Raw genomic sequence first — 115,343 nt, forward strand, 5'->3', positions numbered from 1 at the left:
TCTGTGTCCAATGAATGCGTTCAATAAATGCCCTCTTTAAGCATATTCTCTGAGTGCATTCATTACAGGCGTTAATTAAATGCGTTCATAGAAGAACTTGAAAGTGGTTGAAGTGAAGAAGCGTAATCTCCTCGTAGCTCCCCTCACTGCTTCCCTGGTGTTCTGTAACTTGGCTGTTGCAGCAAACGCCGTTGAAGTTGAGGCCGAATCACCAGTTGTCATCAATGAAGTTGAATCCAACAGCGACCCAGTTGGTGACTGGGTGGAGTTGGCTAACACCGACAACAACAACTCCATCGACATTTCCGGTTGGTCCTTAGTCGATGACAAGGAAGACCTGGAAAATGCCCTCGTCCTTCCTGAAGGCACTGAGATTGAGTCCGGTGGATACTTTGTTATCTACACCGACTCTGCTGATTACGTGCCTACCAACAACACCTTTGGTGGCCAGGAATACTTCGGCCTCGGCAAAGATGACACTGTTACTCTGCGCAACGCTGAAGGCGAAGTAGTTGCTACCTATTCCTGGAAGGATCTGGGCGAGCACGCAGAAAACACCTATGGTCGCATCCCAGATATGACTGGTGATTTCGCAAACACCGGCGTTCCAACCCCAGGTGCAAAGAATGTTGCTGCTGAAGGCTCCGGCGAAGAAGAAGGCGTTGTTGCAAACGCCCAGCTTCCATTCCACAACGTTGAAATCACCCCAATTCACCTCGGTGGAGATTTCACCGGTGAAGATATGTCCGGCGTTGATTTCGATGCAAACAGCACCGCATGGATCGCCAACAATGACATTGGAAAGATCTACTCCCTCGCCCACGACATAGCTAACAACACCTACAAGCTGACTGGCGAATGGGAAACCGGCTACCCAGAAGGCGGCGGAGAGCCAGACGCTGAAGGCATCGTCGCAGCTACCAACGGTGACATCTACCTGTCCACCGAGCGCAACAACGCTGACAAGAACGTCTCTCGCCCATCCATCCTGCGTTTTGCTACCCCAACTGGCAAGACTGGCGTACAAAACGCAGTTCAGGAATGGGACCTGTCTGAGTTCGTCGGCGACATTCAGCCCAATGGTGGTCTTGAGGCAATCGCGCAGCTCGAGGACAACATCTTCGTTGTCGGTGTCGAAGAGACAGGTGATGTCATCGTTGTTGATCTTTCCGCTGACCAGCCAGTTCTGGTTCAAAGGTACGAATCTTCCTTCGACGGTGTCATGTCGCTTGATTACAACGCAGCAACCAAGCAGCTCAGCGTTGTGTGCGACGAAGCATGTGACGGCTTGTCTGAAATCCTCGAATGGGATGGCGAGAAGCTGTACAAGTCCGACGACAAGATCTACGAGCGTCCAGCAAACCTGGGCAACTGGGCTAACGAAGGCTTCGGCACCTACACCTCAGAGCTTAAATGCGAGAACGGCAACACCGTTTCTGTCACCAGCTACCTCTGGGCTGACGATGCAGCAACCAACGAAGGCACCTCCCTCAACTCCGCACAGGTCATCAACGGAGATTGCGGCGACGTCAACATCCCTGGAGAGTCCTCTTCCGACAATTCCTCTTCTGACTTTGCAACCGGCAGCATCGCAGGCGCCTTTGCAACCGCAGTGCTCGCAGTCGTAGGCATTGCGGGCGCACTGGGTGGATTCTTCCAGCAGATCCTCGCAGCGTTCCCAGCATTGCAGCAGGTCATCCGTTTCTAAACCCACTGCTTGAAACACTTAAAGCACCGGCAGCCTTCATGGTTACCGGTGCTTTTCTGCTCTTTTACAAAGCCCCCACCTATGATTGGGGAGATCCCCTCCCCTGCACTGAAAGCTAAACCCCGTGCCACCTTCATTTTTCCCACGCCGCCGCAAATCAGAACCCGACCTTCTGGCACTCCCCGCTCAAATCCGGGACGTCCATGCCGACGTTTTAGACATCTTCATGGCGGAATCTTTAGTGATTATCAACATCGACGAGAAAAGCGCCAAGCTGCTTATCGACGCCGCCCGCCACCACATCCCCACCCGCTTCACCGGGCCCAACGCCCGGCCGCTCAGCGTCATCCCCATCGAGGATCCCCGCTCACGCCCGACGCTCCACCCAGATCATGGTTGGATGATGCCGCTAAGCCCACCAGTGGTGGATGAACTGCTTGGCGGTGGCTTGAAAATTGGAGAAACAGAACTAGAAAGCACCAACATTGCGTTCATTGTTGATGCTTCCTAAAAATCCTGTGCCGTGAGGTTTTGTGAAGTAAAGCCATGTTGGCATTCCTTTCGTGCAAAAAGAAAACCGCCATCGCTCCCCTCTCGTCGAGGTACAGCGGTGGCGGTTTCTTAGCTGATGGCTGGAGGTTTAGCCTCCCATCAATCCCATTGTTGTGGGCAGCCAGATAGAGATCTGCGGTACGAAAACAACCACGAACAGCGCAACAATAATGGCAATGAGATACGGCCACAGTCGTCTGATCACAGTTTCCACACGCAGCCCTGCCACTTGCGAACCAACGAACAACACGTTGCCTACTGGTGGGGTAATCACGCCCACGGACAGGTTCATTACCACCATCGCACCGAAGTGGACTGGGTCCACACCAAGTTCGGTAACCACTGGAAGGAAGATCGGGACGAAGATCAAAATTGCTGGTGTTGGGTCCATTACGGTACCGATGAGTAACAGGATGAACATCATGATCAACAAGATGACAACCTTGGAATCGGATACCGAAAGAAGCGCATCAGAGATCATCTGAGGGATCTTGGCAAAGGCCATCACCCACGACAGTGCTGCAGAAACTGCAATGAGCAACATGACAATTGATGTGGTGCGAGTTGCCTTGAGCAAAATATCTGCCAGATCTCCCACCTTGATTGTGCGGTAAATAAAGCCCAAGACCAGGCAGTACACTACAGCAATAGCAGCGGATTCAGTTGGAGTGAACCAGCCCAGCAAGATACCTCCAACAACAATGACGATCATGAGCAGTGAAGGCAGCGCCCTCCACAGCACAACGAGCGACTGCTTGAATGTTGGATGAATCTGCTCGCGCTTGTAGTTTTCCTTTCGCGCTAACCAAGTTCCCACGATGACACAGGCCAGAATCCAGAGCAGACCGGGTCCAACACCGGCCATAAATAGTGCTGCAATTGATGTCGAGGACACCAAGGAATACACAATAAAAGTGTTTGATGGCGGGATCAGCATGCCCGCAGGTGCTGAAGCCACGTTGACGGCCGCTGCGTAAGCGCGCGAGTAGCCCTCTTCCTTCATTTTTGGTGTCATGACGGTTCCCACGGCAGAAGCTGATGCTACCGCTGCCCCTGAAACTGCTCCGAAGAGACCATTTGCTGCGATATTCGTATTGGCCATGGAGGCAGGCATGCGGCCGACAAGCACCTTCGCGGCGTCGATAAGCCGCGTGGCAATACCACCCGAGTTCATCAGCAAACCCGCCAACACGAAGAACGGAATGGCAAGGAGTGTAAAGGAGTTTGTGCCGGTAAACATGCGCTGCGCGACGGCCTGCGCGGCGTTTTCTGGGCCAAGCACGGCCATCGCGGCAAAAAGTGATGGCAAACCGATGGCAATGGCAACGGGCACTGATGCGATGATGAGCACCACAATGCCGATGACAAGAATTAAAGCTGCTACAGCTGCTGGCGACAACATATTAGTTCCTACCTTCCGCTGAACTTGCAGAATCTATAGCGCTTTGGGCCTCTAGCTCGTCCAAATCTCGAGGTTCTTCTGATTCATCAACAAGGGGGTAAGGCTCTTCCTTGCCTGTGGCCACTTCGATGAGATCGATGATCGCGAACAACGCGATGAACACACCCGCGATCGGGATGACAACATACACCCATCCCAAGGTAAGTGGCAGCGCAGTGAGCTGCTGATTCCACGCGATTGATGCAGCCAAGTAGCCACCCCAGATCATGCCGAGGATCGCAAAAACAACAATCAACAACTGAACAATGACCTGCAGGACCCGCTGCGCAGAAACAGGCAGTTTGCGCGCGATGAAATCAACCGCAATATGTCCACGCTCTCCAAAGAGGAACGCACTACCTGCGAAAGATAGCCACACGAACAACAGCTTGGATAGTTCTTCAGACCACGTTGATGGGCTGTGCAGCACCTGGCGGCTAAACACCTGCCAGGCAGTGACGCACACGATGGACTTAAAATTCATCATGATGCCGCACCTCCTGAAGTATCAGCGGCGCGCACTGCTTCGTAGAGTTCACGCTGGAATTCTGAGGTCAAGAATTCGTCTTTGATGGGAGCCAGTGCATCGGTAAATGCTTGCGCATCCACCTCAACGAACTCCGCTCCCCCAGCTTTCGCCTTTTCAATAACGGCATCAGTTTCTGTGTTCCACAGATCCGTGTGCTCAGTCATCGCGGCGTCCCATTCTTCCAGGAACAATTCACGGTCTGGCTCGCTCATGGCGTCAAGCAGATCGTGTCGCATGACCATGTAATCCAAACCGACAAGGTGATTGGTGTTGCTGTTGTAGCGAGCAACCTCGAAGTGGTTTTGGGTAACGTAACTGATCTCGTTATTTTCCGCGCCATCCAGCACACCAGACTGCATCGCGGTATATACCTCGCCGTAAGTCAACGGGGTTGCCGAGCCACCCATGAGTTCAATCATGCGGATGTGCATGGCGGATTCCTGGACGCGAATCTTCTTTCCAGCCAGGTCAGCGGGTCTTTTCACCGGCGCATCAGTGGTGTACAGATTTCGGGTGCCTTGGGTAAATCCACCAATGACAGAAATATTGTCCGATTCCGCAAGACTTTGGAACAGTGGCTCCATCAGATCCTGATCCCGGATCACGCTCATTTGGTGCTCGATGCTGCCAATAACCCCCACTTCGGGGGTAGTAAACCAATCAAACGACCTTAGATACTTTCGCTTTTCGACGCTCCCCCACACCGAAGCACGACAACGCCCCGCTGAGCTTCAAGCTCAGCGGGGCGCTAAAAGAGGCTAAAGTTTTTTATGCCTCGTCGGTAGACAGTGCTGCTACGAATGCTTCCTGAGGAACCTCGACCGAACCGATGTTCTTCATGCGCTTCTTACCAGCCTTCTGCTTTTCCAGAAGCTTGCGCTTACGGGAAATATCGCCACCGTAACACTTCGCCAACACGTCCTTGCGCAGTGCACGAATGTTTTCACGAGCGATAACCTTGGAACCAATGGCTGCCTGCACAGGAACTTCGAACTGCTGGCGAGGGATCAGTTCCTTCAGCTTCACAGTCATCTTGTTTCCGTACCACTGCGCATTATCGCGGTGCACGATCGCAGAGAATGCATCCACAGGTTCACCTTGGAGCAAGATATCTACCTTGACCAGGTCGGCAGTCTGCTCGCCAGCTTCCTCGTAGTTCAGCGAAGCGTAACCCTTGGTGCGAGACTTCAACATATCGAAGAAGTCAAAGATGATCTCACCCAAAGGCATGGTGTAGCGCAGCTCCACGCGGTCCTCCGAAAGGTAGTCCATGCCACCCATCTGACCACGCTTAGTCTGGCACAGCTCCATTGTCGGTCCCACAAATTCGCTAGGAACAATGATGGTGACCTTCACGATGGGCTCGTAAACTTCACTGAGCTTTCCGCCAGGCCAGTCAGATGGGTTGTGGACGCGGAATTCCTTGCCCGCCTCATCAATAACGCGGTAGTTAACAGATGGCGCGGTAGAAATCAGATCAAGGCCAAACTCACGTTCGAGTCGGTCACGGGTGATTTCCATGTGCAGCAGTCCGAGGAAGCCACATCGGAAACCAAAGCCCAGTGCTACGGACGTTTCGGGTTCGTACGTGAGGGAGGCGTCGTTAAGCTGCAGCTTTTCAAGCGCATCGCGCAAGTCGGGGAAATCCGCTTGGGAAATCGGGAACAAGCCCGAGTAAACCATCGGTGTTGGTTCCTGGTAACCGCGCAGTGGCTGCTCAGCTCCATGAATTGCCCACGTGACGGTATCGCCCACCTTAGATTGGCGCACGTCCTTCACACCGGTGATCAGGTAACCAACCTCGCCAGGTCCAAGACCCACACACTTTTTAGGGGTGGGGCTCACGATGCCGATTTCCAGCAACTCGTGGGTGGCGCCGGTGGACATCATCTTGATCTTTTGGCGAGGTGTCAGCTTGCCGTCCATCATGCGGATGTAGGTAACCACGCCGCGGTAGGTGTCATAGACAGAGTCGAAAATCATCGCACGAGCTGGGGCGTCTTCCTCAAATTCAGAGGTAGGTGCTGGGATAAGTTCAACGACCTTATCCAGAAGCTCAGGGACACCCATGCCAGTTTTACCGGACACGCGCAACACATCTTCAGGTTCACAACCCACAATGTTGGCGATCTCCAACGCGTACTTGTCTGGATCCGCCGCTGGAAGGTCAATCTTGTTCAGCACAGGGATGATCTCAAGATCGTTTTCCATAGCCAAGTACAAGTTTGCCAAGGTCTGGGCTTCAATGCCCTGCGCTGCATCAACAAGCAAAATCGCGCCTTCACACGCTTCAAGCGCCCGAGACACTTCATAGGTGAAGTCCACGTGGCCTGGCGTATCGATCATCTGCATGACGATCTGCTGGCCCTCGTACTCACCACTGCGAGGAATCCATGGCAGGCGAACGTTCTGAGCCTTAATGGTAATGCCACGTTCACGTTCGATGTCCATGTTGTCCAGGTACTGATCACGCATATCGCGGGCATCCACAACGTTAGACAGCTGCAGGATACGGTCAGCGAGCGTAGATTTACCGTGGTCAATGTGGGCAATGATGCAGAAGTTACGAATCCTGGCTGGATCCGTAAATGTTGTTTCTGCAAATTTCTCTGCCATATGCGTCAGGGGTCCCTTCAATTAAATAACGGTGTCCTACTCTACCTGAGCAAACCCAAACAGTTAAACAGCCCTGAACTGCCAAACCATCAGCAGTTTTCCACTGGTTCTCTAACCCCCTAAACTACCCCCTTTTGATGTAACACATAACTCAGTCTTGCGATATTAGATAATGAGTCAGAAAATGAAGGTAGCACTACTTGCTGGATTAATTTTCAAGGTTTTCTTTCAGAAATTAATCCATAGCCGATATTTAAGGTGAGAACACATGAGCTCCACGCTCGCACGAAAAGCTTCAGGCGACGGTTCCGAAAAGAAGAAGCCTGGCTTGTTTAGACGTGCGCTTCGTTTCCTCACCCACCCACCTCACAAACAGGTAGACAACAGCCTTGCGGATATCCGTGAAGGATTAGGCCTCGGGGTGGACGATTCCCACGAAGGATCCAAACCCAGCAACGATCATTCTTTGCTGCATGAAAAGCCTGAAATTTCCGTCATGCCGACCGAATCAATGGCACGGCTGATCTTTTATGCGCCTGATATGGATGGGCAAACAGACCCCGGTGAAGTAGTGTGGATTTGGGCACCAGCCGATGGCCCCCAGCAACCACCCCGTAAACGTGCCATCGTTGTTGTTGGAAGAAACCGAAACGCCATTTTAGGTCTGCTCATTTCCTGCAACCCCGAGCACCGCACTGATGAAGACTGGATCGACATTGGATCTGGCAGCTGGGACCCTCGAGGTCGCCAAAGTTGGGTACGACTCGACCGCGTTCTGGAGGTACCCGAATTGGGTATCCGGCGCCAAGGAACAGTCGTCCCCCCGGGGCGCTTTGAGCGTATCGCCAACCGCCTCCGCAACGATTTCAACTGGGTCTAACATTTATTTGGTAATTGGGCAACATCACTGATACTCTTGAACGCTGTTGTCCATCTTTGATGTGAGCATTCCAGTGACATGCGGACAGGACCTTGGGTTCGTTGCACTTTATGCCAAGCAGTTTATTTAAAACTGCGGGAGAAACACTCCTCGATGGGTTTGTACACAACTTTAACTAGAAAGTTCAAGAGGTATTTGCGATGGCAAACATCAAGTCTCAGATCAAGCGTAACAAGACCAACGAGAAGGCTCGTCTGCGTAACCAGGCAGTTCGCTCCGCAGTCCGCACCGAGATCCGCAAGTTCAACGCTGCGATTGAAGCAGGCGACAAGGATGCAGCTCAGGCTCAGCTCCGTACCGCTTCCCGCGCACTGGACAAGGCAGTAACCAAGGGTGTCTTCCACATCAACAACGCTGCTAACAAGAAGTCCAACATGGCTACCGCTTTCAACAAGCTTGGCTAATTTTTGGCTCTTTTGAAAATGGCTTCCTATCAGTTTTGATTGGAAGCCATTTTTTATGCCTTTACCCGAGTAAACCGGTCAGGCCTTCATACAGCAGAGTCACACCCACAACGAGGAAGACAACGCCAGCAAGCAGGTCAAACCAGGGACCTGCACGCAGCATTGCTTTGCGCACACGCTCCGTAGAGACAATGAGGCACACAGCAGAGAAGGTAACAAAGGTCTGCACTAAAATCGCCACGATGATAGAGAACGCCAGCACCGGTGATGGGTGCGCTGGCATCAACGGAGCCAGAATTGCCGCGAAGTACATGACAACTTTAGGGTTTGACAGGTTGGTGGCCAAACCTTGTCGATATACCTGAGTGCGGGTTCCCAGTGCTTCTACCGCATCCGGGATAGGTCGGGCATCGGCGTTGAAACGGAACTGGCGGGCGTCGATAAGCTCTCTCGACGCCGAGCGCAGCAACTTGTACCCAATGAAGCTTAGGTACGTGCCGCCGACGAGCTGGATGATTCCGAGAATCGACGGATAAGTGGTGAGCAGCGCCGCTGCTCCCACGACCGTCAGCGTCACCCACACCGTGAGTCCGGTGACGATGCCGGCGACGCCAGCGATCGCGTGCGCTCTGGAGCGGGTGGCTAAGCGGAGGAGGAAAAAGGTATCAGGCCCCGGGGATAAACTGCCCACCAAATTGAGCAGAATCAGGGTGCCAAAAGCGGTCCACTCCACCGGCCTATGACTCGAAGCGAGCTACGAGATCCTCGCGGCCAAACATCTTGGCGGTATCAACAGCAGTTGGAGTTCCAGCGTATGGGTCAGCACCACCAGCAAGCAGTGCCTCAATGACGGCTTCTTCCTTCTTAAAGATCGCGCCCGCCAGCGGCGTCTGATTGCGGTTGTTCACGCGATCCACATCGGCGCCACGCTCAATCAACGCCTGCACGACATCAGCATGTCCTGCATATGCTGCGAGCATGAGCAAAGTGTTGCCATCTTGGTTGGACAGGTTAACGTCAACGCCGTTGTCGACATATGCACCGAGGGTTGCTGCGGATTCTGCTCCCCCATCACGTGCCAGTCCAAAGATCTTAGTGACCAATTCCTGAACATCATCGGGTAAATCTGATTGTGTCATGCTCAAATATCTTACCCGCCGCCGTTCAGCGTTACCGCCTCGCCAGCTCTGCAACTCTTCTCACGGCAGATTCGATGGCAAATTCAGGATCGCCACTTTGTCCTTTTACAGCGGCATCCAGATCGGCCATCAAAATCACGGCCTCGCTGACCGCATCTCCCGACCAGTTTCGGGCCACTTTCGCAGTCTTCTCCACCACGAACGGCGGCATGCCCAATTCTTTGGCCAGCTCAAAACCGTTGATGCGTCCCCTGGTGGAATACAGCCTGGCGATCTGGCCAACTTTCATACTCAACGCAGCTGCCAATGCAACCGGGCTGGTACCCAATTGAAGGGCACGTCTGGTGCTGGCCACGGCCTTTGACATTTGACCGGCGCATGCAGAATCGGCGATGTCGAAACCCGATACCTCAGCAACACCCACGTAATAGGCACGGACTTTTTCCACCGTCACGTTGCCTTGGGTGTCCTCAACCAATTGGGATACGGCGGACGCCAGCTCTCTAAGATCTGAACCCACGCCCTCTAAAAGAGCATGAATGACATCTGGGGTGACCTGGACTTTGTGGTTTTTGAACTCTTGTTTTACCCAACCTGGACGATCCCGGTCTTTCAGCTTTGCGGCATCGTGCACCACCGCGACTTTTTCCAGCTTCTTCACCATCGACTTAGAGCGTCCACCGCCAGAGTGCATGACGATCAAGTAGGTACCAGGGCTGGGATCAACTGCTGCGGATAAGGCTAGATCTACAGCATCTTGGCCTGCTTGATCCATGTTGGTAAGCACCACCACACGGTCTTCAGCAAACAAGGATGGGCTTAACGCATCCAACAATTCACCCTGAGTAATTTCGCTGGCCTTCAAGGTGGTGACCTGAAGCGAATCGGGGCTAGCCATCGATGAACGGATGTCATGCACGATGTTGATACGCGCGCGTTCGGCAAGGAACTCATCCTCGCCGAGAACAAGATGGACCGCTGGTTGAACTGAAATAGGTGCTGAAGCCACGTGACCATCGTGCCACAAGTGTCGTTAAAATCTCCCGTCCGCTGCATGCTGGGTGCCATCAATATGAAGGCTGACCTCCCCATCGCGGTATGGATACAGCACAGGGATTCCTTCTCTGGTGACGATGGGGCGATCGGACATGCTGCCGTGGGGGTCTTCCACGATGATCAATTCTGCATGTTCGGGCACATCAGTGAGCTCAGAATCATCGGCGATGATGACAAACCGCAGCTCTGTCGGATCTATTTGGGCTGGCAGTCTGTTATTCCACGCGCCGAAAAGAAAGAAGCAGACACAACACACTGCAAGGGTGCGCACATATCCTTTGTAGATAATCACCACCACCCACACCGCTGCCATACACGCCCAGGCAATCCCTGCCCAACCAGCACTTATTTCCAGCGTCGAATTGGGTAATTGTTGGCACCACTTGGCCACGTGATGAATCCACCAGGTGAAGGGCTCAATGATTTTCAAGAGTGGGTATTCCACTGGCCAGGGAAGAAGGCTTGCCAGCACGGCAATCAACCCAAGCAACGTGATGGGTGGAACAGCTAATTCAACCAACACGTTGGCCAGCACTGCCACGAGGGATATTTGGCGAGCCATCAGAGCGATAATCGGGATGGTCACCAGATCAGCGGCAATGGACACCGCGAAAGCGCGCACCACGATGTCTGGTACTTTCCACACCGCCAGTGGTGGACCGATGGCACGGTACAGCAGTGGTTGAAGCATCACAATGCCAGCAGTTGCTGCACACGAGAGTAAGAATCCGTAATGCACCGCCAGGTTGGAATCATAAAACAGTAAGCAAATCACCGAAAGACTCAACCCATGCATCGGCTCCATCCGAGAAGAGTTGATGATTGCCAGAAGCCCCACGATGCCTGTGACCGAAGCACGAAGCACACTTGGTTCAAACCCCACGAGGGAGACAAAAATAACTAAGGACAGCAATGACGCCACCACCCTGATGCGTGGCCCAGCGGTGAGAAAATACGACAACACCACCACAGAGGACACCACAATGGCTACATTGCTTCCACTAACAGCTGACAGGTGAGACAACCCCGTATCAATATAGGTTTGGGCTTCAATTGACCCCTGCAACCGCGTATCCCCCAACACCATGCCTGGAATCAGTCCACGGGAAGACTCCCCCACGGTTTCTTCCACGGCTTGGGAAAACCCGTCACGCACCTGGTTCACCCATGCGCTATAACCAGTGGTCGGTTCCAACTGATCAATGTCTTCAGTGGAAATGGTCAGATCACCCACCCCAGGGAAACTATCTGGTTTAATCCGACCGGACACTGCAATGAGAGAGGCTTTCTCAATGGTGTCGCTACCAGAGTAAAACACTGGAATCGGCGCTGGATAGCCTTCTACTCTCAAACCGATTAGTTGATCACCGCTGTCTAAAAACTTGATGGTTTCTGCGGTACCCACCCAGGTTTGCGGTGCTTCAAATGCCTTCGCGCTGCTGATTCTCAACGCAGCCATCACTACGGCACCAACGCCCAGTGCAGCTATCACCACAGCTTGACCCCAGTGTTTAAACACACAAGCAGCAATGATCGCGATGCCAACAATCCCCACCGACAACACCCACGAACCACTGATAATCAACGCAGCGACAGCCATCCACATCACAGCCGCCACCGGAACCAAACGCACCTCAATCATGGGGACACCAATCCAGAGATCTGCTCAAACTTTGAGGGCCCAATCCCCTTGACCTGCAGTAAATCCTCCACGGTGCTAAACCCACCGTTGCTCTCCCGAAAGTCAATGATCGCCTGCGCTGTCTTCTCCCCCACCCCAGGCAGCGTCACCAAATCAGCAACAGTGGCGGTATTCAAGGAAATCAACCCAGAAGCAGAAGTCGCAGCAGCATCAACCGAAATAGGTTGTACCTCGCCGATAGCTAAAACATGGATCTGGGTGCCGTCGACAAGCAATTGCGCCAAGTTGAGCGCCGTCAGATCGGCGTCTGGCAAGGCACCTGCAATGGCCAGGGCATCAGCCACCCGCGAGCCCTCAGCGAGCGTGACCAGGCCGGGTTTAGCCACGTGCCCCACCACAGACACCACCACCTGCGAACTCGGCGCCGGTGTTTGATAGGTTTCCGCCAACGCCGCCATGGTGGGTGGATTCACGGGTTTCTCACGGGTGAAAAACCAACCGACAAAAGCCACAACGAGAACGATGCACACGATCAACGCATGCTTGATGGAAATCTGAAACCGAGGCGTGGGATAGTTCACGCGCATGAGGTCTTCTGTACCCGTGGGCTGGGTAAGACCTTTAAGGCGTGCTGCAATATCCGGCTTCATGCAGCACAGACTAAATGCAGTGGCGCCCTTAATCTAGCAAGGCGTCAGCACGGCTGTGGATAACTATTTCGCGCCGGCTTTACCTGTGGACAACTCCGGGGCCTGGTTGGCAAACACCGCAGAAACTGATACCGCGCCGGGGCCGGAATGCACGGCAAGAGTGGGATCGATGTCCACGCTCATGAAGCTGGAGCCTTCAGGCAGTGCGTTTCGCAGCAATTCTTCCAACTGCTTTGCTGCTTCGCGGGCCTCGTTTTGGCCAATCGCAATGAATACGGGTTCACCATCTGCCCTGATCTGGGCTAATTCCACCAATTTGGCAAACGCTTTAGATTGGGTGCGGGTCTTAGCGGCGATCTCCATGCGACCACCGTTGAAACGCATGATGGGGCGGGTTGCCAGAGCCGTTGACACCATGGCGGTTGCAGTGGAAATCCGTCCCGACTTCCAGATTTCATCAATGCGGTGCAGGTAGATCCAGGTTTCTGAACGCTTCAAGGTATCCACCGCGATGTCGTAGCATTCCTGCAAAGACGCGCCATCTTTAGCCATGCGGGCAGCAGCCATCGCGGCAGCACCCACAGCCATACCGAGCGAACTGGTATCCACCACGCGCACAGAATCATCATCAAACACAGCGGCTGCTGTCACCGCTGCGGACCACGTGGACGAGAGCTCTTTAGAAATATGCAGCGCAAGCACACCGTCATCGCCACCGCGTTCAAGCTGGCGGGCGTAACTTGCTGCAAGTTCCAACGACGACAACCCGGATGTACTGCGTTCTTCACCGTTATTCATCACGTGCAAGTTAATCACCGTGATGTCGAGGTCCTCGGCCACATGCGTTGGCAAGCATGCGGAGGAATCAACAATTACCCGAACTGGCATCGCCTTTACTCCTCCACATTTTTATTGCCATCTTCTTTACTGCGTAACACCCATGTTCCAGCCGTCAAGATACCACTGGGCGTTTTCCACATTGTTGCCCTCAAAATGAGGGCTGTTGGAAACCGCCGAAGAAATCTTGAGGTCATCTTCTGGGTTCTCACTACCTGCATAATAGCGAGGTCGGGCGGTCAATTGTGCCCAACAGGTATTTCCAAGTCCAGAGAACATGGGGTACTGATCATACGCCAGGTCCAAAAGATTCGAGGTCAGCGCATTAATCGTGCCACCGTGAGCCACGATGAGCACGGTGCCTTCATCCCAATCATCAAGCGACACCATCAACTCGTCGACAACTTGGCGTGCCCGGCGCGCAACATCCACGCGCGATTCGCCGCCGGGTGGTGCCCACTGCGGATCGTGGCGCCATTGAGCGCGCGCACCTGGATATTCGGAATCCACCTCAGTGTGGGTTTTGGCCTGCCACTCACCCAAATGCGTTTCCCGAAGACGCTTATCGACGCGCACCTCCGCGTCAATCAGCGCCGCAACCGCGCTTGCGGTGTTGAAGGCGCGGGAAAGATCCGAGCTGAACACATGGGTGATGTTTTTTTGAACCAGCACTGAGGCTGCGCTGGCCGCCTGTTGAAAGCCCAGGTCAGACAGCTCTGTGTCCAATTGTCCCTGCATTCGGGACGTGGCGTTGTATTCAGTCTGCCCGTGTCGGAGCAGAATCAGGCGACGAGTCACAGGACTACCTCTTAATCGTCCTCGTAGCCAGGCTCGTATTCAGCTGGCAAAGGTGGGAGTTCATCAATGCTGTCGATGTTGCGGATATCCGCCTCATCAGACCAGGAGGATTCACGCTTGAAGGTTTCAAGTCCTTCAATTTCAATGAGTGGGCAGTCGCGGTACAGACGATCCAGTCCGTAGAACTCGCGCTCTGCCTGTCGCTGAACGTGGATAACAACCAATCCGTAGTCAAGGAGAACCCAACGGTTTTCGCGGTTGCCTTCACGGCGCTTAGGCTCGAAACCAGCCTTGGTCATCTCATCTTCGATCTCCTCAACAATGGCGCCCACCTGGCGCTCATTGTCAGCAGATGCAACAACAAAGCAATCGGTGATTGCGATCATGTCAGAGACATCGATGACAGCGATGTCATCGGCCTTCTTTTCATCCGCTGCTTTCGCCGCGATGGTCGCGATGCGGATCGACTCTTCAAGTGCAGACACAAAATTCCTTAAAACAGCTCATGTGGTTCCTCACCCTTTTTTAGGGTCCGAACCGACGCTGCGGAGAGATTCCGCAACGTCAACCCTTCCCAGTTTTCCACGAAGCAGGGTGATTCACCTACTTTTGGCAAGAAGTTGAAACTTTTGACTAGATTTATGCTTGGTTTTGGCCCTTGGGATCCATATCCTTATCGGATCCTTCAGGTCGATAGAGTTGGCGTTTGGCAATGTATTGCACCACGCCATCAGGGACAAGATACCAAACAGGGCGTTCTTCGCTGGAGCGTTCTCTGCAGTCCGTGGAGGAAATAGCCATGGCGGGGATATCCACCAATGAGACTCGATCTTGGTGCATTTCCGGAATGATGTTTCCATCCAATTCATAACCGGGTCGAGTCACTCCAACGAAGTGGGCAAGTTCGAAGGTTTTCTCCCAATCGCGCCACGTCACGATCTGTGCCAGTGCATCGGCACCGGTGATGAAGTACAGCTGGGCGTCCGGGTATTGCTTGCTCAAATCTTGCAGGGTATCGATCGTGTAAGTATCCCCTCCCCGATCAATATCAACCCGCGATACCATAAACCGTGGATTAGAGGCAGTGGCGATCACCGTCATCAGGTAACGATCTTCCGCTGGGCTGACTTTCTTGTTCGCCTTTTGCCATGGCTGTCCGGTGGGAACGTACACCACCAGATCAAGATCGAATCGATCCGCTACCTCTGAGCCCGCCACAAGGTGACCATTATGAATGGGGTCAAATGTGCCACCCATGATGCCAATGCGAGCGCGGCGTTTCACCGTTGTAGTCATGAGTGGACAGTATAGTGTTCGCACACCACCTTGCTGAGCATGCGTCCTCGCGAGTTTTTAGGCAGCTTCAATCCACGATGCGACTTCGTCAAAAATCTGCTCATCCCACGGTTGGGTGGTAACGAAGTATTGCACGTGTACTCGACCTGGACGGATATTTCCGGTGCTCAATTGCGCAGCTGCTATAGAGGATCCCGCAGCAGAGAACTGTTCAAAAGAACGATCGCACACGATGTCTCCAGGCAGGCAGTAGCTCACCTTGAAAGGATTGTCCTCGACGGGCTCCACGGAACTAGCCAAGCCTCCCGTGGTTACTTCATGCCCAACAAGTGTTGGATCATCAACTTGTTGCGCTGGATTCGCGATGTGCAGGGTGCCGAGGTACTGATCCCTCGCAATCAACTCCTCTTCATAGCCATCAACGATGAGGACACCTTGAGAATAACCCGCCAACAGGTACTTCGGCGTGCACCCTGTCGCTGATTCAAAGCGATCAATCGCGCTGATGACATTGTCGCGACCACTAGAAATGGAAGTGCCCAATTCAATGGCGCTGCTTCCCTCCGAAGACAGTGGCAAAGAAGCAGGGTATTCGATATTATTCAGACCCATCACGTAGACGTCTTTCATCAACGACTCGCCAGTCGATTCACGGTAGTGTTTTTCCATTCGGCCAAAGAAACTACGAAAGTTTTTTTCCTCAAATCCATTGGATGTCCATGGAGATTCCTCGCTGTATCGCGCGGGTCGGATTTGAAGGTTTTGTTCACTGCCTCGTGCGACCACAGCAACAACGGCTGGGCATTCACCAATTTGCGGTGGATCAAACACCTCTTCATACAGGTCTGGGGTGAGGTCAGGGTGAATAGATATATGGCTGTCATCCAAAGGATCAAGAAGCCGCTCGATAAAAGACTCATGGGATTCTGGAAAAAGTAAATCCCACAGCCCGCTAGATCCCGCTGAAGAACCAGAGGATCCAGAAGAGCCACTGCTTTGTGCCTGAGCTGTTGGAGTCGCAGCAACACACGCCGCGATGACCGCTATGCCAGCAAGAAACCGACGGAAGTTTGTGACAGACATGAAAGCTCCCCTGCTGACAAGTTGGTATGAAATCTTTTATTAACTAAATAAAAGACTACAACGAGTCCTCACAGGGGAGCTTGATTACTTCTTCAAACTTAAGGCCTAATTTGTCCTGTGCCCTGCAGAATCCACTTGGTGGAGGTCAGCTCTGGCAGGGCCATTGGTCCACGTGCATGCAGTTTCTGGGTGGAAATGCCGATCTCCGCGCCCATGCCGTACTGCTCCCCATCGGTGTAGGCGGTGGATGCGTTTATCATCACCGCTGCTGCATCGACGCGATCTGCAAAGCGCTGAGCGGTTTCAATGTTTTGGGTGGCGATCGCTTCGGTGTGCTTGGTGCTGTACTTAGCGATGTGTGCCAGAGCTCCATCCACACCGTCAACCACAGCGACAGCGATATCGAAGGACAGGTACTCAGAATCCCAGTCAGTTTCAGTTGCTTCCACCACGTCGGTTGCACCGAATGCTTCCAATTCGGCCACCCGTCCATGAATTGTGACTCCTGCTTCCTGGAGCGCCTGGACGACTGCAAGCTTGTCTGAGTCGCTGAGGGCGGCGTCGAGAAGCGCGGTTTCAGTAGCGTTGCACACGCTGCAGCGGCGGGTCTTGCCGTTGATGACCATGGCGATTGCCTGATCAAGCTTGGCTTCGGCATCGATGTAGAAGTGGCAGTTGCCGGTGCCGGTTTCAATGGTGGGCACGGTCGCACCGGTGACCACTGCGTTGATTAGTCCTGCGCCGCCGCGTGGGATGACCACGTCAACGAGGCCGCGTGCGGTGATCAAATCTTGGACGGATCCGCGGGTTTGGCAAGGCAGCAACTGCACGGTTTCGCGTGGCAGCTCGAAACGCTCGAGGACGTCCTGCAGGATTTCCACGAGCTTGGTGTTGGAATGCACAGCTGTGGAGGAACCGCGCAGCAAAGCTACGTTTCCGGACTTGAGTGCCAGGCCGAAGGCGTCGACGGTGACGTTAGGGCGGGCTTCATAGACCATGCCCATCACGCCCAAAGGCACACGGACCTGCTTCATCTGAATGCCGTTTTCCATGACATGTCCGCGCAGTACTTCACCCACTGGGTCGGTCAGGCCAGCAACCTGGCGCAAACCGCCAGCGATGCCCTCAATGCGAGATTCATCAAGGGCAAGGCGATCAATCATGGATTCTTCCATGCCGTTTGCGCGACCCGCTTCGATATCGGAAGCGTTGGCTTCGATGATTTCTGCGCTGCGTGCAACGAGTTCATCTGCCGCCGCACGCAGGATTGCGTTCTTCGGTCCGGTGCCCAACACTGCAATATCCGGGACGATGTTCTTAGCTGCAGTTGCTTTAGCTAGAACTTCGGTCCGCTCATTGTCGCGAATTTGGTCATCAGTTAGGGTCGTTGAACTCATGGTTGCCCACTATACAGACCCTTAAGAAGCAACAGTGTCGGATCACACCATAAAAGGCCTAGTAGCCAGCCACCACATCGACCTCGGTGGCCATCTGCTCGCCTGCCTCAAACAACTCAATGTTGCGCAAGGTGAGTTCGCCGGTCAAAGCACGAATCCTCTCATTCGTGTTTGCAGTATGAGGAGTGATAACCACATTGTCCATCTCCCACAGCGGGTGGCTGTCAGGAAGTGGCTCAGGATCGGTAACGTCCAGCGCAGCACCCGCAATGGTGCCGTTGTTCAATGCATCCACCAGATCATCGGTGTTGATCAGCGGGCCACGCCCCACATTGACCACCACGGCAGAAGGCTTCATCTTGCCCAAAGTTTCTGCATTGACGATCTGATAAGTGGCATCAGTCAGCGGCAGGATGAGCACAAACACATCAGCCTCAGCCCACACGTGCTCAGCCTTATCCATGGCGAAGGTTTCATCTGCACCTTCCACCGGACGACCAGAGTTATTAACCGCAATGGTCTTCACGTTGAACGGCTTGAGCATTTCCAGCAGACGCACGCCAATGCCACCGGCGCCCAAAATAGCGACAGTTTTATTGTCATGCAGCCATGACTTGTTGTTTTCCACCTCAGGCCGCACGCTCCACGACTTAGCCAAACGAGTCGTCGCATGCATGTGCATCTGCGCCAGAATTAAACCAATGGTGGACTCAGCAACGGTGTCAGCGTACAGGCCAGCCGCGTTTGCCCAACGTGCCTTCTCATTGACGACACCACGCTTGACCAGCGCATCAATACCCGCCATGGAGGCCTGCACGAACTTGATGTTCTCCGGCAAATCCGGGAACTCCGGCGCTGAACCATTAAAGAAAATGAAGTCTGCATCTTTAATATCCTCAACCCGCTCATGTCCGCCACCCTCAATGACAGCGGTCGTGGACTCCCACAAATGCGGATACATAACAAACTTCATCGTCTTAAACTCCTTTAAAAATGCTTTTCGACGCCACCCGCCACCAGCAGGCCCGCGCTTTACGCGCGGCTGGCGTAGTTGGACAGATAATCTGCATGCACTACCGGGCGCTGCATGCCATCTGGAAGGTCCTGCGTTTGCATACCAACCATTGATTGCAAGGTATCAGAATCGTAGGACACCTCGCCTCGCCCGATGATTTGGCCGGCAGGTCCCAAGATCTCCACGATCTCACCCTGCTGGAAATCACCAATGATTTCAGTAATGCCCACAGCCAGCAAAGATTTACCACCGGAGGTCACTGCTTCCACCGCGCCGTCATCGAGTCGGATCTTTCCTGCAGTATCTGCGGCATACAAAGCCCAGAACTTCCACGCGGAGAGGCGGTTGTCCTTGGGGTGGAATACAGTGCCCACCTGGGCGTCTTCCAGTGCTGGGCCAATGTTTGCCGCAGAGGTCAACAGCACAGGCACGCCACTTCGGGAAGCCAAACGTGCAGCAGACACCTTTGATGCCATGCCACCGGTGCCCACTTTTCCGCCGTCGCCGGCAATGACACCTTTCAAATCATTGCCGTCACGAACCTCGGAAATAAACTTCGCGGTGGGATCAGTAGGGTTTTTATCAAAAAGTCCATCCACGTCACTGAGCAGCACCAAAGCATCAGCCGACACCAGGTGCGCCACAATTGCAGCAAGTCGGTCGTTGTCACCAAAATTCACACCGGTGGTTGCCACGGTGTCATTTTCATTGACGATAGGAACCGCGCCCAAAATGCGCAGCTTGTCGATGGTACGCTGCGCATTCCTCGCACGATCACGCTTTCCTGCATCAGCTGCGGTAAGAAGCACCTGGCCGATGGGGCGACCATACCGGGCAAAAGAACGTCCCCACTGGTGCATGAGGTGAACTTGCCCCACTGCTGCTGCAGCCTGCTTGACTGCCAATTCCGTGGGCCGGGTGCTCAATCCAAGCGGGGCCATTCCCGCGGCCACTGCGCCAGAGGACACAACGATGAGGTCCGAGCCAGCTTCCATGCGTGCTTGCAAGGCATTGACAATAGTGTTGATGCGGTTGGGATCGACGGTGTGTCCGTCCTCATCGTTAGTCAATGAGGACGAACCAATTTTCACCACCACTCGCTTAGCGTTGGAGATGCGCTCACGCATTCCGGATTCATGTCCGTATGCGGCGCTGTCTTTGGTGTCCGGATCCACTGCCGGGAAGCTCGCACCGATGCTTGCTTCCTGGCTGTAGGGGGTGACAGGAAGCCCTGTCACCGGCGCCATTTGGGTTGGCGTTGGGAGATTATCCCGTAATCGAACGCTTTCAGGTGTGTTCTGCGTATCATTCATAGCGTTACCATCGTATACACGTAGACCTGAAAAGTGCTCGGTTTTATCCTTCCCAGCGTTCGCGGGAAGCCTCTTGGTCCTCGCCATAATCCAACTCATCGATGAGGCCACGACGTACCTGAGATGCGCGTTTACGCTCTGCAGCAGAGATACGAGAGGTCTGTTCAAGGCGCACATCGGTGCCACGTCCGGTAAGGACTGGATCGTCGCCAGCGGTGGTCATTGGCTCCCACTCGAAGGAAATGCCTCCGATGGTGACGTTTGCACCCACATGTGCTCCTGCCTTACGAAGCCCGTCCTCAATGCCCAACTTGGCCAGACGGTCAGCCAGGTAGCCAACTGCTTCGTCGTTTTCAAAGTCGGTCTGCAAAATCCAGCGCTCTGGCTTTTCGCCGGTGATGATGAATCCGCCCTGAACCTCTGGGTCAGGCTTGATCTGGAACTGCCCCTTAGTGCGGTGATCAACAGCCTTAGGCTTAATGATGACAGACTCAGCCTTCTCCTTTGGACGCTTCTTTCGGGCATCCTGGACGATTTCCAGCAGCTTGTACTTCAAAGGATCCAAGCCCTTGCGTGCCACTGCGGAGATAATGAACACGGGCCATCCGAATTGCTTCTCAATATCTTCTTTGAGGAACTCAGCAAGCTCTTCAGCCTCAGGGACATCAGCCTTGTTCAACACAACAAGGCGAGGGCGCTGGCTCAAGTCACCAAGTCCGGTGTCTTCATCCAAAGCCGACTGGTAGGCGGCAAGTTCTGCTTCCAAAGCCTCAATATCAGAGATCGGATCGCGGCCTGGATCCATCGTTGCGGTATCGACAACGTGAACCAGCACGGAGGTGCGCTCAATGTGGCGCAAGAAATCCAGACCCAAGCCCTTGCCCTCAGAAGCACCAGGGATCAAACCAGGCACGTCTGCCATGGTGAAAGTCTCATGACCAACGTTAACTACGCCGAGGTTTGGCTGCAGGGTGGTGAATGGGTAATCACCGATCTTTGGCTTTGCTGCAGACATCACAGAAATCAGTGATGATTTGCCGGCTGATGGGAAGCCCACCAATCCCACATCTGCCATGGATTTGAGTTCAAGAATCAAGTCGTGGGCCTCGCCTGGCTCACCGATCAGGGCGAAGCCTGGGGCCTTACGAGCCTTGGAGGCAAGCGCTGCGTTACCCAAACCGCCGTTACCGCCAGCAGCAGCGATGAACTTCATGCCCACGCTGGTCAGGTCTGCCAGAGTCTCGCCCTTTTCATTAAGCACGACAGTTCCTGGTGGAACTTCCAAGACAAGGTCCTTGCCTCGGGCACCGTTGCGATGATCGCCAGCGCCGTTAGCGCCGCGCTCGGCCTTCACGTGTGGGTGGAAGTGGAAGTCAAGCAGGGTGTGGACCTGTGCGGTGACTTCCAAGATGATGTCTCCACCGTGGCCGCCGTTGCCGCCGTCTGGTCCACCAAGTGGCTTGAATTTTTCGCGGTGCACCGAGACACAACCATTGCCGCCGTCACCTGCGGCGAGGTGTAGCACAACGCGGTCAATAAATCGGTTCATAAAACGGTGTCACTCCTGATCGGGATAAAACGGGCGCCGACGTATAAGTAGAAAAATAAAGGGGGATGTGTGGGCGCCAAGGTTCTTCGATCCTACCAGTGTCAACGCCTATGTGAATAACTGAAAACTAACGATCCTATCTGATTATTTTGTGCGGTGTAGGAAAAAGTGGACAATACTGATGGATAAATTTCATATCGAGGACGAAGGGACAACCCCGAACGCCGTGACAACATCAACCACAACCCGGGTGAAACATCCGGTAGACCAGGTGCCACCCGCACCCAAACTTGCAGCCCTAGGGCTCCAACACGTTCTTGCTTTCTACGCAGGAGCCGTCATTGTTCCGCTGCTGATTGCACAGTCGCTGAACTTGGACACTGCGACCACCATTCACCTGATTAACGCTGACTTGTTGACATGTGGCATCGCCACGTTGATTCAGTCTGTGGGCATTGGTCGCCACATTGGTGTGCGCCTACCGATCGTTCAAGGTGTCACCACTACTGCTGTTGCTCCCATCATCGCCATTGGTTTGGGCGTTACTGATGGTCAAGGTGGCGTTGCGTCGCTGCCTGCCATTTACGGTGCAGTCATTGTCTCCGGCATTTTCACGTTCTTTGCAGCGCCGGTGTTTGCGCGTTTCCTCAAGTTCTTCCCACCAGTTGTCACCGGTACTGTGCTGTTGGTTATGGGTGCTTCCCTGCTGTCGGTATCTGCAAATGACTTTGTGAACTACGCCGATGGGGTGCCTGCTGCCCGCGATCTTGCTTACGGTTTTGGCACCTTGGCGGTGATCATTTTGGCGCAGCGCTTCTTCCGTGGATTCATGGGCACCTTGGCTGTGTTGATCGGCCTGGTTGGTGGCACCGCAGTTGCTCTGATCTTGGGCGATGCCAACTTGGATGAGGTGGGAAATGCTGAAGCGTTCGACATCACCACTCCGTTTTATTTTGGTGTTCCAGAATTTAACGCTGTTGCCATTTTCTCCATGATTATCGTCATGATCATCACCATGGTGGAGACCACCGGTGATGTGTTTGCAACGGGGGAAATCGTCGGCAAGCGAACTCGCCGCAGTGATGTCACCCGCGCACTGCGCGCTGACGGCCTGTCCACCCTGATGGGTGGCGTCATGAACTCCTTCCCGTACACGTGCTTCGCGCAAAACGTTGGCCTGGTGCGCATCACGGGCGTGAAATCTCGCTGGGTTGCGGCAGCTGCTGCCGGCTTCATGATCATCCTCGGTGTGCTGCCCAAGGCTGGCGCGATCGTCGCTTCCATCCCTTCCCCAGTCCTCGGTGGCGCATCCTTGGCACTGTTCGCCAACGTTGCATGGGTGGGCATCCAGACCATCGCCAAGTCTGACCTCGCTGATAGCCGCAACTCCGTCATCGTGACCTCCGCACTTGGCCTAGCCATGCTGGTGTCCTTCCGCCCCGATGTTGCTCAGGCGTTCCCTGAGTGGGCGCGTATCTTCGTCTCCTCCGGCATGTCCGTCGGCGCGATCACCGCGATCCTGCTTAACCTGCTGTTCTTCCACGTCGGACGCCAATCCGGTGGACAAGTCGCTACCTCAAAATCCGGTGAGCGCATCAATTTGGATGCGGTCAACAAGATGGATCGCACCGACTTCGTAGAAACCTTCGCACCGCTGTTCAACAGCAAGACCTGGCCTTTGGAAACCGCATGGGAATCCCAGCCATTCGCCAACGTCACGGAACTGCGCGAAGCCATCCAAGTCGCTGTGCTCACCGCACCGTTGTCCGACCGCGAAGAGCTCATCCACGACTACCCCGACATGGCACAGCTCATTTTGGCCACCGAAGAGGAAGCCGCCACCATCTCTCAAGACCGTGGTTCGATCGGTCTTGATGATCTCGATGACGTGGATCAAGAAAAGCTCATCACCGTCACCGAGCAGTACCGCGAACGGTTCAACATGCCGTATGTTGCGTACTTCGACACCATGGATTCTGTGGATACCGTCGTAGCCGCCGGCTTGCGCCGCCTCGACAACTCCGACGAGCAGGAGCACCGCCAAGCGCTATCGGAAATCATTGAGATTGCCAATGACCGCTTCGATATATTGCTTGCCGACGCTAACCCAGCCCGTTCAGCTTTCGATCGCAAGTTTACCGAGACTGACTTCCTCGGCTAAAACACCAAAAACAAATTAAGGCCCTGCACTTATGTGGAGTGCAGGGCCTTACCTTATTTCTAGTTCAGATCATTCGGGTGTGAACCACCACGATCATTGCGCTCAAGAGCAGTGATCGCAGCCATCTCCTCATCACTGAGTTCGAAATCAAACACGTCGATGTTTTCCACCATGCGGCTCTTAGTCACAGTCTTGGGGAACACAACGAAACCGTTCTGCAGGTGCCAACGGATAACAACCTGAGCTGGGGTCTTTCCATGGTTCTTCGCTGCAGCTGCGATTGGTTCCTCAGCGCCAAGATCAAAACGCCCCTGTCCCAGAGGACCCCACGACTCCACAGTGATGCCTGCTGCAAGAGATGCCTCAACAGCATCGCGCTGCTGCAAAGCTGGGTGCAGCTCAATCTGGTTAATGGCAGGCACAGTGGTTGCCTCTGCCAGCAGCTTTTCTAGGTGCTCTGGCAGGAAGTTGCACACACCGATGGAACGAGCACGGTCACCGAGCTTTTCCAAGCCCTTCCATGCAGCAACATAATTATCGTTCTTCGGTGCCGGCCAGTGCACCAAGTACAGATCTACATAATCCAAGCCCAGCTTCTGCAGAGACTCCTCAAAAGCAGCTTCTACATCCAGGTGGCGATCGTTCCACAACTTGGTAGTAATAAACAGCTCTTCACGAGGAATGCCGGACTTAGCAATAGCTCGGCCGACACCTTCCTCATTGCCGTAAATCGCAGCAGTATCGATGTGGCGGTAACCTACCTCAAGTGCTTCGGTAACTACGCGCTCTGCTTCATCGGGATCTACCTTGAACACACCAAAACCAAGCTGAGGAATGGTTTTTCCATCATTCAAGGTGACCAATGGGATACCTTCAGACTTCGAAAGCTTATTCTTCTGATCCATCAAAGATTGCATCAACTTATCCCGCTCTTCCTCCGGGGATCCAAAGAATAGGCCGGTACCCACAACAGACATATTTTCTCCTTGATGCGCACCAAAATGCGCCTTAGGTTGAGATGAATTGGATAGCCCACCGTACGCCTATCTACACTGAATTACCATGAGCTATGACTTTGTCCTCTTTGAAACCGATGGCGACCCAGGTAGCGCCCGTATTTCCAAAACCCCACTGACCGAACGCATCGATTTCGCCACGCCATCTACAACCCCTGTGTTGGAATCTCTTTCGGCAGGGCTTGCCGAAACGGTGCCAGACACCGTCAAGCTTGAAGAAGACGCCATCCACTTATCCGGTGATCGTTGCCTTTACGTTGTGACCAACTACAACTCCGCCGAAGAAGCAGCCGAATGGCTCACCGCCATCGCTTTCGATTACGGACTGGGCCTTGCCGACATGAACGCGGACACCATCCTGCTTTTCGGCGATGAAGATTCCGACGCTGTCGTCCAAATCGATGACTGGTTCTCCCCCGCTTTCTCTGCGTACGGCCTTCCCCACCTCCTGGTGGAAGTCATGCGCCTGAAGGATTCCAAAACCCCTTATCTTCGAGTCACACTTGCTGCAGATGACTCGAAATTTATCCAAACCCTTTACGAAACCGACAACAAACAATGGTTGGTGGAAACCTCTTCCTCCACAGGCACGGACGAAACCCACGTGAAGACCATTAATGATGTGCTGGAACGCATCGAGACATGGTTCAACCAGGAGACTGCTGTCTAAACCTTTTGTCGTGTTCTGGGGTTAACCACCCTTCGGCCACCTGGGATGGTTTCAAGCCTTTCCAGGTGGCCGAAGAACTAAAAGGGCATAATCACTGTATGGGTTAAGTAGAAAGTGTCATTTTCTGACTGCTCTGAACCCCAACAAACACTCAGCACCGTTATTTAAGGAGAAAACATGGCTTTAGGCGGCGCAGAACTGTTAATTCTTTTTATCCTGTTTATTCTGTTCATGGGCGGGATCGCAGCGATTGTCATCGTTATCGTTAAGTTGACCCAGCGGTCTAACAGTCGTGGTGCCTCAACTACGTCCACAATTAACATTGATCCGAGTATTCATGCTGCATTGACAGAGATCGCAGCTAGGGACGGGGTACCGGCGTCTAGCGTGGTTAACGGTCTTCTGAACGATTACATCAATAAGCGCAGGTACTGGCCTCCTACGCAATAACACCCCATCTAAAAGGGGCTCTCTGGCAGATATGCTCTCCGGCAGAAGAGCCTCTTAATCCTTGTTGTACATTACACAGAGCCCCCAAAAGAACCCCAAAAACAAAAAACTGCCCCTCACCTTCCCAAAAGGAAAGCAAGGAGCAGTTTTAAACTCGTTGAGTGAGTGTGACTTAAGCGTCAACAGCCTCGGTCTCGACGATGTTCACCAAGCGACGGTTGCGCTTGGTGGAAAACTGGACAGCGCCAGTCTTCAGTGCGAAGAGAGTGTCGTCGCCACCGCGACCAACATTCTCACCTGGGTGGAACTTGGTGCCGCGCTGACGAACAAGGATCTCGCCTGCGGAAACCTGCTGACCACCGAAACGCTTGACGCCAAGGCGCTTAGCCTCGGAATCACGACCGTTGCTGGAGCTAGATGCACCCTTCTTGTGTGCCATGTGGTAATTCCCTCCTTCTAAAGGAAAAACTCATAGAAAGCCCGAGGGCTTACTTGATTCCGGTTACCTTCAGAACGGTCAGGGGCTGACGGTGTCCCTGGCGCTTCTTGTATCCGGTCTTGTTCTTGTACTTCAGGATCTTGATCTTCGGGCCCTTGGTGTGCTCGACGATCTCGGTGTTGACGCTCACAGAAGCGAGCTTGTCAGCGGCGGTGGTTACATCGGCGCCATCGACGAGCAGAACCGGGGTGAGAGCCACGGATGCACCCGGCTCACCCTCGATCTTCTCGACCTTAACGAGGTCACCTTCGGCAACCTTGTACTGCTTTCCGCCGGTCTTGACGATCGCGTACATAGAGGGCTACCCCTTATCTGATTCTCGGCTCAGGTACTCGGATGATGAGTCCCTGATTGGACTTACGTTTTACAATTGCGTTTTAGACATGCGGAGCCAAAATGACCTCACGTCATTCACACATTCGCCGTGAAATGGGCAAATGGGCATTACTGACATTGCCTAAAACAGCGACTGTCCAAGGTTACCCCTAAAGGCGGCTTCAACACAAACCGCCCTTATACCCTAGCTTCGTGGGCCTCGTCGGGTAGCCCGCCTACGGCGGCCTGGGTTGGTGGTGCTCGCCGCCTGAGGTTCCTTCTTCGGCGCCCGCGCATTGCTTGTCGACGCCACCTTCTTCTCCACCGGCGCCGCTGTCACGCGCACAGCACGACGACGCTTTCGGCGGTTGTCTGGCTGGTCGAATTCAACCTGAGGCTCTGCAACCTGTTCTGGTGCTGCTTCAGGTGCTATCTCAACGACGGTCTCAGGAGCTTCCACCAGTTGACGGCGCACTGCGCGGCGACGGTTCCTGGTCGATGGTGCAGAGGACGGCGCACCGGAACTGAGCTCACTTGGACGGTTACGGCGTGGAGCCTTCCGCGCAGGTGTCTTCACTGGAGTCTCAGCAACCTCTTCAACTACAGGTGCGAAATCCTCTGGCTTTGGAGCATGATCCGAACGTGAATTGCCACGAGTCTTGCGGCGCCTGCGTGGGCTTGCCTCAAATTCGGCACGTGCCTTTTCATAATCAGCGGTTGGCTCAGCCACAGGTTCAGCAGCCTTCTCAACTACAGGTGCAATAGGCTCTGCCTCAAAGTCAGACACATACGACGATCCCGAAGGCTCATCAGGGTCTTCTTCAGAAGCAATGTCCACGGCAGCAGCTGCAATCGCGGCAATATCATCCGCAGCAGATTCCTGACGTTGACGGCGGGCCCTCCTGCGTGGTCCTTCCTCTGGTTCCACGGTGGATTCAGCAAGAATGCGCTCAGGCTCGTCGAGCTTGTCGTTGACCACATCATCTAGATCGGAGTCATCGAGGACGATCACTGATGCAGCGAGTTCCTCAAATTCTTGATCCAGATCGTGTTCATCGCTTTCCACGAGATCACGCATGGCAACAACCATCGGGTGCTCCGCAGCTGCCTTGTTAGTGCTATTGGAACGCTGGTGACGACGGCTACGCTCTTCCGCTTTCGCCTCAACGCGCTCGTCAACGGTGTCTACTGGATCAACATGAACGATGATGCCTCGGCCTTCACAGTGCTCACACGGTGAAGAGAAGGTTTCCAGCAGGCCCGCGCCGATGCGTTTGCGGGTCATCTGAACAAGTCCCAGTGAGGTTACCTCAGAGACTTGGTGGCGGGTGCGATCGTTTTCTAGCGCTTCATTGAGTCGGCGCAGGACCAATTCTTGGTTTTCTGGCAGCACCATATCGATGAAGTCGACAACGATCATGCCACCGAGATCCCGCAGGCGCATTTGGCGCACGATTTCTTCGGCAGCTTCAATGTTGTTGAGCGTGACGGTTTCTTCCAAGTTGCCACCACCCTTGCCGGTGTAGCGTCCGGTGTTCACATCGATCACCGTCATGGCTTCGGTGCGGTCGATGATCAGCGATCCACCCGATGGCAGGTTCACCTTTCGGGACAGCGCTTCCTCAAGCTGGGTGTTCAGGTCGAATGCTTCGAAAGCATCCTTGCCGTCAAAGTCTGCGCGATTGAAGTGTTCCACGCGGGACACCAAATCAGGAGCGACTGATTGGATGTAGGCACGCACGGTGTTCCAGGCACGGTCGCCGTCAACGATCAGTGAGGTGAAATCTTCATTGAAGAGGTCACGGATCACCTTCACCAGCATGTCTGGCTCTTCATACATGGTGATCGGCTTAGAACCGCGGGACTTCTTTTCCTCCGCAGTGCGTTCCTTGATCTGCTCCCACAGGGTGTGCAGACGGTTCACGTCAGCTGCGATGTTTTCTTCCGACACACCTTCAGCAGCAGTTCGGATGATGGTTCCACCCTGCGCTGGGACAACGCGGCCAAGGATTTCCTTCAGACGCTTGCGCTCAGGTCCAGGCAGTTTGCGGGAAATGCCAGCGCTGCGACCACCTGGAACGTACACCAGGTAACGTCCCGCCAGGGAAATTTGGGTGGTCAAACGCGCACCCTTATGGCCCAATGGATCCTTGGAGACCTGGACGAGAACCTGGTCGCCGGCTTTCAGCGCCTGCTCAATGCGACGTCCACGTCCGCCAAGTCCAGCAGCTTTCCAGTCGACTTCGCCGGCATACAACACACCGTTGCGACCTTTTCCAATGTCAATGAAGGCAGCTTCCATGCTTGGCAGCACATTTTGAACGCGCCCCAGATAAATATTGCCCACCATAGACATCTGCGCATCAGAGGTAACAAACTGCTCAACCAGCTGATCGTCTTCCAGCACACCAACCTGAGTGACCAGACCTGGGTGATCGTGGCGTTGGCGCTCGCGCACAATCATGCGACGTTCCATCGATTCACGGCGTTCCATGAACTCCTGGGTGCTGACCACATGGCGGCGTTTTTTGTTTTCTTCGCGCATTTCCGTGCGACGGCGGCGTTGCGCCTCCAAGCGAGTGGAGCCCTTAATTCCGATTGGCTCGTTTACCTCTTCTACTTCGCTTGTCGACGCCTCCTCACTCACTTCGGTGACGGTTTCAGCTTCAGCTCCACGTCCGCGGCCGGTGCCACGACGCCCACGGCGCTTCCGCGCCGTGCGTTCGCGGACCTGTTCATCGTCGGTGTCTTGGACGTTTTCAGTAGGTACAACTGCAGGTGCCACAAAGATCGGCGTGTACACAGATGCTTCCACCGGCGCCGGGGTGATCTCTGGGACGATATCTTCCAGCAGTTCTGCAGTGGCTTCTTCGCGGGCTGCCGCCTCGAAGTCAGTAGGTTGCGCGACTGCCGCGAGTTCGCGCTCTACTTTTTCTTCGATTTGGTGGATTTCATTTTCCACATTCTTCTCAACGCGTCGACGAATCTTCTCCACCGGTTCAACGTCGGGGACGGCAGCTGGGGCAGCGTTGAGTACGGGCTGAGACAGGGCGTCGAGAAGCTTTTCTACTTCTTCTTTGCTCAGGTTTGACTGCGCAACCTTGACCAGGCCGATGCCATCGAGCGCAACAACGACGTCCTTGGAAACCATTCCAAGTCGTTTGGCCAGTTGATGTACGCGGGTTTTTTCGCTCAATGAATCTCGATCAAATTCCGCGGCCAGCACAGCCGAGGGAGAGATTTCTGCTTCTACTGCCTTGTTATTTGGCACAGCGACACTCCTATTTTCTTATCTCCACGATTGAGCAATGCACCCGGGCGCTGGTAGGGACAAGATCTCCTACCGCCGCCGCGCAGGTACATGCGCCAATCTAAAACTGTATGGTCTAAATTTTCCGACCCGCAAATATATTCGCCAGGCCTGCTGCCATTCTTCCATAAGTCTTAGGTCAAGCTTGCATTTATTGGCTAGTGTCGGAAATCATGGGAGATTTAGCAAAGCACATGGGCAGTGAACCACCAGCATGGTGGAAGTTTTTACCGATGATTGTCCTCGCTGGAGCCACTCGAGTTACCTATGAAGTAGAACCTTGGCTGGCGATCCCATTATTCATTTTGGCTTTTGCATCGATATTGATCCCATTCCCGATCTCTAAGACAAAAGGACTCCGTGATATCGATGCCTGGAAAATCCACACCACGCAAGGCGATAAAAAGCGTGCCATCCGCCAACTGATCATTCCGGCTACGGCTTTGGCCATCGACATCATTGGGCTGCCGACATTATTTAATGCCCCTCCCCTTGCTTCCGCTGCACTTTTTGGCGGTGTTTACGGCGCTTCCCTAGCTTGGGCTGCGTACAGAGCTGATCAGCTTCCACGCATTCGAACGAAGGAACGCCTCGCAGAACTTTCACAAAATGCATCTCTGGATGATGTGCGCTCAGATGACTTAGATGTTCTAGAGCAGCCGGAATCCCGTGAATTAGTGCGCTGTCTGCTTGCCCACGGTGCGATGGATGGCACTCGGGTGATGGCCAGACAGGTCGCGCGAGTACTGGATACCGAGGTAGACGAAGTACATCAGGTAGCACGCTCACTAGAACAGCATGGTTTGGTTAGTCGCTCCACCATCATGCCGGGTGGGGATCCAGGAAAAGTATTCATCGAAGTTTCCCTGAAAGGGATCTCAGCCATCAAGGCACTTGAATCCGGACGCTAAGTTGTTGATACATCAACTTATTTCTTGGCTATACTTGAGGTCACGTTTCCTCAGCTCAGGAGAAGTTCGGAGAAGTCCATGTCAAACGCAGAAATTAATCCCGTTGAATATGAAATCAACAACCACGCCCCTGGTACCGCGCTAAACCCACAGTGCGAAGACGGCGCCAACGTAGAAATCATCACCTCCCGTGAAGTCCCCCTCGGCGGACCACGCGCCATGACCGTGCACCGCACACTCCCCCAACGCCAGCGCTCCCTCATCGGTGCCTGGTGTTTTGTGGATCATTACGGCCCCGATGATGTCTCACTAACCGGTGGCATGGATATGGCCTCCCACCCGCACACCGGATTGCAAACAGTCACGTGGCTTTTTGAAGGCGAAGTCACCCACCATGATTCCGGCGGAAATCACGCAGTCGTGCTTCCTGGCGAAGTCAACCTCATGACCGCCGGCGCAGGCATCTGTCACACCGAAGTTTCCGCCACCTCCACCACGATTCTGCATGGTCTGCAGTTGTGGACAGTTCTTCCCGACAAAGACCGCGAAGGACCACGCCGCTTTGATCACTACGCTCCAGAAGAAATCACACTCGAAGGCGGAAGTGCACGCGTTTTCCTAGGTTCGCTATTTGGTCAAACCTCCCCTGTTCATACGTTTACTGGCTCTTCCTGTTTTAGAGTGCATTGATCTTATGGACCAACTGCCCTGAATGGATAAGGCACCGCAGAATGTAGTGGTTCAAATTACGGAAACCTAGAGCAATCCCACGCAAATGTTCCAACCGTCCGTTGATCGCTTCGACCGGACCGTTGGAGACACCAACATCGAAATACGCCAACACATCACCAAGTCGTTTAAACAAACTACGACCCAACTGCGCGAGTTCCTTATTCGGCCCCTTCAACACCCGAAGCTGATCAATAATGGTCCGCATTTTCTTCTTCGCTTCACGCTTATTACCCATCTGATAACAATCAATAATCGCCTGATACGCAAGCCACGCAAGCTTTAACGCCCCGTAGTCTTTGTCATACGCCCACAACTGCTCCAAGCTTTCTTGCTGACGAGGACTCAACCACTTGTGCGTGGTCAACAAGGTCTTCCGGTTTTTATACAACGGATCCTGGCTTAAACCACGACGCTGGTATTTCTCCCGCTGGAGGCGTTGCCGGCAGGCGGTGAGCTTGTCACCAGCAAGCCGCACAACATGGAATGGATCCATCACGCGACGAGCAGAAGGAATGAGTTCTTTACTTGCTGTGGCGTAGCCTTGGAATCCATCCATGGACACGATCCGTATCTGATTGCGGAACTGTTCACCGCGGGAGCCAAGCCAGGACCGTAAAGCATCAGCACTACGACCTGGGACGACATCTAATAACCGGGCAGGACACCGTGAGTCATACCGATGCCCGGTCATATCGACAATCACGGTGACAAACCCATCACCATGCTTAGCCCTATTATGTGACCACTTATGCTCATCCACCCCAATGACATACACTCCATCAAGATGGTGAGGATCGTTATAGACCAGCTCACGGCACATATCGAGGGCTAGTTGGCAGGTTAAATCCCACCCTAGCCCAAGTGCTTTCGCGGTTGCGTGAACACTCATCCGGTCAATAGCAAGGCGTTGTAAAATCCAGCGGGTGACCCGGTGGGTGACCTTTTTACCGTGGTCAGCGCAGCTTAGTTCTGCTTGGAAATACTTTTGCTTACATGTGGGGTTGGTGCAGCGGTAGCGAGGTAGACGGATAAACAGTTTGGTGGGAAACCCGACGATGGGTAAATCAATGAGCATCCGGTGGGTGTGATGACGAAACACCCCAGGTTGGGAGCATTCTGGGCAGGTGGAGGTGTAGTTGAGTGCGTCTGCTTCGATCAGGGTGTAATCACCTGCATCGGAAGCGCCGGTGATGGTGAGTCCTAGTTCCGCAGTGCGGCAGATGGTGTCAGCGATGATGTTGCCGGTAGACTTCATGGGTAGAGCCTTTTGTTGGTGTTTGGTTAGCTTAGATACCTAAACCTTAACCCTGACAAAAGGCTCGTTTATTTTCGGGTCTACACCGCTAGCCCAGGTTCTGTGATGTACCCCAAAACCGGAAGGGCCCGTTTACTCCCCTACTTGGCGCAGAAATCCACATCAATCCAGGTGAAGCAGTCATCTTTGATGTTGATCCCACGTTTGAACACGGCTTGCTTGTCGATTCCGGCGACGTCCAACTAGAAGGCGTCACCGTCGAGCCCACCCAGCTGGCCTACACCGGCATCAATGAAACCCAACTCCGAATCCGTAACATCGGCACCACACCGGCGCGTACTGTACTGCTAGGTGGCGAACCATTTACCGAAGACATCGTGATGTGGTGGAACTTCATTGGCCGCAGCCATGAAGAAATTGCCGAGTACCGTAAACAGTGGCAGGCCGAAGCTGATCGTTTTGGTATCACCCACGGATATATCAGCCACCACAAAGATGGGCTCACCAGGCTTCCAGCACCCGAGCTTCCCAACGCTGCTATCAAGGCACGTAAAAACCCAGCACCAACTGCACGACCAGAAACGAGAATTGATTAAATGCGCTCCGCTCACGGCCCATACATTGATAAGTTCTTCCCCGAGCCATACAAGAACATGCTCGAGCTCACCAAGACTCTGCGAAAGATCTACCCGGACGTTGATCTGCCTACCTCATTGATTGAGCTGGTCAATGTCCGCGTTTCTCAAATCAACGGATGTGGCACCTGCTTAAGTTTACATGTTCCCGCTGCTCGCCGTGCCGGCGTTCCAGAGAAGAAACTCGATGCTCTGGCAGCGTGGCAAATGGTGGATGAATTCACCGTGGAGGAAAAGGCAGCACTACAGCTAGCAGAATCCTTAACCTTGCTGGAATCCCGCGAAGGTCACCTGGCTGCACGCACAGCCTGCAGTGTGTTTGCCGAAGAGCAGGTAGCTGCCCTGGAATGGGCTATCATTGCGATCAATGCTTTCAACCGCATTTCTATTGCCAGTGGGCACCCACTGCTCTAGTAATCAGGCAGCAAAAAACTCCCGGCCGAAAATGGTCGGGAGTTAATTTTTTTCTAACCGTAAAAATTACAGGTTAGGGAACCAGATGGAGATCTCGCGCTCAGCGGACTCTGGGGAATCAGAACCGTGAACAACGTTCTCTCCAACAGTCAGTGCGAAATCGCCGCGGATGGTGCCTGGGGTTGCCTTAGCAACTGGGTCGGTGCCACCAGCAAGCTGACGCCATGCATCGATTGCACGCTCGCCTTCGACGATGCCTGCGATCAGAGGTGCAGAGGTGATGAATTCAACGAGCTCACCGAAGAATGGCTTGTCAGCGTGCTCTTCGTAGTGCTTTTCAGCGGTCTCGCGGTCTGCAACACGCAGATCCAGAGCAGCGAGCTTCAGGCCCTTGCGCTCAATACGTGCGATGATTTCGCCGACGTGTCCGTTGGTAACACCGTCTGGCTTGATAAGGATGAGAGTACGTTCAGTCATGTTGGGTGATTCTACCTAATGGTGGTCTGCTTCGCGCACTTAAGTCGACTTAGAGCTTCCTCACAGCCTCTGCGACCGCTTCGCTGGACGATCCCCTACTCCACAGCTGCGCCTGACGGATCGCTGCCGCCTCCTGGTCGCGGGATTTCAACTCTTTCAATTGATCAATTTGTTCCTGGGTGAACACCACTGGCTGATCAACAAGCTTTGTTCCCACACGACTGTTCAGACCCACAAAAAGTGCGATCGCAGCCACGATGATCGCCACAATAGCGATAAATGATGGGGAACCTGCAATACGAGTGATTACCGCGACGACACAAAATAGTGCAGCTGCGGAAAAGGCCAGGCCAGACTTAGAGTTTCGCATAGTTCTCAACGCTACGACTACTTTGATAACACCGCCACCCAAGCCAAGCCGGAGTGATCTCCGTATCCTTTAAGGCATGACTTTAAAAGATAAGTACGACACTGAAGTAGCTGTTTCTAATAATCAGGACAAGCACCAATTTGAGGTCAGTTACCCTGAAGATGCCGTGACTGCTGGCTTTGCTGCATACCTTGATAAAGGTGATTCGCGGATCTTCTATCACACCGTTGTTGGCGATGAATTCGGTGGCAAGGGACTTGCGTCAATTCTTGTTTCAGAGGCGTTAAAAGCCACAAAAGAAGCTGGTCTTACCGTGGTTCCGGTATGTCCCTTTGTTAAAGGATTCGTGGAAAAGAACGCATTCGAGGGTTACCGCAAACCAAACCATGAGGATATGGAGCTGGTGAAGAGCCAGATGTAGAAACTACTCAACTTCCAGAATGCGCTGAATGGCAACCAGTGTTTCTGGAATTCCGGTTATAGCTGCCAAGCGTCGCTTTTCAATTTCTTCAATTGATTTGTCGCCGAATTTGTCGTGGAAGAATCGTTGACCTTTGGGGGTAAATTCCCATGATTCAGTCAATACTGTGCCTTCTTCTAACGGTTCCATGGAATAAATCCACTTGACGTTTCCATCAGTCACGCTCCAACCAAAGCAACGATTTGGCTCTGCGACGATAACCTCGCTCCGTGTCTCCCAGGTGCGCTCAGGTGTGACGTTTCGGCCAGTAAAGTGCGCACCCACGACGGGGCCTTCGTCTTCATCCCACCAGCATTTCTCACACACGGGCGACCATTCTCCAGTTCGAGTGATGTCAGAAACTAGTGCGTAGACCTGATTGATGGGCGCTGCGATGTTAATGCTGTCTTCAAAGGTCAGAGATTTAGGCATGAACGACAGAATACGCCTCCGAAGGAGGTAGGCGTCGAAAAGCAAAAAAGGCCCCGGAGGGCCTTAAAGCTTAGCTGTGCTGCGTGGTAAGCAGCCCGCGTTTCATGCGATCAATCAGATTAGAGCGCAGGTAGAACAGGTACGCCCACGCGATGATGAAGATGATGGCGGCGAAGCCCATCGCGGGGTGAACAAAGAAACCGGCAAGTGCAAGAACCTGCAGCACGATGTTCATCGGGATGGACCAACTAAACCTTTGCAGAAATGCAGCAACAAAGTGTGCGATCGCGACTGCTGATACATAGACCCAGTTGAAGGTGGTCCAGTAGATGCCGTCGTCCACGCGCAGAATCACGGTGAGAACAAGACCTAAGGTGATTGCTTCCATCACTAAGGTGCCGGCCATGACACCTCGGATACCCTTCATGGGATCCTTTAATGGATCGTGGCCTTTGCCTAATGGTCCGTACTCAATTGATTCTTCACGCTTGCTCATGCAGGTTCCTTTCCAAACAGCGTGCGCGCATCGCCGGCGGTCACGATTGAACCGGTGATCACAACACCTGATCCGGACTGTACATCGGTGTCTTCTGCTAGTTCAATAGCGAGTTCTACCGCGCCAGCAAGATCTTCTTGGACGTGCACACGCTCATCGCCGTAGATCTCTCGAGCATATTCAGCTAAATCGTATGCGTCCAATGCGCGCTCTGAGGCAGTCTGGGTGCACACAATTTCATGCAGGTATGGCTCAAGTGATTCCAAGATGCCGCGGGCATCCTTGTCGCAGAGCACTCCGATGACACCGATGAGGCGACGGAACTCAAAGTCACGGTCTAGTGCTGCACCAAGTGCTGCGGCACCGTGTGGGTTGTGAGCTGCGTCGATGAACACGGTTGGTGCAGAGCGCAGGCGCTCGAGGCGACCTGGGGACTGAACTTGTGCGAAGCCTTCGCGCACCGTGTCGATATCCAATGGGCGTCCGGCGGATGCACCGAAAAATGCTTCCACTGCTGCGAGAGCAACCGCGGCATTATCTGCTTGGTGCGCGCCAGACAGTGGGAGGAAGATGTCGGTGTATTCGCCGCCCAAACCCTTCAGGGTGAGCTGCTGTCCACCAACGGCAATGGCGGATTCCACCACGCCGAATTCCATGTTCAAACGAGCAACAGCTGCGTCCACGTCCACGGCTTGCTGCAGAATCACGTTCATTGCTTCTGGCTCCTGCTTGCCCACGATGACAACGTTGCCCTCAGGCTCGGTGCCATCCTCAGATGCAGGACGAGCCTTGATGATGCCGGCCTTTTCACCAGCGATTTCACCAATGGTGTTGCCCAGGCGATCCACGTGGTCCATGCCCACCGGGGTGATCACGGAAACAGCTGCGTTGATCACGTTAGTGGCATCCCAGCGTCCGCCAAGACCAACCTCAACGACGGCGACGTCAACAGGAGCGTCGGCAAAACCTGCGTAAGCGAGGGCCACGAGTGCCTCAAACTTGCTCATCTTCGGTCCGCCCTCGGCCTCTGACCAGGCGTCGGTCATCTCCATGTAGGGCTTAATCTCTTCGTAGATCCGCACGAAATCACGCGGGTGGATGGGCTTGCCATCAATCGCGATGCGTTCGGTTACCAGCTGCAGGTGCGGGCTGGTGGTCCGGCCGGTGCGGCGGTGGAATGCGCGCAGCAACGACTCGATCATGCGGGTGGTGGAGGTCTTACCGTTGGTGCCAGCCACGTGAATTGCTGGGAAGGAATTCTGTGGTTGGCCCATGAGATCCATCATGTAGCTCATGCGTCGGAAAGTGGGATCAATTTTGGTTTCCAACCAACGTTGATCCAACTCTGCTTCCACCTGGGCAAGGCGCAGCAAATCTTCTTGGGTGATCTCCTCGGAGGCAGGTGCTTCTACCTCACCGGCGAGATCGATGGGCAAAGACAGTCCAGTCTCGCCCAACGTGACATCGCCTACGGTGATGTCATCATTTTCGGAATCAAAGATTCCGTCGTTGTTAGCCACTAGGCCAATTCCTCCAGACGCTTGTTAATGCGCTCAACTTCTTCTTGGGCAATCTGCGCACGGCCACGGATCTTGTCTACCACTGCATCAGGTGCCTTGGACAGGAAAGCCTCATTACCCAGCTTCTTTGCGGTGGTTTCCAATTCCTTCTGTGCGTTAGCCAGGTCCTTTTCCAGGCGCTTGCGCTCTGCTGCAACGTCAACAGTTCCAGAGGTGTCAAGCTCCACCGTGATGGTTGCTTGGCTCAGGCGGATCTCCAGGCTGGCAGAAGCTGCGAAATCATCTTCTGGTTGCTCGATGCGAACCAGGGAGCGCACGGAATCTTCCAGATCCTGCAGGTCACATGCCACGAAATCAAGGCGTGCTGGAACCTTCTGGGAAGGCTTCACACCCTGGTCAGCGCGGAAACGACGAACCTCAGTAACAAGCTTCTCGACGTCGCCAATGCGCCTAGCTGCATCAGCGTCCACGGCGACTCCGCCGTTGGTGTCAGCTGCGGTTGGCCAGGAGGCCACCACGATGGAGGTGCGATCAGTAAGTGCCTGCCACAGAACTTCGGTGACGAAAGGCATAGCTGGGTGCAGCAGACGAAGCAGTGCATCCAAGACATGGCCAAGCACCTTTTGGGTGTTTTCACCCTGAGCGGAGGTGCCTTCGCGTGGGATCTGAACCTTCGCGATTTCCAGGTACCAGTCACAGAACTCGTTCCACGCGAAGTGGTAGAGCTCCTCGTTGGCCTTCGCGAACTGGTAGTTGTCCAGGTAAGCATCAACGTCGAGGCGAACCTGCTCAAGGAGGTCCACGATCCAGCGGTCAGCGTCGGTGAGTTCTTCACGTGCTGGCAGGCCTTCGGACACTGCACCGTTCATCAGCGCAAACTTGGTTGCGTTGAACAGCTTGGTGGCAAAGTTACGGGAGCTCTGTGCAGAGTCTTCACCGACAGGCAGGTCGACGCCTGGGTTAGCGCCACGGGCAAGGGTGAAGCGCAGCGCATCCGCGCCGTAGTTCTCCACCCAATCCATCGGATCGATGCCGTTGCCCAAAGACTTGGACATCTTGCGGCCGTGCTCATCGCGAACCAGGCCGTGCAGGAAGAGGTCGGTGAATGGAACCTGTGGGCGTCCATCCTTGCCTTCGCCCAGAAGTTCTGGGGTTTCCTTGGCTGCAAAGGTGCCGAACATCATCATGCGGGCAACCCAGAAGAACAGGATGTCGTAGGCGGTGACCAGCACGGAGGTTGGGTAGAACTTCTCCAGCTCAGGGGTCTTTTCTGGCCAACCCATTGTAGAAAATGGCCACAGCGCAGAAGAGAACCAGGTATCTAGAACATCTGGGTCTTGGACGTAGCCCTCAGGTGCCTGCTCATCAGGCCCAACGCAGATGATTTCATCGTTTGGTCCATACCAAATTGGGATGCGGTGTCCCCACCACAGCTGACGGGAAATGGTCCAGTCATGCATGTTGTCAACCCAGTCAAAGTAGCGAGGCTCCAGGGACTTCGGGTGGATGGTGGTGTCGCCTTCGCGCACGGCATCGCCGGACATCTTGGCCAGCTCTTCGACCTTGACGAACCACTGCAGAGACAGACGAGGCTCAATAGCTTCGCCGGAACGCTCGGAGTGTCCGACGGAGTGGACGTATGGGCGAATTTCCTTGACAATGCGACCCTGGGCTGCGAGTTCTTCGCGGACCTTGATGCGTGCTTCTTCGCGGGTCAGGCCATCAAACTGGGTTCCGGTATCGGCAATGCGTCCGGTCTTGTCCATGATGGTAGGCATGTCCAGGTTGTGGCGCAGGCCAAGAGCGTAGTCATTAGGGTCGTGTGCTGGGGTGATCTTGACGGCACCGGAGCCGAACTCTGGGTCGACGTAATCATCAGCAACAACCTTCAGGCTCAGGTCATCGCGGAATGGGTGAGGCAGGGTCTGTCCGACCAAATCCTTGTAGCGCTCATCGTCTGGGTGCACGGCAACAGCGACGTCGCCGAGCATGGTTTCCACACGGGTGGTGGCAACAATGACATGTGGTTCATCGTCGTTGAGGGAACCATAGCGAATGGATACCAGTTCGCCTTCGACATCCTTGTAGATAACTTCGATGTCAGAAACCGCGGTTTCTAGTACGGGCGACCAGTTGACGAGGCGGTTGGCCTGATAGATGAGGCCGGCGTCGAAAAGCTTCTTGAAAATCGTTTGGACGGCGCGGGACAAGCCGTCATCCAAGGTGAAACGCTCGCGGGACCAGTCCACGGAATCGCCGATGGCGCGCATCTGCTCGCCGATCTTTCCACCATATTCTTGCTTCCACTCCCAGACCTTGGCGATGAACTCTTCGCGGTCATAGTCGTAGCGAGTTTTGCCTTCAGTTTCCTTCAGCATCTCCTCGACCTTGGTCTGGGTCGCGATACCCGCGTGGTCCATACCTGGCAGCCACAAAACCTCAAAGCCCTGCATGCGCTTGCGACGTGCAAGAGCATCCATCAGGGTGTGGTCAAGTGCGTGTCCCATGTGCAGCTGGCCGGTCACGTTTGGTGGAGGCAGAACAATGGAGAATCCTGGCTTGTCGCTAGCAGGATCGGCAGTGAAATAACCGGCGTCTACCCAGCCCTGGTACAAATCAGCTTCTACAGCTTTAGGATCCCAGGACTTGGGCAGCTTGTCTGCGCGGTTCTGGCTGGTGGTCTCATTATTCTGGTCAGTCACGCAGACCATCTTAACCCCTGTACTTGTTTATCAAGTATCCGGATTTAGGTTAATGAGTTTATTGCTTTGTAATTGCCCAATAAACAGGTATGGCCTTCCAGTTTACGGAGACGTTGTCCACGGATTCTGAGTAGCCGCCAACCACATTCGGGTACCACAGTGGGATTGCGGGAAGATCGCGCAACAACATTTCCTGGGCCTGCGCATATGCCTGGAAGGTTTCCTCCTTGGTGGAGGCTGCTGCGGCGTCGGCAATCAATTGATCAAATTCTGGGTTTTCGTACTTGGCATCGTTGGAGGCCACGCCCGAGGTGTAGTTAGGTCCAAGGAAGTTGCCGATGCTTGGGTAGTCCGCAAACCACGCGGTGCGGTAGGCGCCATCCAATCCGGTGGTGCGGTATGTGTCGCGGAAGGATTTAAAATCGGGGAAAGGATTGCCAGTGGCGTTGACGTCTAATTCGTTGCTGATGCTGTTTGCTACCGCATCCACCCATTCCCGGTTGGGAACATCCGCGTTGTAACTGATCTGCAATTCGCCCTCAAAAGGTGCGATCTCCTCAGCGTCTTCCCACAGCTCACGGGCCTTGTCAGGCTGGAAAGTCAGCACGTCATTGCCGTTCAAATCATCGCGCCAGCCGTCGAGCACGGGCGCGGTGAAGTCGAGCGCAGGCGTGTAGGTGCCGGCGAAGATCTGCTCAGCGATTTCTTCACGGTTAATCGCCATAGAAATTGCTTGTCGACGCAACTGTCCCTGTTGCCCTTCAAAGTTGGGGGATTCCATGCGAATGGAGAGTTCCAGATAGGAGGCCGCAGGTTGATTAATGGATCGACCCGACAGTTCCTCTTCATAGGTGGTGTACGCCGATGGTGGAATGAGATCCAGCACATCTAGGTTTCCAGCCAACAGATCTGAATAAGCTGCATCATTTTGGGCGTAGAACACGTACTTCAAGCCATCGTTGTTGGCTGCGCGCGGGCCATCGTAGTGTTCATTGGCCACCACTTTCAGTTCTGCGTTGTGATCCCACTGCTCTAGTTTGTAAGGGCCAGAGGACACGGGGTTTTCACCAAAGGCGTCAATATCATCGCGAGCCGAAGCTGGCATCGGTGCAAAACCGTAGTAGCCAATGCGTTGGGTGAACTCAGAATCCGGTTGGGCAAGCTCGATGGTAAATGTGCGATCATCCACCACATTCAAACCCTCGAGCGTTTCCACGCCCTCCTCATACCCTTTAATCGGTGAGAAGAAAGAAGTGTTGAGCAGTCCATTTTCCACTACAAAATTCCAGGTATCCACAAAATCAGTGGCAGTAATATCCGATCCGTCACTGAATTTGATGCCATCACGCAAAGTGATTTTGTAGGTGGTGTCTGTTTCCTGGTCAATTGATGCCGCCAGGTCATTTTGAGCAACGCCAGCTTCATCAAAGTAGACGAGCCCGGAGTACAGCATGTCCACCACTCGCCCACCGCCGTTTTCATTGGTGTCGCCCGGGATGAGTCCGCGCTGAGGTTCGGTGCCGTTGACGGATACGTAATTCACGTCTGGGGTGCCACTAGAGCTGGAACAAGATGCCAGCCCGATAGCCAGGGTTGAGGCCATCACTGTTGCGATGACTTTTGTGGCTGTGCGCATTAAATCTCCTATGGGTGAGCGTTGCTGTTTGCAACGTGCCTGTGTGGGCCGATTTGGTATGGCCAACAAATCAAATCTAGCCAGTGACTCACCACACCTTTGCAATTATTAGTGACTCAGGACTCTTAACTACCCCCATAACCTCATTGAACATGCAAAACTAATGCTTTTGGGGGGTATGCATAAATTCGTTTCGTTCCACTGCACAGCCCGAAAATGCTGCTAGGGTCAAGTTCATGCGTTTTGGACTTGACTTGGGAACTACCCGCACAATCGCGGCCGCCGTGGACCGCGGAAACTATCCCATCGTCACTGTGGAAGATTCTTTAGGCGACACCCACGATTTCATTCCATCTGTGGTGGCCCTCAAGGCAGATAGGATTGTCGCGGGTTGGGATGCTATTGAGGTTGGGCAGGACCACCCTTCCTTCGTACGTTCTTTCAAACGCCTACTCTCTGAACCCAATGTCACGGAAGCCACCCCGGTCTACTTGGGCGATCATGTACACCCTTTGGGCGCCGTCCTGGAGGCTTTTGCGGAAAACGTGGTCACTGCGCTGCGTGCATTTCAGACGCAATTGGGAGATACCTCCCCGATCGAAGTAGTCATTGGTGTGCCCGCCAACTCCCACAGCGCCCAGCGACTGCTCACCATGTCCGCCTTCAGCGCCACAGGCATCACCGTTGTCGGTTTGGTCAATGAGCCCAGCGCCGCAGCTTTCGAGTACACCCACCGCCACGCCCGCACCTTAAACTCCAAGCGCCAAGCCATCGTGGTTTATGATTTGGGAGGCGGAACATTCGACTCCTCGCTCATCCGCATCGACGGCACCCACCACGAGGTTGTGTCCTCCATTGGCATTTCACGCCTTGGTGGCGATGATTTCGATGAAATCCTCCTCCAATGCGCGCTCAAGGCCGCAGGCAGACAGCACGATGCGTTTGGCAAGCGTGCTAAAAACACGCTTCTCGACGAATCCCGCAACGCGAAGGAAGCTCTTGTTCCGCAATCCCGTCGCTTGGTTCTAGAAATTGGCGACGACGACATCACCGTTCCAGTGAACAAGTTCTACGAGGCTGCCACTCCCCTGGTGGAAAAATCCTTGTCCATCATGGAACCCCTCATCGGCGTCGATGATCTTAAAGATTCCGACATCGCAGGCATCTACCTTGTTGGTGGAGGATCCTCGCTCCCACTCGTTTCCAGGTTGCTCCGCGAGCGTTTCGGCCGCCGTGTCCACCGCTCCCCATTCCCCTCAGGTTCCACTGCGGTGGGTCTGGCCATCGCGGCTGACCCTTCCTCTGGTTTCCACCTAAGGGACCGCGTTGCGCGAGGCATCGGTGTGTTCCGTGAGCACGATTCTGGTCGTGCCGTGAGCTTTGACCCGCTGATCGCCCCGGACACCGATTCTGCGACCGTGGCGAAACGATGCTACAAGGCGGTGCACAACATTGGTTGGTTCAGGTTCGTGGAATACTCCACCGTGTCCGAGGATGGCAGCCCCGGAGATATTTCCCTGCTCAGTGAAATCAAGATTCCTTTTGATAGCTCCATCACCGATGTGGATGCTACCGAGATTTCACGTTTCGATGGCCCAGAAGTAGAAGAAACCATCACAGTCAATGACAACGGCGTGGCTTCCATTTCCATCAAGATACTCGGCGGCGTTACCGTCGAGCACACAATTTAGTTACCATTTTGGTGCTGGTGGAGTCCAGGTCTGCATTGCCTTTAGCAGGGCATGCGGGTCGGATTCCACGATGAGGCACTCAAAGAAGTCTCGCTTGATAAATCCACGCTGGGTCATCTGCTCAAGCATTTCCAGCAGGGGCTGCCAAAAACCATCGACATCATAAAGTGCGACGGGCTTTTGATGAATGCCCAGCTGTTGCCAGGTCCAGACCTCGAAAAGTTCTTCCAAGGTGCCGGCGCCACCGGGCATGGCGATAAAACCATCGCCAAGTTCTGCCATGCGACGCTTGCGGATGTGCATATCAGGAACGATTTCAAGTTCGGTGAGCTTTTCATGCCCAAGCTCACCCTTCATAAGTGATTCCGTGATGACGCCAAAGGCTTCGCCACCTGATTCCAGGAACGCATCCGCGACGATACCCATGAGCCCCACTTTTCCGCCACCGTAAACCAAGTCGATGCCGCGGTCTACCGCGGTTTTCGCCAAGGTTTGAGCCGCTTGCGTGTACAGCGAGGAACTGCCGAGCGCCGAGCCCGTGAAAACGGTGACGCGTTGGAGGGTTGGGGCGTCGAAAAGCGAAGTCATGCGTTAAAGATTAGAGCAAGTCGCGCACTGCCTCGCGCTCGGCCTGCAATTCCTGAGCATTCGCGTCGATGCGGGCGCGCTGGAAATCGGAAATCTCCAGGCCTTCAACGATTTCCCACTCACCGTTGCGGGATACGGTTGGCAGACCGACAAAAATGCCCTCAGGAATGCCGTATGCACCGGTGGAAGGAATTGCCGCAGAGGACCACGCCTCGGTGCCCTGTACCCAATCGCGCATGTGATCAATCGCAGAGGATGCTGCAGAAGCTGCAGAAGACTTTCCACGGACCTCAATGATTTCAGCGCCACGGTTAGCCACGCGAGGAATGAACTCCTCCACATACCAATCGTGATCAACCAGGTCAGTGACCTTTTCTCCACCAACGGTTGCGTAGGTGATGTCTGGGAACTGGGTTGCGGAGTGATTTCCCCAGACCACAATGTTGTTAAATTCCGCAGATCCACGGCCAAGCTTGGTGGCCAGCTGGGAGATCGCACGGTTGTGATCAAGGCGCATCATTGCGTTGAAGCGGGATGCTGGAACATCTGGGGCCGCAGCTGAAGCAATCAACGCGTTGGTGTTCGCTGGGTTTCCAACAACTAGGACACGAATGTCATCTGCGGCGTTGTCATTGATAGCTTTACCTTGAGGTCCGAAAATCTTGCCGTTGTTAGCCAGCAAATCTGCGCGCTCTTCGCCTTTTCCGCGAGGCTTCGCACCGACCAAAAACGCCGCATTAGCGCCGTCGAATGCCTCATTGGCATCCGCGGTGATGGTGATGTTTCGCAGGAGGGGGAAGGCAGAATCCAGAAGTTCCATAGCCACACCCTCTGCCCCGCCAAGAGCCTGAGGGATCTCCAGAAGTTTCAGTTCTACAGGGGTGTCGGTGCCGAATACTTCACCGTTGGCGATGCGCCACAACAGTGAATAAGAGATTTGACCAGCTGCGCCGGTGACGGTGACCTTCTTGGTGGAGACGTTCTGCGGGGAATTCATTAAACAATCCTCAATCCTTGTAGGGGGTCCTCTAAGAACCCATGCTATCCCGCTTAAAAGAGAACAGCCACCAGTTTTGGGTGATCTTGACGATACTGCAAAATTACCCCCGAATTGCCCCAATATGTACCCCTCACCTGCAAGATGTTAGGGCATCATGGGGAATCGGCGCGGTGTGCAAGCAATTTTTCCTGATATCGGGCACCATTTATAGTTGTCAGCTGGGATTTGCCGATGGTGTTATCTTTGATATTTACCTTAACCCCGTTTCTAATTCACGTTTTCTCGTTACCCGAAAGGAATTGATCGATTATGGCGACATCACGTCGAGATGCCGAAAACATAGACCAGGCCGGTAGCGAATTCATTGAATCTGATTCAGGACACACCGCAACCCCTGAAGAGGTAGTAGCCACCGCTCTGACATTTTTTGCAGAGGATGGTTTTAGCGAAACCAAATTGGAGAAAATCGCGAAGGCATCTGGCATGTCCAAGCGCATGATCCACTATCACTTTGGCGATAAGAAAGGCCTGTACATCAAGGCTGTTTCCTACGCGTTGCGATTGCTGCGCCCAGAGGCTGAAGCGATGCAACTTGATTCCGCGGTACCAGTTGATGGTGTCCGCAAAATCGTCGAGGCTTTATATACCTGCATCACCAAGCACCCAGAAGCAGTGCGCCTGCTATTGATGGAAAACCTGCATAGCCAAGACAGCGTGGATTCCACCGCGGCATATTCCGATGAATCCAATGTGCTGCTCAACCTGGATAAGCTGCTCATGCTTGGCCAGGATGCCGGCGCCTTCCGTCCTGGAATCTCCGCAGAAGACGTACTGGTTCTTATTAGCTCCCTGGCCTACTTCCGCGTATCCAACAAGGTCACGTTGAAGAACCTCTACTCCCTTGATTTGGAATCAGAGGCCAATATTGAAGGCATGAAGCGCATCGTCGTTGACACGGTGCTGGCATTCTTGACCTCAAATATTCAAAATTCTGGCAACTCCAGCTACCTGGTTGTTGGTGGCAAGACTGCAGAACCAGAAACTGATGACAGCGTCTACAGCTTTGATACGGACGTGTTCGAAAACTAAAGGGTATCGAGTAGTTTCAAGCCCTTTTCCGCCCATTCAATCTCTGCCTGAGCGCGTGCAATCTGCCCCTCATAGGCAAGCACTTTAAACGCGACTATTCGCTCGTGCTCCTTTTTCGGGGAGCGCTCAAGTCGCCGTGCCAAGGTTGGATGAGTTTTTGCTTTCAGCTCATCAATCATTGATTCTGATTGAATTTTCTGCTGTTCAAAATGAGCGATGTGCGCCCTTAAATGTCGGCGTGCATCGCCATTTGTACCGACCTCAAAATAGGCGGCTTTAAGCCTGGCAGGATCTCTGGTGGGACCGTAGGTTACTGGCTCGTACCACGCTTTTCTTAGCGCTTCCCAGCCTTTTTCACTCAAGGCGTATTCGGTTTTGGTGGCGCCTTTGGAGCCCCAGGGAACATCGGATCCCACGAGGAGTTCTTCGGCTTCCATTTTTCGAAGTTCGGGATAAATCTGCGAATCGGAACCACTCCACACAAAGCCCACCGAGGCCCCAAATCGCTGGGAGGCGTCATACCCAGTCAATGGTCCGGAACTTAGTAGCGCAAGTAATGCAGATCGTAGAGTCACGTGCTCATTGTCCCATATCTACCCCCGCTCCCGAGAATGAATACCCGCAGCTCAGAGACCCCAGCTGACATTAACTCACATTTACCCCTTGACAGTGATTTGAAGCACAAGCAATATATGACCTACGCCATAAACTAACTAAGAGTTTAGGTATTTGGTTATATAGTTCTTTAGGAGTTCACCATGACACTGTCCGAACGCAAGCTCACCACCACCGCCAAGATTCTTCCCCACCCACTCAACGCCTGGTACGTCGCCGCTTGGGATTATGAAGTCACATCTAAAAAGCCCATGGCCAGGACAATCGCCAACAAACCACTCGCTTTGTACCGCACCAAAGATGGCCGAGCCGTTGCCCTTGCAGACGCCTGCTGGCACCGCCTCGCACCGCTATCCAAGGGAAAACTCGTGGGCACAGACGGAATCCAATGCCCTTATCACGGCTTGGAGTACAACTCCGCGGGCCGCTGCATGAAAATGCCCGCGCAGGAAACCCTCAACCCGTCAGCAGCCGTCAACTCCTACCCCGTGGTGGAAGCCCACCGCTTTGTGTGGGTGTGGCTGGGCGATCCCACATTGGCAGATCCCACCCAAGTACCCGATATGCACCAGATGAGCCACCCCGAATGGGCAGGCGATGGACGCACCATCTCCGCTGACTGCAACTACCAATTAGTGCTGGACAACTTGATGGACCTCACCCACGAAGAGTTCGTGCACTCCTCCAGCATCGGACAAGACGAACTTAGTGAATCAGAGTTCGTGGTCACCCACACTGAAGATTCCGTGACGGTCACCCGCTGGATGCATGACATAGATGCACCACCGTTTTGGCAAAAGAACATGAATGATAAGTTCCCAGGATTTGAAGGCAAGGTGGATCGTTGGCAGATCATCCACTACTACTACCCTTCCACCATCTGCATTGATGTTGGTGTAGCAAAGGCTGGAACTGGCGCGCAGGAAGGCGACCGCAGCCAGGGCGTTAATGGGTATGTCATGAACACCATTACCCCAGATTCAGATCGTTCCTCTCATTACTTCTGGGCATTCATGCGCAACTACCGCCTGGAAAGCCAAACCATCACCACCCAGCTGCGCGACGGTGTATCCGGTGTATTCAAAGAAGACGAAGACATGCTGACCGCTCAGCAAGATGCCATCGACGCCAACACCGACTACGAGTTTTACAGCCTCAACATTGATGCCGGTGGCATGTGGGTGCGCCGAATCCTCGAGGAAGCACTCTCCAAGGAAGGCCGACTGGATATCCCCACCACATTCCCCCGCGCAACACCGAAGCCGGAGGCATAAACCATGAACTCGCAATGGCAAGATGCACATGTTGTTTCCAGCGAAATCATCGCTGCAGACATTCGGCGAATAGAACTATCCCCGAAATTTGCGATTCCAGTAAAACCCGGCGAACATCTCAAGATCATGGTGCCCCTAAAAACTGGACAGGAAAAGAGATCGTACTCCATCGTTGACGCTCGTCACGACGGTTCGACTCTCGCCCTGAGCGTACTCAAAACCAGAAACTCCCGTGGAGGATCTGAGTTCATGCATACGCTTCGAGCTGGAGACACAGTTACTGTCTCCAGGCCGTCTCAGGATTTTCCTCTCCGCGTGGGTGCGCCTGAGTATGTACTTGTTGCCGGCGGAATTGGAATCACAGCGATCCGTTCAATGGCATCTTTATTAAAGAAATTGGGAGCGAACTACCGCATCCATTTCGCAGCACGCAGCCTTGATGCCATGGCTTACAAAGATGAGCTCGTGGCAGAACACGGCGACAAGCTGCACCTGCATCTAGATTCTGAAGGCACCACCATCGATGTCCCAGCATTGATCGAAACCTTAAACCCCCACACTGAGCTTTATATGTGCGGCCCCATCCGCTTGATGGATGCCATCCGGCGCGCATGGAACACCCGCGGACTTGACCCCACCAATCTGCGTTTCGAAACGTTTGGAAACAGTGGATGGTTCTCCCCAGAGGTTTTCCACATCCAAGTACCAGAGCTGGGGCTTCACGCCACAGTCAACAAGGATGAAAGCATGCTGGAGGCTTTGCAAAAGGCTGGGGCGAATATGATGTTTGATTGTCGAAAAGGCGAATGTGGTTTGTGCCAGGTTCGCGTTCTAGAAGTCGATGGCCAGGTTGATCACCGCGATGTGTTCTTCTCTGATCGTCAAAAAGAATCCGACGCAAAGGCATGCGCCTGCGTGTCTCGAGTAGTCTCCTCCCCTTCCTCGTCCCCAACCTCGACCATTACGGTCGCCCTCTCCTAAAGGAGCCTGGCATGGATATCCGCCAAACAATTAACGACACAGCAATGTCGAGATATCAGTGGTTCATTGTATTTATCGCAGTGCTGCTCAACGCACTGGACGGCTTTGATGTCCTCGCCATGTCTTTTACTGCGAATGCAGTGACCGAAGAATTTGGACTGAGTGGCAGCCAGCTTGGTGTGCTGCTGAGTTCCGCGCTGTTCGGCATGACCGCTGGATCTTTGCTGTTCGGTCCGATCGGTGACCGTTTCGGCCGTAAGAATGCCCTGATGATCGCGCTGCTGTTCAACGTGGTGGGATTGGTATTGTCCGCCACCGCGCAGTCCGCAGGCCAGTTGGGCGTGTGGCGTTTGATCACTGGTATCGGCATCGGCGGAATCCTCGCCTGCATCACAGTGGTGATCAGTGAGTTCTCCAACAACAAAAACCGCGGCATGGCCATGTCCATCTACGCTGCTGGTTACGGCATCGGCGCGTCCTTGGGCGGTTTCGGCGCAGCGCAGCTCATCCCAACATTTGGATGGCGCTCCGTGTTCGCAGCCGGTGCGATCGCAACTGGTATCGCCACCATCGCTACTTTCTTCTTCCTGCCAGAATCCGTTGATTGGCTGAGCACTCGCCGCCCTGCGGGCGCTCGCGACAAGATCAATTACATTGCGCGCCGCCTGGGCAAAGTCGGTACCTTTGAGCTTCCAGGCGAACAAAGCTTGTCGACGAAAAAAGCCGGTCTCCAATCGTATGCAGTGCTCGTTAACAAAGAGAACCGTGGAACCAGCATCAAGCTGTGGGTTGCGTTCGGCATCGTGATGTTCGGCTTCTACTTCGCCAACACTTGGACCCCGAAGCTGCTCGTGGAAACCGGAATGTCAGAACAGCAGGGCATCATCGGTGGTTTGATGTTGTCCATGGGTGGAGCATTCGGCTCCCTGCTCTACGGTTTCCTCACCACCAAGTTCAGCTCCCGAAACACACTGATGACCTTCATGGTGCTGTCCGGCCTGACGCTGATCCTGTTCATTTCCTCCACCTCTGTTCCATCCATCGCGTTTGCCAGCGGCGTTGTCGTGGGCATGCTGATCAATGGTTGTGTGGCTGGTCTGTACACCCTGTCCCCACAGCTGTACTCCGCTGAAGTACGCACCACTGGTGTGGGCGCTGCGATTGGTATGGGTCGTGTCGGTGCGATTTCCGCGCCACTGCTGGTGGGTGGCCTGCTGGATTCTGGCTGGTCCCCAACGCAGCTGTATGTTGGTGTGGCAGTGATTGTTATTGCCGGTGCAACCGCATTGATTGGGATGCGCACTCAGGCGGTAGCCGTCGAAAAGCAGCCTGAAGCCCTAGCGACCAAATAGGGCCGCGATTCCTAGCATGCCCAGCAGCGCTAGGAACGTGGTGAGGAAGACCGTATCGCGGGCGACGATCTCGCCCTTGCGGTACGTCGCCGCGTAGTTGTACACATTCTGCGCGGCGGGCAGCGCCGCCAAAATAACAGCGGCGTAGAGGTAATCGCCCTCCAGACCAAACGCCTTGGCGATCAGCCAAGTGATGGCGGGCATACCCACAATTTTTATCGCAGTAGCAGTAAGAACGCTGGGGCGATCCGCCTTGGAAGCCAGCACGTTGGTTGAGGGCAATGATGCGCCGAAGCTCATCAGAATCAACGGAATGGATGCGCCGCCCAAAATGATGGTGGGTTCCATGACTGCGGCTGGCAGCTGAATTTCTAACAGACACACGATCAGGCCCGCGATAGAGGCCAACACAATTGGGCTGAGCAGTGAACCTTTCACCGCAGCCCATATTTTTTGCCCGCGCGAGCCTTTCACATCACCAGAGGTCAGCGCGGCCAGGATCATGGGCGCGAAAATCACCATCTGCATGACCAGAATCGGTGCCACATATGCGCCTGTTCCCAGCACATAAATAGACACCGGCAGGCCAATGTTGTTGGAGTTCACGTAGGCAGAAGCCGCAGCTCCTGTCGCCGTAGTGGCGATATCCTTCTTAAAGAAAATCGCCGAAATCACGCAGTACACAGCTGCTGTGACGATCGTGGCCACAAATGTCACCACAATGACCGGTGAGATCAACGCGCTGGGATCTGATCGGGCAACGACATTGAAAAGCAGCGCTGGAGTTGCCGCATAAAAAGCAATGCGGTTTAACACCAAGCGCTGTTTGTCATCATTGATGACCCCCAGCTTTGCCAGAAGAAATCCAACGCCGATAACCGACAGGATGATGGCAAAGCCGGTGATAACTCCTGCCAACTACGCGGTCTTTTCTTCTGCGACAGCTTCCAACATCTCTGGTTCGGCTTCGCCACGGGCAACGGCACCGTTGATGATGACTTCGCCAACGTCTTTACGGTCTGGGAGGTCATACATGATCGGAACCAGGATCTCTTCCATGATCGCGCGCAGGCCACGGGCGCCAGTTTTGCGCTCGAGTGCCTGATTAGCGATCTCCTCCAAAGCATCATCAGTAAAGGTCAACACAGCGTCATCCATTTCAAACAGACGTCGATACTGCTTCACCAATGAGTTACGAGGCTCCGTGAGAACCTTGACCAGAGATTTCTGATCCAGGTTGGATACGGTGGCAACGACTGGCAGACGCCCAATGAATTCTGGGATGAGACCAAACTTCACCAGGTCCTCAGGGAGGACATCCTTGAAGATATCCACAATGTTGGCTTCTTCCTTCTTGGAAGAGACCTCCACACCGAAGCCCAAGCCTTTCTTGCCATTGCGGTCCGCGATGACCTTCTCCAGACCAGAGAACGCACCAGCAACGATGAACAAAATGTTGGTGGTATCCAGCTGGATGAAATCCTGGTTGGGGTGCTTGCGTCCTCCCTGCGGTGGGATTGCGGCGACAGTGCCTTCCAAAATTTTCAGCAGTGCCTGCTGCACGCCTTCACCGGAAACATCGCGAGTGATCGATGGGTTTTCAGACTTGCGGGAAATCTTGTCCACTTCATCGATGTAAATGATGCCGCGCTGTGCACGTTCCACATCAAAATCAGCAGCCTGAAGCAGCTTGAGCAAGATGTTTTCCACATCCTCGCCCACATAACCAGCCTCGGTCAGTGAGGTGGCATCCGCGATAGCAAAAGGAACATCCAGCAGCTTTGCCAAAGTCTGGGCAAGGAAAGTCTTGCCGGAGCCAGTGGGGCCGAGCATCAAAATATTGGACTTAACCAGTTCGGTTTCAGGCTCGTCATTCCTGCGACGACCGATGGTTTCCGATGCGCGGAGACGCTTGTAATGGTTGTACACCGCAACCGACAGGATACGTTTTGCTGGGTCCTGCCCGATGACATAAGTATCAAGGAAGGCTGAAATCTCCGACGGCTTGGGGAGCTCGTTGCGCTCCTGCTCGTCGTGTTGAGCTTGACCGAGTTCTTCTTCAATAATCTCGTTGCACAGCTCAATGCACTCATCACAGATATATACGGCGCCACCCGCGATGAGTTTTTTTACCTGCTTTTGGCTCTTTCCGCAGAAGGAACATTTGAGCAGATCGGCGCTTTCCTGCATACGTGCCATTAGACTGTGAGACCCGCTTCCACGATTGAAAAGATTTACTGCGTACAACTCTAACCAACAATATTGGCAATGGGTTGTTCCATCTTAGCGCTTTACCTGTGAACTCTGCAGAGCGGTACGCTTAAGCTAATGAATCCCGAATTTATTCACGGCGCAACCGAAATTGAAACCACAAACAGGGGCCTTCGCCCGCATCGACTCAGCAAAGAAATAGTAGAACGCTACTGTGATCCCCAGTTTAGCGCGATGGAACGCCAACCATCGGGCGTGCGCGTTGTGTGTCGCACCACCGCCACCTCCGTCACGCTGACCACGTATTCCACGCGGGTGGTGTACCTCGATTCCGGCCGGCCGGGCGGCAAGATTGATGTGCTTATCGACGGCGCCCCCACATCTTCCACGCCAACTTCCGGGGGCGAGACCACGGAAGTCAATTTCATCACCGGCGCCACGGAACGGCGCCTGAAAGATCCGCAGGTGCTCACAGTGGATGGACTTTCAGAGCAGGAAAAGGTGGTGGAGTTCTGGCTGCCTCACAATGAAGAAATTGAAGTGATCTCCCTTAAAGCCAACGCAGCTTTAAACACTGTCGAAGACACCCGTCCCGTGTGGATCAATTACGGCAGCTCCATTAGCCACGGTTCGGTTGCCACTGCCCCAACCAAAATTTGGCCAGCCATTGTTGCCCAGTCCAAAAACTACAACCTGCGTAACTTCGGTTTTGGTGGCAGCGCCATGTTGGATCCTTTTATGGCGAGGCTAATCAGGGATACTCCAGCTGATCTGATCACCTTGGAAATTGGCATCAATATTGTCAATGGTGATGTGATGCGTCGCCGCGGACTAGAGGCTGCTGTGGATGGGTTCATCAATACCATCCGCGATGGCCACCCCACCACGCCGATCAAGATTGTGTCGCCGTTCTACTGCCCCATTCATGAGAAAACTCCAGGACCCGGCGCGTTTGATACCTCATCGTTTGGCAGTGGTCAGATTAGGTTCATCGCCACTGGTGAACCTGATGAGCATGGTCGACTGACGCTGGAGATGGTGCGTGAGGTGTTGGAGGGGTTCGTCGAAAAGCAAAAAGACCCGCACCTGACCTACGTCGATGGTGCGAGCCTTTATCAGGCCAGCGATGCGCCGTTGCTGGATAATTTGCACCCAGACGAGGCGTCGCACGCCTTAATTGCGCAGCGTTTGCTTAAGCAACTTTGAAATCGGCTTCGGTGATTTCGCGGAGTTCCTCAACGGTGACACCGTCGGCGCACTCGATGAGCGTGAGGCCTTCTTCAGGGTCCACAGAGAACACAGCGTGGGTGGTGACAATCATGTCCACGCACTTCGCGCCAGTCAGTGGGAGGCGACACTCCTTAAGGATCTTCGGAGCGCCCTTCTTGGTGATGTGATCGGTCATGGCGATGATCTTGGATGCGCCGTGCACCAGATCCATTGCGCCACCCATACCCTTGACCAGCTTGCCGGGAATCATCCAGTTGGCCAGGTCGCCGTACTGGGAGACTTCCATAACGCCCAAGACTGCAACGTCGACAGACTTGGAGCGGATCATGGCGAAAGAATCAGAAGAGGAGAAGTAGGATGCGCCAGGTGCAACCGTGATGGTTTCCTTGCCGGCGTTGATCAGCTCAGGATCAAGTTCCTCTTCAGTTGGGTAAGGTCCAACGCCCAGCACACCGTTTTCGGAGTGAAGGATAACCTCTAGTCCCTCAGGCAGGTAGCCGGGGATAAGTGTAGGCATGCCGATGCCGAGGTTGACGTACTGGCCGTCTTCAAGTTCCTGGGCAACGCGGGCTGCCATTTGGTTATGATCCCAAGTCATTAGTTAGACACCGTCCTGTTTTCGATTCCGGTTTCCTGCGGTCCAACGTGGACGACGCGGTTGACGTAAATTCCTGGCAGATCGATCTCATCTGGGTGGAGTTCGTCTACAAAGTGCTCGACCTGAGCAATGGTGATCTTGCCGCTCATTGCTGCATCTGGGTTGAAGTTCTGCGCGGTCTTGCGGAACACCAGGTTGCCAAAGCGATCTGCTTTGTGTGCGTGCACGAGTGCGTAATCGGCGCGGATGCCCTCTTCCATGACGTAGAGCTGGCCGTTGAATTCGCGGGTTTCCTTTGGCTGGGACACCACGGCGACGGTGCCGTCGGTGTTGTAGCGCTGTGGGAGTCCGCCTTCTGCGACCTGGGTGCCCACGCCTGCGGTGGTGTAAAACGCAGGGATGCCGGCGCCACCTGCGCGGAGGCGTTCAGCCAAGGTGCCCTGCGGGGTGAACTCGACGGTGAGTTCTCCTTCCAGGTACTGGCGTGCATATTCCTTGTTGGAGCCAAGGTAGGAGCCGATGGACTTGGAGATCTTCTTATCCAAAAGCAACAGTCCGAGGCCGAAACCGTCGGTGCCTAGGTTGTTGGAAATGATGGTCAGATCGCCTGCGCCTTGTTCGCGGAGGGCGAGGATCAATGCAGTGGGGATGCCCACGAGGCCGAAACCACCGACGGCGATGGACGCACCGTCTGGGATATCGGCCACCGCTTCAGCAGTGGAAGAAATGCTCTTGTTAATCATGTGAGACATGCTAACGTAATGTTCATCATATGCACAAGGGTTCGCAATGCGAACAAAAAGAGGAGTTGATGGGATGGTCGAACAATCGCCAGATTTCGTACAATCATTTGCCCGCGGCTTATCTGTGATCCGAAGTTTCAGCGCAGATAATCCATCGCAAACACTGTCCGAAGTCGCCAGCCAAACTGGACTCTCAAGGGCCACCGCTAGGCGCTTTCTCCACACCTTGACCGACCTTGGATATGCGGTAAACAACGATTCCCGGTTCCAGCTCACACCACGTGTTTTGGAGCTTGGAGCAAGCTACCTTTCCGCATTGTCCCTGCCTGCGATCGCGCAGCCCCGCCTGGAGGTACTCTCCCGCCAGGTCGGCGAATCAAGCTCCATGTCCGTACTCGACGGCACTGACATCATCTACGTTTGCCGCGTTCCGGTGCGCCGCATCATGACGGTGAACATCACCATCGGCACCCGTTTCCCTGCGTACGCCACCTCCATGGGACGCATCATGCTGGCCAACCTTCCCGAAGAAGAATTAGATGAAATGCTGGCGGCGGCACCCCCTGAACAGTTGACCACCCGGTCACTGACCTCCATCGCCTCAATCCGGGAAGAGATCATTGCTACCCGCGAAAGGGGGTGGTCATTGGTGGATCAGGAGCTCGAGCCGGGCCTGCGTTCGCTCGCGGCGCCGATCACCAATGCCCAGGGCGAAGTGGTTGCTTCCATCAATGTGTCGACCCAATCGGCATCACATTCGGTGGAAGATATCCGCAAGCTGGTGCTGCCGCAGCTTTTAGAAACGGCTCAAGCAATTTCGACAGATCTCTCTGCACTCTAAATTAAGGATCAAAAAATGAACCCTCAAGATATTGTCATCTGTTCCCCATTGCGCACCCCAGTTGGTGCTTACGGCGGATCCTTCACCGGCGTCCCTGTTGAAGAATTGGCCACCACCGTGATCAACGCGATCGTTGAGGCAACCGGCATCACCGGCGACGATGTGGACGATCTGATCCTCGGCCAGGCATCCCCCAACGGTGCGGCTCCAGCACTGGGCCGTGTTGTTGCTCTAGATTCCAAGCTTGGCCAAAACGTTCCAGGCATGCAGCTTGATCGCCGCTGTGGTTCCGGCCTGCAGGCAATCGTCACCGCTGCTGCACACGTTGCATCCGGCGCTGCTGATCTGATCATCGCAGGTGGCGCAGAATCCATGAGCCGCGTTGAGTACACCGTGTCCGGCGATATCCGTTGGGGTGTCAAGGGCGGCGACATGCAGCTTCGTGACCGCCTTGCAGAAGCACGCGAAACCGCTGGCGGACGCAACCACCCGATCCCTGGTGGCATGATCGAGACCGCTGAGAACCTGCGTCGCGAATACGGCATCTCCCGCGAGGAGCAGGACAAGATCTCCGCAGCGTCCCAGCAGCGTTGGGGCAAGGCTGCTGATGCGGGGCTTTTCGACGACGAGATCGTGCCAGTCACCGTCCCTGCCAAGAAGCGCGGCCAGGAGCCAACCATCGTTTCTCGAGACGAGCATGGTCGACCAGGAACAACCGTCGAAAAGCTTGCTGCTTTGCGCCCCATCATGGGCCGCCAGGATGCGGAAGCAACCGTCACCGCTGGCAACGCGTCCGGCCAAAATGATGGCGCTGCTGCCGTCATCGTGACCACTCGCGCCAAGGCCGAGGAGAAGGGCCTGCGCCCAGTCATGCGTTTGGCTGGCTGGTCTGTGGCTGCTGTTCCCCCAGAGACCATGGGTATTGGACCTGTTCCTGCCACCAAGAAGGTCCTGGATCGTTTGGGCCTTACCCTGGAGGACATCGGCGCGATCGAACTCAACGAAGCTTTCGCAGCTCAGGCACTGTCTGTGCTGAAGGAATGGAACATTTCTTGGGAAGATGAGCGCGTCAACCCACTGGGTTCCGGTATTTCCATGGGACACCCAGTCGGTGCCACCGGTGCTCGCATGGCAGTAACCTTGGCTCACCGCATGCAGCGTGAAAACACTCAGTACGGACTGGCCACCATGTGCATCGGTGGCGGCCAGGGTCTTGCAGCTGTCTTTGAAAAGGAGAACTAAAAATGGCTATTTTGCACAGCGTTTCCTACGGAACTTCCGACAACACCTTGGTGTTCATTGGCTCGTTGGGTTCCACCACCGACATGTGGCTGCCACAGCTGGATGCCTTGCATAAGGATTTCCGCGTCATCGCTGTTGATCACCGCGGACATGGTCTGTCTGAACTCATCGAAGGCACCCCCACTGTGGCGGATCTGGCGCAGGATGTGCTGGATACCCTCGATGACCTGGGTGTCGGAAACTTCGGCGTCATCGGACTATCTCTCGGCGGAGCGGTTGCACAATACTTGGCGGCCACCTCTGATCGTGTCACCAAGGCAGCATTCATGTGTACCGCTGCAAAATTCGGCGAGCCCCAGGGCTGGCTAGATCGCGCCGCAGCGTGCCGCGAAAACGGCACTGGTTCTCTGTCCGAAGCTGTGATCCAGCGCTGGTTCTCCCCCACTTGGTTGGAGAACAACCCAGCGTCCCGCGAGCACTTCGAAGCCATGGTTGCCGGCACCCCATCTGAGGGTTACGCGCTGTGCTGCGAGGCGTTGGCAACCTGGGATTTCACCGATCGCCTGGGAGAAATCACCGTGCCAGTGCTCACCATCGCAGGTGCCGATGACCCCTCCACTCCTCCAGCAACCGTGCAGATCATTGCCGATGGCGTTGGCGGCGAGTCCCGCGCAGAGGTCCTAAGCCCAGCCGCGCACGTACCAACCGTGGAACGTCCAAACGAGGTAAATGAACTGCTAGCACAGCATTTCGCTTAATGTTGTAGGCATGTTCACAACCAGTCTCCTGCCCCGTCGTCAGTTGTTGCTTAGGCGTTTACTCGCTGAGTTCACCACTGATCGGCGGGGCAGGTTTCTTGTTGTCACCGGCCCGCACGGCGTGAACAAAGAGCATTTCACCAGGGAGTTCGCCGCCGAGTTGGGAGAATTTGAGGTCAACCCGTTCCTCAAGAAACGTCCCCGCGCAAGCATCGTGGTTGTGGATGATGTCCATTTGGCCGACAAGGACGACATCCAAAAAACACTCAATTTGGTGCACACCAAAGGGCTCACCGTACTCGCCACCGCACCGCACCGTATCCCCGGCGCCACCGACCTGCTAGCCTTGCCGCCGCTCACAGTCCCGGAAACCGCGCTGCTCGCGCGCCAAATCGTCGGCCACTGCACACCCACCACCGCCCACCGCCTCAACGACGCTGCGGGTGGGTTGCCACAACTGATCAGAGAGCTTCTCGACGCGACCCCCATCGATCACTGGTCCAACGATCGGCCTACTCTCACGCTGCCAGAGCACTGGGTGACAGACATCGACATTAAGAACCCTGTGCTTCGGGAAGTCGCCTCCCATCCCTTCTTCGATGGCTGCCCGATCGGAGATTTAGATGCCGATGCCTTTGTGGAGGATGGCACCCTCATTCACGAAAACGGGACTTTAAGATTCCGCAGCCCTGAGGAACGCACCTTGGTTCGGGCTTCTACTCCCCCATCGATGGCAAGAAGCCCGCGGGAGTGGGAATCGACGGAGGGAGGCGTCGATAAGCTAATTGCCGCAGGAAACCTGCCCCTGGCCCGACTGCATGTAGAGGAACTACCCCGTGCCGATGAGCAGCGCGCATTTTTGGCGCTGTACGGCGGGCAGTCGTTTGAGGCGGCCTCGGCGTCGCCGTTTTATGCGCTGGCCACCTGGAATCCGGAGGCGTTGCGGGGCGATCCGACCTTCGATATGTTCGCCGATGCGCTAGACACTGGGCATTACAGGGAAGTCCCGCGTCCGGATGCCCCTGAAGAAAGCCAGATCCACGATTTCATCAGTGGCTGGCTGGCGTTGGTTTACGATGATCCCCTCACCGCCCGCCGTCTGCTCTCCAGGAGGGGCCCCTCCGATTTGGTGGGACTGTGGCAGTCGGCGTTTTTGGCGCGAGCGCACTACGTGCTGGGAGAATTCCAAGAAGCCTCCGCCGTTGTCGAACGCGGCCTAGCCACCGGCGACCGCACCGGAGCCTCCCTACTCGAACCCGTGCACCTGTGGACCGGCGCCCAAGTCGCAGCCATGACTGGGCGCACCGAATTGGCCAACCACTATTTACAGCGCCTGACCGTGCCCGACGATGCGTTCCTCATCCAAAAACTCAGCGCATCCATGGGCAAATTGATCACCGCATCCATGACCTCAGACACCCGCGCAGCAACCTTGGCCGGCGACCGCATGGCGTCGGTCGTATACACCACCAATACCCAGCAGCCCGGATTTTGGGCCTGGGAAGACATGTATGCGATCTCATTGATCCGAACGGGACGCATCGACGCCGCAGCCGCCGTCATGGATGGCATCCCTGACTCCACCATCCCCTCGCTGCGTGCCCGAAATTTGGTGCCCCAAGCAAACATCGAAATCCAACGAGGCTCCACAGCACGAGGCGTAAAAATGCTCTCCGAAGCCGTCGACCTCATTTCCTCCGTCAACATGCCAGCATATGAAGCCCGCATCCTCTTCGAATACGGGCTGGTTCTACGACGCATGGGCAGGCGCAGCCAAGCAGCCGAAATGTTCACCCACGCCGAAGAAGTCTTCACCGCCATGGGTGCGGTCACTCTGGCTGCCCGCTGCCACGGCGAACGACGAGTCGCAGGCGTTGGGCCACGCAGATCAGCGCAGGGACTCACCCCTCAAGAGGAACAAATCACTGCGCTGGTTGTCGACGGCTGCTCCAACCAAGAAGTCGCCCGTGAGCTTTCCCTCTCCGCCAAAACGGTGGAATATCACCTCACGAGGGTGTACAAAAAGCTCGGGGTGAGCTCCCGTGGAGAGCTTCGAGAATTACTGAAGGTCTGACACAGCGTTGTTCAGCAGCTTGAAACCATGGTTGGAGTTCGGCACACCCGCATACACCGCAGTGTGCAGGATGACCTCGCCGATGGTTTCCTGATCCACGCCAGCGCGCAGAGCAGCACGAATGTGCATGTCCAACTCGCCGTCATTGCCCACCGCGGTCAAAATCGCGATGGTGAGCAGGCGACGCTGAGTGTGATCAAGGCCTGGACGTTCCCAAATATCGCCCCACGCTGTGCGAGTGATGAAATCCTGAAACTTCTCAGTCACCTCGGTGGTGTTCGCCACGGCGCGATCCACATGGGCATCTCCCAGTACCTCGCGGCGGTTTTTCATTCCGGTTTCATAGCGATCCATTAACTGCGTCCTTTTCCATAAATTTCTAGTGCCCGCTCCGCCAAATCTTCGGCGTGCCCGGTTGGTCCATTGACGCGACTTGCCATCACATCAACGTTGACGGTGATGCCATCGATGCTGGTTGCAGCCCTGCTCACTGCTGAGTGAGTGACAGCAGCCAACTCGCGCAGCGTTGCCCACTCCGCGTGCCAGCTGCCGGTGCCGCGCTGCAAACGGCAGTCGAGGGCGTCGAAAAGCGTTGCAAGAAGGCCAGGTGCCCGGCGCGCGTAACCGTCGCACGCAATCGCAGCGGCCGGATTGGCTTTGTGGGGCATCGCGGAGCTGCCGCCGGGGGATTTCTCCCGCAACTCGCCGACCTCGGTTTGTGAGTAAAACACCACGTCACCAGCAATTTTGCGTACCACACCAGCGGCCGTTGCCAGCGCCGACGCGATCGCAGTGATCGGCGTGCGATCGGAATGCCACACCCACTGCGGATCAAAAAGGCCCAACTCCTCGGCCAGCTTCGCCTGAATCTCGAAGCCACGCGGGTGCACCGCCGTCATATTTCCGCTGGCACCGCCATACGACACCGGAAACTCCAGCGCCTCCAGGGCGCGTGCCGCATTGTCCACCGCAACCAGCCAGCCGCCGGTCAGCGCGCCGAACGTCGTCGGCGTCGCGATCTGCCCCAACGTGCGCCCCATGATCGGGGTTGCTTTATGCTCCGCGGTGAGCTCGGCCAAATCTCGCGCAAGCTTTTTAAGCTTGTCGACGACCTCCCCCACCCCTTCCTTCATGCACAGCATTAACGCAGAATCAATGATGTCCTGGCTCGTTGCGCCAATGTGGATGCCTGCCGGATTGATGGCCTTGAGGTCAGTGACCAGCGGAATGAGCGGATTACCGCCCTCGGCTGCGCGACGGGAAAGCTCCTCCACATCCAACTGATAAGAATCAATGGTGGCCTTCGCCATTGCTGCGTGCTCGGGGGCAGCTGCAACCGCCAAAGCGGCCTCCACGACAAGAAGATTCTTTAGGAAAGTCTCGTCGGAAAGGCTGCTGAGGTGTTCTCCACTACCAGCAAGGTCGGAGTATAAAGATCGGGTCAATTTAGAGTCCAAAAAATGGGGTTTCATTGTCTTCAGCCTGGACAGTGATGTCGAAGCGGAATCCATCATCGGTCTTTTGAGCCACCAGGAGGTCACGTCGATCAGCTGGGACCACAGCCAAAACTGGGTCGGTGCTCAAATCGGCGTCTGGCAGGTATGCGCGAGTGTACAGACGCTCCAGCATGCCACGGGCGAACACACCAACCTTGAAGTGTGGTGCCTCATCTGCGAATGCTCCCGGAACCAAAGTGGTGAACGTTGCCTCACCCTGCGCGTTTGCCATCGCGCGACCAAGCCCGCGGAAGCCATCTGCGGTTGCTGGTGCTGTGCGGTTTGGATCCAAATCAGAGTTGTGGATGCCCTCTGGATCGGCCTGCCACAGTTCAAACATGGCATCCGCGATGGGGTCGCCGTTGCCATCAGTTGCGGAAACAGTAAAGGACACCGCGCCTTCCGAACCTGGCTCCACGAGATGCTCCGCACCTTCAAGGGTCAAACCGATGTGGACGTAAGGGCCCACGGTCTGTGAAGGAGTGATGCCGAACTCGGCTTCGTTCTGATCGATGATATTCGACTGCTCGTAGCGGAACTCGCCGTTCTTCCCTGTATCAATCATTGCAAAACCCTTTACTCAAATGGGGTGGCGTTGCGGCCACGAAGGACGATGTCGAACTTGTAACCAAGCGCGAAGTTTTCACGGGTCTCGTCATAGTCGAACGTTGCGATCATGCGCTCACGTGCACCCTTTGGCACCGCGTTGTAGATCGGATCCTGGAAGAACAATGGATCGTTCGGGAAGTACATCTGGGTGACCAGACGCTCCGTAAACTGACGACCATAGAGCGAGAAGTGAATGTGCGCCGGGCGCCATGCGTTGTGGTGGTTACCCCAAGGGTAATTACCTGGCATAACGGTCCAGAAGTGGTACTGGCCGTCCTTGTCGGTGAGAGTACGTGCAACACCGTTGAAGTGTGGATCCAGTGGCGCTGGCCAGGAGTCATTCTTGTGGCGGTAACGGCCTGCGGCGTTTGCCTGCCACGCCTCGACCAAGGTGTGCGGAACTGGCTTGCCATCGAAACCGAGGACACGGCCGTGAACGAAGATGCGCTGGCCGATAGCCTCGCCACCGTTCACCTTGGTCATGTCGTTGTCGATGTCTCCCAAGTCGCGGTCGCCGAAGACAGGTCCCGTGGACTCGCCGAGGCGACTAGGAACCATGATGAGATCGTTGCTTGGGTTGCGCTTGATGGTGGTCCGGTACTCCGGGAAGTGCAGTGGGGAGTATTCGCCTCCCGTCGGGGCGAAGTGTGGGATGTCCATGCGAGACCTTTCTGCGTCTAGTGATATAGATCTCAAAGTAGGGATGATTGAGGCCGTTGACAAGTAGTTCGCGGGGCGAACATGTCAGATCGCGCGCGAACATTCGCCACCAGCGCAAACCCCGAAGGTCAGGGGTTAACTAGGGGTGTGCATAAGGGTTTAGTCATCCAATACCTCGAGTGAACTGCGGAGCTTTTCAAAAGTCTTCTCCATCCGTGCTTCCAGAGTCTGCCCCCACTGCCCCGTGGGCATCTCTTGCGCCAACGGTCCGACAGGTTCGGTTACCACTGTGCGATTGCACGGCCCAATCCAGGCGACCCGACCCATGGAATCAATCGCCGCCTGGATGCGCCCATCAGTCTTCATATTGTGATGATGCGCGCAGAGGCACTGCAAGTTCCAGGCCACAGTCAACCCACCCTCACCGAACGGGATCACGTGATCGATCTGGCAGTTGTCGGCAGACACCGTGCAGCCCGGATGCCTACAGGTGCCGTCCCGCCCCATCACATAAAGGCGTAGCTCGGGACTTGGGGTGTAGCCATTTTCCACACGAGTGGCGATCGTATCCAGGTCAATGACCTTCGAGGCAGTCTTACCCAGCTTCCGGGACTCCTCTTGACTCAGGAATCCCACCCCCGGAATCCAGGACACGCCACCCACCAGGGGCGTGTATACCGCGCTGACGATTTTCACTTTGGTCCGCCCCGCCAGGAAGGTGACCAGGGCCCGCGCGAGGTCCTCGCCCTTCTGTTTCACTTTTTCCAGAGCTTTTTGGAACAGCTTGCCGGTGACACCGTCAATATTTCCACTGATGTACGTACGCCCGTCCACGTGGCGGAAAGTCAAGGTGCCATCACTCCCCTTTGGCCCACGCTTCTTTCCTGTGAAGGTTGGATCCAGTTCCTTGATCCAGCGAGTAATCAGCCCTGCAAGTGCGGAGGCTTCCATCAGTGCCTGGCCAGCAATGCGCGGTGTCAGCTTTTCGGCAATGCGATGGTCCAACTCATCCCACAACTCCGGTTTAGCCTGCTTGACTGCCTGCATAATGCGGGCCAGGTACGGAATCCGAACGTGGAAGTGAGTTTCTACCACCACTCTTAAAATGGGCAGCTTCATTAAAGCCCACATGGCGTTAATAGCCTGGTTGATAAAATGCTTGGATTCCCCCGTGACGGTTTTCAACTCCATGACAAGAGTGCTAGCGTCCGCCTCTGGGTTTGAGATCAGCAAAGTCCAGCGCTGGATCTCCATTTGCGCCATGGTGAAGTTGATGTGACTCTCTGGATTATTTGGGTCCTGATGGCTGAAGTATGACATTTCCATGCCCCCTAATGGTTTAAATTTCCCCTTTTTAACTCATTAGCACCCACCCTAACCACACAAATCAAAACAAACAAGTGTTCTAACGAATATTTGTTCTAATTCTTGAAAATAAAGATACCGCTCTACCGAAACTGCAGGTAGAGCGGTTAGAACCTCAACTATCCCTTGAGGTAATACTCCAGAGCATTGGGGTGTTTTGCCAGTGGAGTGATCTTGACATTCATGTATTTGAACATCGGAAAGCCACTAAGAATTGCATGCAGCTCGTCGTGGTCATCGACATCGAAAATGGAGTAGTTTGCATACTCGCCGACGACTCGCCAGATTGCTTTCATGATTCCACGGGATTGCAGGTCTCCGGAGTAGGCCTTTTCCTTAGCCTGGAAATCTGCCATCACATCGGCGTCCATGGAATCAGGGAAGACGACGTCCATGCGTGCTAGAAACAGCATCGATAATTCTCCTTATTTACGGGTGTAGAAGTTGACTTTGTCCATGTCCACATCGACGCCCAAACCTGGGCCTTGTGGAATAGCAACCTGGCCGTCCTTGTACTCAAATTCTTGGACAATATAGGTATCTTTGAGCAACTGCGGTCCGAACAGTTCTGTACCGTAGGAGATCGCCTTGGTGGATGCCGCAAACTGCAGGGATGCTGCGGTGCCGATTGGACCTTCCAGACTGGTTGCACCATGGCAGGCCAGCCCGCCGGCTTCGGCGATAGCGGCGATCTTCTTGGATTCCAGCAGACCACCGTGCTTAGTGGTTTTCAGTGCGATAACATCCGCAGCCTGGGCTTTCACCACCGCGAGAGCTTCAGCTGGGGTCCACACGGATTCATCTGCCATGACCGAAACGTTGGTGCGGCGGGTGATTTCGCGCAGGGTTTCCAGGTCGTCGGCCGGGGTGGGCTGCTCGAACAGCTCGACGCCAGCCTCCGCGAGAATCGGCAAGTAATGCAGAGCGGTGCGGCGATCCCAACGTGCGTTAATATCAATGCGCAGAGAAACGCGGTCGCCAACTTCGCGCGCCAATTCTGCTACACGGCGAGTATCTTCCGCAGGATCGCCAGCACCCATCTTCAACTTGAAGGAACGGTTACCAAACTCCTCGATGCGCTCTTCAATTTCCGCCACCGCAACATCAAGCGGCAAAACGCCCAGCGCCCAGGTGACATCCACCTTGTCGCGCACGGTGCCACCAAGCAGGTCGCGGACGGGCACATTGAGGCTGCGTGCCCAGGCATCATGCATTGCGACGTCAACAGCCGCCTTGGCATAACGCGCACGTGCAACAACACGCTCAAGGTCTGCCATAATTCCTGCAAGCTCGGAGACAGCACGGCCGATGAGCACTGGGGCGAGGTAGCCGTCGACAAGCGCCTTCATGGTCTCAACCGACTCGCCGCCCCACCATGGACCGCCGGGCACAACGCCCTCACCGTAGCCGATGACACCGTTTTCTAAGTGCACGCTGACCAGCAGAATGTGCTGCTCAGTGGAGGTGGTAGTTGCGAAGCCGTGTGGGCGAATGAGGGGAACGTCGAGGATACGGGATTCGACTTTTTGGATGGTTAAATCAGACAATTTTTCTATGGCTTTCTGGTTAAGTGGGAAAAGTCCCGCCACAAGATGTGGTCGGGACTTCAATGCTAGCTAGGTAGAAAAACTAGTCTTCCTTATCCAGGACGAATGGGTAGTGAACGTGGTTACCATCCTCGCCAGTCTCAGGGTGCAGGACCAGTTCTGGCTTCACAGCGGTTGCAACGTCGTTTTCGACCCACTCGCCACCCTCGAAGTAAAGCTGGGTGGTGATGGTGCGGTAGCCCGGGTGGGAAACGCGCAAGTGGAGGTGGGCTGGGCGCCATGGGTGCCCACCGTAAGACTCAATGAACCAACCGGTTGGGCCATCATGAGGGATCTGGTAAGGCGCAGGCTGCAGGGTCTTGATCTTGTAGCGGCCTTCCTCATCGGTAACGATGGTGCCACGCAGGTTCCACTCTGGGATTCCAGGCGCGAACTGGGAGTAGTATCCGTCCTCATCTGCGTGCCAGAGCTCAACTTCTGCTCCATCAAGACCGTTGCCGTCGAGGTCAGTAACCTGCCCCTCGAAGATCAGTGGGGTGCATGCGCGGTCCTTGTCACGCATTGGCATTTCAGCATCCCAAGGGAGCTTCGGAGAGTTCTCTACGTAATAAGGGCCTTCGATGGAACCCTTGGTTCCGGTGTAGTCGTGGCGGTTGTAGTTGATCTCTTCGATCTCATGCTCAACGAAAACGTCCAACCACAGTGGCCACTCGCCGTATTCTCCAACGTCGATCATCCACTGCTTGAGCACTGCGTACTCTTCGTAGGTGACTTCGTGCTTGTGAGCAACCTGGGCGATCGCCGCGAGCAGATCTACGTAGATCGCGTTTGCGCGTTCCTTGGAGGTATCGGAGGAAACGCGGTTTGCCTTGAACTTGTCAGTTGCCTTGTTGCCCGAATCGTGGGCTGTTGGATCAACGATCTGTTCAGCTGAAGTCATGTCATACTCCTAGAGACTTTGGGGGTGAAGTAGGGGGTGCGAGTCGGATCACTGCCTAGCGGAAAAATCTTTGTGATCGGCTGAACTCGATAACAACACTGTGGCCTGAATCATCGAATCCGTCAACATCCCAAAAACCTTAAAAACAATAAGGGAACCTTTAGAAGTATAAATTTTTCCACATAATCCCACTTCAAGTACACAAACAGCCTGTCAATTTACATCATGCGAACACCTACCCCCGAGCAAACCCTAGGAATTCCCCTAATGTGATTCACTTCATTGATCGGGCACTGTTGGTCATACGCCATCGACACTGCGGAATTGCTCGCAAATGTCACACACCGCTTCAAAGCAAAAACGAAAACGACATCGCGGTGGCAATACCAACTTCTTTTCACTCTCTTGGAGGTTCACATGTCCACACCAGTTTCAAATTTGGCAAGCGTTCAGAAAACTCTGGACCATGCGCTTGAGGACCGCCCTGAAGAGGGAATCGTCCGCGTCAACCGCAACATCTTCACTGACCCTGAGATCTTCGAGCTGGAGATGCGCCACATCTTCGAAGGCAACTGGATCTACCTGGCTCACGAGTCCCAGATCCCTAACGCTGGCGACTACTTCACCACCTACATTGGCCGCCAGCCGATCATGATCACCCGTTCCAAGGACGGCACACTCAACTGCCTGATCAACGCGTGTTCTCACCGTGGCGCCATGCTCTGCCGTCGCAAGACTGACAACCGCACCACCTTGACCTGCCCATTCCACGGCTGGACATTCAGCAACGACGGCGCACTGCTCAAGGTCAAGGACGAAAAAGAAGGCGCCTACCCAGAGAATTTCCGCACCGACGGCTCCCACGATCTGCGTCGCGTTCCTAAGTTCGAGTCCTACCGTGGCTTCCTCTTCGGCTCCCTCAACGATGATGTCGTTTCTTTGGAAGAGCACCTCGGCGACACCCGTACCGTCATTGACATGCTGGTTGACCAATCCCCAGAAGGCCTCGAAGTACTGCGCGGATCCTCCACCTACACCTACGACGGCAACTGGAAGCTCCAGACCGAAAACGGTGCAGACGGCTACCACGTTTCCTCCACCCACTGGAACTACGCTGCAACCACCTCCCGCCGTGGCACTGGTGAATCCGCGAACGAAACCAAGGCAATGGACGCTGGTACCTGGGGCAAGCAGGGTGGCGGATACTTCTCCTACCCTTACGGCCACATGCTGCTGTGGATGTGGTGGGGCAACCCAGAAGACCGCCCACTGTTCGAGCGCCGCGACGAGTTCAAGAAGGAATTCGGCGAAGAAAAGGGCGAGTTCATGGTTGGTGCTTCCCGCAATCTGTGCCTCTACCCCAATGTTTACCTGATGGATCAGTTCTCCTCACAGATCCGCCACATCCGCCCAATCTCAGTTGATCAGACCGAAGTCACCATCTACTGCATCGCACCTAAGGGCGAGTCCGCGGAAGCACGTGCAAACCGCATCCGCCAGTACGAAGACTTCTTCAACGCAACGGGCATGGCAACCCCAGATGACCTGGAGGAATTCCGCTCCTGCCAGAAGACCTACCAGGCATCTGCCTTCCCATGGAATGACATGACCCGCGGTTTGGGCCACCAGGTACAGGGACCAAACGAGGTTGCCAAGGGCCTAGGCATGAACGAAGTTCTTTCCTCCGGAGCACGCACCGAAGATGAAGGCCTCTACCCAATCCAGCACGGCTTCTGGCATGAACTCATGCAGGAGGCTGTGAATAAGCAGAGCATCAAGGAAAAGGAATTGGCTGACGATACCGCTTCTTCCCTTGCCACCGTAGCTGCAGCCAAAATCCGTGAGGAAGCAAAGGCAGCCGCGAAGTCCGACGCTGGAGAGCCTCGCCGCCGTCGTCGCACCCGCGGTTAGTCGTCGAAAAGCAAAAAATCTTTTAAGGAGAACACCTAAATGTCTGAAATCACCCGCTCTGAGATCGAAGCTTTCCTCTACTACGAGGCTCGCCTGCTCGATGACCGTAAATTTGAAGAATGGCTCGAATGCTACCGCGAGGACGCCGAGTTTTGGATGCCAGCCTGGGACGACAACGGTGAACTGACTGAAGATCCACAGTCTGAAATTTCCCTCATCTACTACCCAAACCGTGGTGGACTTGAGGACCGCGTCTTCCGCATCCGCACCGAACGCTCCTCTGCAACTTCCCTACCTGAACCACGCACCGGCCACAGCACCACCAACGTGGAAATCCTGGAGCGCCGCGACGGCGAAGTAGATATCCGCTTCAACTGGATCACCTTCTACTACCGTTACAACACCACCGACACCTACTTCGGCACCACGTTTATCACCCTTGATGTCAGTGGTGAAACCCCGAAGATCGTCAAGAAGAAGGTCGTTTTGAAGAACGACTACATCCACCACATCGTCGATATTTACCACGTCTAGGAGGCACTCACATGACTCACCAAGTTGCACTTGCCTTTGAAGACGGCATCACCCGATTCATCGACTGCGAAGATGACCAAACTGTTGCAGATGCCGCCTACCAGGCACGCATCAACATTCCTTTCGACTGCCGCGACGGCGCCTGCGGAACCTGCAAAGCGTTCTGCGAATCCGGCGACTTTGACGAAGGCGACTACATCGACGACGCCCTGTCCGAAGATGAAGCAGCCGACGGCTACTGCCTGCCTTGCCAGATGACCCCAAAGACCGACCTCATCTTGCAGATCGCCACCACCTCCGTGCTGGCAAAGACCGGCGCATCCACTTTCGATGGCGAGTTGAAGGAGATCAATCACTTCTCTGATTCCACCATCGGCATTGAGATCGAACTGGAAAACCGCCAAGATTTGGCGTTCCTCCCTGGTCAATACATGAACATCCAGGTTCCAGGCAGCGACCAGACTCGTTCCTACTCTTTCTCCTGCGCTCAAGATTCCGGCAACGTGCAGTTCCTGATCAAGGTAACCCCAGGTGGACTCATGACCACCTATCTCACCGATCACGCGAAGGTCGGCGACAAGCTCACCTTGACCGGCCCGATGGGTTCCTTCTTCCTGCGTGAACCTGTCCGCCCGATCCTGCTGCTCGCCGGCGGAACTGGACTTGCACCGATCTTGGCTATTTTGGAAAAGCTTTCCCGCGATGAGCTTCTCGACGTCCCAATCCGCCTGGTTTACGGCGCGAACTTCACCCACGATCTGGTGGAATTGGATCGACTTGATGCCTTCAAGGACAAGTTCGACTTCGATTACATCACCGTGCTTTCCGACAAGGACACCGAGCATCCACGCAAGGGCTACGTCCCAGCACACCTGACCGGCGAATATGAGCCAGATGAGGACACTGATGTGTACCTCTGCGGCCCTCCTCCAATGGTCGAGGCCGTGCGCCAATTCCTGGGCACCCTGGAGCATCCTCCGCTGGACTTTTATTACGAGAAGTTCACTTCCGCCGCTGCCCCTGCTGCTGGTAAGCCAGAGATCACCGTGGAGACCAGCGAAGTTGCAGAGGATTTCAACCTGGTCGAGGTGTCCACTCCAGGCATGTCTTCCGGCGAGGTGCACTCTTCTGCAACCCAGCTGCAGGCCCGCATGGCTCTGGAGCTCGGCGCGCTGGAGCTTGCGATCAACAAACTCGGCGAGCGCGACATCGAGCGATTCCGCAACTTGGCCGACATCGCGAACTCCTTCATCGACGGCGATAAGTTTATCGACGCGGTGAAGTTCACCGAGGCCAACGCCGATTTCCACGAGTTCCTCTTCCGCCGCGCAAACAACGAGGCGCTGCTTGCGGCGTACCAGAACCTCCAGGTTGTTCAAGAAATGAACGCAACCCTTCCAGGCGCCGAGTGGATTGATCCGGCAATTGCCACCGAGCACTTGGCGCTTGTCGACGCCGTCTCCCAGAATGATCTCGAGACCGCGAGAACAATCATTCGTGAACACGCGGAGCACGGCATTGACACTATGGTTAAGGCCCTCGAGAAATGAGCGCGCCAGTAGGACAAGGCATCGAAGGTCGCCCCACTCACGTCACCCCGGAACGCTTCTTTGGCCAGGGTGTTGTGGTTACCGGAGCGGCTCAAGGCATCGGCATGGCAGTGGCACACCGCATCGCATATGAGGATGGCAACCTAGTGTTGGTGGACCGTTCCCCGCTGGTGCATGAAGTTGCCGAAGAGCTGCGTAAAGCAGGCGCCGGAACGGTGGATTCTTTCATCGCCGATCTGGAAACCTTTGAAGGCGCAACTGATGCTTTGGAATTTGCCGGGCAGAAGTTGAAGAACCTTGATGTGGTGATCAACAACGTTGGTGGCACCATCTGGGCGAAGCCTTATCAGGAATACTCTGAGGAAGAGATCCGCAAGGAAATCAACCGAAGCCTCTTCCCCACCTTGTGGATGTGCCGGGCCGCGTTGCCAATTCTGATCGGAAATGGTGGTGGAACGATCGTTAATGTGTCCTCCATCGCGACCGGTGGTATCAACCGTGTTCCTTATGCTGCAGCAAAGGGTGGCGTCAACGGCATTGTTTCTGCCATGGCCCGCGAAGCTGCACCGCATAATGTGCGCGTGGTGGCAACGGCTCCCGGTGGCACGCTCGCTCCGGAACGTGCCGTCAAACGAGGCCCTGGGCCAGAGGGCGAATTGGAAGAAAAGTGGTATCAGCAAATCGTTGATCAAACCATTGATTCCAGTTTGATGAAGCGCTACGGCACCCTAGAGGAGCAGGTCGCGCCGATCTGTTTCCTCGCTTCTGAGGAAGCTTCCTACATCACTGGATCAGTCATGCCAGTCGGTGGAGGCGACCAGGGATAACCCTTGGTCAATCTTAGGGATTTGTACCTGTTTTTGCAGGTACAAGTCCCTTTTTTCGTCTAGTATTGATTTATGGTTGCCTCAGTCTCTTTCACCCCGTCATCGTCCCAAACGTTCCTACCGCGGGCGTCGATCATCGTGCAAGAAGTCAGCACACAGATCAAAAGATTAGAATCCGGCGAAGGCAAACTCTTCCACATCAGTGGCCAGCCCGGCGCGGGTAAAACAGAGTTCGGCATGCAGCTTATCGACGAGCTCCAAGGCTGGACCGTGGTACGTGCCACTTCCCTGTCGTGGCTGAAAAACAGCCCCCGAAACCTCCTTGGACACATCGCCCACAAATTGGGTGCGCACTCCGCCAACTCCATCCGTGGTGTGATCGACCGTCTCGATGCCTCCACCGTGGTGATCGTTGACGATGTCCACTGGGCCGACGTGGAATCCATGCAAAAACTCATCGAATATTCCATGCGCATGGTTTCTGGCCGTTTCGCACTCATCATGATTGGCCTTGATGAAGAGAACTTAGTGTTCCACGATGAGGTGGTCTCGCTCCCCTCCATCGCAGACTCCACCTACGTATTGCCGCCGATGAGTATTGAAGAAATCCGCCAGCTTGCGCTTACCGATGTCCGCGGCCGCATCAGCACCACCACCGCCACAGACATCCAGCGCATCACCGGCGGCATCTACGGGCGAGTCAAAGAAGTCCTCCACTCGGAATCCCCCGATCACTGGCGAATGCCCAACCCAAATATTCCCATCCCACAAAGCTGGCATGCCAACCTGTTGAGACGCATCACCAACGAAGAAGTCTGGCATGTACTACTCGCCGTCGCTGTCCTTCCCTCCGGAGGCCCCATTGACCTGGTAAAACTCCTAGGCAACGACCCCACGGGCATGCTTTGCGACGACGCCGTCCGCTCAGGCCTGCTCCGCGTGCTGCCGTCTGACGGCCAACCACAAGTGGATTTGGTCCTGCCGATCGACCGCGCCGTACTGCAATCACGCACTCCGCTCAACATTCTGGCGCAGTTGCACCACAAGGCAGCCGAATATTACGGCAAGTGGAATCAAAAAGATGCCCAACTGGAGCACGAAGCATTTGCTGCAATTGATCCAAATGATCCAGCAGTGCGAGCCCTAGCGCAGCGCGGATATGCGTTGGGTAGGACTGGCCACTGGATGGAATCGGCACACGCCCTATCTCTTGCCGCGAACCGCACTGCACACCAAGAAGAATCAAATAAGTACTTGCTGGAGTCCATCGATTCACTGATCGCCGCCGCCGATCTCCCCCAAGCTCGATCCAGAGCATCCACCCTTGATCTTGGAGAAACCGGCATTCAACAAGACTCAATGCTGGGCTACCTGGCAATCCACGAAGGCCGGCGCCTCGAAGCACGCAATCTCCTTCATCGTGCTTCTGAAGAATTGCTGGCGCAGCACCCGATTGATCCGATCCACGGCCCCCGCATGGCTCAGCGCAAAGTACTGTTAAACTTAGTGGACTGGAATCCAGAAGAACTCCTGGTGTGGGCTGATAGAGCAGTCGCATGGACTGAAGAGGATGCTGGCGAAAAGGTTGAGGCCCAAGCTATTTCCCTCATTGGACAATCCATCCTCGATGGCTGCCTCCCCGAAGATAAACCCATCCCCGGTGAAACCACCCTTCACGCACAACGCCGCCACATGGCAATGGGCTGGCTTTCCATGGTTCACGATGATCCAGTAACTGCACGTCAAAAGCTTGAACGTCGCACATCCATCAATGGTTCAGAACGCATCAGTTTGTGGCAAGACGGATGGCTGGCTCGGTCCCTACTGCTGCTCGGCGAATGGGAGTCCGCAGCACGCACCGTAGAAATCGGTCTGGCCCGCGCCGAACAGTTTGGCATCCGCTTCCTCGAACCACTGTTACTGTGGTCGGGCGCCACAATTGCAACAGCCCGCGGAAACTCTGACTTGGCACGAAATTACATGAGCAGACTGTCCACCGATCAAGACTCCTTCATCGTCCAATCTATGCCATCTGCGATGTGTCGCATGTGGGTCCACCGCCATAGAAATGAAATCCCCGGTGCGATCGTGGCCGGAGAACAATTGGAAAAAATCGCCGCACACAAACACGTCAACGCACCTGGATTCTGGCCATGGCAAGACGTCCACGCAACGCATCTCATCCGCATCGGCGAAACTGAGCGCGCCCAGGAGTTAGTGAACTCCACGCTTGAGGAGCTCAGAGGCTCCGATATCATGTCTGCCCACGCAAAAATTGCCGTTCCCGACGCCATGTTGATGATCCACCACGGAGATGTGAAAAAGGGATTTAAGCGTTTCGACGACGCCCTCGATATGCTCGATCCCCTCACCCTCCCCTACTATCGGGCACGCATCTGCTTTGAATACGGCCAGGCCCTGAGACGCCAGGGGCAACGTCGACGTGCTGATGAACAATTTGCCCGTGCAGCTTCCCTATTCCAAGACATGGGCGCCGACGCGATGGTCACCCTAGCCAACCGAGAACGCCGGGTGGGTGGCCTTGGTCAACGATCCGAGCAAGCCGGTGGGCTCACCCCTCAGGAATATGAAATTGCCCGATTAGTGTCATCTGGGCATGCCAACCGAGAGGTCGCACAGGAGCTTTTCCTCTCGCCTAAGACCGTGGAATACCATCTCACCCGGGTGTACAAAAAGCTCGGAATACGCAATCGGATGGAACTTGCCGAGGCTTTGAAGAAGTACTCACACGACGCCTAGCAGCGGATATGTTTGCGGACAAGTATCCCCTAGATCTCTTTAGGGCTATCCCTAGTTTCAGCTTTCCTTACCACAGGATTGAATGTGAATCACATCACCAGCAGGTGACAATGTGCGATTACTTCACAAGCTCAAGGAGAATTTCTGTGGCTTCCCAAATTTCTGGCGGCTGGCAAAGTGCCAAACACCGCACCACTGTTTACATGGTCCTCGTAGTTGTGGGCATTTCTATTCTTTTTGACGGCTACGATCTAGTGATCTACGGCGCCGTGCTGTCAACACTACTTGAAGATCCAACCCAGATCGGTGCGCTCAGCCCAGCAGTCGCCGGCACCCTTGGTTCCTACGCCATGATCGGCGTGATGATCGGTGCTCTATCTGCAGGTGCCGTTGGTGACCGCCTTGGTCGTCGCAAAGTTATGCTCACCGCAATCGTCTGGTTCTCTGTGGGCATGGCGCTGACCGCGTTCGCGTCCTCGATTGCGCTGTTCGGTTTCTTGCGCTTCCTCACCGGACTTGGCGTGGGCATGATCGTTGCAACCGGCGGCGCAATCATCGCGGAGTTCGCTCCAGCGAATAGGCGCAACTTGTTCAACGCAATCGTGTACTCCGGTGTCCCAGCCGGTGGCGTGCTGGCTTCTATCCTTGCACTGCTCTTTGAAGATGTCATCGGCTGGCGCGGACTCTTCCTCATCGGTGGATCCCCACTACTGTTCCTCCTGCCACTTGCATACTTCTTCCTCCCAGAGTCCCCGCGCTGGCTCACCTCCCGCGGCCGTGCTGCGGACGCCAAAGCCCTCTGCGCACGCTATGGGCTGCCGACGGAGGAATTTGTCGTCGAAAAGCAGCAGGAAACAAAGGGCACCGGATTCGCTGGAATTTTCTCCTCCAAGTACCTCATGGGCACCATTCTCATCGGCGCAATGAGCTTCATCGGGCTGCTTTCGACCTACGGCCTGAACACCTGGTTGCCAAAGATCATGGAATCCAACGGCGCAACCTCACATGATTCCCTGTACTCCCTGCTGTTCCTCAACGGCGGCGCAGTGTTCGGTGGCCTCATCGCATCCTGGTTCGCTGACCGCATCGGCGCGAAGACCGTGATCACCTCCACCTTCGCTCTCGCCGCGATCTGCCTCGGAGTCCTGCCAAACATCTCCTCCTGGCCAATGATGTACACCGCAATCGCATTCGCAGGCGTCGGCGTCCTGGGCACCCAGGTTCTCACCTACGGCCTGACCTCGAACTTCTTCGGAACCGAATGCCGCGCAGCGGGAGTTGCATGGTGTGCAGGATTCGGCCGACTCGGCGGAATCGTCGGACCAGCAATCGGTGGCCTGATCATCGGCGCAGGATTCGGACCAAGCTCCGCATTCCTCATCTTCGCAGCAGCTGCCGCAATCGGCGCGGTCTGCACCTTGCTGATCCCGCGCTCCCCAGCAGAAGTAGAGGTCAAGGTCGCGCAGGAACCACTTGCACGTGTCTAACCCCAATTAATTCGAAACAAGGAAGCTTCGGCTTCCTTTTTCGGCATTTCACTAGCATTTAGAATTTAAGGAATTAGTTAATGGCAAGCTCAGTATTATTAGCTGTCGAAAAACCAGAACTCCCCCGGCCTACTTTCGCTGAGATCAAACGAGACCTCGGCCCCCAAGAAATTGGCAACGGGCTTGTCGCACTGATTTTCTCCGCATCCGGACCCATCGCAGTGATCCTGGCTGCTGCTGCAGCGGGAAACCTTTCGCCTGATCAAACATCTTCATGGATCTTCGGAGCATTTTTAGGCAACGGACTGCTCACGCTGTGGCTTACCTATATGTACCGCAGCCCGCAGGCATACTTCTGGACGATTCCCGGAACCGTCATCGTGGGCGACTCACTTACCCACTTAAGTTTCGCTGAAGTTATCGGCGCATACCTTGTTACCGGCGTTGTGGTGTTTGCGCTCGGATGGACCGGTCTCATCGGACGGATCATGGCGGTACTGCCACCAACCATCGTGATGGCCATGGTCGCAGGCATTTTCCTCCGCTTCGGACTCGACCTCATCGACGCCAGCGTGACCGACCCGCTCATTGCACTTCCCATGGTCATAGTTTTTGTGGCATTGAGCATGAGTCCCCGCTTGGCAAGCATCGCCCCACCCGTTGCAGTAGCCGCAGTAGTGGGAACCATCGTTGCCATCGCATCCGGCAAACTAGCGTCCGGAATTCTAGACAACGGAATTATCTCCCGCCCCGTCTTTACCGCCCCAGAATTTTCCTTCGCCGCCATCATGGAACTCGTTGTTCCCTTGGCGATCACCGTAGTCATTGTCCAAAACGGCCAAGGCGTCGCAGTGCTTAAAGCAGCAGGTCACCGCCCCGGAGTAAACCTTGCCGCCGCGGCCTCCGGACTGTGGTCCCTACCCATGGCGTTGATCGGCAACATCACCACCTGCCTCACCGGCCCCACCAACGCGCTGATCGTCGCCGGAGCAAAATCACACAGGCACTACACCGCAGCAATGGTCACCGCCATCGGCGCCATCATCGTGGGCCTGTTCTCCCCAACTTTCGTCGGATTCATGCTGGCCATGCCCATATCCTTCATCGCTGCACTCGCCGGCATCGCCATGCTCACCCCACTCAAAAACGCCTTCATCGCAGGATTCTCCGGTGATTATTCCACTGGCGCACTAGTCTGCTTTTTAGTCACAGTGTCGGAAATCAGCATCCTCGGAATCACCGCCCCGTTTTGGGGAATTGTCTTCGGATGGCTCATCGGATGGCTGCTGGATAGCAAGCTTCTAGAAAACAAAAAACGGGCTTAGCTCCTCTATATATAAGGAACCAAACCCGAATCTTTAAAAAACTCTAGCGCTTGAGCTTGCGGTAATCGAAGACCTGGTCAACGATGCCATACTCGAGTGCTTCCTCAGCGGTGAGGATCTTGTCACGGTCGGTATCGATGCGGATCTGCTCCGCGGTCTTGCCGGTGTGCTCAGCCAAGGTGGTTTCCATCAAACGACGCATGCGCTCGATTTCAGCTGCCTGGATCTCGAGGTCAGAAACCTGACCCTGGGTGCCCTGGGTTGCTGGCTGGTGGATCAGCACGCGGGAGTTAGGAAGAACAGCGCGCTTACCTGGTGCACCGGCTGCAAGAAGAACTGCGGCTGCGGATGCTGCCTGACCAAGGCAGACGGTCTGAACGTCTGGGCGGACGTACTGCATGGTGTCGTAAATTGCCATCAACGCGGTGAAGGATCCACCAGGTGAGTTGATGTACAGGGTGATATCGCGGTCTGGGTCCATGCCTTCGAGGACAAGGAGCTGCGCCATGATGTCGTTTGCAGAGGTGTCGTCGACCTGGGTGCCCAGGAAGATGATGCGCTCTTCAAAGAGTTTTGCGTAAGGGTTGGTCTCTTTGGTGCCGTATGCGGACTGCTCAATGAAGGAAGGCAGCACGTAACGGGACGTTGGCATTTGGAATCCGTTGCTCATAATCTTATTCTCTCCTTTAAAGTTTTCCGTGCGCCTAGTTGCTGATTGGGCCTTCAGCCAAGGTAATCACGTGGTCAACAAGTCCGTAATCCTTAGCTTCCTGTGCAGTGAACCAGCGGTCACGATCGGAATCCTTGGAGATCTGCTCAAAGGTCTGGCCGGTGTGCTCAGCGATCAGCTGGGCCATTTCACGCTTGGTGGCTGCGAACTGCTCAGCCTGGATAGCGATATCAGCTGCGGTACCACCAACACCAGCGGAAGGCTGGTGCATCATGATACGTGCGTGTGGCAATGCGAAACGCTTGCCCTTAGTGCCACCGGAAAGCAGGAACTGGCCCATGGATGCTGCCAGGCCCATGCCGTAGGTTGCGATGTCGCATGGGGAGTATTTCATGGTGTCATAAATTGCCATGCCTGCGGTGACGGAGCCACCTGGGGAGTTAATGTACAGGGAGATGTCCCTGGTTGGATCCTCAGCGGACAGCAGCAGGATCTGAGCGCATAGCTTGTTTGCAATCTCATCGTCTACCTGGCTTCCCAGGAAAATGATGCGCTCACTCAGGAGGCGATCAAAGACGTCATTTCCGAAACCAGGCCCACCCTGGGCTGCCATACGAATATCGCTCATGAAAACAGTCAACTCCTACATTCTTAAATCTTGGGTACGTTCATTTGGTTCAATGTCACCAGACTACCCGCGTATTTCCATGAAACCGCCTCTGTTCGCTATCAGCGTTTTCACCGTTTAAAAAAGCAAAAAAATAACGCTTCTCGACGTCCAGTGGCGCGTCGAAAAGCGTTATTTCTTTAAAGTTTTTAAGCTTCAGACTCAGTCTCAGCTACTTCTTCTTCACCGAAGTATTCCTTAGGGTCGATCTCGTTACCCTCGGAGTCCTTCACGTTTACGCGGCAGATAGCCTGTGCAAGAGCCTTGCCACGGCGAACGTCGGAGAAGAGGTTCGCGATCTGGCCGGACTGCTGCAGCTGACCGATGAACTGGTTTGGGTCCATGCCGTAAGACTGTGCGGTGAACAGGATGTGGTCGGTGAGCTCCTGCTGGGAAACCTCAGGCTCCTCAACCTCAGAGAGGGTGTCCAGGAACAGCTGGGTGCGAACAGCCTTCTCAGCATCTTCGACGTTCTTCTTGTCGAACTCTTCACGAGTGGTGCCCTGAGCCTCAAGGAGGGAGTTCAGTGCAGCATCGTCGTGTGCAAGCTCGCCGAGGAGCTGGTGCAGCTGGGAGTGTGCCTGCTCGTCAACGATGGACTGTGGCAGAGCGAAGTCAGCCTCGCCAAGAGCCGCAGCGAGAACTTCGTCGCGGATTGCAGCAGCCTGCTCGTTCTTCTGCTTAGCCTCAACGTCAGACACGGTGGACTCACGAAGCTCTTCGATGGTGTCGAACTCAGAAGCCAGCTGTGCGAACTCATCATCCAGCTCAGGCAGCTCGCGCTGCTTGGTTGCGGTGATCTCAACGCTGATTTGAGCTTCCTTGCCCTTGTGCTCGCCGTTTGCCAGCTCAGAGGTGAACTCTACGGTTTCATCCTTCTTAGCGCCGATCAGAGCCTTGTCCAGGCCGTCAATCAGATCGTCAGATCCGATTTCGTAGGACAGACCCTCAGTGGTTGCCTCTTCAATCTTCTCACCGTCAATGCTTGCGGTGATGTTGATGGTGACGAACTCACCCTTCTTCAGCTTGTGGTTGTGATCCTTCAAGGTGGAGAAACGTGCACGCAGGGTCTCGAGCTCTGCTTCGATTGCCTCTTCGTCAGCCTTGATAGCTGGGACCTCAACAGTGATGTCCTCGAACTTAGGAAGCTCGAACTCTGGGCGAACGTCAACCTCAGCGACGAACTCAACGAGCTCGTTGTCTTCGATCTTGGTGACCTCTACGTTAGGCTGGCCGATTGCCTTGATGCCCTCAGCTTCGATTGCCTGTGCGTAGCGGTTAGGAAGCATGTCGTTGACAACCTGCTCCAGAACCGCACCACGGCCGAAGCGTGCGTCGATAAGCTGACGCGGTGCCTTGCCCTTACGGAAACCAGGGATCTGGACTTGCTGCGCTAGAGCGGCGTATGCCTGGTCGATCTCTGGCTTCAGTTCAGAAAATGGAACCTCAACGGTGATCTTTGAACGGGTGTCGCTCAGCTTCTCGACAGAACTCTTCACGAGTAAATCTCCTGGATGATCGGGAAAGGGAAAGTTTCAGATATTACAAAAACAAGCCCGGTTTCCGACGATTAATGCGATTTCTCGCGTCGTCCGAAACCGAGCTCGTCCTCAAGTCGGGGCGACAGGATTTGAACCTGCGACCCCCTGCTCCCAAAGCAGGTGCGCTACCAAGCTGCGCCACGCCCCGATATTTAATTTGACCCATCGAATACTAACACACTGTGATCTCAGAACAAATTCAGTAAGTGACTTACTAAGTCTCTGTGCTGAACCCCTGTGCGCTGTGCTCCTTGGTTCGATTAAGAACTTTACACACAACCATCTGAAAAGACGAAATCGCGTCCATAGCTGCAGGTAAAGATAGGTTTTTAAGTTACGCAATTGCATCAAGTTTTAACAACTAAGCGTTTTCCAGCGACTTTCTATGCCAATCCCATTCGATCTAAGGAATTTCCCCCTCCCCGTTGCCGATTGTCTAAATTTATGGAATTTTAAATTTATGGACAAATTTTTCCCCACTGATCAGAATGACCGCGATGCTCTATTTCAGAGACTCGAAGCCATAGAGGCAGTGATCGCTCGGCACGAGGCACTGTTTGCAAAAGAAGGCCACTCAATCAACGACTCCCCTGAAACTACGGACGGAGCGATTCATTTCTCCGGACAGTTTGAAAACGCTTCAGGTTCCATCTCCTATTCATGGTCGCGACCCCCACATCATCTCCTCGAAGAAGCCTGGGATTCGTCATTCACCCGACTCGCAGCATTGGCCCACCCTCAACGGGGTCTGATTCTGAAACAGTTACTTAATGACCCCTGCTCGGTCTCTACCCTTTGTCAGCTCGGAGTGACATCCTCTACCGGCACCGCCTACCACCATCTCAATGAACTTGAATCTGCCGGCTGGGTAAGAAAAGGTCGTGGCGGCGTTTATGAAGTCCCCACTGAGCGGATCATCCCGCTACTAACCATCATTTCTGCCAGTGAGAATCACTAATGAGATTAAAGAAGCAGCTTCTTGGCAGCCTGTTAGTTGTCATCGTGGTTTTGTCCATCGCCGTAGCAACCACCAAACAACAAAAAGGCTTCGTCACAGGTCAGCCCACCGGTGCGCTTAACCTCTCCGACATCCTCGACTCCGAAGAACTTGGCGAGTATCACCTCATGTCAGCCGCCATCATCACTGGTAACACTGTAGATTTCAGCGGGCTCGGCGCAGGTCCAGACGACCCTTTTGAAATCGCATCGATTACGAAGATCTTCACCGGTGAGCTGCTTCGACTTCAGATTGAGCGAGGAGAGATCACAGAATCCACGGCCGTCGGAGACGTTCTTGGAGAACGTGTAGCCGACTCCCTCATCCGGGACATAACCGTGGAAGAACTAGCCAATCACACCAGCGGACTACCCCGTCTAGGCAATGTAGGACTTAGACCTTTTATGGCTACGTTCTTTGACAAGAATCCTTACAAAGACCTCTCTGCAGATCGAGTCATCTCTATCAGCACAACGTCCAAATTGAATTCGCGCGGAGAATTTCACTACTCAAATCTTGGTTTTGCTCTGCTTGGCCAAGTCCTTGCCCGCAATGCCGGTTTAACGTTTGACCAGCTCTTAGACCGTGATTTACTGGCACCACTCAACCTCAATAACACCAAGCTCATGACCCCAGAATCCCTCGCTCAAGATGCACCTCAAGGGTTCTCAACACCTGGCAAACAAGTCGAAGCGTGGGAGATGGATGGCTTTCTCCCCGCAGCTGGCCTGCGTTCCACCGCGCGCGACATGGCAGTTTTCTGTCAGTACTTATTCACAAAAGGCCCCGCCCCTTTCACCTGGCAATCCCTTGAATCGGCCCCTGAAATCGTCTGGCATAACGGAGAGTCCTTTGGATATAGTTCCGTACTCTTCTTTAACACCGCTACAACTACTGCCATCTTCGTTGCTGCCGACGTTGCCACATCTGTCTTCCCAATTGGTCACGAGCTTTTAATGGCAAACTCCACTAGGCAGGAATCAAAATGATCGATTCCCCCGCCTCTATCCATCGGCGAATCGTTGCAACCTTGGCCGATTACAGCATCGCGCTCCTCATTGGAGGAGGCATTGCTCTGGCTTTCGGAACTAGTATCCTCAACCCGCTCTTTTCAACTGTTCTCACGATTGCCTTTTGGCTTTCCAAATCTTTATTAGAAGCAGCCTTCGGAACTACACCAGGAAAAATGCTCACACACCTGCACGTCAACCACGACATACATGGTGAGCGCCTAAGCATCTACTACTCCTCAGCAAGAAACGCGTGGATCTTGTTGGAGATCATCCCACTTGTCGGCCTAGTACTATTCAGCTTTGTAGCCATTTTCCTCGTCGCTAGTTGCATTCGCGCTTGCAACTTCATGGGTTTACATGACAAATTTGCACATGTAAATGTCTTGCGGAAAAACGAAAAACACCCTCTCAACTGCTTTAAATGCAACTGAGAGAGTGTTATTATTTTGAGGGAATGACGGGAATCGAACCCGCGTCATCAGCTTGGAAGGCTGAGGTAATAGCCATTATACGACATTCCCACTTGTGAACTTTTGCAAGAACTCTTGTTTGGTTCGAGGAAAAGCATAGCGCATATTGTTGTTTTATTAAAAATCGGCAGGCTGGCACCCGGTTTTCGAACAAGACTTTTGGCCAGACCACATTCTCAAGAATCCCTTTCGATACATCGCTACTTTTCATCCGGCACCTATCCAGCAAATAGCCAGTTAACCTGCAGCAAGTGTGTTATTGTACATTTCCTTGCAATTCCCCCTTACGAAACCCGCTAAACCTTAAAGGAACATAAGAGAATTTTAGCAAGTGTGTCCGTCTGGCCCCATAAAATATACAAGTACTTGTTTATAAGTCCAGCGTACATGGGATAATTTTAACAAAGTACCTGAAATGTTCTTAGGTTGTAAAAACCTTAGAATAATTTCGACAAAAACTACCTCCTTGGCGTAACCTAGCTAAACATGAAGCCAAAAATTATCGATGCCGAATCGGGCAGAGAGCTCTGGACTGCAATTGAATGTGCAGAGTTCTCCGGTACTGCTCGAGGTACTTTCACTAGCTACGCAGGTCGAGGACGTGCTCCAAAGCCAGTTGCAAAGCTCCATGGGCTCACTTTGTGGGACTCCCAAACCATTGAGGAATGGGTCGACGACCGCGCTGCAGGAAACAAGGGATTAATTAATTCCGAAGAGACTGTCGCAGTCGCCAACTAAGCACTTTTTCTCAAAAGCCACGAAAACAATCGTTTTCGTGGCATTTGTCTTTTCTGGGTTAAGGGAAAATCTGTGTGCTTTCCCCAGGTCGACCCGAATCCGTGCTCTAGGGGCTAGTTGAAACGACCTGCCCATCCCTGCCGGATACCGCTAGAGTTATTCGGTGTGGCATCGATTCCGGTGTCATAGGTAGCCGGGCGCCCGTCGTGGTCGTGTGGTTGTTCTTGTTGGATCAAGTCGGGGACTTTGGCGAGTCCGTCTTGACCCCAGTTTTGTTGCCTGGCGATCTCAACCGGATCGCCAGGCAACTGCGTATGCATCAATAACCACCAATCCACCGCGATACGTTGATGTTCATCAAACATCCCCCGATGGTTTCTCGCCAACGCTTTAATCTGAGCGTTGATACCACCTTCCAAACAGTTCGTTGTTGATTTCACCACCCCGTCAACCTCTGCTGGTGGATCAATATAGGTAAACAAATGCCCATTGCGGGCCAAGGCTTCCAACTGCTTATAAGCAGTCCGGTGGGTTTTGTGGGTGTGACCTGCCATTTCTGATTGGGGCGGATATGTTTCGGGATGGCATGTGCTGGTACATCAGCGCGGTAGGTGCGTTCGTTAAGCCAGTCCCCGTAGGTGAGGTAGAACTCTTGGAGGAGTTTGCGCCAGTCGGCGGCTTGTTCCGGTGTGGTGACTTTCAGCAGTTTCAAGGAGAGACCCCGGAGTGCTTTTCGGCGAGCTCAGCACGGGTCTTAGGGTGACGTGTTTTTGGACGTTGCGTTTGACGTGGACGAGGCAGCGTTGGATTTTCGTTGTCGGCCAGGTCGTGGTGATGGCTTTGAGTGCGCCTTTTTTGTCCGTCGGTGGTCACGATTAAGGGTGGTTGGAGTTGATCGAAGAGGTGGGTGTAGTTGTAGGCGTCTTCTTTGGTGCACCAGCGCCAGGCGACGACGTGGTCGAAGGTGTAGGCCACGAGGAGGCATGTGGTGTTGAAGAAAGTGCCGTCGATGAAGAGTTAGTCATAGACACGGAAGCGGTCGGTGTTGCGGGGGACTTGTACGAACCAGTAGTCGTGGAACCAGTTGGTGAGGGTACGACGGGTCACGCCTAGTTGGTTGGCGAGGTTGGTGCGTGATGGGAGTTGAGGATCCAGTTGATAAAGAGTTGGAATCGGTGGGCGTGGTGGTCGTTGGGTCGGGTGTTGGTGGTGGTGGCGTTGCAGGTGGTGCAGCGCCATCGGGTGGTGCCTTTTGTTGTAGTGGCTGTTTTTTCTCATGGGGCCGGTGCATACCGGGCAGTTGGGTCGTGTTCTTTTCACCTTGTTTGGTGTAGTCCCCGCGTGTATCACAGGTTGGTGTTGGGGTGGGGATGTTGCCTGGTTTTGATGGGTTTGTGGTTGGCAGAACACATTTTTGTGGGGTTGGTGCTGGTGGGGTTATGTTTCTGGGCCACTAAAAGCACACATTTTTCCCTTAACCCTCTTTTCTAGCGATACCAGACACAAAATCAGCAGAAGTACCTTTACAGTCTTAAAACAGGGAACTTTAACGAAAGACTTGTCGTTACTTTAGTAATTAGACCAACATGGTGGTGAGTGGTTGAAATCTTGCCATCAAAATTATCGAGTGAGTTGAAGCATTCCGTGGAAGTACTACTACTTATCGCAATCGTCGTTGGTGGTGGCGTTTTTGTCGCCTCAAAGATGGGATCCAATAACAATAAGAAGCAAGAAGAAGCCAAGTTTGCTGACGCACAGGCAGATGCGCGTCGGTGGATTGAGCGTCTTGGTTCCCAGGTTTTGACCATCGCAGGTACAGATGCTGCGTCGACCCAGGCTATTGCTGACGCCTCAGAGCGCTATACCGCTGCGTCTTCTCAGATTTCTTCTGCCACTACTCCTCGTCAGGCAGAGTTGGCTCGAGAATCTGCACTAGAGGGTCTGCATTATATGAACGCGGCTCGTGAGATCATGGGTATGACTGCTGGCCCTGAGCTGCCTCCTCTGGAAGGTCAGCGCAATGCTGGTCGCGTTACAGAAAAGCGCACCATTGAGCAGGAGGGTCGCCAGATCACTGCTTCCCCCGTCGCAACAGATGAAACTCCGAACTACTACCCTGGCGGTAACGTTGCGGGTCGCCCAGTCCCTGCTGGTTGGTACTCCGAGCCTTGGTGGGCAAGCGCATTGCGTTCCGGTCTGTGGACTGCAGGTTCGGTCATGATGTTCTCAGCAATGTTTAACGGCATGGCTGGTGTCGGCTACTCCGCTGCAGCCTTTGAAAATGGCTATGGCGAGGGCTACCAAGATGGCCTGGACGCAGCTGGCGGAGACATGGGCGATGCTGGCGATATGGGTGACGCCGGAGCTGACATGGGCGATGTTGGTGGTGATGCTGGCGGAGACGGTGGCGGATTCTTCGACGGACTCTTTGGTGGTGGAGACGGCGGCGATGGCGGCGGATTCGATTTTGACTTCGATTTCTAGCCCAAAATAATCCCCACATAAACACAAAATGGGCGGTTAAGTTCTTGGAAAAGAACTTAACCGCCCATTTTTAATTGTTTATTCGTTAGGAACGACAGGTGCGATTCCAGTGCGCTCGTAATCAGCGAGGATGTCGATACGACGCTGGTGGCGCTCGGCGTTGCTCCATTCCTGCTCGAGGAAGGCGTCGACAATTGCCAATGCCTCTTCCTCTGAGTGCATGCGGCCGCCGATGCCGATGAGGTTCGCATTGTTGTGCTCGCGGGCGAGGCGTGCAGTTTCAACAGACCAAGCAAGTGCACAACGTGCACCCTTGACCTTGTTGGCGGCGATCTGCTCGCCGTTTCCGGATCCACCCAGGACGATGCCGAGTGAGCCTGGGTCGTTTACTGTGCGGCTAGCTGCTTCGATGCAGAAGGCTGGGTAGTCATCTTCTGCATCATAGGTGTGGGCTCCGCAGTCGATCACTTCGTGGCCGTGGGCCTTAAGGTGTTCTGCGATTGCATTTTTAGTTTCGAAACCAGCGTGGTCTGCTCCAAGGTATACGCGCATGGAAGTCAGTTTACTGCAGGCATTTTCACAACGGCGGATACCCGGACTTTTCCCCTATTTGGGGGTTCACAAATCGCAAAATAGCTCGACTCAATCTTGGTAAAGCGGATCGGCTCTGACTCGGGTAGGACACTTCCGTACCTGTCATGATGCGGAACGGGTAAGGAAGGGGGAACGGCTTCCCCAAGTCACCCAACGCCATAGATACCCAAGTGGCCCCTGTGTGTAGTGGCGCAACCATAAAGCAGAAAGTAGCTCTTGAATAATGAGAATACCCGCAGCTAGGAGCACCGTAGCTGTCCATGATGTGCTGTGTGGAAGATCCACGATTAGCCCGCCAATGAGCATGAGGATCGTTGCACCAATGTAGTTGGTTAGCGCCATACGCCCTAAAGGTGCGAAAACTGCAGCGAGTGCACCGCGAATCGGTGTATGCAAGGCCAGCAACACTAAAGAAATGTAGACGCCGCCAAGCGCGAGTCCCGCCACTGTGGAAACGATCGAGAAGCCTGAAGAAGTGATGTCACGTGCCTGGATGATCAGCGTAGGTATAGCGATTGCTGCGCTTACGGCGAAAAAGACTCCCATAGCCCGCGGTGCGTTCTCTGCCCGATCGACTACTCCATACCTAACGAGCGCTGAACCGATCAGGAACATTGAGGGGATAAGCAGGAACCCGCCACCGAAAACCACCGCTGGCACAAGCGACACTTCGCCAAGGACTGCGACAGCCCAACGAGGCAACCAGGAGGATGGCAGCAAAATGACCAGGCCGACTATTGCATACGGCAACAATGCTTCACCCGGCTGGAGAATTTGGTGGATGATGCCGAGCGGTATCAACGTGAGAAGTCGACGAAAGAGAACTATTCTTGGGCGTTCACCTCGACGGGCAGCGGACTGGTTCTGGCCGAACCGAGAAGCCGTTTAACGGCAGTACCTATGTGGTCTAGTTGGTGGTCTAGGTCAAGGCCCGATTGTATCTAGGACTGTTGTTCCCATGGGATGTATTAAAAAATCGATCAACTAAGCAGAAGTGAGATGCGGGCTTTTTCAATAAAGTTCAATAAAGTATGCTGCGAAACGGAATGAGCAAGTACGTGCGCGTAATCGGAATTTCATTCGCTGGGGCGGAAAAGCTACAAAAGAATAAAACTGCCCGACGCGATCCTTGAACAGATCAGCGGGCAGTGTTTAATAAGCAGAGACAGCGTTAATTAGTCGAACTGTGGGTTCTCAGTGCGGCTGCGCTTGATTTCAAAGAAGTGGGGATAGCTTGCGAGCTTGAAGGAAGCGTCGAAGATCTCTCCTGCTTCCTCGCCGCGTGGGATGCGGGTGAGCACTGGGCCGAAGAAAGCGGTGTCGCCGAGCTTGACCACTGGGGTTCCGACATCGTTGCCGACCTCGTCCATTGCGGTCTGGTGGAATGCGCGAAGTGCGTCGTCCCATTCGGTGGTGTCTGCAACTTCACCAAGTGCAGCGTCTAGGCCGACCTCTTCAAGTGCCTCTGCGATGACATCATTGAAGGAACCTTCGATTGGTCCGCGACCGTCGTTGTGGATGCGGGTACCCATTGCGGTGTACAGGTCGCCGAGCTTGTCAGCATGGTCGGTGGCGACAGCTGCGAAAACGCGTGCTGGTCCCCATGCAGCCTTCATGCGCTCCTTGTAATCCTCTGGGAGATCACGGCCTTCGTTTAGGACAGCGAGGCTCATTGGAACCCACTGGATTTCAATATCGCGGACTTGTTCGACTTCCTTAATCCAGCGGGAGGTGACCCAGCAGAATGGGCAGGTGGTATCGAACCAGAAGGTTACTTTTTGAGCCATATTATTTCCTCTTTCTTAAAGTTTTCTAGCAATCCACACTAGGCGCGAACTATCGTGGTGTCATTGCGCACCTTCTAAGGGTAGCGCCCCCTCAAATTTCAAGGAGCATTAAATTGACGTCCACTAATCTCACCCGACAGGAAGCTTCGGATCGTTCGAGGTTACTGAGTGTAGAAAACTATGACATTGCACTTGATCTCAACAACGGTGATGAGTTTTTTAGTTCCTCCACCGTTGTCAGCTTCACTGTCAGGAAGGCTGGCGATACCTTTATTGATCTCCGCGCAGCAAGCGTTGAGGAGGTTCGCCTGGACAATGTGTCCATCAAAGATGAGGCTCTAACCCTTGGCAAGAACGGCTACGACGAGACGTTCGGCATCGCCCTGAAGGGTCTTACTCCCGGCGCGCACACCTTGCGGGTAACGGCGTCTATCCCCTATTCCCGCACCGGTGAAGGCCTGCACCGCATGGTGGATCCAGCAGACAATGAGGTGTATTTGTACACCCAGTTTGAGACCGCCGATGCCAAGCGTATGTTCGCGTGTTTCGATCAGCCAGACCTCAAGGCTACCTATGATCTGAACATCAAAACTCCTAAGGGTTGGAAGATCATTTCCAACTCTGAGCAGCAGGTTTCCACTCAGCACACTGATTACGATACCCACATTTCCCGAGTGGACTATCCCCTCTCCACCTACCTGATTGCGGTGTGCGCGGGTCGTTACCACGAGGTGTGCGATGTCTGGAAGGGTACGCTCACCCACCATGCAGAAACACCTGCCGATCAGCCAACTGAGCTGACTGTTCCGCTTGCTCTCTACTGCCGCAGTTCTTTGGCTAAAGATCTTGATGCGGTGCGTCTGTTTACCGAAACGAAGCAGGGCTTTGATTGGTACCACCGCAACTTCGGTGTGGCGTACCCATTCGGCAAGTACGATCAGATCTTCGTCCCTGAATTTAATGCTGGCGCGATGGAGAACGCCGGCGCTGTCACCATCCGCGATGAGTACGTTTTTGCATCCAAGGCAACCCGTTACCGCTACGAGCGCCGCGCTGAAACCATCCTTCACGAGCTCGCTCACATGTGGTTCGGTGACCTGGTGACCATGCAGTGGTGGGATGATCTGTGGCTCAACGAGTCCTTCGCCACTTGGTCCGCGGCAATTTCTCAGGCTGAGGAAACTGAATACAACACTGCATGGGTGACTTTCGCCAATGTGGAGAAGTCGTGGGCGTACCAGCAGGATCAGCTGCCTTCCACCCACCCGGTGTTCTCTGACGGATACGACATTGAGACTGTCGACCAGAACTTCGACGGCATCACCTACGCAAAGGGCGCCTCGGTGCTCAAGCAGCTGCAGGCATACGTTGGCCGTGAGGAATTCCTGGCAGGCGTACGCAGGCACTTTGCCAACCACGCATGGGGCAACGCCAGCTTTGATGATCTGCTCGGCGCCCTCGAGCAGTCCTCCGGCCGCGACCTCTCCGACTGGGCAAACCAGTGGCTCAAGACCACCGGCATCAACACCCTCGGCGCAAAGTTCACCACCGACAACGGCAAATACACCTCCTTCTCCGTCACCCAGACCGGCGCCGCGCCGGGTGCCGGTGAGCTGCGGACTCACCGCATCGCGGTGGGTCTTTATAAGCTTGTCGACGGATCCCTCAACCGCTACGCACGAGTAGAACTTGACTGCAGTGGCGCGTCGACAAGCGTTGAAGAGATCGTTGGACTTGAGCAGGCTGACTTCGTGCTGGTCAACGATGATGATCTGACGTATGCGCTGCTGGATCTGGATGATGATTCACGCAATTTTGTCATCGACAATATTGATAAGTTCAGCGACCCTATGCCTCGCACGCTGGTGTGGTCCGCTGCGTGGGAGATGACTCGCGCTGGTCAGATGAAGGCTCGTGATTTCATCGCGCTGGTTGCTCGTGGCGCTGCTGCGGAAACTGAAATTGCTGTGCTGGAGCGCATTCTCGCGCAGGCTACCTCTGCGCTGAAGAGCTACGCCGACCCAGCGTGGGCAGAAGCAACTGGAAATGACCTGCTGGCCGATGCTTTCCTTGAGGGTGCTCGCTCCGCAGAACCAGACTCCGACACTCAGTTGGCGTTCATTCAGGCTCTGGCAAAAGCAACGCTCAATGATGCTGCTGCCGATTACTTCCGCGACATTCTTGCCGGCAACGTCGAAGGCCTGACCGTGGATCCTGACCTGCGTTGGTGGGCACTGACTGCGCTTATCGCCCGTGGTGACATCGAGGCTGTCGAAGATGCAATCGCCGCTGAACTTTCCCGCGACAACTCCAGTGCCTCCTTCCTCGCATCACTTCGAGCCGGTGCCGCTGTGAACACTGAAGAAGTGAAGGCTGCTGCATACAAGCATGTCACGGCAGTTGATAGTGGCCTATCCAACCTGGAGCTGCGCCACAAGATTGAAGGCCTCACATTCACTGGCTCTTCTGAACTGCTGCAAGCCTACAACGAGCAGTACTTCGAAATCCTTGATGATGTGTGGGCGAACTTCTCCGGCGAAATGGCACAGCAGATCGTCCTCGGACTGTTCCCTTCATGGAACGTTTCCGAAGAGGGTCTCAAGCGTACCGACGAGTTTCTTGATGGCGAACATGTCGCAGGCATCAAGCGAATTGTTTCCGAATCCCTCGACCGCACTGCCCGTGCTCTGCGCAACCGTGCGGCAGATGCTGCGTAAGTAAAAGATTCTCAATCCCAAAAAATCCTGGCATGTTTGCATCACACGCAATGTGCCAGGATTTTTTGCATGGGAAAACAATGAACAAAACACAAAGCACCTTGACCAAATATGTCCGTTAGATGAAGTTCTACCGGCATCTAAGAATCGCCCAAGTTAACCTAAAACTCCTGTTCGAAATTGCCCAGACAGGTGTCCACCAACACTGCTACATTGCATTGGAGATCCAGAATCGATCACTCTACGACCAGGAAAAACTTTCATGTCCATCGAGCAAGCAATCACTTCACTCTCCGCAAGAGTGCGGGAACTAAAGCCCATCATCGAGACTGAAGAAGCCACCAAAACCGCACTGATCATCCCCTTTATCAGCAACGTTCTCGGCTACGACGTCACTGATCCTCGTGAAGTCATTCCGGAATACACTGCTGATGTTGGCGTCAAAAAGGGTGAGAAGGTCGACTTCGCTATCAAAACCGGCGATGATTTCCACTTCCTCATCGAATGCAAAAAGGTCGGCTCCCCACTCAGCCTCGATCACGCTAACCAGCTCGTCCGCTATTTCAATGTCACAGACACCGAATTTGCCATTCTCACCAACGGCGAAATCTACCAATTCTATGGACAACTCGATGCAGCCAACCGCATGGATGCAAAACCATTCATGACCTTGGATTTGAACAATATTGATGCCCGTCAGTTCCCTCATTTGGAAATGTGTACCCGCAAGCATTTCAACCCACAAGCGCTAGCCGCCAACGCTGAAGAACTGAAGTACATTGCTGAATTGAAGAAAGTCATCGCGAATCAATTCCAAGAACCTGACGTAGAAATCGTCAAGATGCTTGCGGCGACAGTCACCACAAAGCGTATGACTGCACAAAATCTGGAATTCTTCACCCGCTTGGTTAATACTGCGTCTTCCCAGTTCCTCAAAGACGAGGTCAATCGTAGATTGCGCTCCGCCCAAGTCTTTGAGGATCCTGTCCAAACACAAGGTGCTGATGCAGAAACACCAGCAGAGGACGAAGCAGTAATCGAAGAAGTGGTTTCAGAAATCGTGACGACAGAAGAGGAAATCCACGGTCATTCAATTGTCCGTGCAATTTGCTGCTCAGAGGTATCGGCACAAGAAATCACCATGCGTGACGCAAAATCCTACTGCGCTATTCTCTTCCAAGACAACAACCGAAAGCCAATCGCCCGTTTCTACTTTGATCGCAAGATTCCACGCATCGGCATCTTCAATGCTGAAGGCGAGCAGGAACACTTTGATTTGGAATCCATCGAAGATATCTACAACCACGCTGATCTTCTGCATTCCCGCGTCGTAGCATTGAACGCTTAAGTTCTGCCTTTAGTTCTGCAGTCGGTGTGCCACGGTCAGGCACACCTCTGCAGTCCATTTGCTGGAGTTGGCGAGGAATACCCACAACTGATGATCGTTTAACCCTGCCGGTAGATCGATGCGTGCTTCGGCGAAAATACCCCACCTTGCGCCGTTTTCGATCTCTTCCGCAAATACTGTGACCAGTACATGTTCTTTCGAGTACAGGTTGCACAGTCCAAGAAGTTCCTGAAGTTGCTTCTTGTTTTTGATTTTCACACCTGTACCGGAAGACACCGCTAGGGTTTTTCGATCGCTGCCGTTGTTGCCATCGGTCAACCATGCACTGACACGTTGACCCATATGCAGATACTCAACGAAGTCCTCCCCCATCTTGAGTTGATCCGCACCCATTAATTCGTATTGTTGGTAGATACGATCCAAAGAAACCAGCGGGGTGGGTTCGTCAATCAGCCCGAAGGGATTGCCTTCTTTGAGTTGATCTTCAGAGAACTCGAAATCCACATCTGGAGGAGTTGCGTTGAACTCTACGCGTTCAGGGGAAAACTTCGGCCAGATTTGTTCGCACCAAGACACGAAAGTCGTTGCCACATCATTCATGCAGTAGTGCACGAACTCTGCCGACTGTTCCCACGTTGCGCCGACGCTTGAGAAGAAGAATTCACGACCTCGCACAGTCATGTTCTTTGAATCAGCTTCATCTAAAACCACCTGCAGATCACGGGTTGGCCTGTTGAATTCATTAGCGGCCCGCAGGTACTCTGCCTGTTTCTTTGCAGGGACACAGCCATGCCACATGAAATCAGCGACGATGCACAAGGTGACCGAATCCAAGTTGAAGTTCACGGTCAGCCCTGGGCGGCGCACTATAAGTTCCATACCGGAATCGGTCACCGCCATGTCATGGTTGTAGCCCAGTGTCATAAGCGCCATTTGTACAGGTTTCATCCGCATGGATAGCAACGCATTATCAAGATTTTCGGTCATCGAAACTGTCACTTTCTTCACAAGGAGTCTGAGCATGCCAATTGGCTGATCGTTTTTAATCAATGAATTTTTTACAATTACCCGAGGGTAACACCAGAAATTCACTTGCGTTCGTTGAGGAAAGGAATGAAGGGATACCGCTCCTTTTCGGGGGTACAGCACTCCAGCAAGACTCATTCGGCTCAGTTAGAGTTCACCACAACGACTCAAAAAAGAAAGTGGCAGCATGTCTACGATTCCTGATGTTTTCACCAGTGAAGTGTTCCCTGAAATCAGTGGCACCAAAGAATTCCGTGGCCTGACTTATATGTTCTTTGATCAATTCACTTTGCCCACCGCAGAACAGCTTGAGCAAGCTAAAGCAGCTGGCTGGTCACTGATCACCTGGGGATGGTGGAATAGCGACACCGATCTTGAGGATGTCGAATTGGAAGACATCACTAATGAAGGCGACAGCCTACCAAAACTCACGGATGAATTCGCTGTGTCTTCACTGAGCACCTTCGATCTAAATTCCCAAGGTCTGCCCAATGATGATCGTGAGCCGCAACCAATTGAAGAAGCCGACTCACTAGATGACATCTTCTCCGAGGAAGAGGGCTGGGGTCTAATGGCAATCAATTGCCCGAATTGGCAAGTCCCAGCAGCGTGTGAATGGCTCGGCTGCATGAATGTTGGTGAACCATTTGAAATGTCACACGTACTTAGGGTGTGGCAGAACAGTTGGGGCGTCGAGGCCCTGGCTTTTGGTGGTGAAGAAGACGACGCGGATCTGCTGCTTCGAGTCCCTGAAGAAAGCGAAGAGCTACTGAAGGCTCTCGCAGTCGCTTCTGACCAAGTCACTACCTACAAGCATGAAGATCTGGGATTCTTAGCTAGTCTTTGGTTTGACTAACTACAATCAATGTCATGACCAGCGGTGATCCAAAATTAATTACGCTTCGTTCCCGCAATAACAAAGTTGTCGAAATAACAGATGCCCGTGATCGTGCTTTCATTAAGCAGGCTGATGAGCTGATCGTGAAGATCGACAAACTGCTTGAGAGCAAAAGAAAAAAGTCCCGTTAAGTCCGATCCACACTGTTGTCCCCGCGGAGACGCTTGAGCACGTTTTCTGCAGAGATCAAACACATAGATACGCCCACCCCTGGAACTGTGGTGTCACCTGCGTCATACAGGCCATCTACTTTGCGGGATTTGTTAGAACCCCTAAAGAACGCCGATTGTGCCAGGGTGTGTGAGGGGCCAATGGACCCGCCGCTCCAGGAGTTGTATCGGTCTGCGAAGTCGGCAGGGCCGATGGTGCGCTGCACAACAATGCGGCTTTCCAAACCATCAATGCCAGCCCATCGCCCAATTTGAGCCACTGCTGCTATTGCGATCCGGCCCACCATGTCAGATTCTTCTCCGTAAGCGGACCCGTGACCAATGGAGACATCGGCGGGTACTGGGACCAGGATGAAGAGGTTCTCGTGGCCTTCGGGTGCGGCATCGGAATCTGTTGCGGAGGTCTTGGAGATCTAGATGGATTCTGAAGCCGGGAATTCTGGGGTGGAGCCGTCGAAAACTTTGCGGAAATCTTCGTCCCAGTCGGAGGAAAAAGCAGGGTGTGCTCCCCCTTCACGCCTGCCAAAACCAGCACAGTACTGAGGCCGGGTTGTTTGTTCTTCCAGCTCGTCTCCGGCTTCGCGCACAACGAAGCAGGTAGGAGTTGGGTTTCGGTGTGGTGCTGATCAGCGCAGCTGATCACGATATCGGCTTCGATGAACTCTGAGCCGACTTGGACGCCTGTGGCGTTTCGGCCTTGGGTGGTGATTGCGCTGACGGGGGTGCCGAGGTGGAGGACGGCGTCGTCGATAAGCGAAATTAGTGCCTTGATGAAGGCGGTGAAGCCGCCTCGGGGATAGGAGACGCCTTGGACGAGGTCGGTGTGGCTCATGAGGTGATAGAGCGCCGGGGTGTGCGAAGGGTCTGAGGAGAGGAAAACTGCGGGGTAGCTTAAGATTTGGCGCAGTTTTGTATCGCGGAATTGGGTGTTGACCTTGACTTTTAGCGAGGTCGACAGGCTTGCTAGAAGTTTGGGTAAAAGGCGCAGCATGCCGGGGCTTAAGTATGGGATGAAGTTGGTGAAGTTGGTGTAGAGGAAGCCGTCGATGGCCAGGTTGTAGACCTGTGTGGCGGAGTCGATATAGGTGCGCAGTTTGGCGCCGGCGCCGGGTTCGCGGGATTCGAAAAGCTCGGCCATCGCATCGATGTCGGAGGTGACGTCGATGAATTCGCCGTGGTCGTCGATGACGCGGTAGGCGGGTTCAAGTGGCACGAGGTCGAGGTGGTCGTCGATGGAGGTGCCGCAGAGCTTAAAGAAGTGGGACATGGCGTCGGGCATGAGGTACCAGCTGGGGCCGGTGTCCCAGCGGAAGCCGTCGAGTTCGAAGGTCCCGGCGCGGCCGCCGAGGTGCTCGTTTTGTTCGACGAGGTGGACTTCATATCCTTCGCGTAAGAGCAGTGCGGTGGTGGCTAGTCCTGCTAGTCCCCCGCCGATGACCACTGCTTTTGTCATTTTTGAAACACTTCTTTCCACATTGCTTTGGTTGCCAGGCTGGCTTTTTTCATAGACGGCACCCGAATCCGCCCGTTTTTTAAGTCTTCGAGGGACGCGGATTCCAGGTTGTCCACGAGGCAACCGTAGAGATCGGTCGCGGCGCGCACACCGGTTCGCGCGCCAAATGGCAGCAGCGGAATGCTCAGCCGGGCGGCATCCAAATCCTCTCGGATATCAGTAACGATCTCATCGCGCATTTCTTCGGTGAATACCGGCAAATAAGAACGGCCTAGGCCTTCGCGGTCTTCAGCTAGATCTCGCAGGAAATTTACCTTTTGAAATGCCGCACCCAAACGCCTGGCGCCGTGTTCCATCGTGGCCCGATCCTGCGGGCTGGCAGTGGAATCTTGGAGGAAAATTTTCAAACACATCAACCCGATGACCTCAGCGGAGCCGTAAATGTACTCATCCAACTGAGTCGGATCATAGGAGGTTTGGGAGAGATCGCGGCGCATGGAATCAAAAAACGCCACGATGTGAGCCTGCTCAAAACCACATTTGCGGGCGGTATTGCCAAACGCATGGATCACTGGATCGGTATGAAAAGGAACGGACAAACTGAGCAGAACCTGGCGTTCGTAATTGTCCAAAATCTCCGCAACGGCGTCCGGCGCACACCCCGCGGCAGCAGCAGCGCCGTCCACAACCTCATCGGCCACTCGCACCATTGCGTACAATGCCTCAATATCGCGACGAATTTTCGGCGACAACAGCTTCGATGCCAGAGTAAAACTGGAGGAATAATGGGCGATTACCGTGGCCGTCGCCTTTGAGCTCATCGCATCAAAACGGCCCAAAAAATCTTGCTGATCAGCCACACTCGCCTCCTTCACAGGAAACTTTACCGCGAGAAATCCAGACAACCGAAAGGGACGCTTCTCGACGTCTCCCTCAGCCCCGCTCCACCCGCTGCGGGTTGAGCCACTGGGCGATGGCAACGAAGAACAGCGCTACCGCGCTGACCCAAAACGCCCCCGAGCCGATGCCCATATAGATAGGAAGGAATGTCACTGGTGCTGCCGCTGATCCGAAGAATCGGAAAGCCTGCACGGTAGAAAGCAGCGATGATCCACCGGGGCTTCCGATGACAGCCAAGTTGACGGTTGCTTGGATTCCTTGTGCTGCTGCTACTGCGAAGGCCCACAGTACGGCCACCACAATGATCCACGGTGCGATCGGCAGCAGTGCGAGTGCGATGGTACCGATGACAGCACTGACAATGAGCACCGCGCGCACACCAAATTTGTCTGCCAAATCGCCAATCTTGCGGGAGGCAAAGAACGCAGCCAGGCCACCACACATGACCACCAAACCACGCGCTGCAGCATCAAGTCCGAATTGCTCGCCAACGTGCAGCGATGTCATGAATCCAATGCCGATGATGCCGATGCCCACCACAAAGCCGGAAACCATGTGGATGATGGTCGGTCCCCACTGCACCTTGCCACTAACGTTTTGCTTCGATGCTGATGGTGGTGGAACAACGGGGAGTCGCGCCACCAAAATAAACAGTGACGCTGCTGCAGTGACCAGGAAGGTCAACCTCCACGACACCACCGAAGACACACCTGCGATCAGTGGCGCCGACAACATGCCGAGTGATTGCATCGCAGCATAGGTGCCCAATGCCTTACCCAAAGAACGCGGCGGAACAAGCTCACGCAACATAATTTGCAGCACCGGAGTGGTAAATGCATTAGCGATACCAATCGTGGCATACGCAGCCATAAACAGCCCCCACGATGGTGTAACTAGGAGCAACAGCGCAAGTGGCAGTGTGACAATATAAGCCGCCTGCACCACCTTATGCGGATGGATCTTTCTGGTGATGCGCCCCGAAAACAACATCATGGTGGCAAAGGGCAACAAGTATGCGGTCATGGTCAGCGCTGCCTGGCTGACACTGATATCAAAGGTGTCTGCAAATTCCGGCAAGACCACTGATAGAGCTTGGCCAGTAAACGGCCCCACAAAGCCTCCGACCAAAATGGCCGCCATTTGCAGTTTCTTCATAAGTTCCTAATCTATGCCTAAACCCCCTGCCAGATCTTTTTTTGGATCTGGAAACAGGGGGTATTCGGGGTTATGCGTTTTACAGGAAACGCTTTGGCACTTCGGGTTCACCCAGTGACAACATCAGGCGGTTCGCCCAGTTGAAGAACGCCACAGAGTTGATCAAGTCCACGATCTGCAGGTCGCTGAATCCAACGCCACGCAGCTTGGTGATGCATCCCTGGTTGAAAGCAGCAGGGGTGGAGCTCAGTGCGCGAGCAGCGTCACGGATGACATTCCACTGGTCAGAACCCAGATCGGAGTCGATGCTTGCCAACAGTGCGTTGACATCATCAGCTCGACCGGATTCTTCCTGAGCACGTCCTGCGTGCACGGATGCGCAGTACACGCAGCCGTTGTAGCGGGAAGTAACGGTGGCGCCGAGTTCACGCTCTGCACGTCCTAGGCCTTCGCCGTCAGTGTTGAAGAAGATATCCAGATCGGTCAGGGTACGCGCCTTCAATGCTGCAGGATCGCGTGCCAAGAGACGGAAGTATGGCATATCAGCGCGCTCAGGCTGGATCAAAGAATCCAGCTGTTCTTCGGTGAGATCTGCCTTTGCTACTGGTGGTACCCATGGCTTCCAGCCCAAAGAGTGGTTCACAAACGCTTCAGGGCGGTTGAGTTCTTCATAGGTGGAGATCTCAAAGCCGTTGTTGGACAGTTCCCACTTCGCTTCAGGAATACTCAGGCGAGGAGCTTTCACCTGAATGTCTTCACCTTTGAGGGTGCGCAGGCCGTAGGCAACACGCAGCTGGAATGCCAGGAACGACACCAGCTGAGCCAATGTCACGGTGTCATCCGCGCTCCAGCCAGCGCCGGAGAGTCGACCAAGGACCTCGGGGCGGGAATCACGGGGGTGGAAAACTAGTAGGTGTGCGTAATCAAATGCTGCTGCAAGTCGCTCGCCAAGCTTGGCGGCATCGTTGCGCACAGATCCGCCTGGCTCTGATTCGGACTCAAGTCCAGGTTCACGGTAGGTGCCGTATGGGCCTGCGGATAGGCCCTCGTCGATGGCATCGGAGACGGCGTTTGCCAGGGTGGTTGGGGCGTCGTCGAGAAGCAAATCTTGGTAGAGATCTACAGCTGGCGCGAATTGGTGCAAACCTGCAACATAGGTGGCCACGGCGTAACGCTCGCCGAAGCTGAAGGTTCCTGGGTTGACCGGTTCGAGCAGAGCTTCGAAGCTCTTTTGTGCATTGTCGCGAGCTTGGGGACGGTTGTCACGCAGCTGTGGGAGGTCTTCTCCAACCAGCATGTCGATGAGATCTGACATTTTTAAGATCTGCTCCTATAGTCCAAGATTGAGTTCGCCACCACGATAGCGCGATCCTGGGATCGCGTCGATGAGTCGGCGAGTGAAATCGGTTTGCGGGTTGTTAAATACTTCTGCGGTTTTTCCAAGTTCCACCTGGTTGCCGCGACTCATCACAGACACAGTGTCAGAGATTTCACGGACCACAGCCAGGTCGTGGGAAATAAACACGTAAGTCAAGCCTAGCTCTCGTTGCAGATCGTCGAGCAGGCGCAGGATTTGTGCCTGCACAGTCACATCCAACGCGGATACGGCTTCGTCGAAAACCACCAATTCAGGTTCCAAAATCATGGCACGAGCAATGGCGACGCGCTGGCGCTGACCACCAGAGAGCTCACGTGGGCGACGGGTGGCAAGAGCCGGGTCAAGCGCCACCAGTTCCAGGTAGTGTGCCACCTTTTCGTCGGCTTCCTGCTTGCTCACCTTGGTGAAATTGCGCAGAGGTTCCGCGATGGTGGAGCCAATGGTTTGGCGAGGATCCAGGGAAGAATACGGGTTTTGGTACACCAGCTGGATTTGCTGGCGCAGTTCCCGCTGCTGGGCCTTGGACAGGTTGGTGATGTCCTTGCCACTTACTGAAATGGAACCAGAGGTCGGCGTATTAAACATCGCGATCGCGCGGCCAAGCGTGGTTTTACCAGAACCGGATTCACCGACGATGGCATGCGTGGTGCCAGGCAGTACTTCGAAGGAAATATCATTTGCGGCAACAAATGCTCCTTCTTTGCCTCGTTGGTGTTCCTTGCGGAATTTATCCACTACCAGAAGCGGGCCTTTGGCCTGCGCTACCTCCGGATCTACGGCCGGAACTCGCGTGGGGATCTCGCCGATGGTGAGGGAGGGCGCGTCGGCAAGCAACTTCTTGGAATACTCATGCTGGGGGTCGGTCAAGACCGAAGCCGCGTAACCACTTTCGCGCACCTCGCCTTTTTGCATGACGACGATGCGATCCGCCCGATCGCCTGCCACGGCTAGATCGTGAGTAATGAACAAAATACCCATGCCCAATTCACGCTGCATGTCTTCCAGCAGATCGAGAATAATTTTCTGCACGGTCACATCCAGCGCAGATGTGGGCTCATCGGCAATGATCAGCTCTGGTTCAAGTGCAATGGCAGCGGCAATCAACGCGCGCTGCTTCATGCCACCAGACAGCTCATGCGGGTACTGGTCATAGCGGACCTCTGGGTTATCAATACCCACGCGCTCTAGAAGCTCAATGACCTTCTTTTTGCGCTCGGCGGCGGTTCCACGCTTGTGGATAGCCAAGCCCTCCCCCACTGAAGCGCCGATAGTTTTCACCGGGTTCAGAGAGTTGTTGGGGTCCTGCGGAATCAAACCAATTTTGGTACCGCGAACGTTTTTCCACTCACGTGCGTTCAAGCCAACAAGGGAACGGCCGTTGAAAGAAATCCGACCAGAATCCACTTCAGCATTATCAGCCAGCAAACCAATCACGGCCTGAGCGGTGGTGGACTTACCAGAACCGGACTCACCAACAATCGCGGTGATTTGGCCAGGGTGCACCTCCAGGCTGACATTGTTGACAGCATGCACCAAACCTTTAGCAGTTTGATAGGAGACAACCAGATCGTTGATCTCTAACAAGGGAGTAGTCATTTTCTATGCCTCCTTCTGAATGATGCGGCTTAGGTAGTTGGCAGACATAACCACGGCGATGATGACAAAACCAGGCAGCACAGTCAGCCACCATGAGGTCGCCATGTAGTCGCGGGCATCAGAGATCAGCAGACCCCACTCTGGTGTTGGTGCCGGAGCGCCGTAGCCCAAGAAGCCCAACACGGACAGCTGCAAAATCGCGGAACCGAACTGCAGTGCTGCAAGAGCAAACACTGGGGTCAGAGAGTTAGGCAGAATGTGGCGGAACAACACCTGCGCCTGGGTGCCACCGGAACCGTATGCAGCTTCCACGAAATCGGAACCTGCAACAGTCATCACCTGGGAACGCGCCAGACGCGCGAAGGTGGCAACAGAGGTAATACCGACTGCGATCGCTGCGTTCATGGTGCCGAATCCCAAAAGGATAATGACAGTCAAGCTGAGCAGCAGTGCCGGGATGGACAACAGCACATCCACGAAACGCATTAATACAGTGTCAACCCAACCGCGCTGTGCACCTGCGAGCAGTCCGATCAGGGTTCCCACGATCAGACCAACCAGCACTGCGATCAGTGCACCGAGCAGGGTTTCCCTCGCGCCGTAAACAACACGACTGTAGAGATCGCGTCCCACGGAATCGGTACCAAACCAGTGGGTGCCACTTGGCCCAAGCAGCGCCACATCATCGCCAGTGAACGGATCCTGGGAGGTAAACAGTCCAGGAACAAGTGCCATCAGCACCGCAACGGCGAGTACCACGATGGAAATAACAGCAGCAGGCCTCGTCCAAGGATTGCCCAACGCTTTACGCTTGCGTGCCGGGTCAGCGGATCCAGTTCGAGGATTAGCGGATACCGGTTTTTTGGGTGAAATAGGAGGATTACTCATGAGTCTTATGCCCTTTCCCTGCGGCGCAGACGGGCATCGAGGACTGGGTACAACAAATCCACGATGAGGTTGATCAAAACATAAACAGCAGCTGCGATCACCACGATGGCAAGCATCACTGGCATATCGCGGTTGGCCACTGCGTTGACGGTCATTTGGCCAAGTCCAGCGCGGCCGAACACTGCCTCGGTGACCACGGCCCCACCGACTAGTTCACCAAACAAGATGCCGGCAATCGTCAGGGTTGGCAAAAGGGCGTTGCGAATGATGTTGCGGAAGAAGATCCACATTTCACCCGCACCGCGAGCACGAACAGCCGCGATGAACGGTTGTGCCTTGACCTCTTCAATCGAGCGGATGAGCACCTGTGCAAGCGGAGCGGTAATTGGGATGGACAAGGTGATGGTCGGCAGGATCAGTCCTTGTGCCGGGGTGGTCCCAATAACGGGGACCCAACCAAGGCGGAAGGACACGATCTGGATCAAGATGATGCCCAACCAGAAACTTGGAAGGGACACAAAGAATGGAGGCAGAGCCTGGAAGATGCCCTTGATCCATGCAAAGCGATCCATGGTGGCAAGAATGGAAATAACCAGTGCCAAAATGGCTGCGAGCAAGAATGCCAAAATAGCCAAGGTCAAGGTGCCTGGTAGGGCTTCTGCCAGCTGGGTTGCCACGGCAGTTCCGGTTTGTACGGAGTAACCGAAGTTACCTACAAGGAAGCCACCCAAGGTGGAGAAGTACTGAGCGATCAGGGATTCATCGGCACCATAGGATTCACGGATCTGTGCGATCTGCTCAGGTGACAGACCCAAATCAGGGCTGGAATAGCGGGCGGACACAGCATCGCCAGGGAGGGCGGAAAGCATGATGAACGCCAAGGTAAAGGTGACCAACAAGACCAAGACGGCTTGGCCGATGCGGCGCAGAATCTGCGAGGTAGTCATTTAGTCCTCCTCACTGGAATGGTCGCTGGAATGGTCAATGTAGGTCTCATAGAAGCTGGGGCGGCCGATCACTTCGGGGCTAAAGCCCTTCACGTAAGGCTGCACGCCGTAGACAACTGGCTCTTCAAACAGTGGAAGAACATATGCCTGCTCGGTGATGTAATCCTGTGCTGCGGCAGATGCTGCTGCACGGTCCTCTTCGCGTGGGCTGGATGCAATAGCCATGAGGAGTTCCTCCAAATGAGGATCGCCAATATCGGCGGTCTCCCCTTCCACGGTCATGTTCAACAGCTCGTTGCGGTTGGTGGAGTACAGCTGGGATTTCAGCACGTCATAGTCTGCGCGACCCACCATGGTGTGGCGAACCTGGATCTTGTTGAGATCCTTGGAGTCAGCGTCCTGGGCTGCTTGGTCACCTGGGTTGAGGTTGACCTTGATGCCCAGATCACCGAGCTGTTCTTGGACCATGGTGACAACTTCGCGTGAACGAGGCTGTGGGAGGGCTTCGTTGAAGGTGAGCTCTAGAAGTTCACCGTCCTTGCGACGCATGCCGTCGCTATCAAGGGTCCAGCCGGCTTCGTCAAGCAGAGCTGTTGCTTTGTCTAGGTCGTAGACATAGGCATCTACTTGTTCTTTGTAGCCCAGTGCATTTTGCGCAAGCACAGAAGTTGCCAGCGGATAGGAATCACTAAACAGCACACGCATGATCTTTTCGCGGTCGATCGCGTGGATCAGAGCTTGGCGAACACGGATGTCTGAGAGCAGCTCGTTTTTGAAGCGGAAGTTGAAGCTGTTGTTCACACCGTTGGTGGCTGCGGAGATGATCGGGATGCCTGCATCCTTCAGGTGTGCCTCCACTGGCGCTTCGATCTGGCGGGCGATATCACCTTGGCCAGCAACGATGGCTCCGATGCGGACGGATTCTTCACCCGCGAGGACATAATTGACGGCGTCAAGCTTCGCGCGACCTTGATGTTCGCGTGATGGTGGTGCCCAATCGTAATCCTCACGCGCAGTCAAGGTGAGGTTGGTGCCTAGGGTTTCATCGGTGATCACGAAAGGACCGGAGCCGATGACGTTTTGGGCGTTGCCTGGGGCGAAATCCTCATTGGCGAACTCCAAGGTGGAATCGGCATAAAGGCCAGCGTTGAAGGAGCTGGTGGCCTGAGCAAAACCAGGTGCAGGCTCAGAGAAGTGGAATCGGACGGTGTCCTCATCTACTACTTCGCCGTGGTCGTAGTTGGTGATCTGCTCAGAGATGGTGAGGCGTCGATCTTGATCGCCGAGGCCATAGAGATCGAAGTTTTTCACCACGTTTTCAGCCGTCAGCGGGGTGCCATCGGAGTAGGTGACATCGGTGCGGATGTTGAAGGTAAATTCCGTGGCGTCTTCGTTTACTTCTGGGAGTTCGGTGGCGATCCACGGCTTGAGTTCCAAGGTTTCAGGATCCTGGTAGAGCAAGCGGTCTGCAATGTTGTTCACCACACTGCCGTTGGGGTAAAAGCCCGCTGATGGTGGGTACAGGGTGCGGAAGAACTGTGGCTCTAAGTAAGTGAGCGTGTTGTCTTCTGCTTGTGAGGGTTGTGCTGTGCAGCCGGACAGGACTGCCAATCCTGCCAGCGTAGCGGCGGCCGCGGTGAAAAACCGGCGGGTTATTGAGCGTGGTTTGGTTTCGGGGGAGCCGAGACCGTGTCTGTGCTTTTTAAACACTAGGCTTACCTCCAGTGAATCTTTAAGTTACTTTACGTGTCAGCTAATTTATGTTCCAGAACTTAACACACTTTTAGACTGATCGGTATATTGGTTCAGACCAACCTGTCTAATTGGGGTATTTATTTTAATGATCAGGAGTTTTCGTGAGCACAACCGATAAGCAGGTAGCCATCGTTGGAGTTGGCCCCAGAGGTATTTCCATACTCGAAAGGATCGCAGCAGCTCTCAACACAGTTTCCCGCCCCAAACAAGGCTTGACCATCCACCTGATTGAGGATGCCCAGATGGGTGCAGGCAACGTGTGGCGCACTGATCAAACCCGCACGCTGTGCATGAATACTCTGGCCGGTGCGGTGACATTATTCACAGAGCCAGGCTCTACGGTGAGCGCTCCAGTGGTGGAAGGACCACTGCAATTTGATTGGATTCGCCTGCTGCGCGGCGATGAGGATTTGAGCGGCATTCCTACAAAAGCCATCGAGCTGTTCCGCACCTACCCCCCAGCTGCATCCGTGGCGGAGGATTTCAAGGAAGAGCTAGCAGCCACTGTTATCCAGTCCAATCCTTCCCGTGCTCTTTATGGCGCATATCTGCGGTGGGCTTTCGATGTCGCTTTGCAGCTGTTGCCACAGTGGGTCAAGGTCGAGCAGCACCATGCGCGCGCGATTGGCATCCGCGAAGATGGTGACCGCGATGTGATCACCTTAGATAATTCTGAGATGATTTCCGCCGATTCCACTGTGTTGGCTGTCGGCTGGCAAACCCCCGCCCCCAATGCGGAGGAGCTGTCCATCGCGGCTGCTTTGGAGGAGAACCCTGATCTGGTGTGGGTCAAGCCCGGCAACCCTGTCGAGCAGGATGCCAGCCTCATTCCCGCTGGCGAACAGGTGCTTGTCCGCGGGCTGGGCATGGGATTTTTCGATATCATGGCGCTGACCACCATCGATCGTGGCGGCATCTTCCACGAGGATCCCAGCACCCGTTCCGGTTTGCGCTACGAGGCATCTGGTGAGGAACCACACTTTGTTATTTCCTCCGGGCGCGGCTACCCCTACCTGCCTAAATCCGATTACAAATCGCTGCCACCAGGGGCAAAGCTAGCGCGACTCAAGGCTGTTATCGCGGCGATCAACGCGCAAAATCGTGGTGTCGCATCCATCAACTATGATGCGGAAGTGTGGCCAGCTGTTGCTCGCGACGCCTACGAAGCCTATTACGAAACCCTTGATCGCGTAAGCCCAGAATCTATCCGGACCGGTCTGGATAAAATTGTGGAAATTATTGATGAGGTGGACGTCGATAAGCTTCCTAAAGCACTCGCCGCGCACACCGATGACGTCTTTGACCTGCATGCTTGGGAATTTCCGCTCGCGGGAATTAATGAAAGCGTCGAGGCGCTGACCGCACGCATCGCGGACGGCATGGCCCGCGATATTCGCCATGCAGTAACGGCCTGGGACAGCCCGCTGAAATCCGCGCTGTGGTCCATTTCCGCCGCGCGCAAACCCAGCTCCATCCTGGGCGCGGAAGGCCGCCTGACCTTCGAATCGCGCCGCAACCGCTTCGCCGCCGTCATGGCGATCGGCCAGATGGTCGGCTCCGGCCCACCGCTTTTCCGCACCCGCGAACTTCTTGCGCTTGTCGACGCCGGCCTCGCTCACTTCGCCGGCGCCCGCCCCCGCCTCAGCGTGAGCGACGGTCAATGGCAGATCTCCTCGCCCACCACCGGCGATACGCCGCTGAGATCGAAAGTGCTTGTCGACGCGTGGATGCACAACCCAGATGTGCGTCGCAACGCCGACCCGCTAGCACTGTCTTTGGAAGATGCCGACCGGGTACGCCCCTTCAACGACTATTCCGTCGACGGAACCGCTGCCCCCACAGGCTCCCCCGAAGTTGATCCGGCAACCCGACTTTTGGTTCACCCCAACGGCAACCTCGATCCGCGCGTGCACCTGATTGGCATCCCAACCTATGGGCAGCTGGCCGACACCACCATCTCGCCGATGCCTGGAACCAACCCGCTCATGCTGCAAGAAACCGACAAAACAGCCGTTCACGTGCTAAAGCAGCTCGGCTTGATCTAGGGTGAGGTGAGTTATTTAAAGACTTCATAATATTTTGGGGAGTGAACTGGTTTGGCATTGAAGGGTTACACCAACTTTGACGGTGAATTCATCGAATTCGGATCTGTGCAAGCAAAAGAAGAGGAAAAACGGGCATTCGACAACGATCGCGCGCACGTTTTCCACTCCTGGTCCGCGCAGGACAAAATCAGCCCCAAAGTATGGGCAGCTGCCGAAGGTTCCACGCTGTACGACTTCGACGGCAACGCCTTCATCGACATGGGTTCCCAACTTGTCTCGGCAAACTTAGGCCACAACAACCCTCGATTAGTTGAGGCGATCCAGCGCCAAGCAGCCCGGTTGACCAACATCAACCCGGCCTTCGGCAATGATGTGCGCTCTGATGTTGCTGCAAAGATCGTGTCGATGGCCCGTGGCGAATTCTCCCACGTGTTTTTCACCAACGGCGGCGCCGACGCCATCGAGCACTCCATCCGCATGGCTCGCCTGCACACCGGACGCAACAAAATTCTGTCCGCATACCGCAGCTACCACGGCGCAACCGGATCCGCGATGATGCTCACCGGCGAACACCGCCGCCTGGGCAACCCCACCACCGACCCAGATATCTACCACTTCTGGGCACCATTCCTGCACCACTCCTCATTCTTTGCCACCACCCAAGAAGAAGAATGCGAACGCGCACTCAAGCACTTGGAAGATGTCATCGCGTTTGAAGGTGCTGGCATGATCGCAGCGATCGTCCTGGAGCCAGTGGTGGGATCATCAGGAATCATCCTGCCACCAGCAGGTTACTTAAATGGCGTGCGCGAACTTTGCAACAAGCACGGCATCCTCTTCATCGCCGACGAAGTCATGGTCGGATTCGGACGCACCGGAAAACTGTTTGCTTACGAGCATGCTGGCGACGATTTCCAGCCAGACATGATCACCTTCGCCAAGGGTGTTAACGCAGGTTACGCCCCACTCGGTGGCATCGTGATGACCCAATCAATCCGCGATACCTTCGGATCAGAGGCATACTCCGGCGGACTCACCTACTCCGGACACCCACTTGCAGTAGCACCCGCCAAGGCAGCGCTGGAGATTTACGCGGAAGGAGAGATCATTCCACGCGTAGCTCGACTTGGCGCTGAACTGATCGAACCTCGCCTTCGTGAACTAGCGGAAGAAAACGTAGCGATCGCTGACGTGCGGGGCATCGGATTCTTCTGGGCAGTGGAGTTCAATGCAGACGCCACTGCCATGGCTGCCGGTGCTGCAGAATTCAAGGAACGCGGCGTGTGGCCGATGATCTCCGGCAACCGATTCCACATCGCGCCGCCGCTGACCACCACTGATGACGAATTGGTAGCACTGCTGGACGCGGTGGAAGCTGCAGCCCAAGCTGTCGAGCTGACCTTCGCTGGGGCGTTGTTCTAAGTTTTCTAGATAACAAGGCCAGCACAGACCACCATATCTACGACCCCAAAAACCGACTCCAAGCTCCGCGGCGACGAAGCCGCGCTCGCGCCACCGACCAAGCAGCCGGTCCAGGTTTAAAGATTTTGCTTTTCGACGCTCCCCTCCACCTCATTCAATGCGGCGGAGGGGATTTCCTTGCATGTTAAGCCTATAGGAAAAAGTGTTTGCATATCACCCTTGTATTCGAACACGTGAGCGGGTAGAGTGGGTGGTAACAACACGGGGAAAGGGGGAAGACACCATGAGCATCACCACACACGTCCAAGCACTCACCACAGCACTCAACGCCATCGACAACCATTTGGCCAGCATGCTCGACCATGGTGTCACCCCAGACCAATACAAGGCCATCGAGCCCGACCTCATCGCCCTAGAACACACCATCAACCACCACGCCACCATCGCCGCCCAAACCACAGCCCTCGCCGAACGCACCAACGCCGCCCACACCATTGGCTCCACCCACCTCATCGACTACCTCACCACCACCTTCGGACTATCCAAAGCACGCGCCCACCACCGCATCAATCTCGCCCACTCCCTCTACCCCATACCGAAGCCAAACCCTGGATCTGGCAACGGCGGTAATGGTGGCAATCCCGACGGCGGTCCTGATGGTGGCGACTCGGGTGATGACGACTCCGGCGACGATGACCCCGACCCCGAACCGGACAAGCCTGAAGACGGCAAACCTGATGGTGATAAGCCTCGTGGGCCACGGATCAGCGCGGAAAAACACGCCATCATCACCGACGAACTCGCCCGCCTCAACCCGAATACCACACCCAGCGCCGAGGAGCTACGCACCCAAGCCCTGAGTCAAGCGATCTGGCGCACCCCAGAAGACCTCCGCACGTGGCTACGCCACCACGTCACCACCGCCAATAAAAACAACCCCAACCCCATCACCGCCATGAAAAGGCGCTACCTCGCTGTAGGTAAACCCGATGCCGACAACATGGTCCGCATCAGCGGCCTCGTGCCCGCAGCCACCGCAGCACTGATCACCGCGAACACCGCACCGTTAACCAAACGCGGCAACCTCGTGGATCTACCCGCAGCAGAAGATATGCGCACCCGCGGGCAACGCCATGCGGACGCGTTGCATCACATCATGGAGATCTACAACCACGGTATTGTCACCCCAGCTCGTGGTGGAACAGCCAGCATCATCATCTCCATGACCACCGATGATCTTGATGAGATCAACCACGGTGATCATGGCGATGGCAGTCTACTTAACAACCTGTACCCCACCAATACGGGTTACTCATTGAACTTGGCGGAGATCATGAACCTCATCGCTGCGAAATACGACTTCGCTGTGCTCCTCGATGGTGAGACGGGGCAGCCGTTGAACGTCAATAGGATGCAGCGCTCAGCGAACCTGACTCAACGCATCGCGTTGTTTGCTTCTGAGTTGGTGTGCTCGGCACCCAATTGTGACAGGCCGCAGTTAGAGTGCGAGGTTCATCATTTAGATCCCTGGATGAGAGGTGGGCTGACCAACCTGGTCAATCTCACGCATCAGTGCTTTAATCACCACCCACGCAACGATGATTCCAGGAGTGGGGTCAATGGTAAAGGGTTTATGGACCGCGATCCCGTTACTGGCAGAGTAGGTCACTACTCAGCAAGTGGTGAGGGGCCGGTGTTTAACCGGTCGGCTGCTGCTGATCGTTCCGGTGGTGCGTGGGCCAGACGTAAGCATCATGGCCCACCACCGGAACCGCCGAGCCCGCCGGATCCACCTGGTCCTGAGCCGGATCCTGGTGATGAGGGCAGATTGTTCTAGCCCTTGTTATTGCTGAGTTGTTGTCATGTTGTTGTGCCTGTTGTCAGTCGCCCCAGTGTGTCTGATACCGGGCACAGCCATGCCCACACCAACACGTCACCAATCCCATACAACACCAGACCACCCCAACCCTGAATAAACCCCTATTTTTCTAAAAAGTCACACTTTGCCGTATAGAAATTCAGTCAACCAAGAGTACTCTGTCCACCATGGTTTTTACTCTTGCGGACTCCGTCTCCCAGGTTGCGCTAGGTCCGTCCTGGCTGGACCCTATGGAACTTCTTTCCGGCTCCGGCCCGTTCGGTAGCTTCATTCTTCCGGCGATGCTTGCCATTGTCTTTATCGAATCAGGCCTACTTTTCCCACTTCTACCAGGTGATTCTCTCCTTTTCACCGGTGGTCTCCTAGCTAACCAGGCTGACCCTTTTGCACCGCTGTGGCTGGTGCTGATCCTCTGCCCTATCGCCGCAATTCTTGGCGATCAGGTGGGTTACTGGATTGGCCACAAGTTCCACCCTCGCCTGGTCAATCGTCCGGATGGCAGGATTTTCAAGCAGGAATACCTCAAGCAGACTGAGGATTTCTTTGAGAAGCATGGCCCCGTGACGATCATTTTGTGCCGTTTCGTGCCCATCGTCCGTACTTACGCACCTCTGGTCGCAGGTATGGCTGGCATGCGTTACCGCACGTTCATTATTTACAACATGATCGGTGGCATTTTGTGGGGTTCCGGCGTGGTGGCTTTGGGTGCTGCGTTGGGTCAGTTCGATTTCGTCCGCAACAATATTGATCTGATTTTCTTGCTGATCGTGTTCATTTCGGTGGTTCCTGGTTTGGTCGGCATGGCCCGCAAGCTGGCTGACGGCCACAAGCAAGCCAACACCGAGCCACAAGAAAACCCCGCAGTCCAGACAGCCCCAGTAAAAACCCAGGAAGCCCAGGAAGCCCCCCAGAACTAATCTTTCCGGTCCGCCAGTTCGATACGTGGTCGTACGTCCACGTTGGTGATCTGGGTGGTTTCGCCAGCGTCAATCACGAATCTGATTGCGTTGGCGATTTCTTTTGGTTCGATGTAGATCTCTGGGCGGAAGTTGGTGCCTTGTGAGTCCATGAGGCCTTGCAGCATGGGGGTGTTGGTGGGGCCGGGGCTGACAGTGCTGACGCGGATGCCGTTGTTGGCTTCTTCTTTGCGGAAGGCGTCGGCGAGTCCGCGGAGGGCGTGTTTGCTGGCGGCGTAGATGGTGTTGCCGGGGTGTGGTCCGTTGCCGGCGCCGGAGTTGATGTAGATGACGCAGCCGGATGCCGCGCGGAGGGCGGGCAAGAGTTGGCGACTCAACTCGGCCGGGACAATGACGTTGAGATCAAGGTGTGCGTGCCATTCGGCCACACTGCCGGCTTCGATGGTCGTGTCACGCGCCACCGCCGCGGCGTGCACCAGCGTATCCACGTGGTCGAGGTTTTTTAGCTTGTCGACGCCTCCCTCTTCCAACACTTCCTTCACGATATCGGACTCGATAGGCTCTACTCCCTCGATCTCTGCGAGAGCTGCCAGATGCTCTGGATTTCGGCCCAAGGCGTAGACAATGTGGTCGCGGGAGAGGTCTTTGACGATCTCAATTCCCATGCCTCCGGTCGCTCCGGTAACGACCGCAATCTTCTTCTTCATGATCAACCTTTCGTATGAATTTTCTGTATAAAACCCATGTTAGATGTTTTATTCAGGGATTTTAGTTGATATGTCCAGTATCTCGCTGAAAACGCTGGTTGTCTTGTAGAAAAAGGCGTAACGTCATATAACATGCCTAGCGAAACTATGAAACCAGCCGTAGCGTCAACTCTGGCGGCCACTTCCACGGGACGTCGTCCTGGACGCCCCACCCAACGTATCCTTTCCGTCGAATCCATAGTGGAGCGCACTTTAAACATTGCCGGCCGCGAAGGATTCGCTGCCGTGACCATGAACCGCCTCGCCCGAGACATGGGTGTCACCCCTCGCGCACTGTATAACCATGTGCTAAATCGTCAAGAAATCATTGATCGCGTCTGGGTGCGCATCATCGATGATATCAAGGTGCCCGATCTTGATCCGGACAATTGGCGGCAATCTATTCATACGCTGTGGAGCTCATTGCGCGACCAATTCCGTGAGACTCCACGTGTTCTTCTGGTCGCGCTGGATGAACAGATCTCTACTCAGGGCACTTCCCCACTGCGAATCGCGGGTGCGGAGGAGTCCTTGAAGTTCTTGACTGATATCGGGCTGTCCCTCAAGGAAGCAACCATCATCCGGGAGATGATGATGGCTGATGTCTTCAGCTTCACCCTGACTTCTGACTACACCTTTGACAATCGTCCAGAGGGCGAAAAGCCGGATGTGTTTGCTCCGGTTCCTAAGCCATGGCTTGATGAGAACCCAGATGTGGAAGCGCCACTGACCCGTAAAGCAGTCGAAGAGTCCGTCTCAACTTCTGACGAACTCTTCGGCTACATGGTGGAGGCTCGCATTGCTTATATTGAAAAGCTGCTTGCCGCCAAATAGTTTCTAAAGGTTATTGAGGGCCTGCTCGACATCTGCGAGCAGGTCTTCAATGTCTTCAATACCAATGGAGATGCGCACGAGGTCGCGGGGAACCTCGAGCTGAGAGCCGGCAGCTGACTGGTGGGTCATGGTTGCTGGGTGCTCCAGGAGGGATTCCACGCCACCGAGGGACTCGGCCAGACAGATCAGTTTGGTGGAGGTACAGAACTTCTTAGCTGCTTCTTCGCCGCCTGCGAAACGGACGGAGATCATGCCGCCGAAGCGCTTCATCTGCTTCGCTGCGACTTCGTGGCCTGGGTGGTTCTTCAGACCTGGGTAGAGCACGGTGGAGACCTCTGGGCGGGAGTCCAGGAATTCCGCGATCTTTTCTGCGTTGTCGCAGTGGCGATCCATGCGCACTGCAAGGGTCTTGAGGCCACGGGCGGTCAGGTATGCATCGAAAACTGATGGGATCGGTCCGATGCCGCCCTGCATGAACAGCAGTTCTTCGTCCATTTCCTGGTCGTTGGTAACCACAAGGCCGCCAACAACGTCGGAGTGTCCTCCGATGTACTTGGTGGTGGAGTGCAGGACTGCGTGTGCGCCGAGTTTTAGTGGCTGCTGCAGGTATGGGGATGCGAAGGTGTTGTCAACAACCAGCTTGGCGTTGGTGCCTTCGGTGAGCTTTGCTACTGCTTCGATGTCGGTGATGCCAAGTGCTGGGTTGGTTGGGGTTTCCACCCAGATCAGCTTGGTGTTGTCCTTGATCGCTGCCTTGACCTCTTCCACGACGGAGGTATCAACAACGGTGTATTCGACGCCCCATGCGGTGAATACGGTGTCGATCAGGCGGTAGGTTCCGCCGTAAGCATCGTTGCCGAGGACGATGTGATCGCCCGGCTTGAGGATGATGCGGAACAGGATGTCGGTTGCAGCCATGCCGGAGGAGAATGCGCGGCCATACTTTGCGCCTTCGAGTGCTGCGACGGTCTGCTCTAATGCCACGATGGTGGGGTTGCCCACACGGGTGTACTCGTAGCCTTTGCGCAGTTCGTTTGGAGCGTTCTGCGCGAAGGTGGTGGAGGCATAGATTGGGGTGTTAATCGAACCGTAGTAGTCGTCTGGCTCATACCCAGCGTGAATCGATGCAGTGGAGAAACCCTGGGTGTTTGGGTCAAAAGACAAGGTAGATCAACTCCTGTAATCAGAATTCTATGGCCCTAAAAGGACCGGTCTTCTGGCAATGATAGACCAAGCTGTCCACTTTTGTGTAAAACTAGCCCCTTTTAATGCAGAGCATCGAACGCGAACCACCGGCTGCGCACAGTTTCCAACGACACCGACATGTCATACAGCGCGCCCAAATTTTCAGGAGTCATCACTTCTGAAACAGTCCCCGAAGCCAGTATGCGGGCGTCCTTGATCATGAGGATATCTGTCGTGGAGGCGGCGATCTCTTCGACGTGGTGGGTGATCATCACTGTCGTCAGACCAGGAAGAGCGGCTCGCAAACCATCAATCACACTGAGCAAAGTTTCACGTCCGGGCAGGTCAAGGCCGGTGGTGGGTTCATCAAGCAGCAGTAGGGTCGGTGAGATAATCAGCGCACGAGCAATCAGGGTGCGGGCTTTTTCGCCCTGGCTCATATCGGCCCAGTAACGATCGGCACGCGCTGTCATGCCCACCAACTCCAACATCAAAGCGCACCGCTCCAACTCCGAAGCCGAAGCCGACCACCGTGGCAACAACCCGTTGGAGGCGGTTAACCCCGACAGCACAATTTCGTGGGCCGGCAGGTTGGTAAATCTTTGCTTCGGGTCCACCAGGCCGATTGTTTTCCGCAGCTCACGAGTATCCACCCGACCAAAGCGATGCCCCAGGATGTCCACGGTGCCTTCCGATGGGTACAGCAAGGTGGCTGCGATCTTCAGCATGGTGGTTTTACCGGCGCCATTTGGACCAAGTACGGCCCAGTGCGACCCTTGCGGAATTGAGAGGGAGATATCGTCGAGAAGCAATTTCTCGCCGCGCCGCACGGTGACGCCGGCCATGTTGAGTGCTAGTTCGCGCATGGGTAACACCTTACTGGCGTAAGGCCAGGGCTTAGACTGGTACCCATGACAACCTCAGAAAATTTTTATGATTCTGTGGGCGGCGAGGAAACGTTTTCCCTCATCGTCCACCGTTTTTATGAACAGGTCCCCAACGACGATATTTTAGGCCCGATGTATCCGCCGGATGATTTTGAGGGCGCCGAGCAGCGTCTAAAGATGTTCCTCAGCCAGTACTGGGGCGGCCCGAAGGATTATCAGGAGCAGCGTGGACACCCTCGTCTGCGCATGCGTCACGTCAATTACCCCATCGGCGTCACCGCAGCGGAGCGTTGGCTGCAGCTCATGTCCAATGCACTCGACGGCGTGGATTTGACCGCGGAGCAGCGTGAAGCGATTTGGGAGCATATGGTGCGCGCGGCCGATATGCTGATCAATTCCAACCCCGATCCGCACGCTTAACTTCTGCCAAAAAGTCGTTTTGACCATAAGCTAAGCGATTGTGAATCGAATTGCAGAAATCGCACGCAGTTTCGGCGTGCTGGGCTTCAGCG

The 115,343-nt window shown here is 54.7% G+C and carries 105 protein-coding genes, 2 tRNA genes and 4 pseudogenes (1 of these 111 running past the window's edge); 45 read left to right on the forward strand and 66 right to left on the reverse strand.

The annotated features are described in order from the left end of the window. Positions 1–103 precede the first annotated feature (103 nt). Together CGL_RS11580 and CGL_RS11585 are read left to right on the forward strand one after the other, a co-directional pair. On the forward strand, positions 104–1,708 hold the full coding sequence (locus CGL_RS11580) for a lamin tail domain-containing protein (protein ID WP_011015049.1): 1,605 nt from the start codon (positions 104–106) through the stop codon (positions 1,706–1,708). Between the two features lie 124 nt (positions 1,709–1,832). Further along, positions 1,833–2,219 (forward strand): hypothetical protein, encoded by a 387-nt coding sequence (locus CGL_RS11585; RefSeq protein WP_011015050.1) that lies wholly within the window; start codon positions 1,833–1,835, stop codon positions 2,217–2,219. A 129-nt stretch (positions 2,220–2,348) separates the two neighbouring features. Here the strand turns inward: CGL_RS11585 and CGL_RS11590 are convergent, their stop codons facing one another. The 4 genes from CGL_RS11590 to lepA form a co-directional block, all read right to left on the reverse strand. Continuing rightward, positions 2,349–3,662 carry a TRAP transporter large permease gene (locus CGL_RS11590; protein WP_011015051.1) on the reverse strand — a complete coding sequence of 438 codons (1,314 nt, stop codon included), beginning with the start codon at positions 3,660–3,662 and terminating at the stop codon, positions 2,349–2,351. Between the two features lies 1 nt (position 3,663). Next, positions 3,664–4,185: a TRAP transporter small permease gene (locus CGL_RS11595; protein ID WP_011015052.1), complete on the reverse strand. Its 522-nt coding sequence runs from the start codon at positions 4,183–4,185 to the stop codon at positions 3,664–3,666. Next, positions 4,185–4,841, reverse strand: a complete 657-nt coding sequence (dctP, locus tag CGL_RS11600) for a TRAP transporter substrate-binding protein DctP (protein ID WP_227747711.1) — start codon at positions 4,839–4,841, stop codon at positions 4,185–4,187. The genes CGL_RS11595 and dctP overlap by 1 nt, the downstream gene beginning before the upstream one ends. Before the next feature lie 157 nt (positions 4,842–4,998). Next, positions 4,999–6,846 (reverse strand): translation elongation factor 4, encoded by a 1,848-nt coding sequence (lepA, locus tag CGL_RS11605; RefSeq protein WP_011015054.1) that lies wholly within the window; start codon positions 6,844–6,846, stop codon positions 4,999–5,001. Positions 6,847–7,114: 268 nt separating this feature from the next. Between lepA and CGL_RS11610 the strand changes: the two genes are divergently transcribed. Then, entirely contained in the window at positions 7,115–7,726 is a 612-nt protein-coding gene (locus CGL_RS11610) for a type II toxin-antitoxin system PemK/MazF family toxin (protein WP_003859345.1), read from the forward strand. A 200-nt stretch (positions 7,727–7,926) separates the two neighbouring features. Beyond that, positions 7,927–8,190: a 30S ribosomal protein S20 gene (rpsT, locus tag CGL_RS11615; protein WP_003859343.1), complete on the forward strand. Its 264-nt coding sequence runs from the start codon at positions 7,927–7,929 to the stop codon at positions 8,188–8,190. A 61-nt stretch (positions 8,191–8,251) separates the two neighbouring features. Here rpsT and CGL_RS11620 read toward each other — a convergent pair whose 3' ends face one another. From CGL_RS11620 to obgE, 14 genes are all read right to left on the reverse strand, one after another. Continuing rightward, positions 8,252–8,923 (reverse strand): LysE family translocator, encoded by a 672-nt coding sequence (locus CGL_RS11620; protein ID WP_011015055.1) that lies wholly within the window; start codon positions 8,921–8,923, stop codon positions 8,252–8,254. A 4-nt stretch (positions 8,924–8,927) separates the two neighbouring features. Beyond that, positions 8,928–9,329 (reverse strand): ankyrin repeat domain-containing protein, encoded by a 402-nt coding sequence (locus tag CGL_RS11625; protein ID WP_011265930.1) that lies wholly within the window; start codon positions 9,327–9,329, stop codon positions 8,928–8,930. Between the two features lie 31 nt (positions 9,330–9,360). Beyond that, the gene (holA, locus tag CGL_RS11630) at positions 9,361–10,356 is read right to left on the reverse strand and encodes a DNA polymerase III subunit delta (RefSeq protein ID WP_011015057.1); all 996 of its coding nucleotides are present in this window, start codon (positions 10,354–10,356) and stop codon (positions 9,361–9,363) included. A gap of 6 nt (positions 10,357–10,362) precedes the next feature. Then, positions 10,363–12,027 (reverse strand): ComEC/Rec2 family competence protein, encoded by a 1,665-nt coding sequence (locus CGL_RS11635; RefSeq protein ID WP_011015058.1) that lies wholly within the window; start codon positions 12,025–12,027, stop codon positions 10,363–10,365. Beyond that, on the reverse strand, positions 12,024–12,677 hold the full coding sequence (locus CGL_RS11640) for a ComEA family DNA-binding protein (protein WP_011015059.1): 654 nt from the start codon (positions 12,675–12,677) through the stop codon (positions 12,024–12,026). The genes CGL_RS11635 and CGL_RS11640 overlap by 4 nt, the downstream gene beginning before the upstream one ends. A gap of 63 nt (positions 12,678–12,740) precedes the next feature. Continuing rightward, on the reverse strand, positions 12,741–13,565 hold the full coding sequence (locus CGL_RS11645; RefSeq protein WP_011015060.1) for a DegV family protein: 825 nt from the start codon (positions 13,563–13,565) through the stop codon (positions 12,741–12,743). A gap of 36 nt (positions 13,566–13,601) precedes the next feature. Then, positions 13,602–14,312, reverse strand: a complete 711-nt coding sequence (locus tag CGL_RS11650; RefSeq protein ID WP_003859329.1) for a histidine phosphatase family protein — start codon at positions 14,310–14,312, stop codon at positions 13,602–13,604. Positions 14,313–14,323: 11 nt separating this feature from the next. Beyond that, positions 14,324–14,797: a ribosome silencing factor gene (gene rsfS, locus CGL_RS11655; RefSeq protein ID WP_003859327.1), complete on the reverse strand. Its 474-nt coding sequence runs from the start codon at positions 14,795–14,797 to the stop codon at positions 14,324–14,326. A gap of 154 nt (positions 14,798–14,951) precedes the next feature. After that, on the reverse strand, positions 14,952–15,608 hold the full coding sequence (gene nadD, locus CGL_RS11660; protein ID WP_011015061.1) for a nicotinate-nucleotide adenylyltransferase: 657 nt from the start codon (positions 15,606–15,608) through the stop codon (positions 14,952–14,954). Positions 15,609–15,665: 57 nt separating this feature from the next. Next, the gene (locus CGL_RS11665; protein WP_011015062.1) at positions 15,666–16,691 is read right to left on the reverse strand and encodes a PE-PPE domain-containing protein; all 1,026 of its coding nucleotides are present in this window, start codon (positions 16,689–16,691) and stop codon (positions 15,666–15,668) included. 98 nt (positions 16,692–16,789) lie between these two features. Further along, on the reverse strand, positions 16,790–18,088 hold the full coding sequence (locus CGL_RS11670; protein WP_003859321.1) for a glutamate-5-semialdehyde dehydrogenase: 1,299 nt from the start codon (positions 18,086–18,088) through the stop codon (positions 16,790–16,792). Between the two features lie 58 nt (positions 18,089–18,146). Continuing rightward, positions 18,147–19,061, reverse strand: coding sequence for a D-isomer specific 2-hydroxyacid dehydrogenase family protein (locus CGL_RS11675; RefSeq protein WP_003859319.1), 915 nt, complete (start codon positions 19,059–19,061; stop codon positions 18,147–18,149). A 59-nt stretch (positions 19,062–19,120) separates the two neighbouring features. Further along, entirely contained in the window at positions 19,121–20,230 is a 1,110-nt protein-coding gene (gene proB / locus CGL_RS11680; RefSeq protein WP_011015063.1) for a glutamate 5-kinase, read from the reverse strand. 229 nt (positions 20,231–20,459) lie between these two features. Continuing rightward, complete coding sequence (gene obgE, locus CGL_RS11685) at positions 20,460–21,965, reverse strand: GTPase ObgE (protein ID WP_011015064.1); 1,506 nt, start codon at positions 21,963–21,965, stop codon at positions 20,460–20,462. A gap of 181 nt (positions 21,966–22,146) precedes the next feature. Between obgE and CGL_RS11690 the strand changes: the two genes are divergently transcribed. Further along, positions 22,147–24,126 (forward strand): solute carrier family 23 protein, encoded by a 1,980-nt coding sequence (locus CGL_RS11690; protein WP_011015065.1) that lies wholly within the window; start codon positions 22,147–22,149, stop codon positions 24,124–24,126. 59 nt (positions 24,127–24,185) lie between these two features. On the opposite strand, the gene CGL_RS11695 is transcribed toward CGL_RS11690, so the two are convergent. Then, complete coding sequence (locus tag CGL_RS11695) at positions 24,186–25,103, reverse strand: aldo/keto reductase (RefSeq protein ID WP_011265932.1); 918 nt, start codon at positions 25,101–25,103, stop codon at positions 24,186–24,188. Positions 25,104–25,188: 85 nt separating this feature from the next. Here CGL_RS11695 and CGL_RS11700 point away from each other — a divergent pair, with 85 nt between their 5' ends. Together CGL_RS11700 and CGL_RS11705 are read left to right on the forward strand one after the other, a co-directional pair. Continuing rightward, complete coding sequence (locus CGL_RS11700) at positions 25,189–25,812, forward strand: hypothetical protein (RefSeq protein ID WP_011015067.1); 624 nt, start codon at positions 25,189–25,191, stop codon at positions 25,810–25,812. A 177-nt stretch (positions 25,813–25,989) separates the two neighbouring features. Continuing rightward, positions 25,990–26,262 (forward strand): hypothetical protein, encoded by a 273-nt coding sequence (locus tag CGL_RS11705; protein ID WP_003859305.1) that lies wholly within the window; start codon positions 25,990–25,992, stop codon positions 26,260–26,262. 172 nt (positions 26,263–26,434) lie between these two features. Here CGL_RS11705 and rpmA read toward each other — a convergent pair whose 3' ends face one another. The 3 genes from rpmA to CGL_RS11720 form a co-directional block, all read right to left on the reverse strand. After that, on the reverse strand, positions 26,435–26,701 hold the full coding sequence (gene rpmA / locus CGL_RS11710; RefSeq protein WP_003859304.1) for a 50S ribosomal protein L27: 267 nt from the start codon (positions 26,699–26,701) through the stop codon (positions 26,435–26,437). Between the two features lie 49 nt (positions 26,702–26,750). After that, entirely contained in the window at positions 26,751–27,056 is a 306-nt protein-coding gene (gene rplU, locus CGL_RS11715) for a 50S ribosomal protein L21 (protein ID WP_003859302.1), read from the reverse strand. Positions 27,057–27,281: 225 nt separating this feature from the next. Then, the gene (locus CGL_RS11720; RefSeq protein ID WP_011015068.1) at positions 27,282–30,347 is read right to left on the reverse strand and encodes a translation initiation factor IF-2 N-terminal domain-containing protein; all 3,066 of its coding nucleotides are present in this window, start codon (positions 30,345–30,347) and stop codon (positions 27,282–27,284) included. 212 nt (positions 30,348–30,559) lie between these two features. Here CGL_RS11720 and CGL_RS11725 point away from each other — a divergent pair, with 212 nt between their 5' ends. Both CGL_RS11725 and CGL_RS11730 read left to right on the forward strand, forming a co-directional pair. Continuing rightward, positions 30,560–31,297: a hypothetical protein gene (locus CGL_RS11725; protein WP_011015069.1), complete on the forward strand. Its 738-nt coding sequence runs from the start codon at positions 30,560–30,562 to the stop codon at positions 31,295–31,297. Between the two features lie 78 nt (positions 31,298–31,375). Continuing rightward, positions 31,376–31,960 (forward strand): annotated as a pseudogene (locus CGL_RS11730) (pirin family protein); the annotation flags it as partial. 13 nt (positions 31,961–31,973) lie between these two features. Here the strand turns inward: CGL_RS11730 and CGL_RS11735 are convergent. Beyond that, positions 31,974–33,284, reverse strand: a complete 1,311-nt coding sequence (locus CGL_RS11735; RefSeq protein WP_011015071.1) for an ISL3-like element IS31831 family transposase — start codon at positions 33,282–33,284, stop codon at positions 31,974–31,976. Between the two features lie 131 nt (positions 33,285–33,415). Between CGL_RS11735 and CGL_RS11740 the strand changes: the two are divergent. Further along, positions 33,416–33,880, forward strand: a pseudogene (locus tag CGL_RS11740) (pirin-like C-terminal cupin domain-containing protein); the annotation flags it as partial. Continuing rightward, positions 33,881–34,333, forward strand: coding sequence for a carboxymuconolactone decarboxylase family protein (locus CGL_RS11745; RefSeq protein ID WP_004567670.1), 453 nt, complete (start codon positions 33,881–33,883; stop codon positions 34,331–34,333). A 66-nt stretch (positions 34,334–34,399) separates the two neighbouring features. Here the strand turns inward: CGL_RS11745 and ndk are convergent, their stop codons facing one another. After that, positions 34,400–34,810: a nucleoside-diphosphate kinase gene (ndk, locus tag CGL_RS11750; protein WP_003859294.1), complete on the reverse strand. Its 411-nt coding sequence runs from the start codon at positions 34,808–34,810 to the stop codon at positions 34,400–34,402. A 49-nt stretch (positions 34,811–34,859) separates the two neighbouring features. After that, positions 34,860–35,180 carry a hypothetical protein gene (locus CGL_RS11755; RefSeq protein ID WP_011015073.1) on the reverse strand — a complete coding sequence of 107 codons (321 nt, stop codon included), beginning with the start codon at positions 35,178–35,180 and terminating at the stop codon, positions 34,860–34,862. Between the two features lie 76 nt (positions 35,181–35,256). On the opposite strand from CGL_RS11755, the gene CGL_RS11760 reads away from it, so the two are divergent. Beyond that, entirely contained in the window at positions 35,257–35,601 is a 345-nt protein-coding gene (locus tag CGL_RS11760; protein ID WP_003859291.1) for a GNAT family N-acetyltransferase, read from the forward strand. Positions 35,602–35,604: 3 nt separating this feature from the next. Here the strand turns inward: CGL_RS11760 and CGL_RS11765 are convergent, their stop codons facing one another. The 5 genes from CGL_RS11765 to CGL_RS11785 all read right to left on the reverse strand — a co-directional run bounded on the left by CGL_RS11765 (position 35,605) and on the right by CGL_RS11785 (position 42,426). Beyond that, positions 35,605–36,072 (reverse strand): SRPBCC family protein, encoded by a 468-nt coding sequence (locus tag CGL_RS11765; RefSeq protein WP_003859290.1) that lies wholly within the window; start codon positions 36,070–36,072, stop codon positions 35,605–35,607. A gap of 70 nt (positions 36,073–36,142) precedes the next feature. Further along, the gene (locus CGL_RS11770; protein WP_004567665.1) at positions 36,143–36,568 is read right to left on the reverse strand and encodes a DUF4233 domain-containing protein; all 426 of its coding nucleotides are present in this window, start codon (positions 36,566–36,568) and stop codon (positions 36,143–36,145) included. Next, positions 36,565–38,088: a bifunctional tetrahydrofolate synthase/dihydrofolate synthase gene (folC, locus tag CGL_RS11775; RefSeq protein WP_011265933.1), complete on the reverse strand. Its 1,524-nt coding sequence runs from the start codon at positions 38,086–38,088 to the stop codon at positions 36,565–36,567. Before folC ends, CGL_RS11770 begins: the two co-directional genes overlap by 4 nt. Further along, positions 38,088–40,799, reverse strand: coding sequence for a valine--tRNA ligase (locus tag CGL_RS11780; RefSeq protein ID WP_011015075.1), 2,712 nt, complete (start codon positions 40,797–40,799; stop codon positions 38,088–38,090). The genes folC and CGL_RS11780 overlap by 1 nt, the downstream gene beginning before the upstream one ends. Positions 40,800–40,848: 49 nt before the next feature. Then, on the reverse strand, positions 40,849–42,426 hold the full coding sequence (locus CGL_RS11785) for a peptide ABC transporter substrate-binding protein (protein ID WP_011015076.1): 1,578 nt from the start codon (positions 42,424–42,426) through the stop codon (positions 40,849–40,851). A 236-nt stretch (positions 42,427–42,662) separates the two neighbouring features. On the opposite strand from CGL_RS11785, the gene CGL_RS11790 reads away from it, so the two are divergent. Then, entirely contained in the window at positions 42,663–44,117 is a 1,455-nt protein-coding gene (locus tag CGL_RS11790) for an Hsp70 family protein (protein WP_011015077.1), read from the forward strand. Here CGL_RS11790 and CGL_RS11795 read toward each other — a convergent pair whose 3' ends face one another. Further along, positions 44,118–44,705: a TIGR00730 family Rossman fold protein gene (locus tag CGL_RS11795; protein ID WP_011015078.1), complete on the reverse strand. Its 588-nt coding sequence runs from the start codon at positions 44,703–44,705 to the stop codon at positions 44,118–44,120. A gap of 10 nt (positions 44,706–44,715) precedes the next feature. Beyond that, a complete protein-coding gene (locus CGL_RS11800) occupies positions 44,716–45,702 on the reverse strand; it encodes a malate dehydrogenase (RefSeq protein ID WP_011015079.1) in 987 nt (328 codons plus the stop codon). Between the two features lie 312 nt (positions 45,703–46,014). Here CGL_RS11800 and CGL_RS11805 point away from each other — a divergent pair, with 312 nt between their 5' ends. Further along, complete coding sequence (locus CGL_RS11805; RefSeq protein WP_011015080.1) at positions 46,015–46,794, forward strand: TetR/AcrR family transcriptional regulator; 780 nt, start codon at positions 46,015–46,017, stop codon at positions 46,792–46,794. Here CGL_RS11805 and CGL_RS11810 read toward each other — a convergent pair. After that, complete coding sequence (locus CGL_RS11810; protein WP_208400921.1) at positions 46,791–47,324, reverse strand: PadR family transcriptional regulator; 534 nt, start codon at positions 47,322–47,324, stop codon at positions 46,791–46,793. The two genes, CGL_RS11805 and CGL_RS11810, sit on opposite strands and share 4 nt — an antisense overlap. A 228-nt stretch (positions 47,325–47,552) precedes the next feature. Here CGL_RS11810 and CGL_RS11815 point away from each other — a divergent pair, with 228 nt between their 5' ends. The 3 genes from CGL_RS11815 to CGL_RS11825 are packed head-to-tail and all read left to right on the forward strand — an operon-like array spanning position 47,553 to position 51,016. Next, positions 47,553–48,683 (forward strand): aromatic ring-hydroxylating oxygenase subunit alpha, encoded by a 1,131-nt coding sequence (locus CGL_RS11815; protein ID WP_011015082.1) that lies wholly within the window; start codon positions 47,553–47,555, stop codon positions 48,681–48,683. A gap of 3 nt (positions 48,684–48,686) precedes the next feature. Further along, complete coding sequence (locus tag CGL_RS11820) at positions 48,687–49,664, forward strand: PDR/VanB family oxidoreductase (RefSeq protein ID WP_003859269.1); 978 nt, start codon at positions 48,687–48,689, stop codon at positions 49,662–49,664. An 11-nt stretch (positions 49,665–49,675) separates the two neighbouring features. Beyond that, positions 49,676–51,016: an MFS transporter gene (locus CGL_RS11825; RefSeq protein WP_011015083.1), complete on the forward strand. Its 1,341-nt coding sequence runs from the start codon at positions 49,676–49,678 to the stop codon at positions 51,014–51,016. Here CGL_RS11825 and CGL_RS11830 read toward each other — a convergent pair. After that, complete coding sequence (locus tag CGL_RS11830) at positions 51,002–51,934, reverse strand: AEC family transporter (RefSeq protein WP_011015084.1); 933 nt, start codon at positions 51,932–51,934, stop codon at positions 51,002–51,004. The genes CGL_RS11825 and CGL_RS11830 overlap by 15 nt on opposite strands. Beyond that, positions 51,935–53,215 (reverse strand): ATP-dependent Clp protease ATP-binding subunit ClpX, encoded by a 1,281-nt coding sequence (gene clpX / locus CGL_RS11835; protein WP_011015085.1) that lies wholly within the window; start codon positions 53,213–53,215, stop codon positions 51,935–51,937. A 129-nt stretch (positions 53,216–53,344) separates the two neighbouring features. Here clpX and CGL_RS11840 point away from each other — a divergent pair, with 129 nt between their 5' ends. Then, positions 53,345–54,433 carry an SGNH/GDSL hydrolase family protein gene (locus tag CGL_RS11840; RefSeq protein ID WP_011015086.1) on the forward strand — a complete coding sequence of 363 codons (1,089 nt, stop codon included), beginning with the start codon at positions 53,345–53,347 and terminating at the stop codon, positions 54,431–54,433. Here the strand turns inward: CGL_RS11840 and CGL_RS11845 are convergent. Further along, positions 54,420–55,055, reverse strand: a complete 636-nt coding sequence (locus CGL_RS11845) for a CoA transferase subunit B (protein WP_003859257.1) — start codon at positions 55,053–55,055, stop codon at positions 54,420–54,422. The genes CGL_RS11840 and CGL_RS11845 overlap by 14 nt on opposite strands. Then, positions 55,055–55,798 (reverse strand): CoA transferase subunit A, encoded by a 744-nt coding sequence (locus CGL_RS11850; RefSeq protein ID WP_003859254.1) that lies wholly within the window; start codon positions 55,796–55,798, stop codon positions 55,055–55,057. The genes CGL_RS11845 and CGL_RS11850 overlap by 1 nt, the downstream gene beginning before the upstream one ends. 73 nt (positions 55,799–55,871) lie before the next feature. On the opposite strand from CGL_RS11850, the gene CGL_RS11855 reads away from it, so the two are divergent. From CGL_RS11855 to CGL_RS11870, 4 genes are read left to right on the forward strand one after another with little or no spacing between them, the layout of a single operon-like run. Further along, the gene (locus tag CGL_RS11855) at positions 55,872–56,639 is read left to right on the forward strand and encodes an IclR family transcriptional regulator domain-containing protein (protein WP_011015087.1); all 768 of its coding nucleotides are present in this window, start codon (positions 55,872–55,874) and stop codon (positions 56,637–56,639) included. Between the two features lie 15 nt (positions 56,640–56,654). Continuing rightward, positions 56,655–57,881: an acetyl-CoA C-acetyltransferase gene (locus tag CGL_RS11860; protein ID WP_003859251.1), complete on the forward strand. Its 1,227-nt coding sequence runs from the start codon at positions 56,655–56,657 to the stop codon at positions 57,879–57,881. Between the two features lie 2 nt (positions 57,882–57,883). Then, complete coding sequence (gene pcaD / locus CGL_RS11865; RefSeq protein ID WP_011015088.1) at positions 57,884–58,639, forward strand: 3-oxoadipate enol-lactonase; 756 nt, start codon at positions 57,884–57,886, stop codon at positions 58,637–58,639. Positions 58,640–58,649: 10 nt separating this feature from the next. Beyond that, positions 58,650–60,713 (forward strand): LuxR family transcriptional regulator, encoded by a 2,064-nt coding sequence (locus tag CGL_RS11870; RefSeq protein WP_011015089.1) that lies wholly within the window; start codon positions 58,650–58,652, stop codon positions 60,711–60,713. Here the strand turns inward: CGL_RS11870 and pcaC are convergent. The 8 genes from pcaC to catA form a co-directional block, all read right to left on the reverse strand. Next, positions 60,699–61,067 carry a 4-carboxymuconolactone decarboxylase gene (gene pcaC, locus CGL_RS11875; protein ID WP_003859243.1) on the reverse strand — a complete coding sequence of 123 codons (369 nt, stop codon included), beginning with the start codon at positions 61,065–61,067 and terminating at the stop codon, positions 60,699–60,701. The two genes, CGL_RS11870 and pcaC, sit on opposite strands and share 15 nt — an antisense overlap. Beyond that, on the reverse strand, positions 61,067–62,185 hold the full coding sequence (pcaB, locus tag CGL_RS11880) for a 3-carboxy-cis,cis-muconate cycloisomerase (protein WP_011015090.1): 1,119 nt from the start codon (positions 62,183–62,185) through the stop codon (positions 61,067–61,069). Before pcaB ends, pcaC begins: the two co-directional genes overlap by 1 nt. Then, positions 62,160–62,774 (reverse strand): protocatechuate 3,4-dioxygenase subunit alpha, encoded by a 615-nt coding sequence (pcaG, locus tag CGL_RS11885; RefSeq protein ID WP_004567634.1) that lies wholly within the window; start codon positions 62,772–62,774, stop codon positions 62,160–62,162. The genes pcaB and pcaG overlap by 26 nt, the downstream gene beginning before the upstream one ends. An 11-nt stretch (positions 62,775–62,785) precedes the next feature. Further along, entirely contained in the window at positions 62,786–63,478 is a 693-nt protein-coding gene (gene pcaH, locus CGL_RS11890) for a protocatechuate 3,4-dioxygenase subunit beta (protein ID WP_003859237.1), read from the reverse strand. A gap of 159 nt (positions 63,479–63,637) precedes the next feature. Next, entirely contained in the window at positions 63,638–64,804 is a 1,167-nt protein-coding gene (locus tag CGL_RS11895; RefSeq protein WP_011015091.1) for an HNH endonuclease signature motif containing protein, read from the reverse strand. Between the two features lie 158 nt (positions 64,805–64,962). Then, complete coding sequence (gene catC, locus CGL_RS11900; RefSeq protein WP_003859234.1) at positions 64,963–65,256, reverse strand: muconolactone Delta-isomerase; 294 nt, start codon at positions 65,254–65,256, stop codon at positions 64,963–64,965. A 12-nt stretch (positions 65,257–65,268) separates the two neighbouring features. Beyond that, positions 65,269–66,390: a muconate/chloromuconate family cycloisomerase gene (locus CGL_RS11905; RefSeq protein ID WP_011015092.1), complete on the reverse strand. Its 1,122-nt coding sequence runs from the start codon at positions 66,388–66,390 to the stop codon at positions 65,269–65,271. 82 nt (positions 66,391–66,472) lie between these two features. After that, on the reverse strand, positions 66,473–67,330 hold the full coding sequence (gene catA, locus CGL_RS11910) for a catechol 1,2-dioxygenase (protein ID WP_011015093.1): 858 nt from the start codon (positions 67,328–67,330) through the stop codon (positions 66,473–66,475). Positions 67,331–67,747: 417 nt separating this feature from the next. Here catA and benA point away from each other — a divergent pair, with 417 nt between their 5' ends. The 7 genes from benA to CGL_RS11945 all read left to right on the forward strand — a co-directional run bounded on the left by benA (position 67,748) and on the right by CGL_RS11945 (position 77,724). After that, positions 67,748–69,241: a benzoate 1,2-dioxygenase large subunit gene (benA, locus tag CGL_RS11915; protein WP_011015094.1), complete on the forward strand. Its 1,494-nt coding sequence runs from the start codon at positions 67,748–67,750 to the stop codon at positions 69,239–69,241. Between the two features lie 39 nt (positions 69,242–69,280). Further along, positions 69,281–69,775, forward strand: coding sequence for a benzoate 1,2-dioxygenase small subunit (gene benB, locus CGL_RS11920; protein WP_011015095.1), 495 nt, complete (start codon positions 69,281–69,283; stop codon positions 69,773–69,775). Between the two features lie 11 nt (positions 69,776–69,786). Then, positions 69,787–71,325: a benzoate 1,2-dioxygenase electron transfer component BenC gene (gene benC, locus CGL_RS11925; RefSeq protein ID WP_003859226.1), complete on the forward strand. Its 1,539-nt coding sequence runs from the start codon at positions 69,787–69,789 to the stop codon at positions 71,323–71,325. Continuing rightward, positions 71,322–72,152 (forward strand): 1,6-dihydroxycyclohexa-2,4-diene-1-carboxylate dehydrogenase, encoded by an 831-nt coding sequence (locus CGL_RS11930; protein ID WP_011015096.1) that lies wholly within the window; start codon positions 71,322–71,324, stop codon positions 72,150–72,152. The genes benC and CGL_RS11930 overlap by 4 nt, the downstream gene beginning before the upstream one ends. Positions 72,153–72,224: 72 nt before the next feature. Further along, complete coding sequence (locus CGL_RS11935; protein WP_011265935.1) at positions 72,225–74,912, forward strand: helix-turn-helix transcriptional regulator; 2,688 nt, start codon at positions 72,225–72,227, stop codon at positions 74,910–74,912. A 146-nt stretch (positions 74,913–75,058) separates the two neighbouring features. Next, the gene (locus CGL_RS11940; protein WP_011015098.1) at positions 75,059–76,399 is read left to right on the forward strand and encodes an MFS transporter; all 1,341 of its coding nucleotides are present in this window, start codon (positions 75,059–75,061) and stop codon (positions 76,397–76,399) included. Positions 76,400–76,479: 80 nt separating this feature from the next. Next, positions 76,480–77,724: a benzoate/H(+) symporter BenE family transporter gene (locus CGL_RS11945; RefSeq protein WP_011015099.1), complete on the forward strand. Its 1,245-nt coding sequence runs from the start codon at positions 76,480–76,482 to the stop codon at positions 77,722–77,724. A gap of 43 nt (positions 77,725–77,767) precedes the next feature. Here CGL_RS11945 and CGL_RS11950 read toward each other — a convergent pair whose 3' ends face one another. The 4 genes from CGL_RS11950 to CGL_RS11965 all read right to left on the reverse strand — a co-directional run bounded on the left by CGL_RS11950 (position 77,768) and on the right by CGL_RS11965 (position 80,750). Next, on the reverse strand, positions 77,768–78,394 hold the full coding sequence (locus tag CGL_RS11950; protein ID WP_003859221.1) for an ATP-dependent Clp protease proteolytic subunit: 627 nt from the start codon (positions 78,392–78,394) through the stop codon (positions 77,768–77,770). Between the two features lie 34 nt (positions 78,395–78,428). Beyond that, positions 78,429–79,022 carry an ATP-dependent Clp protease proteolytic subunit gene (locus CGL_RS11955; RefSeq protein ID WP_003859220.1) on the reverse strand — a complete coding sequence of 198 codons (594 nt, stop codon included), beginning with the start codon at positions 79,020–79,022 and terminating at the stop codon, positions 78,429–78,431. Positions 79,023–79,210: 188 nt separating this feature from the next. Next, positions 79,211–80,560 (reverse strand): trigger factor, encoded by a 1,350-nt coding sequence (gene tig, locus CGL_RS11960; protein WP_004567596.1) that lies wholly within the window; start codon positions 80,558–80,560, stop codon positions 79,211–79,213. A gap of 116 nt (positions 80,561–80,676) precedes the next feature. Beyond that, positions 80,677–80,750, reverse strand: a tRNA-Pro gene (locus CGL_RS11965). Between the two features lie 312 nt (positions 80,751–81,062). Between CGL_RS11965 and CGL_RS11970 the strand changes: the two genes are divergently transcribed. The 3 genes from CGL_RS11970 to CGL_RS11980 are packed head-to-tail and all read left to right on the forward strand — an operon-like array spanning position 81,063 to position 83,043. Further along, positions 81,063–81,560 carry an ArsR/SmtB family transcription factor gene (locus CGL_RS11970; RefSeq protein WP_011015100.1) on the forward strand — a complete coding sequence of 166 codons (498 nt, stop codon included), beginning with the start codon at positions 81,063–81,065 and terminating at the stop codon, positions 81,558–81,560. Then, positions 81,560–82,588 (forward strand): serine hydrolase domain-containing protein, encoded by a 1,029-nt coding sequence (locus CGL_RS11975; protein WP_011015101.1) that lies wholly within the window; start codon positions 81,560–81,562, stop codon positions 82,586–82,588. Before CGL_RS11970 ends, CGL_RS11975 begins: the two co-directional genes overlap by 1 nt. Then, positions 82,585–83,043 carry an RDD family protein gene (locus CGL_RS11980; RefSeq protein ID WP_011015102.1) on the forward strand — a complete coding sequence of 153 codons (459 nt, stop codon included), beginning with the start codon at positions 82,585–82,587 and terminating at the stop codon, positions 83,041–83,043. The genes CGL_RS11975 and CGL_RS11980 overlap by 4 nt, the downstream gene beginning before the upstream one ends. 18 nt (positions 83,044–83,061) lie before the next feature. Here CGL_RS11980 and CGL_RS11985 read toward each other — a convergent pair. Next, positions 83,062–83,133: transfer RNA gene (locus CGL_RS11985), tRNA-Gly, on the reverse strand. Positions 83,134–83,568: 435 nt separating this feature from the next. Between CGL_RS11985 and CGL_RS11990 the strand changes: the two genes are divergently transcribed. Then, positions 83,569–83,820: a helix-turn-helix transcriptional regulator gene (locus CGL_RS11990; RefSeq protein ID WP_003859215.1), complete on the forward strand. Its 252-nt coding sequence runs from the start codon at positions 83,569–83,571 to the stop codon at positions 83,818–83,820. A 113-nt stretch (positions 83,821–83,933) separates the two neighbouring features. Here the strand turns inward: CGL_RS11990 and CGL_RS11995 are convergent. Then, a pseudogene (locus tag CGL_RS11995) lies at positions 83,934–85,098 on the reverse strand (IS1249 family transposase). A gap of 318 nt (positions 85,099–85,416) precedes the next feature. Between CGL_RS11995 and CGL_RS12000 the strand changes: the two are divergent. Next, a complete protein-coding gene (locus tag CGL_RS12000) occupies positions 85,417–86,304 on the forward strand; it encodes a hypothetical protein (protein WP_011015105.1) in 888 nt (295 codons plus the stop codon). 78 nt (positions 86,305–86,382) lie between these two features. On the opposite strand, the gene CGL_RS12005 is transcribed toward CGL_RS12000, so the two are convergent. From CGL_RS12005 to CGL_RS12015, 3 genes are all read right to left on the reverse strand, one after another. After that, entirely contained in the window at positions 86,383–86,856 is a 474-nt protein-coding gene (locus CGL_RS12005; protein ID WP_003859211.1) for a ribose-5-phosphate isomerase, read from the reverse strand. A 144-nt stretch (positions 86,857–87,000) separates the two neighbouring features. Beyond that, complete coding sequence (locus CGL_RS12010; protein WP_011015106.1) at positions 87,001–87,699, reverse strand: DUF418 domain-containing protein; 699 nt, start codon at positions 87,697–87,699, stop codon at positions 87,001–87,003. Positions 87,700–88,073: 374 nt separating this feature from the next. Beyond that, positions 88,074–88,685, reverse strand: coding sequence for a DsbA family protein (locus CGL_RS12015; protein WP_011015107.1), 612 nt, complete (start codon positions 88,683–88,685; stop codon positions 88,074–88,076). Between the two features lie 113 nt (positions 88,686–88,798). Between CGL_RS12015 and pepN the strand changes: the two genes are divergently transcribed. Both pepN and CGL_RS12025 read left to right on the forward strand, forming a co-directional pair. After that, on the forward strand, positions 88,799–91,402 hold the full coding sequence (pepN, locus tag CGL_RS12020) for an aminopeptidase N (RefSeq protein WP_011015108.1): 2,604 nt from the start codon (positions 88,799–88,801) through the stop codon (positions 91,400–91,402). Positions 91,403–91,664: 262 nt separating this feature from the next. Further along, the gene (locus CGL_RS12025) at positions 91,665–92,750 is read left to right on the forward strand and encodes a type I restriction enzyme HsdR N-terminal domain-containing protein (protein WP_011015109.1); all 1,086 of its coding nucleotides are present in this window, start codon (positions 91,665–91,667) and stop codon (positions 92,748–92,750) included. Positions 92,751–92,759: 9 nt separating this feature from the next. Here the strand turns inward: CGL_RS12025 and CGL_RS12030 are convergent, their stop codons facing one another. After that, positions 92,760–93,737 (reverse strand): hypothetical protein, encoded by a 978-nt coding sequence (locus CGL_RS12030; RefSeq protein WP_011265937.1) that lies wholly within the window; start codon positions 93,735–93,737, stop codon positions 92,760–92,762. Between the two features lie 226 nt (positions 93,738–93,963). Between CGL_RS12030 and CGL_RS12035 the strand changes: the two genes are divergently transcribed. Beyond that, the gene (locus tag CGL_RS12035) at positions 93,964–94,632 is read left to right on the forward strand and encodes a hypothetical protein (protein ID WP_011015111.1); all 669 of its coding nucleotides are present in this window, start codon (positions 93,964–93,966) and stop codon (positions 94,630–94,632) included. A 14-nt stretch (positions 94,633–94,646) separates the two neighbouring features. Next, positions 94,647–94,805, forward strand: a complete 159-nt coding sequence (locus CGL_RS15465; protein ID WP_011015112.1) for a hypothetical protein — start codon at positions 94,647–94,649, stop codon at positions 94,803–94,805. On the opposite strand, the pseudogene crtI reads toward CGL_RS15465, so the two are convergent. The 8 genes and pseudogenes from crtI to CGL_RS12075 all read right to left on the reverse strand — a co-directional run bounded on the left by crtI (position 94,802) and on the right by CGL_RS12075 (position 104,871). After that, positions 94,802–96,297: pseudogene (gene crtI / locus CGL_RS12040) on the reverse strand (phytoene desaturase family protein). The gene CGL_RS15465 and the pseudogene crtI sit on opposite strands and share 4 nt — an antisense overlap. Then, complete coding sequence (locus tag CGL_RS12045) at positions 96,294–97,118, reverse strand: phytoene/squalene synthase family protein (RefSeq protein ID WP_042383442.1); 825 nt, start codon at positions 97,116–97,118, stop codon at positions 96,294–96,296. Before CGL_RS12045 ends, crtI begins: the two are co-directional and overlap by 4 nt. A gap of 112 nt (positions 97,119–97,230) precedes the next feature. Continuing rightward, entirely contained in the window at positions 97,231–98,352 is a 1,122-nt protein-coding gene (locus CGL_RS12050) for an MFS transporter (RefSeq protein ID WP_011015116.1), read from the reverse strand. Positions 98,353–98,431: 79 nt separating this feature from the next. Continuing rightward, positions 98,432–99,667: an alkylhydroperoxidase domain protein gene (locus CGL_RS12055; RefSeq protein ID WP_011015117.1), complete on the reverse strand. Its 1,236-nt coding sequence runs from the start codon at positions 99,665–99,667 to the stop codon at positions 98,432–98,434. A 15-nt stretch (positions 99,668–99,682) separates the two neighbouring features. Continuing rightward, complete coding sequence (locus CGL_RS12060) at positions 99,683–101,326, reverse strand: dipeptide ABC transporter ATP-binding protein (protein ID WP_011015118.1); 1,644 nt, start codon at positions 101,324–101,326, stop codon at positions 99,683–99,685. A 3-nt stretch (positions 101,327–101,329) separates the two neighbouring features. Further along, a complete protein-coding gene (locus CGL_RS12065) occupies positions 101,330–102,214 on the reverse strand; it encodes an ABC transporter permease (RefSeq protein WP_003863669.1) in 885 nt (294 codons plus the stop codon). Between the two features lie 5 nt (positions 102,215–102,219). Next, positions 102,220–103,161, reverse strand: a complete 942-nt coding sequence (locus tag CGL_RS12070) for an ABC transporter permease (protein ID WP_011015119.1) — start codon at positions 103,159–103,161, stop codon at positions 102,220–102,222. Next, a complete protein-coding gene (locus CGL_RS12075; RefSeq protein WP_011015120.1) occupies positions 103,162–104,871 on the reverse strand; it encodes a TIGR04028 family ABC transporter substrate-binding protein in 1,710 nt (569 codons plus the stop codon). Between the two features lie 146 nt (positions 104,872–105,017). Between CGL_RS12075 and CGL_RS12080 the strand changes: the two genes are divergently transcribed. From CGL_RS12080 to CGL_RS12095, 4 genes are all read left to right on the forward strand, one after another. Beyond that, positions 105,018–106,961 (forward strand): FAD/NAD(P)-binding protein, encoded by a 1,944-nt coding sequence (locus tag CGL_RS12080; protein WP_011015121.1) that lies wholly within the window; start codon positions 105,018–105,020, stop codon positions 106,959–106,961. Positions 106,962–107,012: 51 nt separating this feature from the next. After that, positions 107,013–108,383, forward strand: coding sequence for an aspartate aminotransferase family protein (locus CGL_RS12085; protein WP_011015122.1), 1,371 nt, complete (start codon positions 107,013–107,015; stop codon positions 108,381–108,383). A 283-nt stretch (positions 108,384–108,666) separates the two neighbouring features. Continuing rightward, positions 108,667–110,220, forward strand: a complete 1,554-nt coding sequence (locus tag CGL_RS12090; RefSeq protein ID WP_011015123.1) for an HNH endonuclease signature motif containing protein — start codon at positions 108,667–108,669, stop codon at positions 110,218–110,220. A gap of 209 nt (positions 110,221–110,429) precedes the next feature. Then, on the forward strand, positions 110,430–111,179 hold the full coding sequence (locus CGL_RS12095) for a DedA family protein (protein WP_011015124.1): 750 nt from the start codon (positions 110,430–110,432) through the stop codon (positions 111,177–111,179). Here CGL_RS12095 and CGL_RS12100 read toward each other — a convergent pair. Then, the gene (locus CGL_RS12100; RefSeq protein ID WP_011015125.1) at positions 111,176–111,886 is read right to left on the reverse strand and encodes an SDR family oxidoreductase; all 711 of its coding nucleotides are present in this window, start codon (positions 111,884–111,886) and stop codon (positions 111,176–111,178) included. The genes CGL_RS12095 and CGL_RS12100 overlap by 4 nt on opposite strands. Before the next feature lie 132 nt (positions 111,887–112,018). Here CGL_RS12100 and CGL_RS12105 point away from each other — a divergent pair, with 132 nt between their 5' ends. After that, positions 112,019–112,759 (forward strand): TetR/AcrR family transcriptional regulator, encoded by a 741-nt coding sequence (locus CGL_RS12105; protein WP_011015126.1) that lies wholly within the window; start codon positions 112,019–112,021, stop codon positions 112,757–112,759. 3 nt (positions 112,760–112,762) lie between these two features. Here the strand turns inward: CGL_RS12105 and CGL_RS12110 are convergent, their stop codons facing one another. Together CGL_RS12110 and CGL_RS12115 are read right to left on the reverse strand one after the other, a co-directional pair. Continuing rightward, complete coding sequence (locus tag CGL_RS12110; protein ID WP_011015127.1) at positions 112,763–113,923, reverse strand: cystathionine gamma-synthase; 1,161 nt, start codon at positions 113,921–113,923, stop codon at positions 112,763–112,765. 101 nt (positions 113,924–114,024) lie between these two features. Further along, complete coding sequence (locus CGL_RS12115) at positions 114,025–114,810, reverse strand: ABC transporter ATP-binding protein (RefSeq protein ID WP_011265940.1); 786 nt, start codon at positions 114,808–114,810, stop codon at positions 114,025–114,027. A gap of 45 nt (positions 114,811–114,855) precedes the next feature. Between CGL_RS12115 and CGL_RS12120 the strand changes: the two genes are divergently transcribed. Both CGL_RS12120 and chrA read left to right on the forward strand, forming a co-directional pair. Then, a complete protein-coding gene (locus CGL_RS12120; protein WP_011015129.1) occupies positions 114,856–115,251 on the forward strand; it encodes a globin in 396 nt (131 codons plus the stop codon). 40 nt (positions 115,252–115,291) lie between these two features. Then, positions 115,292–115,343: the 5' end (the start) of a chromate efflux transporter gene (gene chrA / locus CGL_RS12125; RefSeq protein ID WP_011015130.1), read on the forward strand. The gene runs 1,079 nt beyond the window's last position; the window shows 52 of its 1,131 coding nt (coding positions 1–52); it begins with the start codon at positions 115,292–115,294; the stop codon falls past the right edge of the window.

Origin of the sequence: Corynebacterium glutamicum ATCC 13032 (genome assembly GCF_000011325.1) — a bacterium.
Classification (GTDB): domain Bacteria; phylum Actinomycetota; class Actinomycetes; order Mycobacteriales; family Mycobacteriaceae; genus Corynebacterium; species Corynebacterium glutamicum.

Bases quoted from the DNA above. Each gene is read 5' to 3' on its own strand.
- CGL_RS11590 (WP_011015051.1), bottom strand. From the start codon at position 3,662: ATGTTGTCGCCAGCAGCTGTAGCAGCTTTAATTCTTGTCATCGGCATT.
- CGL_RS11595 (WP_011015052.1), bottom strand. From the start codon at position 4,185: ATGAATTTTAAGTCCATCGTGTGCGTCACTGCCTGGCAGGTGTTTAGC.
- dctP (WP_227747711.1), bottom strand. From the start codon at position 4,841: ATGAGCGTGATCCGGGATCAGGATCTGATGGAGCCACTGTTCCAAAGT.
- lepA (WP_011015054.1), bottom strand. From the start codon at position 6,846: ATGGCAGAGAAATTTGCAGAAACAACATTTACGGATCCAGCCAGGATT.
- CGL_RS11610 (WP_003859345.1), top strand. From the start codon at position 7,115: ATGAGCTCCACGCTCGCACGAAAAGCTTCAGGCGACGGTTCCGAAAAG.
- rpsT (WP_003859343.1), top strand. From the start codon at position 7,927: ATGGCAAACATCAAGTCTCAGATCAAGCGTAACAAGACCAACGAGAAG.
- CGL_RS11625 (WP_011265930.1), bottom strand. From the start codon at position 9,329: ATGACACAATCAGATTTACCCGATGATGTTCAGGAATTGGTCACTAAG.
- CGL_RS11635 (WP_011015058.1), bottom strand. From the start codon at position 12,027: ATGATTGAGGTGCGTTTGGTTCCGGTGGCGGCTGTGATGTGGATGGCT.
- CGL_RS11640 (WP_011015059.1), bottom strand. From the start codon at position 12,677: ATGAAGCCGGATATTGCAGCACGCCTTAAAGGTCTTACCCAGCCCACG.
- CGL_RS11645 (WP_011015060.1), bottom strand. From the start codon at position 13,565: ATGCCAGTTCGGGTAATTGTTGATTCCTCCGCATGCTTGCCAACGCAT.
- nadD (WP_011015061.1), bottom strand. From the start codon at position 15,608: ATGACTACAACGGTGAAACGCCGCGCTCGCATTGGCATCATGGGTGGC.
- CGL_RS11665 (WP_011015062.1), bottom strand. From the start codon at position 16,691: ATGTCTGTCACAAACTTCCGTCGGTTTCTTGCTGGCATAGCGGTCATC.
- CGL_RS11670 (WP_003859321.1), bottom strand. From the start codon at position 18,088: ATGAGTTCAACGACCCTAACTGATGACCAAATTCGCGACAATGAGCGG.
- CGL_RS11675 (WP_003859319.1), bottom strand. From the start codon at position 19,061: ATGAAGTTTGTTATGTATCCGCATTTGTGGGAGTCCACGACCGCTGTC.
- proB (WP_011015063.1), bottom strand. From the start codon at position 20,230: ATGCGTGAGCGCATCTCCAACGCTAAGCGAGTGGTGGTGAAAATTGGT.
- obgE (WP_011015064.1), bottom strand. From the start codon at position 21,965: ATGAACCGATTTATTGACCGCGTTGTGCTACACCTCGCCGCAGGTGAC.
- CGL_RS11690 (WP_011015065.1), top strand. From the start codon at position 22,147: ATGGATAAATTTCATATCGAGGACGAAGGGACAACCCCGAACGCCGTG.
- CGL_RS11695 (WP_011265932.1), bottom strand. From the start codon at position 25,103: ATGTCTGTTGTGGGTACCGGCCTATTCTTTGGATCCCCGGAGGAAGAG.
- CGL_RS11700 (WP_011015067.1), top strand. From the start codon at position 25,189: ATGAGCTATGACTTTGTCCTCTTTGAAACCGATGGCGACCCAGGTAGC.
- CGL_RS11705 (WP_003859305.1), top strand. From the start codon at position 25,990: ATGGCTTTAGGCGGCGCAGAACTGTTAATTCTTTTTATCCTGTTTATT.
- rpmA (WP_003859304.1), bottom strand. From the start codon at position 26,701: ATGGCACACAAGAAGGGTGCATCTAGCTCCAGCAACGGTCGTGATTCC.
- rplU (WP_003859302.1), bottom strand. From the start codon at position 27,056: ATGTACGCGATCGTCAAGACCGGCGGAAAGCAGTACAAGGTTGCCGAA.
- CGL_RS11725 (WP_011015069.1), top strand. From the start codon at position 30,560: ATGGGAGATTTAGCAAAGCACATGGGCAGTGAACCACCAGCATGGTGG.
- CGL_RS11735 (WP_011015071.1), bottom strand. From the start codon at position 33,284: ATGAAGTCTACCGGCAACATCATCGCTGACACCATCTGCCGCACTGCG.
- CGL_RS11745 (WP_004567670.1), top strand. From the start codon at position 33,881: ATGCGCTCCGCTCACGGCCCATACATTGATAAGTTCTTCCCCGAGCCA.
- ndk (WP_003859294.1), bottom strand. From the start codon at position 34,810: ATGACTGAACGTACTCTCATCCTTATCAAGCCAGACGGTGTTACCAAC.
- CGL_RS11755 (WP_011015073.1), bottom strand. From the start codon at position 35,180: ATGCGAAACTCTAAGTCTGGCCTGGCCTTTTCCGCAGCTGCACTATTT.
- CGL_RS11760 (WP_003859291.1), top strand. From the start codon at position 35,257: ATGACTTTAAAAGATAAGTACGACACTGAAGTAGCTGTTTCTAATAAT.
- CGL_RS11765 (WP_003859290.1), bottom strand. From the start codon at position 36,072: ATGCCTAAATCTCTGACCTTTGAAGACAGCATTAACATCGCAGCGCCC.
- CGL_RS11770 (WP_004567665.1), bottom strand. From the start codon at position 36,568: ATGAGCAAGCGTGAAGAATCAATTGAGTACGGACCATTAGGCAAAGGC.
- CGL_RS11780 (WP_011015075.1), bottom strand. From the start codon at position 40,799: ATGGTCTGCGTGACTGACCAGAATAATGAGACCACCAGCCAGAACCGC.
- CGL_RS11785 (WP_011015076.1), bottom strand. From the start codon at position 42,426: ATGCGCACAGCCACAAAAGTCATCGCAACAGTGATGGCCTCAACCCTG.
- CGL_RS11790 (WP_011015077.1), top strand. From the start codon at position 42,663: ATGCGTTTTGGACTTGACTTGGGAACTACCCGCACAATCGCGGCCGCC.
- CGL_RS11795 (WP_011015078.1), bottom strand. From the start codon at position 44,705: ATGACTTCGCTTTTCGACGCCCCAACCCTCCAACGCGTCACCGTTTTC.
- CGL_RS11800 (WP_011015079.1), bottom strand. From the start codon at position 45,702: ATGAATTCCCCGCAGAACGTCTCCACCAAGAAGGTCACCGTCACCGGC.
- CGL_RS11805 (WP_011015080.1), top strand. From the start codon at position 46,015: ATGGCGACATCACGTCGAGATGCCGAAAACATAGACCAGGCCGGTAGC.
- CGL_RS11815 (WP_011015082.1), top strand. From the start codon at position 47,553: ATGACACTGTCCGAACGCAAGCTCACCACCACCGCCAAGATTCTTCCC.
- CGL_RS11820 (WP_003859269.1), top strand. From the start codon at position 48,687: ATGAACTCGCAATGGCAAGATGCACATGTTGTTTCCAGCGAAATCATC.
- CGL_RS11825 (WP_011015083.1), top strand. From the start codon at position 49,676: ATGGATATCCGCCAAACAATTAACGACACAGCAATGTCGAGATATCAG.
- clpX (WP_011015085.1), bottom strand. From the start codon at position 53,215: ATGGCACGTATGCAGGAAAGCGCCGATCTGCTCAAATGTTCCTTCTGC.
- CGL_RS11840 (WP_011015086.1), top strand. From the start codon at position 53,345: ATGAATCCCGAATTTATTCACGGCGCAACCGAAATTGAAACCACAAAC.
- CGL_RS11845 (WP_003859257.1), bottom strand. From the start codon at position 55,055: ATGACTTGGGATCATAACCAAATGGCAGCCCGCGTTGCCCAGGAACTT.
- CGL_RS11850 (WP_003859254.1), bottom strand. From the start codon at position 55,798: ATGATTAACAAGAGCATTTCTTCCACTGCTGAAGCGGTGGCCGATATC.
- CGL_RS11855 (WP_011015087.1), top strand. From the start codon at position 55,872: ATGGTCGAACAATCGCCAGATTTCGTACAATCATTTGCCCGCGGCTTA.
- CGL_RS11860 (WP_003859251.1), top strand. From the start codon at position 56,655: ATGAACCCTCAAGATATTGTCATCTGTTCCCCATTGCGCACCCCAGTT.
- pcaD (WP_011015088.1), top strand. From the start codon at position 57,884: ATGGCTATTTTGCACAGCGTTTCCTACGGAACTTCCGACAACACCTTG.
- CGL_RS11870 (WP_011015089.1), top strand. From the start codon at position 58,650: ATGTTCACAACCAGTCTCCTGCCCCGTCGTCAGTTGTTGCTTAGGCGT.
- pcaC (WP_003859243.1), bottom strand. From the start codon at position 61,067: ATGGATCGCTATGAAACCGGAATGAAAAACCGCCGCGAGGTACTGGGA.
- pcaB (WP_011015090.1), bottom strand. From the start codon at position 62,185: ATGAAACCCCATTTTTTGGACTCTAAATTGACCCGATCTTTATACTCC.
- pcaG (WP_004567634.1), bottom strand. From the start codon at position 62,774: ATGATTGATACAGGGAAGAACGGCGAGTTCCGCTACGAGCAGTCGAAT.
- pcaH (WP_003859237.1), bottom strand. From the start codon at position 63,478: ATGGACATCCCACACTTCGCCCCGACGGGAGGCGAATACTCCCCACTG.
- CGL_RS11895 (WP_011015091.1), bottom strand. From the start codon at position 64,804: ATGGAAATGTCATACTTCAGCCATCAGGACCCAAATAATCCAGAGAGT.
- catC (WP_003859234.1), bottom strand. From the start codon at position 65,256: ATGCTGTTTCTAGCACGCATGGACGTCGTCTTCCCTGATTCCATGGAC.
- catA (WP_011015093.1), bottom strand. From the start codon at position 67,330: ATGACTTCAGCTGAACAGATCGTTGATCCAACAGCCCACGATTCGGGC.
- benA (WP_011015094.1), top strand. From the start codon at position 67,748: ATGTCCACACCAGTTTCAAATTTGGCAAGCGTTCAGAAAACTCTGGAC.
- benB (WP_011015095.1), top strand. From the start codon at position 69,281: ATGTCTGAAATCACCCGCTCTGAGATCGAAGCTTTCCTCTACTACGAG.
- benC (WP_003859226.1), top strand. From the start codon at position 69,787: ATGACTCACCAAGTTGCACTTGCCTTTGAAGACGGCATCACCCGATTC.
- CGL_RS11930 (WP_011015096.1), top strand. From the start codon at position 71,322: ATGAGCGCGCCAGTAGGACAAGGCATCGAAGGTCGCCCCACTCACGTC.
- CGL_RS11935 (WP_011265935.1), top strand. From the start codon at position 72,225: ATGGTTGCCTCAGTCTCTTTCACCCCGTCATCGTCCCAAACGTTCCTA.
- CGL_RS11945 (WP_011015099.1), top strand. From the start codon at position 76,480: ATGGCAAGCTCAGTATTATTAGCTGTCGAAAAACCAGAACTCCCCCGG.
- CGL_RS11950 (WP_003859221.1), bottom strand. From the start codon at position 78,394: ATGAGCAACGGATTCCAAATGCCAACGTCCCGTTACGTGCTGCCTTCC.
- CGL_RS11955 (WP_003859220.1), bottom strand. From the start codon at position 79,022: ATGAGCGATATTCGTATGGCAGCCCAGGGTGGGCCTGGTTTCGGAAAT.
- CGL_RS11970 (WP_011015100.1), top strand. From the start codon at position 81,063: ATGGACAAATTTTTCCCCACTGATCAGAATGACCGCGATGCTCTATTT.
- CGL_RS11975 (WP_011015101.1), top strand. From the start codon at position 81,560: ATGAGATTAAAGAAGCAGCTTCTTGGCAGCCTGTTAGTTGTCATCGTG.
- CGL_RS11980 (WP_011015102.1), top strand. From the start codon at position 82,585: ATGATCGATTCCCCCGCCTCTATCCATCGGCGAATCGTTGCAACCTTG.
- CGL_RS11990 (WP_003859215.1), top strand. From the start codon at position 83,569: ATGAAGCCAAAAATTATCGATGCCGAATCGGGCAGAGAGCTCTGGACT.
- CGL_RS12005 (WP_003859211.1), bottom strand. From the start codon at position 86,856: ATGCGCGTATACCTTGGAGCAGACCACGCTGGTTTCGAAACTAAAAAT.
- CGL_RS12015 (WP_011015107.1), bottom strand. From the start codon at position 88,685: ATGGCTCAAAAAGTAACCTTCTGGTTCGATACCACCTGCCCATTCTGC.
- CGL_RS12025 (WP_011015109.1), top strand. From the start codon at position 91,665: ATGTCCATCGAGCAAGCAATCACTTCACTCTCCGCAAGAGTGCGGGAA.
- CGL_RS12030 (WP_011265937.1), bottom strand. From the start codon at position 93,737: ATGACCGAAAATCTTGATAATGCGTTGCTATCCATGCGGATGAAACCT.
- CGL_RS12035 (WP_011015111.1), top strand. From the start codon at position 93,964: ATGTCTACGATTCCTGATGTTTTCACCAGTGAAGTGTTCCCTGAAATC.
- CGL_RS15465 (WP_011015112.1), top strand. From the start codon at position 94,647: ATGACCAGCGGTGATCCAAAATTAATTACGCTTCGTTCCCGCAATAAC.
- CGL_RS12045 (WP_042383442.1), bottom strand. From the start codon at position 97,118: ATGAGCTCAAAGGCGACGGCCACGGTAATCGCCCATTATTCCTCCAGT.
- CGL_RS12050 (WP_011015116.1), bottom strand. From the start codon at position 98,352: ATGAAGAAACTGCAAATGGCGGCCATTTTGGTCGGAGGCTTTGTGGGG.
- CGL_RS12055 (WP_011015117.1), bottom strand. From the start codon at position 99,667: ATGTCAGATCTCATCGACATGCTGGTTGGAGAAGACCTCCCACAGCTG.
- CGL_RS12060 (WP_011015118.1), bottom strand. From the start codon at position 101,326: ATGACTACTCCCTTGTTAGAGATCAACGATCTGGTTGTCTCCTATCAA.
- CGL_RS12065 (WP_003863669.1), bottom strand. From the start codon at position 102,214: ATGAGTAATCCTCCTATTTCACCCAAAAAACCGGTATCCGCTAATCCT.
- CGL_RS12070 (WP_011015119.1), bottom strand. From the start codon at position 103,161: ATGACTACCTCGCAGATTCTGCGCCGCATCGGCCAAGCCGTCTTGGTC.
- CGL_RS12090 (WP_011015123.1), top strand. From the start codon at position 108,667: ATGAGCATCACCACACACGTCCAAGCACTCACCACAGCACTCAACGCC.
- CGL_RS12095 (WP_011015124.1), top strand. From the start codon at position 110,430: ATGGTTTTTACTCTTGCGGACTCCGTCTCCCAGGTTGCGCTAGGTCCG.
- CGL_RS12100 (WP_011015125.1), bottom strand. From the start codon at position 111,886: ATGAAGAAGAAGATTGCGGTCGTTACCGGAGCGACCGGAGGCATGGGA.
- CGL_RS12105 (WP_011015126.1), top strand. From the start codon at position 112,019: ATGCCTAGCGAAACTATGAAACCAGCCGTAGCGTCAACTCTGGCGGCC.
- CGL_RS12115 (WP_011265940.1), bottom strand. From the start codon at position 114,810: ATGCGCGAACTAGCACTCAACATGGCCGGCGTCACCGTGCGGCGCGGC.
- CGL_RS12120 (WP_011015129.1), top strand. From the start codon at position 114,856: ATGACAACCTCAGAAAATTTTTATGATTCTGTGGGCGGCGAGGAAACG.